General features: G+C 69.4%; 71 protein-coding genes, 1 tRNA gene and 2 pseudogenes (1 of these 74 cut by a window edge). 46 read left to right on the top strand and 28 right to left on the bottom strand.

All coding sequences use genetic code 11. The annotated features are described in order from the left end of the window. The first annotated feature begins 95 nt into the window (after positions 1-95). Positions 96-1,628, top strand: coding sequence for a multicopper oxidase domain-containing protein (locus HMPREF9062_RS10560; protein ID WP_009750134.1), 1,533 nt, complete (start codon positions 96-98; stop codon positions 1,626-1,628). A 47-nt stretch (positions 1,629-1,675) separates the two neighbouring features. Here HMPREF9062_RS10560 and HMPREF9062_RS10555 read toward each other — a convergent pair whose 3' ends face one another. From HMPREF9062_RS10555 to HMPREF9062_RS10530, 6 genes are all read right to left on the bottom strand, one after another. Next, positions 1,676-2,392 (bottom strand): helix-turn-helix transcriptional regulator, encoded by a 717-nt coding sequence (locus HMPREF9062_RS10555; RefSeq protein WP_034254204.1) that lies wholly within the window; start codon positions 2,390-2,392, stop codon positions 1,676-1,678. Positions 2,393-2,494: 102 nt separating this feature from the next. Beyond that, positions 2,495-3,160 carry a GNAT family N-acetyltransferase gene (locus tag HMPREF9062_RS10550; protein WP_009750132.1) on the bottom strand — a complete coding sequence of 222 codons (666 nt, stop codon included), beginning with the start codon at positions 3,158-3,160 and terminating at the stop codon, positions 2,495-2,497. A 187-nt stretch (positions 3,161-3,347) separates the two neighbouring features. Continuing rightward, the gene (gene rsgA / locus HMPREF9062_RS10545) at positions 3,348-4,529 is read right to left on the bottom strand and encodes a ribosome small subunit-dependent GTPase A (RefSeq protein ID WP_009750131.1); all 1,182 of its coding nucleotides are present in this window, start codon (positions 4,527-4,529) and stop codon (positions 3,348-3,350) included. Between the two features lie 2 nt (positions 4,530-4,531). Then, positions 4,532-5,977, bottom strand: a complete 1,446-nt coding sequence (gene aroA, locus HMPREF9062_RS10540; protein ID WP_009750130.1) for a 3-phosphoshikimate 1-carboxyvinyltransferase — start codon at positions 5,975-5,977, stop codon at positions 4,532-4,534. 42 nt (positions 5,978-6,019) lie between these two features. Continuing rightward, positions 6,020-8,239 (bottom strand): NADP-dependent isocitrate dehydrogenase, encoded by a 2,220-nt coding sequence (locus HMPREF9062_RS10535; RefSeq protein ID WP_009750129.1) that lies wholly within the window; start codon positions 8,237-8,239, stop codon positions 6,020-6,022. 134 nt (positions 8,240-8,373) lie between these two features. Next, on the bottom strand, positions 8,374-8,871 hold the full coding sequence (locus HMPREF9062_RS10530) for a DoxX family membrane protein (protein WP_050795348.1): 498 nt from the start codon (positions 8,869-8,871) through the stop codon (positions 8,374-8,376). A 205-nt stretch (positions 8,872-9,076) separates the two neighbouring features. Between HMPREF9062_RS10530 and HMPREF9062_RS10525 the strand changes: the two genes are divergently transcribed. The 4 genes from HMPREF9062_RS10525 to HMPREF9062_RS13275 all read left to right on the top strand — a co-directional run bounded on the left by HMPREF9062_RS10525 (position 9,077) and on the right by HMPREF9062_RS13275 (position 11,251). Continuing rightward, a complete protein-coding gene (locus HMPREF9062_RS10525) occupies positions 9,077-9,775 on the top strand; it encodes a sigma-70 family RNA polymerase sigma factor (RefSeq protein WP_034254975.1) in 699 nt (232 codons plus the stop codon). Continuing rightward, positions 9,775-10,137 (top strand): mycothiol system anti-sigma-R factor, encoded by a 363-nt coding sequence (rsrA, locus tag HMPREF9062_RS10520; RefSeq protein ID WP_009750126.1) that lies wholly within the window; start codon positions 9,775-9,777, stop codon positions 10,135-10,137. The genes HMPREF9062_RS10525 and rsrA overlap by 1 nt, the downstream gene beginning before the upstream one ends. Positions 10,138-10,307: 170 nt before the next feature. Next, complete coding sequence (locus tag HMPREF9062_RS13905; protein ID WP_399501314.1) at positions 10,308-10,382, top strand: 50S ribosomal protein bL37; 75 nt, start codon at positions 10,308-10,310, stop codon at positions 10,380-10,382. A gap of 200 nt (positions 10,383-10,582) precedes the next feature. Continuing rightward, positions 10,583-11,251: a helix-turn-helix domain-containing protein gene (locus HMPREF9062_RS13275; RefSeq protein WP_034254201.1), complete on the top strand. Its 669-nt coding sequence runs from the start codon at positions 10,583-10,585 to the stop codon at positions 11,249-11,251. Between the two features lie 87 nt (positions 11,252-11,338). Here the strand turns inward: HMPREF9062_RS13275 and HMPREF9062_RS10510 are convergent, their stop codons facing one another. Continuing rightward, entirely contained in the window at positions 11,339-11,998 is a 660-nt protein-coding gene (locus HMPREF9062_RS10510) for a TetR/AcrR family transcriptional regulator (protein ID WP_253270703.1), read from the bottom strand. A 64-nt stretch (positions 11,999-12,062) separates the two neighbouring features. Here HMPREF9062_RS10510 and HMPREF9062_RS10505 point away from each other — a divergent pair, with 64 nt between their 5' ends. Further along, on the top strand, positions 12,063-13,019 hold the full coding sequence (locus HMPREF9062_RS10505) for an ABC transporter ATP-binding protein (RefSeq protein ID WP_009750123.1): 957 nt from the start codon (positions 12,063-12,065) through the stop codon (positions 13,017-13,019). Continuing rightward, complete coding sequence (locus tag HMPREF9062_RS10500; protein WP_009750122.1) at positions 13,016-14,635, top strand: ABC transporter permease; 1,620 nt, start codon at positions 13,016-13,018, stop codon at positions 14,633-14,635. Before HMPREF9062_RS10505 ends, HMPREF9062_RS10500 begins: the two co-directional genes overlap by 4 nt. A gap of 1,291 nt (positions 14,636-15,926) precedes the next feature. On the opposite strand, the gene HMPREF9062_RS10495 is transcribed toward HMPREF9062_RS10500, so the two are convergent. Next, the gene (locus HMPREF9062_RS10495; protein WP_009750119.1) at positions 15,927-16,517 is read right to left on the bottom strand and encodes a GDSL-type esterase/lipase family protein; all 591 of its coding nucleotides are present in this window, start codon (positions 16,515-16,517) and stop codon (positions 15,927-15,929) included. A 112-nt stretch (positions 16,518-16,629) separates the two neighbouring features. Next, complete coding sequence (locus HMPREF9062_RS10490) at positions 16,630-20,469, bottom strand: multifunctional oxoglutarate decarboxylase/oxoglutarate dehydrogenase thiamine pyrophosphate-binding subunit/dihydrolipoyllysine-residue succinyltransferase subunit (RefSeq protein ID WP_009750118.1); 3,840 nt, start codon at positions 20,467-20,469, stop codon at positions 16,630-16,632. A gap of 622 nt (positions 20,470-21,091) precedes the next feature. On the opposite strand from HMPREF9062_RS10490, the gene HMPREF9062_RS10485 reads away from it, so the two are divergent. The 10 genes from HMPREF9062_RS10485 (at position 21,092) to HMPREF9062_RS10455 (ending at position 28,761) form a co-directional block, all read left to right on the top strand. Then, positions 21,092-22,543, top strand: coding sequence for a hemolysin family protein (locus tag HMPREF9062_RS10485; protein ID WP_009750117.1), 1,452 nt, complete (start codon positions 21,092-21,094; stop codon positions 22,541-22,543). Beyond that, the gene (locus HMPREF9062_RS10480) at positions 22,540-23,622 is read left to right on the top strand and encodes a hemolysin family protein (RefSeq protein ID WP_009750116.1); all 1,083 of its coding nucleotides are present in this window, start codon (positions 22,540-22,542) and stop codon (positions 23,620-23,622) included. The genes HMPREF9062_RS10485 and HMPREF9062_RS10480 overlap by 4 nt, the downstream gene beginning before the upstream one ends. Before the next feature lie 954 nt (positions 23,623-24,576). Then, positions 24,577-25,341 carry a M23 family metallopeptidase gene (locus HMPREF9062_RS13695; RefSeq protein ID WP_253270702.1) on the top strand — a complete coding sequence of 255 codons (765 nt, stop codon included), beginning with the start codon at positions 24,577-24,579 and terminating at the stop codon, positions 25,339-25,341. A gap of 33 nt (positions 25,342-25,374) precedes the next feature. Next, positions 25,375-26,121 (top strand): glycerophosphodiester phosphodiesterase, encoded by a 747-nt coding sequence (locus tag HMPREF9062_RS10470; protein ID WP_009750114.1) that lies wholly within the window; start codon positions 25,375-25,377, stop codon positions 26,119-26,121. A 374-nt stretch (positions 26,122-26,495) separates the two neighbouring features. Continuing rightward, positions 26,496-26,903: a hypothetical protein gene (locus HMPREF9062_RS10465; protein WP_009750113.1), complete on the top strand. Its 408-nt coding sequence runs from the start codon at positions 26,496-26,498 to the stop codon at positions 26,901-26,903. Beyond that, on the top strand, positions 26,900-27,037 hold the full coding sequence (locus HMPREF9062_RS12990) for a hypothetical protein (RefSeq protein ID WP_009750112.1): 138 nt from the start codon (positions 26,900-26,902) through the stop codon (positions 27,035-27,037). The genes HMPREF9062_RS10465 and HMPREF9062_RS12990 overlap by 4 nt, the downstream gene beginning before the upstream one ends. 284 nt (positions 27,038-27,321) lie before the next feature. Next, complete coding sequence (locus tag HMPREF9062_RS12985; RefSeq protein WP_156790024.1) at positions 27,322-27,756, top strand: DUF6248 family natural product biosynthesis protein; 435 nt, start codon at positions 27,322-27,324, stop codon at positions 27,754-27,756. A gap of 68 nt (positions 27,757-27,824) precedes the next feature. Beyond that, positions 27,825-28,133 (top strand): recombinase family protein, encoded by a 309-nt coding sequence (locus HMPREF9062_RS12660; protein WP_009750111.1) that lies wholly within the window; start codon positions 27,825-27,827, stop codon positions 28,131-28,133. Positions 28,134-28,205: 72 nt separating this feature from the next. Further along, positions 28,206-28,406 (top strand): hypothetical protein, encoded by a 201-nt coding sequence (locus HMPREF9062_RS10460; protein ID WP_009750110.1) that lies wholly within the window; start codon positions 28,206-28,208, stop codon positions 28,404-28,406. Positions 28,407-28,425: 19 nt separating this feature from the next. Continuing rightward, positions 28,426-28,761 carry a ribbon-helix-helix domain-containing protein gene (locus HMPREF9062_RS10455; protein ID WP_009750109.1) on the top strand — a complete coding sequence of 112 codons (336 nt, stop codon included), beginning with the start codon at positions 28,426-28,428 and terminating at the stop codon, positions 28,759-28,761. 362 nt (positions 28,762-29,123) lie between these two features. On the opposite strand, the gene HMPREF9062_RS12225 is transcribed toward HMPREF9062_RS10455, so the two are convergent. The 6 genes from HMPREF9062_RS12225 to HMPREF9062_RS10425 form a co-directional block, all read right to left on the bottom strand. Beyond that, positions 29,124-31,703, bottom strand: a complete 2,580-nt coding sequence (locus HMPREF9062_RS12225) for a type IV secretory system conjugative DNA transfer family protein (RefSeq protein ID WP_009750108.1) — start codon at positions 31,701-31,703, stop codon at positions 29,124-29,126. 105 nt (positions 31,704-31,808) lie between these two features. Further along, complete coding sequence (locus HMPREF9062_RS13270) at positions 31,809-32,642, bottom strand: ATP/GTP-binding protein (protein WP_009750106.1); 834 nt, start codon at positions 32,640-32,642, stop codon at positions 31,809-31,811. 984 nt (positions 32,643-33,626) lie between these two features. Then, positions 33,627-33,866 carry a hypothetical protein gene (locus HMPREF9062_RS13265; RefSeq protein WP_009750103.1) on the bottom strand — a complete coding sequence of 80 codons (240 nt, stop codon included), beginning with the start codon at positions 33,864-33,866 and terminating at the stop codon, positions 33,627-33,629. 139 nt (positions 33,867-34,005) lie between these two features. Next, positions 34,006-34,308, bottom strand: coding sequence for a hypothetical protein (locus HMPREF9062_RS10435; RefSeq protein ID WP_034254193.1), 303 nt, complete (start codon positions 34,306-34,308; stop codon positions 34,006-34,008). A 462-nt stretch (positions 34,309-34,770) separates the two neighbouring features. Next, positions 34,771-34,843: transfer RNA gene (locus tag HMPREF9062_RS10430), tRNA-Arg, on the bottom strand. 106 nt (positions 34,844-34,949) lie between these two features. Further along, positions 34,950-36,374, bottom strand: coding sequence for an Nramp family divalent metal transporter (locus tag HMPREF9062_RS10425; protein ID WP_009750101.1), 1,425 nt, complete (start codon positions 36,372-36,374; stop codon positions 34,950-34,952). A gap of 291 nt (positions 36,375-36,665) precedes the next feature. Here HMPREF9062_RS10425 and argS point away from each other — a divergent pair, with 291 nt between their 5' ends. The 11 genes from argS to prmC all read left to right on the top strand — a co-directional run bounded on the left by argS (position 36,666) and on the right by prmC (position 51,073). Further along, on the top strand, positions 36,666-38,342 hold the full coding sequence (gene argS, locus HMPREF9062_RS10420; RefSeq protein ID WP_009750100.1) for an arginine--tRNA ligase: 1,677 nt from the start codon (positions 36,666-36,668) through the stop codon (positions 38,340-38,342). 48 nt (positions 38,343-38,390) lie between these two features. Beyond that, a complete protein-coding gene (lysA, locus tag HMPREF9062_RS10415) occupies positions 38,391-39,857 on the top strand; it encodes a diaminopimelate decarboxylase (RefSeq protein ID WP_009750099.1) in 1,467 nt (488 codons plus the stop codon). A gap of 176 nt (positions 39,858-40,033) precedes the next feature. Next, entirely contained in the window at positions 40,034-41,476 is a 1,443-nt protein-coding gene (locus HMPREF9062_RS10410; protein ID WP_083820060.1) for a glycoside hydrolase family 16 protein, read from the top strand. 170 nt (positions 41,477-41,646) lie between these two features. Then, a complete protein-coding gene (locus tag HMPREF9062_RS10405) occupies positions 41,647-41,907 on the top strand; it encodes a hypothetical protein (RefSeq protein ID WP_009750097.1) in 261 nt (86 codons plus the stop codon). Between the two features lie 233 nt (positions 41,908-42,140). Then, positions 42,141-43,463, top strand: coding sequence for a homoserine dehydrogenase (locus HMPREF9062_RS10400; protein WP_009750096.1), 1,323 nt, complete (start codon positions 42,141-42,143; stop codon positions 43,461-43,463). Positions 43,464-43,465: 2 nt separating this feature from the next. After that, positions 43,466-44,377 (top strand): homoserine kinase, encoded by a 912-nt coding sequence (gene thrB, locus HMPREF9062_RS10395; RefSeq protein WP_034254191.1) that lies wholly within the window; start codon positions 43,466-43,468, stop codon positions 44,375-44,377. 309 nt (positions 44,378-44,686) lie between these two features. Continuing rightward, positions 44,687-46,801 (top strand): transcription termination factor Rho, encoded by a 2,115-nt coding sequence (gene rho, locus HMPREF9062_RS10390; RefSeq protein ID WP_009750093.1) that lies wholly within the window; start codon positions 44,687-44,689, stop codon positions 46,799-46,801. 948 nt (positions 46,802-47,749) lie between these two features. Beyond that, positions 47,750-48,403, top strand: coding sequence for a hypothetical protein (locus HMPREF9062_RS10385; RefSeq protein WP_034254188.1), 654 nt, complete (start codon positions 47,750-47,752; stop codon positions 48,401-48,403). 293 nt (positions 48,404-48,696) lie between these two features. Beyond that, positions 48,697-48,909, top strand: coding sequence for a 50S ribosomal protein L31 (gene rpmE, locus HMPREF9062_RS10380; RefSeq protein ID WP_009750091.1), 213 nt, complete (start codon positions 48,697-48,699; stop codon positions 48,907-48,909). Positions 48,910-49,089: 180 nt separating this feature from the next. After that, on the top strand, positions 49,090-50,187 hold the full coding sequence (gene prfA / locus HMPREF9062_RS10375) for a peptide chain release factor 1 (RefSeq protein ID WP_034254968.1): 1,098 nt from the start codon (positions 49,090-49,092) through the stop codon (positions 50,185-50,187). Then, a complete protein-coding gene (prmC, locus tag HMPREF9062_RS10370) occupies positions 50,177-51,073 on the top strand; it encodes a peptide chain release factor N(5)-glutamine methyltransferase (protein WP_009750089.1) in 897 nt (298 codons plus the stop codon). The genes prfA and prmC overlap by 11 nt, the downstream gene beginning before the upstream one ends. Positions 51,074-51,121: 48 nt before the next feature. Here prmC and HMPREF9062_RS10365 read toward each other — a convergent pair whose 3' ends face one another. Further along, positions 51,122-51,586 (bottom strand): MarR family winged helix-turn-helix transcriptional regulator, encoded by a 465-nt coding sequence (locus HMPREF9062_RS10365; protein WP_009750088.1) that lies wholly within the window; start codon positions 51,584-51,586, stop codon positions 51,122-51,124. A gap of 35 nt (positions 51,587-51,621) precedes the next feature. After that, a complete protein-coding gene (locus HMPREF9062_RS10360) occupies positions 51,622-52,617 on the bottom strand; it encodes an NADP-dependent oxidoreductase (RefSeq protein WP_009750087.1) in 996 nt (331 codons plus the stop codon). 289 nt (positions 52,618-52,906) lie between these two features. Here HMPREF9062_RS10360 and HMPREF9062_RS13865 point away from each other — a divergent pair. Then, a pseudogene (locus tag HMPREF9062_RS13865) lies at positions 52,907-53,302 on the top strand (NAD(P)H-binding protein); the annotation flags it as partial. Between the two features lie 41 nt (positions 53,303-53,343). Here the strand turns inward: HMPREF9062_RS13865 and HMPREF9062_RS13685 are convergent. The 3 genes from HMPREF9062_RS13685 to HMPREF9062_RS10340 all read right to left on the bottom strand — a co-directional run bounded on the left by HMPREF9062_RS13685 (position 53,344) and on the right by HMPREF9062_RS10340 (position 55,195). Further along, positions 53,344-53,592 carry a hypothetical protein gene (locus tag HMPREF9062_RS13685; protein WP_253270701.1) on the bottom strand — a complete coding sequence of 83 codons (249 nt, stop codon included), beginning with the start codon at positions 53,590-53,592 and terminating at the stop codon, positions 53,344-53,346. Positions 53,593-54,111: 519 nt separating this feature from the next. Further along, positions 54,112-54,579: a MarR family winged helix-turn-helix transcriptional regulator gene (locus HMPREF9062_RS10345; RefSeq protein ID WP_009750084.1), complete on the bottom strand. Its 468-nt coding sequence runs from the start codon at positions 54,577-54,579 to the stop codon at positions 54,112-54,114. After that, the gene (locus tag HMPREF9062_RS10340) at positions 54,560-55,195 is read right to left on the bottom strand and encodes a DJ-1/PfpI family protein (RefSeq protein WP_009750083.1); all 636 of its coding nucleotides are present in this window, start codon (positions 55,193-55,195) and stop codon (positions 54,560-54,562) included. Before HMPREF9062_RS10340 ends, HMPREF9062_RS10345 begins: the two co-directional genes overlap by 20 nt. Before the next feature lie 134 nt (positions 55,196-55,329). Here HMPREF9062_RS10340 and HMPREF9062_RS10335 point away from each other — a divergent pair, with 134 nt between their 5' ends. Beyond that, entirely contained in the window at positions 55,330-58,257 is a 2,928-nt protein-coding gene (locus tag HMPREF9062_RS10335; RefSeq protein ID WP_009750082.1) for an ATP-dependent helicase, read from the top strand. A 136-nt stretch (positions 58,258-58,393) separates the two neighbouring features. Then, on the top strand, positions 58,394-59,323 hold the full coding sequence (locus HMPREF9062_RS10330) for a CPBP family intramembrane glutamic endopeptidase (protein WP_009750081.1): 930 nt from the start codon (positions 58,394-58,396) through the stop codon (positions 59,321-59,323). Here HMPREF9062_RS10330 and HMPREF9062_RS10325 read toward each other — a convergent pair. Beyond that, the gene (locus HMPREF9062_RS10325) at positions 59,318-60,037 is read right to left on the bottom strand and encodes a nitroreductase (protein ID WP_034254182.1); all 720 of its coding nucleotides are present in this window, start codon (positions 60,035-60,037) and stop codon (positions 59,318-59,320) included. The genes HMPREF9062_RS10330 and HMPREF9062_RS10325 overlap by 6 nt on opposite strands. A 114-nt stretch (positions 60,038-60,151) precedes the next feature. Continuing rightward, positions 60,152-60,778: a sugar O-acetyltransferase gene (locus HMPREF9062_RS10320; RefSeq protein WP_009750079.1), complete on the bottom strand. Its 627-nt coding sequence runs from the start codon at positions 60,776-60,778 to the stop codon at positions 60,152-60,154. Between the two features lie 427 nt (positions 60,779-61,205). Between HMPREF9062_RS10320 and HMPREF9062_RS10315 the strand changes: the two genes are divergently transcribed. The 4 genes from HMPREF9062_RS10315 to HMPREF9062_RS10300 all read left to right on the top strand — a co-directional run bounded on the left by HMPREF9062_RS10315 (position 61,206) and on the right by HMPREF9062_RS10300 (position 65,758). After that, positions 61,206-62,501 (top strand): ABC transporter substrate-binding protein, encoded by a 1,296-nt coding sequence (locus HMPREF9062_RS10315; protein ID WP_009750077.1) that lies wholly within the window; start codon positions 61,206-61,208, stop codon positions 62,499-62,501. 146 nt (positions 62,502-62,647) lie between these two features. Continuing rightward, positions 62,648-63,721: a carbohydrate ABC transporter permease gene (locus HMPREF9062_RS10310; protein WP_009750076.1), complete on the top strand. Its 1,074-nt coding sequence runs from the start codon at positions 62,648-62,650 to the stop codon at positions 63,719-63,721. Continuing rightward, a complete protein-coding gene (locus tag HMPREF9062_RS10305) occupies positions 63,718-64,638 on the top strand; it encodes a carbohydrate ABC transporter permease (protein ID WP_009750075.1) in 921 nt (306 codons plus the stop codon). Before HMPREF9062_RS10310 ends, HMPREF9062_RS10305 begins: the two co-directional genes overlap by 4 nt. A 103-nt stretch (positions 64,639-64,741) precedes the next feature. Beyond that, positions 64,742-65,758, top strand: coding sequence for a LacI family DNA-binding transcriptional regulator (locus HMPREF9062_RS10300; RefSeq protein WP_009750074.1), 1,017 nt, complete (start codon positions 64,742-64,744; stop codon positions 65,756-65,758). On the opposite strand, the gene HMPREF9062_RS10295 is transcribed toward HMPREF9062_RS10300, so the two are convergent. Both HMPREF9062_RS10295 and HMPREF9062_RS10290 read right to left on the bottom strand, forming a co-directional pair. After that, on the bottom strand, positions 65,748-66,620 hold the full coding sequence (locus HMPREF9062_RS10295; protein ID WP_009750073.1) for an SDR family oxidoreductase: 873 nt from the start codon (positions 66,618-66,620) through the stop codon (positions 65,748-65,750). The genes HMPREF9062_RS10300 and HMPREF9062_RS10295 overlap by 11 nt on opposite strands. Next, entirely contained in the window at positions 66,617-69,181 is a 2,565-nt protein-coding gene (locus HMPREF9062_RS10290; RefSeq protein ID WP_009750072.1) for a glycoside hydrolase family 31 protein, read from the bottom strand. The genes HMPREF9062_RS10295 and HMPREF9062_RS10290 overlap by 4 nt, the downstream gene beginning before the upstream one ends. Before the next feature lie 102 nt (positions 69,182-69,283). Here HMPREF9062_RS10290 and HMPREF9062_RS10285 point away from each other — a divergent pair, with 102 nt between their 5' ends. Beyond that, complete coding sequence (locus HMPREF9062_RS10285) at positions 69,284-70,396, top strand: LacI family DNA-binding transcriptional regulator (RefSeq protein ID WP_009750071.1); 1,113 nt, start codon at positions 69,284-69,286, stop codon at positions 70,394-70,396. A 20-nt stretch (positions 70,397-70,416) separates the two neighbouring features. On the opposite strand, the gene HMPREF9062_RS10280 is transcribed toward HMPREF9062_RS10285, so the two are convergent. Both HMPREF9062_RS10280 and HMPREF9062_RS13860 read right to left on the bottom strand, forming a co-directional pair. Further along, positions 70,417-71,295: an ROK family protein gene (locus HMPREF9062_RS10280; RefSeq protein ID WP_156790023.1), complete on the bottom strand. Its 879-nt coding sequence runs from the start codon at positions 71,293-71,295 to the stop codon at positions 70,417-70,419. Positions 71,296-71,440: 145 nt separating this feature from the next. Further along, a pseudogene (locus HMPREF9062_RS13860) lies at positions 71,441-71,578 on the bottom strand (hypothetical protein); the annotation flags it as partial. Between the two features lie 18 nt (positions 71,579-71,596). On the opposite strand from HMPREF9062_RS13860, the gene HMPREF9062_RS12645 reads away from it, so the two are divergent. Next, the gene (locus HMPREF9062_RS12645) at positions 71,597-71,776 is read left to right on the top strand and encodes a hypothetical protein (protein WP_083820057.1); all 180 of its coding nucleotides are present in this window, start codon (positions 71,597-71,599) and stop codon (positions 71,774-71,776) included. After that, positions 71,773-73,629: an alpha-glucosidase gene (locus HMPREF9062_RS10270; RefSeq protein ID WP_009750068.1), complete on the top strand. Its 1,857-nt coding sequence runs from the start codon at positions 71,773-71,775 to the stop codon at positions 73,627-73,629. The genes HMPREF9062_RS12645 and HMPREF9062_RS10270 overlap by 4 nt, the downstream gene beginning before the upstream one ends. Positions 73,630-73,820: 191 nt before the next feature. Here HMPREF9062_RS10270 and HMPREF9062_RS10265 read toward each other — a convergent pair whose 3' ends face one another. Then, positions 73,821-75,131 carry a chloride channel protein gene (locus HMPREF9062_RS10265; protein ID WP_009750067.1) on the bottom strand — a complete coding sequence of 437 codons (1,311 nt, stop codon included), beginning with the start codon at positions 75,129-75,131 and terminating at the stop codon, positions 73,821-73,823. Positions 75,132-75,596: 465 nt separating this feature from the next. On the opposite strand from HMPREF9062_RS10265, the gene HMPREF9062_RS10255 reads away from it, so the two are divergent. The 7 genes from HMPREF9062_RS10255 (at position 75,597) to HMPREF9062_RS10225 (ending at position 84,307) form a co-directional block, all read left to right on the top strand. Beyond that, a complete protein-coding gene (locus HMPREF9062_RS10255) occupies positions 75,597-76,835 on the top strand; it encodes a sensor histidine kinase (RefSeq protein ID WP_009750065.1) in 1,239 nt (412 codons plus the stop codon). Continuing rightward, the gene (locus HMPREF9062_RS10250; RefSeq protein WP_009750064.1) at positions 76,832-77,518 is read left to right on the top strand and encodes a response regulator; all 687 of its coding nucleotides are present in this window, start codon (positions 76,832-76,834) and stop codon (positions 77,516-77,518) included. The genes HMPREF9062_RS10255 and HMPREF9062_RS10250 overlap by 4 nt, the downstream gene beginning before the upstream one ends. Before the next feature lie 193 nt (positions 77,519-77,711). Next, positions 77,712-78,620 (top strand): ATP-binding cassette domain-containing protein, encoded by a 909-nt coding sequence (locus tag HMPREF9062_RS10245; RefSeq protein ID WP_009750063.1) that lies wholly within the window; start codon positions 77,712-77,714, stop codon positions 78,618-78,620. Continuing rightward, positions 78,617-79,384 (top strand): ABC transporter permease, encoded by a 768-nt coding sequence (locus tag HMPREF9062_RS10240; protein WP_009750062.1) that lies wholly within the window; start codon positions 78,617-78,619, stop codon positions 79,382-79,384. Before HMPREF9062_RS10245 ends, HMPREF9062_RS10240 begins: the two co-directional genes overlap by 4 nt. 1 nt (position 79,385) lies before the next feature. Beyond that, a complete protein-coding gene (locus tag HMPREF9062_RS10235) occupies positions 79,386-80,132 on the top strand; it encodes an ABC transporter permease (RefSeq protein WP_009750061.1) in 747 nt (248 codons plus the stop codon). Positions 80,133-80,453: 321 nt separating this feature from the next. Continuing rightward, entirely contained in the window at positions 80,454-82,187 is a 1,734-nt protein-coding gene (locus HMPREF9062_RS10230; protein ID WP_009750060.1) for an ABC transporter ATP-binding protein, read from the top strand. After that, positions 82,184-84,307: an ABC transporter ATP-binding protein gene (locus tag HMPREF9062_RS10225; protein ID WP_009750059.1), complete on the top strand. Its 2,124-nt coding sequence runs from the start codon at positions 82,184-82,186 to the stop codon at positions 84,305-84,307. Before HMPREF9062_RS10230 ends, HMPREF9062_RS10225 begins: the two co-directional genes overlap by 4 nt. A 139-nt stretch (positions 84,308-84,446) precedes the next feature. Here the strand turns inward: HMPREF9062_RS10225 and HMPREF9062_RS10220 are convergent, their stop codons facing one another. Beyond that, positions 84,447-86,813 carry a 6-phosphofructokinase gene (locus HMPREF9062_RS10220; RefSeq protein ID WP_009750058.1) on the bottom strand — a complete coding sequence of 789 codons (2,367 nt, stop codon included), beginning with the start codon at positions 86,811-86,813 and terminating at the stop codon, positions 84,447-84,449. Between the two features lie 307 nt (positions 86,814-87,120). On the opposite strand from HMPREF9062_RS10220, the gene sucC reads away from it, so the two are divergent. Continuing rightward, positions 87,121-87,248, top strand: partial view of an ADP-forming succinate--CoA ligase subunit beta gene (gene sucC / locus HMPREF9062_RS10215; protein ID WP_034254175.1) — the beginning only. 1,066 nt of this gene lie beyond the right edge of the window; 128 of the gene's 1,194 nt are visible here — the first part of the coding sequence; it begins with the start codon at positions 87,121-87,123; its stop codon lies off the right edge, out of view.

The raw sequence follows: 87,248 nt of genomic DNA, 5'->3' as shown, positions 1-87,248 counted from the left end.
CGACCGGGCCGGGGCGGCCGCGGACTCCGGCGCGTCGACGCCGGCCCGCCGGGACCCCGTGCTCCACCGACCCCCTTCAGACTCAGGAGAGACCGATGAGTGAGAACACCCCCGCCACGTCCGACGGCGACGATGGTGCCGATGGCGATCGGGACGTCGGCGCCGCCCACCGCGGGGCGGTGACCTCGGGTACGGCTCCCGCTGTCGGACGCGGCCGTGCCGCCGCCTCAGCGCAGGACACCGAGGCGGCGCGCCGGGCCGCACGCGCCACCGACCGCCGCGGGGCGCTCTTCGGGCTGCTGACCGCCGGGGCGGCCGTCGTGGCGGGCACTGCCGTCGGCGGAGGCGGGGAGAGGGACGCGGGAACGGAACCCGTGCCCGCCACGGGTCGCACGGTCGAGGCCTCCGTCGGTGTCGAGGGCATGCGCTTCGTGCCCGACACCGTCGACGTCGCCCCCGGCGACCGGCTCGTGGTGAGCCTGGACAACACCTCCGACCAGGTCCACGACCTGGTCCTCGAGCTCTCCTCCGGCGCTACCGCCACTACCGGACGCGTCGCCGCGGGCGCCGTCGGCACTCTCGACGCGGGCGTCGTGAGCGGACCGCTGGAGGGCTGGTGCTCGATCGCCGGACACCGCGCGCAGGGCATGGTCTTCCACGTCACCGCCGGCGGCCGGAGTGCGGCCTCGGGCGGCCAGGACGCGTCCCCGGCCGGCCAGGGCGCGGCCTCCTCCGATGACGCGGTGCCGGACTACTCGGCGGTCCTACCCGAGGACGTCGCCGCCTTCGACGCCGTCCTCGCCCCGGCCGGGTCCGGCGCGCTCCACGAGCACACCTTCACCGTCATGGAGCAGGTCATGCACGTCGGCGGCGGAGTCACCCAGACGCGCATGACCTTCAACGGGCAGGTCCCCGGGCCGGTGCTGCGGGGCAGGGTGGGCGACACCTTCCGGATCACCCTGGTCAATGAGGGGTCGATGAGCCACTCCATCGACTTCCACGCCGGCGTCGTCCCCCCTGACGACGTCATGCGTTCGATCAACCCGGGCGAGAATCTCGTCTACGAGTTCGTCGCCCAGCGTGCCGGCATCTGGCTCTACCACTGCTCGACGGCGCCCATGAGCGTCCACCTGGCCGGCGGCATGCATGGAGCCGTCGTCATCGACCCGCCCGGGTTGGAGGGGGTCGACCGCGAGTACCTCGTCGTCCAGTCCGAGATCTATCTCGGTCCCGAGGGCGGGGAGACCGATGCGGCCAAGGTCGCCGCCAAGACGCCCGACCTGTTCGCCTTCAACGGCACCGCCTTCCAGTACCGCGACCGGCCGCTGCCCGCCGGACCCGGCGAGCGCGTCCGCTTCTGGGTGCTCAACGCCGGGCCGTCGGAGCCCATGAGCTTCCACTGCGTGGGGCTCCAGTTCGACCAGGTGTTCTTCGAGGGCGCCTGGACCCTCGGCGGCCCCGACAGGATCGGGGCCGCCTGGTCGGGCGGGTCGCAGGCTCTGGGGCTCGAGCCCGCCCAGGGCGGCTTCGTCGAGGCCGTGCCTCCCGGCGCCGGCACCTACACGTTCGTCACCCACGCCTTCGCCGACATGGAGAAGGGGGCCATGGGGCGTCTGGTCGTCGCGTAGAGGCGAACGGGCGGACGAGCGGAGCAGTGGGCCCGAGCGATGCGCGGTTAGCTCTCGACGGTGATGTGGCAGCCGTCCCCGAGCAGTGGCGTCAGCCTCAGACGCGTGCGCGCGCCGACGTCGTTGGCGGGGGAGCGGTGCAGCCCCGCACGCTCGTAGACCTCGTTGAGGTAGCCCTCGTGCATGAGGCACACCAGCGGCCGAGGAACTCTGCTGCCGGTGATCAGGGGGCAGGATTTGAGGACGAGGGTCTCGCCCTGGGCGACGGGTGCGAAGCCCATGAGGGACAGGCCCGGCAGGAGGCTCGTCGCGCGCTCGGCGGGGCTCGCCCCCTCCGCGGGTTCCTCGATCCGCTGCGCCGACGACATCAGCTGCGCCCAGCGCCGGCCGATGTCCAGCGCCAGCTTCTGCGCCTGCGGGCTGGTGCCCAGCGTCTCCGATATCGCGTCGAGCAAAGTGAGGTAGGAGTCCAGAACCTCGGCCGGGTCCGGGGCGGTGGAGGCGTAGTGCAGGGCCGGGCGGCCGCGTCGACCCGTCGGATTGGTCGAGACCTCGACGAAGCCGGCCTCGATGAGGGCGTCGAGGTGTTCGCGCACGGTGTTGTGATGGAGGCCGAGCGCTGAGGCGACTTCGGCGGCGGTCATCGGGTGGTGCGCCGACTCGATCAGTTCGAGGACGCGGCGTTGGGCGACCGTCAGCTCGGCACGCGCTGACAGGCCCACCCATGAGGGACGCGGCAGGCGTGCGGAGGCTGCTGCTGACATACGACGAGCCTAACGGGAGCGGTGAGACTCCCTCAAAGCGTCTCCAGTACGGGCTGGACCCGTCGTCCCGATCGCCATCCCGGGGCGGGGGCGGGGGAGGGGTCAGCGGCTGCCGGGCGCCGGGCGCGTCATGGCCCAGTACGCCGGCAGCGGCGGCGCGTCGAGCACGGCGACCCGCTTGAAGCCGAGTCGCTCGTACAGGCGCCGAGAGCCGGGAGTCGTGGATTCCAGGTGGGCCGCCATGCCGTCGGCGTCGACCCGGTCCAGGCCGCGGCGCAGCAGAGTGCTGCCGGTCCCCGTTCCTCTGGCGAGCGGGACGACGGCGATCATGGACAGGTACCAGTGCGCGGACGCCGGCCTGTGGGCTTTGCACAGGGCGTCGTCGAGCAGGCACAGGTCCCGGGCGCGACCCAGAATGTCCGGGTCCAGTCCCGGCGGAGCCGCCCGGTCCGGTTCGAGCGGTCCGGCGACGCCGCTCGGACCGCTCCCGGTGACCGGGGCGTCCCACAGGGCGGCGCCGAGCAGGCGGTCCGAGGCGTCAACGGCCAGATCAACCCGTGCGCCCGCACGCGCGGTCTCATCCGTGCTCAAGTAGTGGGAGGCCAGTTTGACGTGATGAAGGTGAGTGAGAGCCCTCTGCGGGTCGGGGGCCGCGGCGGTGATGGCGCTCATGATCGGATCGGGCAGGAAGGCCTCGGTGAGCAGGGCGGCGACGGCATCCAGATCGTCGGGACCGGCGACGCGGATCATCGGGATGGCGCTGGTCATGGTGGTGTCTCCCTTTCGCGACCGGACGGGGCGGCCCGGCTGAGCCGCGGATACTGTTCCACGGATCGCTCGTGGGGGGCGAATCGTCCCGGGCGCGGGTCCCGCGGTGGACCTGCGCCCGCCGCGGTCCCGTCTCCGAGCGCGTTCGGCTCCGGTGCGCCGGTCGGTTCTGCGCCGCCCGTCGGTGTCAGTGGTGGCGCCCGTCGGGCCGGAGTGCGGGGTCCTCCGCCTCCAGGGAGGGGACGAGCAGCCGGCGGAATGAGCCCACGCGCGCCCGGCGCCGGACGTTCTCGGCGGTGTCCGGCGCCGCGGCAGGGGGCTGGTCGCCGGTCCTGCCGGCCCGGTCGACGTCGCCCGCCCCGACGTCGGAGCGGCCGGTCGCCCACTCGTCGAGGGCGCACTCGGGGACCCCGGCCTCGTGGGTGCAGCCGCGCGGGCAGGCTTCGGCGACGTCGGCCAGGTCCGGGAAGCCGCGCAGGATGTTCGCCGGGCTCACGTGGGCGACCCCGAAGGATCGTACTCCGGGCGTGTCGATGACCCAGCCGCCGCCCGGAAGCTCCAGGGCCTGGAGACTGGCGGAGGTGTGGCGTCCACGACCGGTGACGTCGTTGACGCGGCCGGTCCGCCGGTGCGCGCCGGGCACGAGCGCGTTGATGAGCGTGGACTTGCCGACCCCCGAGTGTCCCACGAACACGCTCGTGCGTCCGCCGATCACCTCGCGCACGGCGCCGACGCCGCCGGTGCGCGCGCCCGCCGTCCACCGGGCGCCTGCGCGGTCCGGGGGACCCAGCCGGGTTGCCAGCGAGCGCACTCCGAGCGGTTCGTAGAGGGCCAGGAGGGGGCCGGCGTCGGCCAGATCCGACTTGGTCAGCACCAGCAGCGGCTCCATGCCGGCGTCGTAGGCGGCCACGAGGCAGCGGTCGATCATGCGCGGGCGAGGGGCCGGGCGGGCGGCCGCGGTGACGACGACGAGCAGGTCGGCGTTGGCCACGATCGGTCGTTGCGCGCCCGCGGCCTCACCGTCCTCGGCGGTGCGGCGCAGCAGCGTACGCCGTTGCCCGATGCGCACCAGTCGGGCCAGGGCGCCCTCGCGTCCGCTCGTGTCCCCGACGACGGCCACCCGGTCCCCGACGACGACCTTGTCGCGTCCGAGTTCGCGCGCCTTGATGGCTGTGATGTCGCCGCTGCCGTCCTGCGTGAGGGCGGGGTCGACCAGACGGATGCGGTAATGGCCCCGGTCGACGCGCGTGACCGTGCCCGTGACGGCGTCCTCGTGCGCCGGGCGCCGTTTGGTGCGCGGACGCGAGCCGCGGCCGGGCCGCACCCGCACGCGCGGGTCGTCGGTGCCGGTGTCGCGCCGGGGTGTCACCGCTACCGCCCGCCCTGACCGGGCACGTGCTCGGACACGTGACTGAGCATGGCTGTCCACAGAGCCGGGAAGTCGGGGAGGGTCTTGGACGTGCACTCGATGTCGTCGAGTTCGGTGCCTTTGACACCCAGGCCGATGAGGGCGGCGAAGGTTGCCATGCGGTGATCGGCGTGGGAGTGCAGGAGCGCCGGGTGCAGGCGGGCGCCCGCGGGCAGGGCGTCGATGACGATCCCGTCCTCGCTCTCGCGGGCGCGCCCGCCGATCCGGGCGATCTCGGCGACGAGAGCGGTCAGCCGGTTCGTTTCGTGCCCGCGCAGGTGGGCGATGCCGCGCAGACGGCTGGGACGGCCGTGCGCCGAGGCCAGGGCCGCCAGGGCGGCTACGCCCGGTGCGAGCTCCCCGACAGCGGACAGGTCCGCGTCGATGCCGCGCAGGTCGGCCGCCCCGGTGCCGCGGGCGACGAGCGTGCCCGAGCCGTCGGCCTCGGCGCGCAGCTCAACGCTCCCGCCCAGCCGGGGCAGGAGCTCGCGCCAGGCGTCACCGCCCTGGGTCGTGGTCATCGGCCAGTGCGGCACCCGCACCTCGCCTCCGGCGATCAGTGCCGCCGCCAGGAACGGGCCGGCGTTGGACAGGTCCGGCTCGATGGTCACCTCGCCGCCGGCGGGGCGGGCCGGGTGGACGATCCATGTGCGCGCGCCCTCGAGCGCGCCGTCCCCGGGCTCCTCGACCGGGACGCCGCGTTCGCGCAGGCAGGCGGCCGTCATGGCGATGTGCGGCAGGGAGGGGACGCGCCCGGTGGGGGTGACGGCGAGCCCGCCGGGCAGCAGGGCGCCGACGAGCAGCAGTGCGGACAGGAGTTGGGAGGACTCGGAGGCGTCCACGCCCACCCGGTGCGGCGTCCCGGGGGCAGGGTCGCAGGGTCGCAGGAGGGCACCGCCGCCCGGTTCCACGCGCACGGGCAGGTGGCCGGGCTCGGCCAGGCAGAGCGTCCGGGCGCCCAGCGCCGCGAGGGCGTCGAGCAGGGGGCCCAGCGGCCGGCGTCGGGCCGCCTCATCGCCGTCGAAGACGACGGGGGCGTCCGCCAGTGCCGCCAGCGGCGGCACGAAGCGCATGACGGTGCCCGCCAGGCCGCAGTCGACATGCCCGGTGCCGTCGGGGCCGGTGGCCACGTGCAGGGGGAGTGGGGCGGGGAACGCGCGCAGACGCGACCGCCCGCCGGCCTCGTTGAAGCGGGCGCCCAGCGTCTCAAGGGCTGCGAGCATGAGGCCGGTGTCGCGCGAGGGCGGGACGCCGGTGATCGTGGTCGGGCCGTCCGCGACCGCCGCGAGCAGGAGGGCGCGGGAGGTCAGGGACTTCGATCCGGGCAGGGCGACAGTGGCGTCGAGGGGGCCGAGGGGCGTCGGGGCGGTCCAGGGCCTCGGCGGGCCGTCTGCAGGGGTGTCACTCACAGCCGCATTCTCTCAGGTGCGCGGCCGTTGGCCGTCCGAGGCCTACAGCGCGTCGATAATGGCGTTGAGGGTCGGGCTCGGCCTCATGACGGCGTCCGCCTTGGCGTCCTCGGGCCGGTAGTAGCCGCCGAGTTCGACCGGGTGGCCCTGCACGGCGACGAGCTCGGCCTGCACCGTCTCGTTGGCCTCCTCCAGGGATTGGGCCACCGGGGCGAAGCGGGTTGCGAGCTCGGTGTCGGTGTCCTGCGCCGCGAGGTCGTGGGCCCAGTACAGCGCCAGCCAGGCGTGCGAGCCGCGGTTGTCGATCCCGCCCAGGCGACGGGCGGGGGAGCGATTGTCCTCCAGCAGTCTCGTCGTCGCGGCGTCCAGGGCGTCGGCGAGCACTGCGGCCCGCCCGTTCCCAGTGACCTCCGTCACGTGCCGCAGGGCCTCGGCCAGGGCCAGGAATTCGCCGAGGGAGTCCCAGCGCAGGTAGTCCTCGGTCAGCAGCTGGCGCATGTGCCTGGGGGCGGAGCCGCCGGCGCCCGTCTCGTACAGGCCGCCGCCGTTCATCAGCGGCACCACCGACAGCATCTTCGCGCTCGTGCCGACCTCCAGGATCGGGAACAGGTCGGTGTTGTAGTCGCGCAGCACGTTGCCGGTCACCGAGATCGTGTCCTCCCCGTGCCGTGCCCGCTCCAGGGACAGCCGCGTGGCCGCCACCGGGTCGAGGATGCGGATGTCGAGCCCGCGAACATCCTCCTCGGCCAGGTAGCGTTCGACGAGCTCCGCGATGACGCGGTCGTGGCCGCGTTCGGGGTCGAGCCAGAAGATCGCCGGGGCCCCGGTGGCCCGGGCTCGCGTGACCGCCAGGTGCACCCAGTCGCGCACCGGCGCGTCCTGGGTCTGGCAGGCCCGCCAGATGTCACCCGCCTCGACGTCGTCGGACAGCAGGACCGTGCCCGGCGCCGTGCCGGCGCCGTCGACGACGACCACCTCCACGCGCCCGGCCACGGGCACGAGGAAGGTTTTGTCGTGGCTGCCATATTCCTCGGCTCTGCGCGCCATGAGGCCGACGTTGGGGACGGTGCCCATGGTGCGCGGGTCCAGGGCGCCGTGGGTCTTGCAGTCCTCGATGACGGCCTCGTACACGCCGGCGTAGGAGGAGTCGGGGATGACGGCGAGGGTGTCGGCCTTCTTCCCGTCGGCGTCCCATAGCTTGCCGCCGTTCCTGATCATGGCGGGCATGGAGGCGTCGATGATGACGTCGCTGGGCACGTGCAGGTTGGTGACGCCGCGGTCGGAGTCGACCATGCTCAGGCGCGGGCCGGCTGCCAGCTCGGCCTCGATGGAGGCGCGGATCTCCTCTCCCTGCGCCAGGGTGTCCAGCCCGGCCAGGATCGAGGCCAGTCCGTCCTCGGCGCGCAGCCCCGCGGCGGACATGGCCTCGCCGTAGGCGGCGAAGGTGCGCGGCAGGGCCGCGCGCACGGCGTGACCGAAGATGAGCGGGTCGGAGACCTTCATCATGGTGGCCTTCAGATGCACTGACAGCAGCACGTCGTCGTCCTTGGCGGCGGCGACCGCTCCGGCCAGGAAGGCGTCCAGCACGGTGGCGGACATGAAGGTCGCGTCGACGACCTCACCGGCTGTCACCGGCAGCGATTCGCGCAGCACCTGGACGCCGGAGCCGTCGGAGGGCACGAGCTGGATCCGCAGCGTCCCCGCCTCGGGGACGATGACGGAGCGTTCGTTGTGCCGGAAATCGCCGCTGTCCATGGTCATCACCCGGGTGCGGGAGTCCGGGCTCCACTCGCCCATGGAGTGCGGGTGGGTGCGGGCGTAGGCCTTGACCGCTGCGGGGGCGCGCCGGTCGGAGTTGCCCTCGCGCAGGACCGGGTTGACGGCGCTGCCCTTGACGGCGTCGTAGCGGGCGCGCACCCGGCGCTGGAGATCGGTGGTCACCGAGTCGGGGTAGTCGGGCAGGCTCACGCCCTGGTCGCGCAGCTCGCGGATCGCGGCTTTGAGCTGGGGCAGGGAGGCGGAGATGTTAGGGAGTTTGATGATTGTCGCGCTTGGGGATCGGGTCAGCGCGCCGAGAGCGGCCAGGTCGTCGTCGGCCAGTTCGAAGGCGGCCAGGATGCGGCCCGCCAGTGAGATGTCGGCGGTGCCGATGCTCACGCCCGCTGCGCGCGTGAACCCCTCGACGATCGGCAGGAGGGAGCGGGTCGCCAGCATGGGCGCCTCGTCGGTCCAGGTGTAGATGACATCGGGCTGGTCGCTCATGCGCGTGTCCTTCGCTTGGCGTCGTGATGGTCTCACCCTAGCGTGACCTCAGTCCTAAGATGACGGCGCCGGCTGAGGAGGACGGCGGTACGAGGATGGCGTTGGCCACGCCGGGCCGGGAGGCGGTCACTCGCTCATGCACGACGCATGCGCCGATGCATGAGCAGGGCCGGCTGGGCCGTCGCGCGTCGCCGTCTGCCGTCCTCGATCCGCCAGGTCAGGGAGGGGCGGCCCTCCCGGTCGACGGCGGCCAGCAGCAGTCCGGCGCCGACCGCGCCGCCGCGCGCCAGCCCCGACAGGGCCTCGTCGCGCGCCCGGCCGCCTTTGACCGCCCATACCGGATTGTTGACGAGGGTCAGCGGAATGTTGAGTCCCGCCAGGACTGCCGCGCAGATGCGTGGGGCCGTACCCGTCGCCAGCCCCAGGCCGGCCATGACGCTCACCGCCCCGCAGGCCCGGGTGAGCATGCGAGCGTCCGAGGTGAGCATCGGTGGCAGGCCGGCCCTTTCCAGCAGCGGCGTGGCCCTTTCGAATCGCTCCGCGTGACGGGCGGGCCGGGTCATGGCGTCGATGCCGTCCAGAACGAAGGAGGTGGCGAGCATCGGGCGGGCGAAGGTGCGAAGCAGGTCCATGCCTTCATCCTCGCCCTCCATGGCTCCCAGGGCCAGTACTCCCAGGGCTAGTACCCGGTCTTCGTGCGCGGATGCGGCGGCGCGGGGACCGGCGGGAATGAGTCGGCCCCCGCCGTCGTTGCATCCGGCGATGACCTCCAGTGCCATGCTCGATAGCCGCGCCCCGTCCGCACCCGTCCGCACCCGCGGACTAGGCTCGTGGGCGATGACGGATACCAACGACCTGCATCCCGACGGCGCCGCGCGCGCCGACGCCGAGACCTCCACCGACCTCGCCGATACCGCCCCCGGCGGCTCCGGCGGTCTCGACCGGGCTCCGGAGGGCGAGTCCGAGGAGGCGCGCGCCGCACGCTTCGAGGCCGACGCCCTGCCGTATCTCGACCAGCTCTACGGCGCCGCCATGCGGATGACGCGCAATCCGGCAGATGCCGAGGATCTTGTCCAGGACGCCTACGCCAGGGCCTTTTCCTCCTTCCACCAGTACCGCCCCGGCACCAATCTCAAGGCCTGGCTGTATCGGATTCTGACCAACACTTTCATTAACTCCTACCGCAAGAAGCAGCGCGAGCCGCTCCAGTCCGATGCCGACACCGTCGAGGACTGGCAGCTCCACCGCGCGGCCTCCCACGATTCGACCGGGTTGCCCAGCGCCGAGAACATTGCCCTGGACGAGCTGCCCGACGAGGAGATCAAGGAGGCCTTCTCCGAGCTGAGCGAGGACCGGCGTCTGGCCGTCTACCTCGCCGATGTCGAGGGGTTCTCCTACAAGGAGATCGCCGAGATCATGGACACCCCCATCGGCACTGTCATGTCCCGCCTGCACCGCGGGCGCCGTCAGTTGCGCGAGCTCCTGGCCGATCACGCCCGCCAGCTGGGCTACACCACGAGTCGGGAGGACGCCTGATGAGCGGGTCTCAGGAGAAGAGCGAGCGCTGTTCGTGCTCGGAGGCTCGCGCGCACCTGGAGCGTTTCCTCGATCACGAGTGCGATGACGACTTGACCACTCGGCTGGCTGAGCATGTGGCGAACTGCGAGCACTGCTCGCGCATCGCCGACGCCGAGAGGCATCTGCGCGAGATCCTGCGGTCGCGCTGCGCCGAGCAGGCGCCGCCCGATCTGCGCGCCCGGGTGCTGGGCCGGTTGTCGGTCATGCGGTCGGCCACATCGGTGACGTCGACGACGTCGGTGACCGTGACCTCCGTGAGTTCGCAGGATGGCACGACGACGGTGCACCGCAGTCAGACCGTGCACTTCCGGCTCGGTTAGGTTCGGCCGGGCTGGGACTTGCCATCCACGGCGCGTGGTTCTGCGGGGCGGGCACGGCGCGTGATCGGTGCAACTGGTGGGCGACTGGCCCGGGATTGCACGAGTGTGCGAACATTGCTGTGTTGTGTGCCCCCTCGTGGGGCGAATCGAGACACGGGGAGGCTGTTTTCATGGGCAAGCGCGGTCGTAAGCGTCGTGCACGCGCCAAGTCCGGCGCCAACCACGGCAAGCGTCCCAACGCCTGAGTCGGGTTGGGCGGCGCTCGGCGCCGTATCTGTCGTCCTGTTCGTAGGGGCGAGGGGCCGGTCACCTGCAGGGGCGGCCGGCTCTTTCGTCCGTCGGGGCGGTCCATGCCCGGCTGCCCGGTGCGAGGCCGGCCCGATTCGCGGTGGTTCAGGGAGGGGCGGGGATCGGGCCCGTTGGCGAGGGTTCGTAGACTGCTTGCGTGAATGATCGACTCAGTCCCGAGGGCCTGCGCTATGCTCGGGCGGTTTCCCGGACCGGTTCTTTCAGTGCGGCCGCCCGGGAGTACGACGTCACCCAGCCGGCGTTGTCCAACGCCGTTCGTCGGTTGGAGGAGGTCCTCGGCGGCCGGCTCTTCGAGCGCAGGACACGCGGAGCCCGCGTCGTCTCCCCTCCCGGTCGCGGCGCGGGGGACCCAAACGCGTCGTCGGCGCTCCCCGCGGTCGCCGGGGGCGTCCCCGATCCTCCCGTCGTTGATGTCGTCGACGTCGACGAGGTCGCGCACCGCGCCCTTCTTCTCGTTTCCGACATCTGCGGGTTGACGACCGTCACCCGCGGACCGCTCACCGGCCGCGGGTTATCGCTTCGGGACTACTCGAGGGAGGTCGCCGGCTATCGAGTCCTCGAGGACTGGGCGGGTGCGCTGATCCTACGGTGCAGGCGGTGGTGCGCCGGCCAGGCGGGCATCGAGGCGCCGCCCGATATCGAAGGAGCATCATGGGGGAGCAAGGAGCTTCCCGTCCGCGATGAGGACGTTCGGGTCCTCCACGGCTTCGAGGCCGCCGAGCGGGCTGACGTCTACCCGACCAGTGAGCTTCTTCATCACCAGGGTCGTCCCCGGTCTGACCCCGCTGTTCAAGGCCGACCCTGATATCCGCTTCCGCGCTGTCGCCTGGCTGGAGCGGATTCGGCGAGGGGGCGGACTGGCCGCGGATCGAGGCTCGAAGCCGGCCCGTCCTCACGCGTTGGCGCTGGTCGTCTGCGGGGTGCAGCTCCGTTCGAGCCAGGTGATGAGATCCGTGATGTGGTCGCGCCAGTCGGTATCGAGACCGGAGTCGTACCAGTTGCGCAGCGCGGCCACGAATGACCATACGATTCCAGAGGAGATGATCCGGGCCTGCGGGAAGGACCATCTGCCGGTGTCCGCCATGATGCGGGCGAACTGGTCGACCTGATCGGCGATGACGAGGTACCCGGCGGCCTGCACCCGGGGGATTTCGAACCACAGGCGCGTGCGCAGCCGGGTTGAGGCCTCGTCGGTCACGAAGTGGTCCTCCCAGATCGTCGCCAGGGAGGTCCGCGCTGCCGACCAGAAGTCATCGCCCTGGTCGAGGCAGTAGCGCAGGACGTCGAGGAGCCGGTCGTCGTACTCGTCGTGGAGGATGAGTCCTTCTTTGGTCCCGAAGTAGCGGTAGATCGTGGAGGGGGAGACGTCGGCGGCCCGGGCCACCTGCTCGATGCTCACCGTCTCGAAGTCGTGGCTCGCGAACAGGTCGAGGGCGACCTGCTGGACGTGGTGCATGGTCGCCGCCTTCTTGCGGGCTCGCAGACTCGGCTTCGGCGGCGTAGTCGGGGCGGCCGCGGGCGGCGTGCGCCGGGGCTGCATGGGGCGTGTCACGCGTGGTCCTGTTCCGTCGGAGGGGGTTGCGGACTCACCGATCCTATCGAGTACAGTGACTGTCATGAGACAGTCACTGTCAGAATTTGTCGTCAGCGCTGAGGCTCTGTCCAAGTCGTTCGGCCGCACTCATGCGCTCGCCGGCCTCGACCTGGCCGTCCGGCCCGGCGAGGTCCACGGGTTCCTCGGCCCCAACGGGGCCGGCAAGTCGACCACCATCCGCGCCCTGCTCGGTCAGCTGCGTCTGGACGCCGGACGGATCACGGTCTTCGGACTGGACGCGCGTCGCGACGCCGTCGACATCCACGCCCGTCTCGCCTACGTGCCCGGCGACACCGCGCTGTGGCCGGGGCTGAGCGGCGGGGAGTGCATCGACCTGCTCGGCGGCCTGCACGGCGGGCTCGACCGCGCCCGCAGGGAAGAGCTCATCGACCGCTTCGAGCTCGACCCGACTCGCCGCTTCCGCACCTACTCCAAGGGCAACCGTCAGAAGGTCGCCCTCGTCGCCGCCCTGGCCGTCGATGCCGAGCTGCTCGTCCTCGATGAGCCCACCTCCGGCCTGGACCCCCTCATGGAGGAGGTCTTCCAACAGGTCGTCGCCGAACGGGCGGCCGAGGGGACGAGCGTCCTCTTGTCCAGCCACATCCTGTCCGAGGTCGAGGCCCTGTGCCGACGCGTCACCGTCATCCGCTCAGGTCGGGCCGTCTTCTCCGGGGAGCTCACCGAGCTGCGCGCCGGCGCACCGATCGGGGTCGAGGCCCTCACGCAGTGCTCGCCCTCGGGACTGGAGGGACTCGACGGCGTGAGCTCATTGACTCTGACCGGCATCCAGTCCGGAGTCCGCACCCGCCTGCTATCCTCCCGCACGGCGCTGCCTGCCGTCATCGCTGCACTGAGCGAGGCCGGTCCCCGCGATCTCGCCGTCCGGCCGCCCAGCCTGCAGCAGCTCTTCCTCCACCGGTATGAGGACGGCGCATCCGCCCCGAGTGGCGATCCGTCCCGCGTCAAGGGCGGTGAATGAGCGTGCCCCGTCCCCGCGCCCTCACCGTGCCGCGCAGACCCCTGGCTGGACTCGCCCGGACGGTGCGGATCGGCGCCCGCACCCAGTGGGGCGGCCTGCTCGCCCTCGCCGTCCTGCAGAGCGGCCTCGTGACCGCCACCGCCCGCGGCATCGAGGGCCTGTACCCCGCCCAGGCCGACCGGGACCAGTACGCCGCCACGGTCGGCCTATCGAAGGTCAACATCATCTTCAACGGGCGTGGCTACGATCTGACGAGTATCGGCGGGATCGTTGCTTTCGAGGTCGGTTTCATGGGCCTGCTGCTCTTCCCTCTGACCGGCCTGATCCTCGCCATCCGACTCACCCGCCGCCAGGAGGAGGCCGGACGCGTGGAGCTGGTCAGCGCCGGCCGCGTCGGCGTCGCCTCGCCGAGTGCCGCCGCGACCGTCCTTCTTCTGGCGGACGCCGCCGTCGCCGGCGGCCTCATCGCCTGCGGGCTGGCCGCTACCGGTCCGCCCGCCGACGGCGCGGTGTGGTACGCGCTTGGCGTGACCGGCTGCACCGCGTTCTTCGGCGCCCTCGGGCTCCTTCTTGCTCAGCTGTGCCAGGAGACTCGCGTCGCCTACCGGACCGGGGCGGGAGCCGTGGTCCTGTGCTACCTCCTGCGCGCCGTCGTCGACGGGCACGATGCGGCCACCACCTGGGTCGGTGGCCCCCTGGGATGGCTGGCCGAGGTGCGGCCCTTCGGCCAGCCCCGCCCCTGGCCCCTGGCCGCCTACGGCGTCGGTGTGCTCGTGCTCCTGACGGCCGCCACGACCGTCGCGCTCCGGCGAGACCTCGGCTCCGGCGTGCTCGCCCCGAGGCCCGGCCCCGCTCGCGCACGACGCGGTCTGGCCACCGGGCTCGGCCTGGCCTGGCGCCTGTGCCGCGCCGCCGTCGTGGGGTGGGGACTGCTCGCCGTGGTCTGGTCGGGCCTCTTCGGCTGGATGAGCCGTGAGGTCGCCGATCTGGTTGATGCCAATCCCACCCTGCTCACCGCCATGGGGGCGGACAAGGGCAGTGACCTCGTCGTCATGATGGCGGCGATCATGGCAGCGAGTGCCGCCGCAGGTGCCGGCGCCCAGGCTGCGACTCGCCTGGCCGGGGAGGAGACCTCGGGCCGCCTGGGGGCGGTGGTGGCGACCCAGCTAGGACGCACTCGGCTGTGGTGCACCTGGTGGCTGATGGCCGTCGCCTCGGCGCTCGCGGTCCTCGCTGCGGCGTGCCTGGCTCTCGGGGCCGGTACCTGGTGGTCGACCGGCGAGCGCGGCGCCTTGACGACGGCGTGCTCGGTAGGAGCGGGCTACGCGGTTCCCGTCGTCTTCGTCGTCGCCGCGTGCGCCGCCCTGGCGTCCGCGGGCCCCCGATGGGCGGGGGCGGGCTGGGTCCTGTTCGGCTGGTGCCTCACCGTGGGATTCCTCGGCGAGGCTCTGAGGTTGCCGGAGTGGGCGGAGAACCTCTCCCCGTTGCACCTGGTGGGGACGCTGCCCCTGGACGACCCCGACGGCGCCGCTCTCGCAGGGCTCGCCATGGCCGGCGTCGTGCTGCTGGCCGGGTCGGTCCTCGTCTTCCGGGGCCGAGACCTGCGGGCGGGGTAACGACCCGACCCCATCGGGCCATCGGGCCAGTCGGGCCTGCCCGGGTGGTCGCTGCGCGATTCACGAGCCGGCGCTGCGAGCGCCCCTATGCGGTGTGTCAGGCGGCGGGCCAGGGCGATGACGGCCTGGCCACGACGTTCGCCCTGAGTGATCTTTCGGAGTGTCGGTCGTGCAGGATGTTGAGCTGCCTCGCCAGGCGCGATGGGACGACGCCGTCGGTACCGGCGACCATGTCGAAGCCGGTGCGCGTGCCCAGGGCTACGCGTCCTCGTCCGAGCCGGTGACGGCTCGCAGGATGCGTGCGGCATCGGCGCGGCCGCGGTGTTATTCGCGTCCCCATCTTCGCCTTTCCCGGGGCCGGGTCCGCGATCCGCCTCATGAACAGGCCGATGGGTAAGCCCACGTCATGTCGCGCACGACGGCGACCGCGAGGGCTCCGATGATGGGCGGGCTGGTTCACAATCGCCAGCACCCGGCCGCGGCCGATGAGCTTGGCGTATTGGCATAGAGTCGTGCGGCCTCGTCTCGTCGCCTGCCAGGGCCCTGTCGAATGCGCCGCGCGTGTTCTTCGGTGTGCGGAACCTGTTCCGTGGCGCGACCCGGGCGGCTCGGCCGGACTCGGTGGTGCGTCTGCGTCGTGTACCTGATCCGAGCCTCCATGAGGTTCGTCGCCCACCCCTGGCGAGAAAGCCGTCACATGCTTCTGGCCCTTTGAGGCGGTGAAGAATGCAAGTTTTCAACTAGCCCTCCGCCAGGGCGCATCTTAAATATCTGTAATGTTGCTACGGGGATTTCCACCCTGGCTTCGCTTTCCGAGCTCTGACATTCAGGAACCTATGACGGTCAACGACAAAAGTTGATTCCCTCGTTGGTTGAGTTGTATAGCGCGGTCGGGAACATCGTTCGGGAGACGACTGAGGTTACTCGAACAATGATGGCACCGTCCGTATGAATGCCGGACCTATGGACAAGGAGAATACATGACGGAAGACTCCCCGGCCCTGCTGGTCGGCACTCGGTGGTGGGTCGGGCTGCGCGCCTTGGCTGGAGGATACTCATCGCCCTCCTCGACCTGACGATTGTCGGCATCGCAGTACCCTCGCTGACACAGGACTCGGGTGCGACCGGGGCCGGGCGTTCTGGGCGGTCAACAGCTACGGCCTTATTCTCGCGCTGACGATCATCCCGTCGGGCTGCATGGGAGAGCGATTCGGGCACCGACTTTTGTTCATTTTCATTCTGGGCACGATCATCGTGGTAACCGCCGGCCTTGCCCGCAGTGCATCGACACTCAGCCCGGCTGCTCCACGCCCAGCCACTCGTACCAGCCGCGGTGCAGCACCAGCCAGGCGAGCAGCCCGTAGCCCGCCTGACCGGGATGGTTGCCATCGCCGGCGGCGACATCGGTCATCCACTGCTCATGATTGTGCAGCGGCTCGAAGGTCTCCACGTAGGGAACTCCGCGCCGGTGGCACACCTCGGTCACCGCGCGCGACAGCGCGGCCGTCCCATCGGGATTGACCCCGGGCAGCGGCGGGGGGCCGACCACGAAACAGGCCCGCTGCTCACTCGCCGCCTTGTCCAGGATGTTGGCCAGGGCCAGACGGCTGCGCGCGGGCGAGATGCCCGAGCCGACGTCAGCCGTCCCCAGCCCGATGACCAGGCGGTTGAGCCCGGTGTGAGTGGAGCGCAGGGCCACCTCGGAGGGCCACCGGTCGGCGAGCTGGACCGTCGTCTCCCGGGGCACGGCCAGCGTCGCCCAGAAGGCGTCCAGATCGCGGGGCGTGCGCGCCATGACGCGCCCGGCCCACCCCAGGGCTCGGGGATCGCCGTAGCCGGCCACGAGCTCGTCGCCGATGAAGTGGATCCGGGTCTCGTCCACGTCGCCTCCTGAGCCTGGAACGCCTCCGGGAATGACGGTACCGCGTCCTGCGACGGCTCACGACTCGCCGGAGCCGATGGAGCCGAACCTCGGGCCCGCGGCCGCACGCTCCTCACTCCCGCGCGAAAGCCGCGGCCATGAGCGCGGCCTGCTGATCCCGGTAGACGCCGGGGCTGCCGACGGCGGGGGAGGCCGCCTCGGGCGGGGCGATGAGTCGCAGCATCTGACCGCCCGTGATCGAGGCGGGCATATGCAGAGCCAGCCAGGGCCAGACCCCCTGATTGGCGGCCTCGTCCTGGACGAAGACGATCTCGGCCCCCTTGTACGGGGCCAGCGCCTCGGCCAGCTCATCGGCGGGCAACGGGTAGAGCTGCTCGAGGCGAACGATCGCCGTCGAGGCCTCGTCCCGCTCGGCCCGCTCGGCGGCCAGCGTGTAGTACACGCGCCCCGAGCACAGCAGCACCCGCTCGACTCCGCGTCCCGAGGCGATCCGCTCGTCCGTCTCCCCGATGACTGGCTGGAAGGTGCCGGACGTGAGGTCCTCCACCGCTGAGACGGCCGCCTTGAGCCGCAGCAGCTGCTTGGGGGTGAATACGATGAGCGGACGGCGCGGACGGGAGTAGGCGTGCTCGCGCAGCAGGTGGGCGTAGCCGGCCGGGGTCGAGGGCATGGCCACCCGCATGTTCCCCTGAGCACACATCTGCAGGTAGCGCTCGATGCGGGCAGAGGAGTGGTCGGGACCCTGACCCTCCTGACCGTGGGGCAGGAGCATGACCAGGCCGGAGCGCTGCCCCCACTTCTGCCCTGCGGAGGCGACGTACTCGTCGATGATGCTCTGAGCGCCATTGGCGAAGTCACCGAACTGCGCCTCCCACACTGTCAGCCCCTCGGGACGCTCGACCGCGTAGCCGTACTCGAAGCCCAGGGCCGCGTACTCGCTGAGCAGTGAGTCGTAGATGCTCAGCGGAGCCTGGTCCGGGGTGAGGAAGTCCAGGGGCGTCCACTCGGCGCCCGAATCGTTGTCGTGCAGGACGGCGTGGCGCTGGGCGAAGGTGGCGCGCCGGGAGTCCTCGCCGACCACGCGCACCGGCACGCCCTCCATCAGCAGGGAGCCGAAGGCGATGAGTTCGCCCAGCCCCCAGTCGATGCCGCCCTCCCGAGTGGCGCGCTGGCGCTTGGCGAGCATGGCCCCCAGTTTGGGGTGCACCGTGAACCCCTCCGGGTAGGCGACCTGCGCATCCCCGATCCGCTCGATAACGCTGCGCGGCACCGCGCTGGTCCAGCCGATCATCATTCCCTGACCGGCCCGCTGGGAGGAGGGGACCTCCAGGGAGGTGCGCGAGAGTCCGACCTGAGTCGGGTCGGTGGCATCGATCGACTCCGCCTGCGCCTCCTGCGCGGTGGGGCGAGCGTGGGCGGCCCGCGTCTCGGTGAAGATGCGCTCGAGCTCGTCGTGGAATTCGTTCTCGATCCTCCTGGCGTCCTCAGTGGTGATCTCCCCGCGCCCCACCAGGTCGGCCGTGTAGACCGTGCGGGTCGACCGCAGGGAGTCGATGAGCCGGTACATGACCGGCTGGGTCATCGAGGGGTCGTCGCCCTCGTTGTGACCGCGGCGCCGGTAGCAGATCAGGTCGATGATGACGTCCTTGTGGAAGGCCGCCCGGTACTCGTAGGCGCGGCGGGCGGCGCGGGCCACCGTTTCGGGATCATCGGCGTTGACGTGGAAGATCGGGACCTGCAGGCCCTTGGCCAGGTCGGTGGCGTAGGTGGTCGAGCGGGCCGAGGCGGCACTGGTGGTGAAGCCGATCTGGTTGTTGACCACGATGTGCACCGTGCCGCCGGTGCGGTAGGCGGGCAGCTGACTCATGTTGAGGGTCTCGTAGACCACCCCCTGCCCGGCGAAGGCGGCGTCGCCATGGACGAGCACGGGCAGCACCGTGTAGCCCCTCTCACCCAGGCCGATGCGGTCCTGCTTGGCGCGCACGATCCCCTCGACCACCCCGTCGACCGTTTCCAGATGGGAGGGGTTGGCCGCCAGGGATACGCGCGTGCTCACGCCGTCGGTGCCGGTGAATACGCCCTCCGTACCCAAGTGGTACTTCACGTCGCCGGTGCCCGCGCCCTCGATGACGTTGGTGCCGTCGAATTCATCGAAGATCTGGCCGTAGGACTTCCCGGCGATGTTGGACAGGACGTTGAGACGGCCGCGGTGGGCCATGCCGATGACGACCTCGTCCAGGCCGTCGTGGGCGGCGGCGTCCAGCAGCCGGTCCAGCAGGACGATGAGGGATTCCCCTCCCTCCAGACTGAAGCGCTTCTGGCCCACGTACTTGGTCTGCAGGAAGGCCTCGAAGGCCTCGGCCTGCTCCAGCTTGGTCAGGATACGGCGGCGCTCATCGGCATTGATCGCCGACCACTCGCACTCCAGGCGCTCCTGCCACCAGGTGCGTTGGGCGGGATCCTGGATGTGCATGTACTCGATGCCGGCGGTGCGGCAGTACGCGTCGCGCAGGCGGGCCAGGATCTCGCGCAGGGTGGCGCGCTCGATCCCGGCCAGACCCCCGGTGGGGAAGGTGCGGTCCAGGTCCCACAGGCTCAGCCCGTAGGTGGACAAGTCCAGGTCGGGGTGGCGACGCAGGCGGTAGGTCAGCGGGTCGGTGTCCGCCGCCAGGTGGCCGCGCTGGCGGAAGGCGTGGATGAGCTCGGACACGCGCGCCGGTTTGCCGGTTTCCAGCTCGGCGTCGTAGGTGGTGTCGCGGGCCCATGTGACTGGCTCATGCGGGATGCGCAGGGATTCGAAGGTGCGCTCCCAGAATCCGTCCAGGCCCAGGAGCTTGCGCTCGATCAGGCGCAGGAATTCGCCCGACGCCGCCCCCTGGATGACCCGGTGGTCGTAGGTGGAGGTCAGGGTCACGATCTTGCCGATCCCCTGGCGGGCGAGGGTCTCCTCGCTGGTGCCGGCGAAAGCGGCCGGGTAGGCCATGGAACCGACCCCGACAATCAGACCCTGGCCGGGCATGAGGCGCGGCACCGAGTGGAGCGTGCCGATCATGCCGGGATTGGTCAGGGTCACGGTGGTGCCGCGGAAGTCATCGACCTCGAGACTGCCGTCGCGGGCCTTGGCGACCAGGCCCTCGTAGGCGGCGATGAAGCCGGCGACATCCATGAGGTCGGCCTTCTTGATGGAGGGCACCAGGAGACGGCGTTCGCCGCTGGAGGCCGGGACGTCGATGGCCAGGCCGAAGGCGACGTGAGCGGGCTCGCGAAGGGTGGGCCTGCCCGCGTCGTCGGTGACGTACGAAGCGTTCATCGCGGGCATCTCGGCCAGCGCCTCGACGACGGCCCAGCCGATGAGGTGAGTGAAGGACACCTTGCCGCCGTGGGTGTGAGCCAGGTGACCGTTGATGACGACGCGGTTCTCGATGAGGACCTTGGCGGGGATGGCGCGAGCGGAGGTGGCGGTCGGGATCGACAGCGAGGCCTCCATGTTCCGGGCGGTGCGGGCGGCAGCGCCCTTCATGCGCGATTCGGTCTCCGAGTGGGCGTCAGCCTCCCGCGCCCCGGCGTGCTGGCGCGCCATGCGCTGGGCGTAGGGCGACGTCGGCGGGGCGACGTCGGAGGGGGGCGCGGGCGGCAGGTCGGAGCGGGTGACGTCCTGGACGGCCGTGGGACGGCGGCGGGGCGCGGGGCCCGGCGACGACGGGGTGGCGAGGGCCATGCCGGCGGGGTCGGCGGTGTCGATGGGGTCGGCTCCCGTTGCAGCCGGCGACTCCGAGTCTGCGGCGGTTGCGGTGGTCCCGCCGCCATCGTCGGCCGTTCTGGCGGCGCCCGCGAACAGGGCCCGCCACTGCGGGGTCACCGAGGAGGGGTCGGCCAGCCAGGCCTCCCGCATCTCCTCCACCATCCACTCGTTGGCTCCGAAGCCTGCAATGGTGCTGTCCAGCGTCGACACGTGCGTTTCTCCTCGTACTCCTCGCAGCGGGGACCAGCAGCGCCCGTCCGCGATGCCGACGGGCGGGTCCGCGCGTCGGATGGGTGGGCCCTGCTGTGTCGTGCGTCATCGTACGGGGCGAGCCGGGCGTACGAGGATGAAACGCGGGACCAAAGGCACATGTGTTTCGAGCGTATGACAGGCCGGGGGACCCTGACGGGCCGAGCGTCCCGGCCGGGGATCGGATCGCACAGCACACGCCGGTCGGCGCGGCAGGCGGCCGGACGGTCGGACGGATTGCGAGTGCCGTCCATCCACCGAGCACCGAAGTGCCGCGACGCGCCTTATAAGTCCTCCGCTGTTCGACCTCATCAGCGGCCGCGACCTCCTCACAGCGAGGCCGGGTCGAGATCCTCGGGCCCCTGCCGGGGCCCGCCCCGAGTGACGGCGAGCCGGTGGCCCGCATTACGCCGGCTCCGTCCACCAGTTCGGGTGATAGCGTGCGATCCACTATGCGACCGGCATCCCGGCGGGCCCGCGGACGCGCTGCCCGCCACCATACGGAATCTGACCACCCGCGCCTCGGGCGCGCCGACGCTCCCGCGCCCGCCGCGCCCGATGCACCGCTCGCAGGTGATGACGCGTGACCGACTGGCTCATGATCGCCCTGGGCGTTCTGCTGACCGCGGGCACCGCCGTGTTCGTCTCCGGGGAGTTCTCCCTGGTCGCCTTGGACCCCTCCACTGTCGAGACCCGTGCTGCCGCGGGGGACAGGCGCGCCGCAACCGTCCGCAGGGCGCTGGGCCGCCTGTCCACTCTCCTGTCGGGAGCCCAGGTCGGCATCACCCTGACCACGATTCTGCTGGGTTACACCATGCAGGACGCCCTGGCCTCCCTGCTCGGCACGCTGATGAGCGGCTGGATGGCCCAGTCCGCGGCCACCGCCGCCGCCGTCGTCATCGCCCTGATCGTGGTCAACGCCTTCTCCATGGTCATGGGCGAGCTCGTCCCCAAGAACGCCACCCTCGCCGACCCCATGCGCACGGCCGGGCTCGTCGCCCCCTTCCTCATGACCTTCACTCTCGTGCTCAGGCCGGTCATCGTCGTGCTCAACAACACGGCCAACCTCGTCCTGCACCGCATGGGCATCGAACCGGCCGAGGAGATCAGCGGGACCCGTTCGGCGTCCGAGCTCACCGCCCTCGTACGCCACAGCGCCGAGGAGGGGGCCCTCGACCCGTCGACCGCCACCCTGCTCACCCGCTCCATCGGCGTGGGCGAGCTGACCGCCGTCGACGTCATGACCGACCGGGGCCGTCTGCACACGCTCGCCGAGGAGGACACCGCCGACGCCGTCGTCGCCGCGGCCCGAGCCACCGGCCACTCCCGCTTCCCCGTCCTGGGGGACGGCAGCGACGACGTCCTGGGCATCGTCCACCTGCGCCGGGTCATCGCCGTGCCCTATGAGAGGCGGCAGAGCGTGCCCGTGACCTCCTCGTCCCTCATGACGCCGGCGCCGCGCGTGCCCGAAACCATGCCCCTGGCCGATCTGCTCGTCGAACTGCGGGCCGCCGGCTCCCAGATGGCCGTCGTCGTCGATGAGTACGGCGGGACGGCGGGTGTGGTCACTCTCGAGGACGCTATCGAGGAGATCGTCGGTGATGTCGCCGACGAGCACGATCGCCGCCGCGTCGGGGCGCGCCTGGCCGCCTCGGGCGACTGGCTGGTTCCCGGCTGGACCCGCCCCGACGAGCTCGCCTCGCGCACGGGCCTGCACGTGCCCGACGACGGCCCCTACGAGACCCTGGCCGGGCTGGTCATGACCGAGCTCGGGCGCGTCCCCGAGATCGGTGACGCCGTCGCCACACCTCGGGCCACGCTGACAGTGGAGGCCATGGAGGGGCGGCGCATCACGCGCTTGCGCGTGCGACCCTGGGCGGAGGTCGCTGAGACCGATGGAGCCGAGGATGCGGGTGGGGCCGGCGGAGCCGAGGCCGGTCGAGCCGTTCGCGGCGATGCTGCGGGCGGCGGGGACGTCGTCCACGGAGGCGGTTCCGCCCCGAGAGGCCCCATGGATTCGGGAGGCGGCCGGTGAACACGCCCTTCGCCCTGGCTACCACCGTGGTGCTGCTGGCCGGCAACGCCTTCTTCGTCGGCGCAGAATTCGCCGTCACCTCCTCACGCCGCTCCCAGCTCGAGCCTCTCGCCGGAGCCGGCGACGCTCGCGCCGCCACCGCCCTGTGGGCCCTCGAACACATCTCGCGCATGCTCGCCACCGCCCAGCTCGGCGTCACCGTGTGCTCGACGGGCCTGGGCGTGGTCGCCGAACCGGCGATCGCCCGTGCGGTCTCCCCGCTGCTGGAGAATATCGGGCTCGGCCGCGCCGGGGCGCACGCCGTCGCCGTCGTCGCGGCCCTGGTCCTGGTCGTCTACATCCACGTCGTGGCCGGGGAGATGGTGCCCAAGAACATGTCGATCGCCGCACCCGAGCGGGCGGTGCGCCTGCTCGCCCCGCCGCTGGTGCGTCTGTCACGCCTCTTCGGTCCTGTCATCACCGCGCTCAACGGCTTCGCCAACTGGGTGCTGCACTTGGCCGGTTTGGAGACCAGGGAGGAGGTCTCGGCCACCTTCAACGCGGCCGAAGTCGCCTCGATCGTCGAGCGCTCCACCGCCGAGGGCGTCCTGGAGGACGACACGGGCCTGCTCAGCGGCGCCCTGGAGTTCTCCGAGGAAACCGCGGGCGGGGTCATGGTGCCGTTGGACGCGCTGGTCACCCTGACCGAGGGCTGCACGCCCGAGGACGTCGAACGTGCCGTCGCCGCTACCGGTTTCTCCCGCTTCCCGCTCCTGGCCACGGCCCCGGAGGGGGCCGACGCCGACAGCGACCCGGCCGACCCCTCGCGCACCCCCGTCACCGGCTATCTTCATCTCAAGGATGTCCTGTACGCCACCGGAGCCCGGCGAAGCGAAGCGGTACCGGCCTGGCACGCCCGCGCGCTCGTGCCGGTGCGCGCCGACGACGAGGTCGAGGACGTGCTGGCGGCGATGCAGCGCACCGGCGCCCACCTGGGGCGCGTCGAGGATTCCGCGGGCGTCACCCTCGGCGTCGTCTTCCTCGAGGACATCCTCGAGGAGCTGGTCGGGGAGGTCAACGACGCCATGCAGCGCGGGTGAGCCGGCCCGATCGGAGCCAGTGCGCGGTGGTGTGCCAAGCCCCACCGGATGGGGCACATCGCCGGGTGTTAAAGTGCCGAGGTGGATGTGAGCCAGCAGCGGATGACACGGCGTCAGCGCCGTGAGGCTGAGCGCGCCGCACAAGCGCAGCGGGAGGCGGAGGCCCGTGCCGCAACCCGGGTCGAGGCCCGCGGGCCGGCCGCCGAGCGCGAGGCCATCCGCGACGGCGCGGGTGCATCGTCCACGGGACCCGGTTCCCGACAGACCATGGTCGGGGTGCACGCCGCGGGCGAATCGGAGGTCGCCCCCATGACGAGGCGCGCCAGGCGAGCTGCTGCCCGGACCACTTCCTCGCCGCCCGATCCCTCCGCATCCGGCACCCCCCCGCTCCCCTCGTCCCCGCCGTCGCCGGGAGCGGCGGGGACGCCGCACGGGGAGCCGCGCATCGGCGCGGACTCCCGCGCGGGGCAAGCCCCGTCAACCTCCCCCGGCGACCGGCAGGATCCCCGCCCGCAGTCGACCGTCACGGTCCCATCCCCCTCATCCCCCTCACGCACTGCCGCGCCGCCCCTCTACTCTCGGACTACGCCGACCGCACCGCTCGCATCGTCCACGTCGTCAGGGCGCCCGGGACCCGCTGCGCCGTCGGCCGGCGCCGCCGCGTGGGACGACATCATCTCCTCGCCGATTCCTGCGCCCGAGGGGATGCCGATGAGGCCCCGGACCCGGCGTCGCGGGAACGGTTCCGAGTCCGCACCGGCGGCGGAGCCGACGCCCGCGCCCGAGGCGCCCGCCCACGGGGCGAACAGCCGCACCCGGTCCGCCCCGCCCGAGCGGGACCTAACGCCGACCGTTGAGACCATCAAGCCCTCTTGGCATGGGGACGAGCGCTTCAACGCCTCCCGGTCCGTCCGCCGGCGGAGCGGGGCGGGATGGGCCGGCCGCATCAGCGTCATGACCGTGCTGGGTCTCGTGACCGTCGTCGCACCGATCAGTGCCCGCCTGTCGGCCGACCCTCTGGCGACAGCGGCGGGGGCGCAGGCCGCCGCCCCGTCCGCGGCGGCGAGCGCACCGGCCTCCTCGGTGGCGGCCGCCGTACTCGGCTCGGATGCCGACGTCGACTCCTCGTCGGACTCCGAGTTGTCTGACGTGCCCGACGCCGCGACCCTGGCCCGTATTCACGACGCCTATGAGAATGCCGCGGCGACCTGCGCCTCGCAGTCGACCGGAGCCTCGGGAGACACAAGCGCCTTCACCAAGGCCCCGGAGATCTTCTACCCGATGGTCGAGGGCACTTACACCATCTCCTCGCCCTACGGTTACCGCCTGCACCCCACCCTGGGTTACATGAAGCTGCACGCCGGCCAGGACTTCGCCGCTCCCGTCGGCACGCCCATTTACGCCGCCGCCGCCGGGAAGGTCGTGACCGCCGGTATGGATGAGGGCGTCGGCACCGTCACCATCGAGCACAACATCGATGGCCAGATCTGGTACACCAGCTATCTGCACATGTATGAGGATGGCATCTACGTCAAAGTGGGGGACACCGTCGAGGCGGGACAGCTCATCGCCGGTGTGGGCAACACCGGGCGATCCTCCGGCTCTCACCTGCACTTCGAGGTGCGCACCAAGAACGACACGGCCGACGAGTCCACCGTCGACCCCCAGAAGTGGCTTGATGACCACCACGCCGCCGAGCTGTCCACGGACTGCTCCTGAGCGGACGGACCCGGGCACGGACGAGGAGGACGCATGACACGCAGGCGGTACTGCGCCGTTGTCCCGCACCGCGGGGGAGCCCGGGAGGCGCCGGAGAACACCTGGAGCGCCGTCGAGCACGTCGTATCGCTGGGGCTGGCCTGGATGGAGACCGATCTGCGGGTCACCGCCGACGACGTCGTGGTGCTCTCCCACGACGCCGGGCTGGAGCGGGTCGACGGTACGGAGCGTTCGCTGGCTGAGCTGACCTGGGATGAGCTCGCCCGCGTCGACGCGGGCGACGGGCACGGCTTCGTGCGGCTCGACGAGGTTCTGGAAGCCCATCCAGGACTCGCGCTCAATGTGGACCTTAAGGAGTCGGCGGTCGTGCAGCCCGCTCTTCAGGCGGTCCGCGCGGCCGACGCCCTCGACCGGGTGCGCTTCGCGTCCTTCTCCGCACGCCGCCTGGCCGTGCTGCGCCGTCAGGAGCCGCGGGCGACGACCTCGCTGGGCGGCGGCGACGTCGCGGGTCTCATGCTGCTCAGCGAGGCCGCGCTGAGACTGCCGCACACCCGCTGGGGTTGGACGCGGGGGCGGGTGGACGCCGTGCAGGTGCCGACGCAGTACCGAGGGGTGCCGGTGGTGACGCGGCGATTCGTGGCGCAGGCGCACACCGTTGGATTGGAGGTGCACGTGTGGACGGTCGACGATCCCGACGAGATGCGCCGCCTGGTCGGGCTCAATGTCGATGCGCTCATCACCGACGTGCCGAGCCTGGCTCTGGAGACTCTGGGACGCTGAGCCCGTCCGGGCACGGCCGGCTTGATCATGCGTGCCGCCGAGATCGGCATTTCGGGCCGAGGGTGACGACGCCGCCGTCACCCTCGGCCCGAAATGCCGATCTCGGCGAGAAACTCGCCGGCGGGGCGCCGGGCGAGGGCGGATGGTGCTCCGGACAGGATTCGAACCTGCGGTTTTCTGCTCCCGGATTTGTACTCCTCACCCTAGACGAAGATCAGGATTCACTGTCTTCCACGACCTTTAGGTAGGCCTACCTGGCATCTCGCCACGTAGTCCTCTCTGCCGTGCCCCGCCGAGACGCCGACGTCTCACCGCTCCCCTGAGCCAGGCACGACCCTCCTCAGCGACGTCCTCGACCAACCCCAGTCATCAAGGTGATCGACATCTCTCTCTTTATGAACCCGGAGAGAGAACTCATCATGCTTACCTCAATCACTTTCATGTTCCTTCAGACCCGCCTCCTCATGGAGGCGGTAGCCGAGTACGCCGGCGACATCCACTCCCAGGTGGCGAACGGACTCGCAGAGATCCAGGAGATCCTCTTCGAAGTCGAACGAGTCGAGGAACTCCTCAACACCGGGACTATCGCCGTCGATCCGGCAGCCTTTCAGCTCGTTCTCGCGACTGCGATGAGGGTGTCCTCAATCAACGTTCGCCACCGAGTAGAGGCAGGAGAGACCGGCCTCCAGGAAACCCTCGACGAGGTCGAGCAGCTCGAACGGAGCCTTCTTCGCGACAAGGGCATTGACGCCGACCACAGCGAGATCGGAGAATCATCTTGACCGCCCCTCTCGACTTCACTGACATTCGCGCCCGCCTCAATGGCGCATTACAGGAGATCAGCTGGCTTCTGGAGAGGGCCGACTCCGAGGAATTCGTCGGCGAGGTTCTGAACGCCCTCCAAGACACCATCTAAACGAAGGACAACCAATCTCAAGAAAGGAGAACATCAATACTATTTAAGGTCATCCCATTAACCTTCGTTCAGAAGTCCATTCTCGCCACATCCGTAAAGAATGAGTTCAAATGTGTCAAAATGATTCCGATGCCTACGAATGAAAGTTCATCGAAGAGTATGGGGCGTTACTTCAGATACTCTGAAGCACCACGGCGCTGCAAGTTGAGACATTCGCCCTCACTTTCTTCTGAGGAGAATCACCATGGTAGCACCCGCAGCATGACTAAGGCGGAGCTGAGTGGGTGCGTCAGCACACGTGGGCCGCGACCATGCCTAAGATCTATAAATCGGTGCCAGCAGCACTGACCATGTGTTCCTGCGAATACGGGCCGTGCGGTTATTGTTCCTCCGGCAGCCACGAAAACTGTGCATACGACAAACCCAGAAGCGCTCAATGGACAGCCAGCCGCACCAATGTTCCCGCCGGCTGGGTCACCACCGCCGATCAACAGTTTCCCAGCCTCGGCGGTACTGACAGTTGGCAGATCTGGGAAGCCGGCATTCAATACGACAGCCGCTGCCCCTGTGCTCGCGCAGACCATCATGGTGCCCTCATTGAGCCTGCCGACCCCGTCAAAGGACGACAAGCCACTGTCTTCGACATCCTTGACCACGACATCCAGAAGGGGCCGGTTTGGAACACCGTCCGGCTCGCTGGCGACATGCCGACACGGTGACGTCCAAAACAGGGCTGAGATCTCACCTAAGGCCAACTCGCTCGGCCACTCGCGTGGTGCATAGGGGCATGGACACCGTCGGTTATGCCCGCATCTTCACCACCAGCCAGCACCTCGACATGCAGCTCGACGCCCTCAAGGCGGCGGGCTGTACCCACATCCGCACCGACACCACCTCAGGTACCCTCGCCGCACGCCCTGGTCTGGATGGATGTGCCCTAGCCGAGCCCGAAGAGGACGACACGCTCGTCGTGTGGCGCCTCGATCGCCTCGGACGCTCCCTGCCCCACCTCGTGAACCATCGAGAACCTCACCCCGCGAGGCATCAATCTACGCAGTCGAGGGCTTGCTCATCCCGCCAAACGGTACTACCATAATGTGGTGAGGTTCGAGTTCACCGATTCTGCGGACAAGCACGGCATCCCCGCCCCGACGCGGAGCACGCCGTCATGCACCACGTCGAGTACGAGATCCTCCAGCCCCGGCGTACAGGTGAGCAGTCATTCATGTTCGTCGGCCTGCCCCACCCGCAGGCACTGCGCTACCTCGAAGTCGGCGTTGCCGTCGACGGCCGCGGCCGACGCATCATCTTCCACGCCATGGAAGTCACCGACCTCTACCGACACCTCATCCCACCCGCCGACCACTGACCCACCAGAAAGAAACACCATGACCAACGATCCCACGCCCACACCAATCACTGAAGCCGACCAGGCCTACTACAACCAGCTCGACGAGGACGTCACCGCAGGCCGCGTCCCCACCATCGGACACGGAACCAGCCGCGACGGCTCACGCATCAGCGACACCGAGCTCGACGCCATCCTCCGAGGCCGCCCAGGCCTCGGACAGTCCCACGCTACCGGCCGTGGACGCTCCCCACGCCGCCAGGTCCGCCTGCCCGAGCACACCGACGCAGCCCTGACCGCCTACATCGAGAAGCACGGCACCACCGCCAGCGCCGTCATCCGCGACGCCGTCGAGGCATACCTCGCTACCGCCTGAACCACGCCGCTCCAGCCCTCTCCGCCCCCTCCCACCTGTCCCTATGTCTGAAAGGGCTCCCACCGTGGCCACCACCGGGCACAAGAACCGATCCATCAAACGCCTCCACCTCGACCTGCGAAACCCCCGCCTCGGCCGCCCCGCCGTCGACACCGAGGTTGAGGCCATGGGCCGGCTGCCGCGGGTGACAACACCCCCGGATCGTCTACGGGCAGGGGCAAGACATCATGACCACAGCAGCTGGCCAGCCCCCAGCACCTACCACCGAGAACCACCAACAAGATAACGGGGAGGGGGCGCCGTGACGGTCGGCGCCTGTGCGGGGTCGGTCATCTGGGGCTACGGGCGCTGCTGGCGCGTCCTCAGCGCGCCCTTACGGGCGCCGCGGGGCGGGCCCTGGCAGGAGCCCGTGTGGCCTGGGAGGCCGGCTCGTGCAGGGCCAGTCGGCCTGTGACGGCCGCGCGCACCGCGTCGGGCGGGCAGCCGGCCTCAATCTGCTGCTGCGCCCACTCCTCACAGGCAGCCTGCGAGTCCCAGGCCGTCTCGGCTGCTCGGGCCCGAGAGACGTCGGCCTGCTCCGCCCGCGTGGCCGGGGTGGACGCGTCCGCCGAGGCGTGCAGGGCGTCCTGCGCCTCAGCGGCCTCCTTGTCGGTGCACGCGCGAGCGGCCCTGGCCCGCCTGCGGGCAACACGCGAGGACGGCTTCTCGGCCTCGCGGGCATCGCCCTGCGAGGCGGGTGCCGCCGGCTGCTTCCGGGACGGGGCGTCGTGGGCTCGGTCGTGGGCGGATTGGTCGAGGTGCTGCCCCCAGTTCTCCTGCTCCTCACCGGCGATGGCTGGGGCGGTGGCCGCGAGGGCCTGGGGGTCCACGTCCTGGCTCTTCAGCGGCCGGCGGGTCTGGGCCAGGTTGATGTTCCACTTCAGCCGGGCCTGCCGTTCGCACTCGATGACCGCTTGCTCAGCCTGAGGGTCGAGCCGTGAGAAGCGCACGGCCACGCAGTGGGTGTGGGCCGCCTGCTCGGCCGAGGCGGTCTCCCACCAGCCCTTATCGAGAGCCGCCCGGTAGACGGGGGCGGCCAGACGCCGCTCACCCTCTATGACCTGACGCAGGCGACGCTCGTCCTCGGTGCTGTTCCTCTGGGCGCGAGCCAGCTCACGCTGACGCCTGATAGCCATGAACTCGGCAATCTGCATCCCTGCCCGCCACGCCTTGGCGATCTCCTGGCTGGCCTCAGCAAGAACGTCATCGCTCATCGTGCACTTTGCCTTACTCGTTGTCCTCATGGTCTCCTCCCAGAACGGGACGAGCCTGCTCAGCAGCGCGGTCGATCCGGAAGCGAGCACCCACGCCCTCCCCTTGGGCAAGGAGCCGAGCTGGTCGATCGGAGCGATCTTGCGCTCCTGGGCCTCCAGGGACCGTGTTGACGACGAGCCTCCCCGCGAGCTGGTCGTCTGAACCTGGTCGACCCAGTGCGAGCCGATCAGGTCCGAGATCATTGAGAGGAACTCCGGCTCGGCGACCGACCCGCCGTAGACCTTCACGTTCGACGCCGACCACAGCGTCTGCATTCCTTCCCGACCCCACGCCGTGACGCCCTGGGACCAGCTTTGGAGGATCGTGTCCACCAGGATCCCCCGCGACCCGAAATGGGAGTACAGGCTCGGCAGCTGCCCCCACCGGCAGACGTTGGCGGCCTCGTCCAGCATCACCAGGCCCGGGATGCTCAGACGACCTGCGGGCTGCCGCTTGGCGTGCTCCATAGCCGCCTCGGTCAAGGCCATCGTCAAAGCGGTAACCACGGGGGCCGCCGAGACCGGCCCCTCCTGGCTGAGCAGGTAGAGGGTGTCGGCGCCGGACACAAGGTCCTCAGGACGCAGCTCCGAAATCCAGCCGTTCGGCGTCACCCACGACATGGTCCGCTCGTCGGCCGTGAACTCCATGATCTGCTGCGCACCAGCGAAGATACCGGACCTGGTCACCTCGACCATGTTGAGCGTGGCCTGGAGCTCGTCGGCCTTCTCGTGTTCTCCGGCCTGGCGCAGAAGCGCCACGGCCTCGTCGTCACCCGGGTCATTGACCCACTGCTTCACCGCCGCCAGGGACCGCCCCGACCTGGCCGCGGCCAGCAGGAAACGAGCTACCAGGTCACGCGCCCCCGTGTCGAAGAACGGGTTGGACTGCCCGCCGGCCGCCGGCCGGCTGGCGTCCATGAGCGCCTGCGCCATCACAGTGGCGTGCTTGCTATCGGTGACGTAACCCAGCAGGTTCCACCAGAAGGACTGCGGCTCGCCGACGATCTGCTCAGGGTCGAACACCCACACCTGCCCGCGACCACAACGCACCTGGCGCGTGAGCTCGACGATGTCCGGCTTGTTGGACGTGGCGACTACGAAGCCCGGAGCCGCCAGGATCCTCGGTACCACCCAGCAGGTCGTCTTCCCCGTCCGGGGGCCCGCGATAGCGATCGCGACTGCTTCGAAGTCGGAGTACAGGGGCCTGTTGTCTCTCACCGCTCGACCCACCGGCAAGCCGAAGCTGTCGGTGCCCACCTTCAGACGGCGTGCCGTAGCCTCCACCTGGTCGCGGCTCAGCGGCTCCGTATCGCGCCGGTCGCCGACCAGCGCCGCCGCCTCATCGCCCCGGCGTCGGCGGGAGCGCGCACGCCGGAGCGCCAGCCACGGCGCTGACGCCACCAGGAGCAGGAAGGCGGCCACGAGGCCGACACATACCCACATGCCACCAGTCGCCGGTAGCGAGCCCCTCAGCAGCATCGGGACCAGGCTGAAAGGGTTCCAGGGCGGTGACGGACGACTGCTGGTCCACCACGCCCACAGGTGCACGCCCAGGTCCAGGAGCACCGAAACGATCCCGACGGTGGCACAAACCACCCACAGCAGGACCGTGGACGTCTCCCACGTCCTGATCTCGTCACGCAACCTCATCACTACTCATCCCCTTCGGCGGCGGTCATCGTCCACCGCTTGTTCGTGTTGTTGATATCCAGCTCGGAGTCGGCTAGGTGCAGGTGGAACGGCCACCCTGGGGCGTCAAGTGCACAACATCTGCCCCACACCCACCGACCGATTCGTGCGCGTCAGGGCGTCGATCCGGTCCACCAGACCCGACGAGGCGCGCATAATGCGCCACATCTCGTCCATAATCACGTTGTAATGCCGACGCGGTGCCACACCCGCGTCAGCCAGCACCGGCGCCCCGCCACGCTCCTCCAGGATCCGCACCGCGGCATTCAGAATCACCTCCTCCCGGTCGGTGGGCGCCTGAGGACGCACGATGTGAATCAAGGAGACGATCATGTTCTTCTTGCTCTCGTGCGCACTCTGAAGCAACGCCCTGTGGATCCCACGGTTGGCTAGGCCCGGCATGATCCGCCGGATCAGAGTCGACTTGCCCAGCCCGTTGAGCCCCATCACCATGGCCGACGGCGCCGGCACCGCCGACGGCGACGCTGAACCTTCTGCACCGCCGCCGATCAGGCGCTCGCCGACGATCCAGGCGCCCAGAGCGAGCACCACCAGGAACACGACAGCGGCCACGAACCGAGGCAAGAACAACGGACTACCACTATTGCTGCTCCGCCCGCCGGCGGCACCGCACAGGATCGCGCCGGACAGGACGAAAGCGAGGGACTTGGCGCTGTCCTCGCCCTCGCCCCGACGGTTGGCGAAACCAAGACAAGAGGCGACGTAGATGAGCCCGAAGACGCAGATCGCATAACACGCCCACTTCGCCCAGCCCAGCAGCATGTCCGTCTTGGTGTCCACGCCGGGAGGCGCGACAGGACCTGAATCCATCCCGCCCAGGCCGGCCCGCCACGCTCCGCCGTGCAGGGACGCCACCGCACCTAACATGACATCATTCATGAGTTCTTCCTTCCACTGTTGTTGATGGTCTTGGTGATCCGACGTACGCGCAGCGACCGGGGCGCCTCGCCGGGCCGAGTCAGCTTCCAGGTCGGCTGCCACGGCACCCCCAGCACCAGGGGGAAGGCCCCGACACGTCGCGGACGAGCCTTGAAGGGCCTTGGGGCGTCTGCCGGGAGCGTCCGCTCCCAGCAGCAGCCTCACCAGCTCGACCTCCGGGCATGCCCCCTCGACCCACTCCACGGTCGCGGCCCGAGCGGCCTCCAACCCGGCGGCACAAGTGCGCGCCGTCACCACCGCCCGCACCCCGTCCCCGGCCGCGGCCGGCACCGGCCACGACTGGCCCGCGTCCCCCGCATCCAGCAGACCCGCCCACGTCGAGGCGCCCGACCCGCCATGAGTCCCGACGACTCACAGACCCGTCCCCCCGGCGCTTACGCGTCCCAGTCGCCGCGACGCTGTCACCTCGGCCCCAGCGGCCCACCGGCGGTAGTCCACCCTCAGCGCCTCCTCGCCGTCGCCGACCGGCTCGGGCGGCGCGGGCTCCTGTACCCACGGATTACTTCCCATACCCCACACGTAGAATGTGCGCGCACACCACCCGCCCGGAACGAGAAGAGGAGGCTATGACCCTCCGGTACCGCGGTGCTGGCCACACAGGAAAAGACGCGGAAACCAGGGGAAACGAGCATGGCCGTCAGAGCAGAGGTGCACCACCACTGGGCGGTCGCCCGAGGCAACCACCCCGACCGCAAGCCCTCCTACTGCCTCCTGCACGAGTCTCGCTACAACGCCGCCCTGGCGCCCTCTACGACTCCCTCACCCTCAACGAGCTGCACCACCCCGATCCCGTCGACAGAGCAGGGTGACAGGGCGGCACCCTGCTCTGAAATGTAACCAGCACCACTGAACCATCCCGATCCCGCCGGCAGAGCAGGGTGACAGCGTGACACCCTGCCTCAAGACGTGACTAGCGCCGCTGAATCAGGCGTCCCGGTACTCCTGAACCACTCTGCTCGTCAGACCGCCCAGCCCCTCCGACCCCATCTCCAACAACGATGCCCGCGTCCCCCGCCTGGACCCCACCAGCATGGTCATCCACGTCCTCGCGCACGACGCGCAGACCCCCAGATCCTCCAAACGCGCATCCTCAGCCGCCGCGATATGCCGCCGAGACGCCTCCCGCAGCACCGCCAGCTCAGCCACCCGCCTGGTCCCGGCCAAGCAGCCGTCTCATCCATCCCAGCCGCAACCAACGCCGACAACACCCCCTCAAAATCATCCAAAGCCACCGCATCCACAGACACCTCACCAAGAAGCCCAACCCCCTCGGGCATCAAAGACGGATCCACCGCATCCACCCTCACCCCTGCAGGCGGGACATTGCCCGCGATTCCAGCCAGCCGGTGAGCTGCCGATCTCTCACCCCCGCAGGCAGGACATTGTCCCGTCCCGCCCTGGCGGCCCTCTCAGTGATCACCGTCCACATTGCCCACGGGCTACCCGCTCCTACGATCTCCCCGGTACTTTCCCGCAGCGCCTCCCATGTCCACGAGATCGTGTCCATCACCGTCTCGTCCCGGCTCATCCGCGAGCACACCACGCCCTGCCGCACCATCTTCGACAACCTGGTATCCGCCGCCAGCACCAGGCTGCGGGCGATCACCTCCGCCGCCGGCCCGCATCACCCGGCGTCGATCGCCTCCAGGATCAGACACCGAAGCTCCTCACCGTCCTGGGCCGCGAGCACCGGTGTCTCGCCTGCGCGGGTCCGGGCCCGTAGCGTCCTTGCGGTCACGGACGGCAACTTCAGGAAGGCGGTTGCCTCACGCGGTGACATGTACTCCTGAGTGGTAGTGGTACTTGCACCGCCGATGAGGCGATCAGCTTCACCGTGAATGAGGGTCTTTTCGTCCGTCGTGCGATTCGGTGGGGCCTTGCGCACCATCTGGGGATTACCGGCCCAGCGGTAGGTAGGAAGATCTGCGGAACGATCATATGGAGTGCGGAGGACTTGATTCGGACCGGCGAGTTTCTCGGCGTTGATCCAGCATCTCTGCTGCCCCACCGGGCCGGTGGCGCCCACCGCCGCGGGGAGGGGCGGTGGGCCCGGGCGGAGGAGATGCGGTGCCCCGGACAGGATTCGAACCTGCGGCCTTCTGCTCCGGAGGCAGACGCTCTATCCACTGAGCTACCGGGGCCCGAGGCGGAACTGTACCAGCGCTCGGTCTGCGGACCGAATCCTGAGCGGCCCCGGTGCGAGACCTGGCCCGAGAACGGGCAGCCCCCGCTGCTGCTGCGCCGCCTTCAGCCTCGTCCCGTCAGCGTCAGCCAGATGAGGGCCAGATTGAGCGCGATGATGAGTGCGGCGCAGCCGCGGCTGGTCCAGCGCAGTGCGGCGCCGTCGCGCCACCGGCCCATGACCGGGCGCGACCCGGTCAGTCCCACCAGCGGCACGAGTGCGAAGGGGATGCCGAAGGACAGCACGACCTGGCTGACGACGAGGGCCCAGGTGGGTTCGGTGCCCGCCGCCAGGATGAGCAGCGCCGGAATGAGGGTGAGCAGCCGCTGCAGGAGAATTGGAATGCGCACGTGCAGCAGACCGTCCATGATCTCGGCTCCGGCGTAGGCGCCCACCGACGTTGAGGCGAGTCCCGAGGCCAGGAGTCCGACGGCGAAGACGACTCCCACCCCCGCGCCCAGCGAGGCGGTGATCGCCGCATGGGCCCCTTCGATCGTGTCGGTGCCCTCGGCCCCCGACAGGGCGGAGGCGGCCAGGAGCAGCAGTGCGATGTTGACCATTCCGGCCAGTCCGAGCGCCCATACGACGTCGACGCGTGTGGCCCGCACGAGGCGCGCGATCCTGGCTCGCCGTTTTCCGACTCCGTCCCGCGACCCCGCCTGTGCGGCTCCGGCGGCCGGGTCTCGGCTCTGTGGCTCTGCCTGCTCGCCCGTCCCGCCGTGATGGTCGCGCACGAGGGAGGAGTGAAGGTAGATGGCGTGCGGCATGACGGTGGCGCCGAGCATGGAGGCGGCCACGAGCAGAGAGTCGGTGCCTTCCAGGCGAGGAACGAGACCGTACGCCACGTGACCCCAGTCGGGCGGAGCGGCGAGGAGACCGCCGACGAAGCCGATCGTGACGATGACGAGCAGACCGATGATCAGTCCTTCGAAGGTCCGCTGGCTGCGGCGCTGCTGGACGGCCAGGAGGAGCAGTGAGATCGCGCCGATGATGCAGCCTCCCACCAGCAGCGGCGTGCCGACCAGGAGGTTGAGGGCGATGGCACCGCCGATCACTTCCGCCAGGTCCGTGGCCACGGCCACTAGTTCGGCCTGGGCGAAGAAGGCCAGCCGGCTGCGGTGCCCGAGCCGACTCCGCAGCAGCTGCGGCAGCGAGCGGCCGGTGACGATGCCGAGCTTGGCGCTCTGGTACTGGATGAGGACCGCCATGACGTTGGCCAGCACGAGAACCCATACGAGGGCGTAACCGTAGCGGGCGCCGGCCGTGATGTTCGCGGCGACGTTGCCGGGGTCGACGTAGGCGACGGCGGCGACGAAGGCCGGGCCGAGAAGTGCGAGCAGGCGGTGGCGCGCGGGTGCGGGCCGCAGTGCGGGTGCGTGGGCACGTGCGATGCGTGCGACGGCGTCGGGTCCGTCCGCCACGGGTGCGGGCCCGGATGATGGATCGGGCCCGGGGAGGCCGGCGGAGGGGGCGTGGGAGTCGTCGAGCATGATGGCATGGCCTTGTCGGAGCACGCGGGGCGGAAGCCGGCCGCGAGTTTTAGGTTCTCCGAAAATTCTAGCGCGTCCGGCGCTCCAGCGTCCTCTCATCGATCCGTCGACTCGCCCCCGCGGCAGCTACGACGATTGGAGCGCGAGATGCCGATGCGCCGCGGTCTGGGACCGGTTCGCCAACAGCGGGGTCCGAGGACGGAGCAATGTCTCCTGAGAGCCTCTCGCCGCGCGACTTCCGCGGCTCGCTCTCGGAATACGCCCTTGTGCCGCTCCGCTAACCTATGCCCCGTGACTCCCGAAGAGCTCGCTGAAGCGATCCGCACCATCCTGACCAGCGCCGTCGCCGACGGCTCTCTCGCCCTGAGCCCCCAGGAGGTGCCGCTTCCTCGAGTCGAGCGGCCCCGCAGCCGCGACCACGGTGACTGGTCCACCAACGTCGCCATGCAGCTGGCCAGGAAGGCCGGCACCGAGCCGCGGGCACTGGCCGACCTGCTCGCCCCCCGCCTGGCCGAGGTCGACGGTATCGCCTCCGTGCAGGTGGCCGGACCCGGTTTCCTCAACGTCCGCCTGGACGCCGGGGCCGCCGGCGAACTCGCCCGCACCATCGTGGAGGCGGGCGAAGCGTACGGGTGCAACCAGACCCTCGCGGGTCAGAGCATCAACCTCGAATACGTCTCCGCCAACCCCACGGGCCCCGTTCACCTGGGCGGCGCCCGGTGGGCCGCCGTCGGCGACTCCCTGGCTCGCGTGCTCTCCGCCTGCGGGGCCGCCGTGACCCGCGAATACTACTTCAACGATCACGGCACCCAGATCGACCGCTTCGCCCGCTCGCTACTCGCCTCGGCCCGCGGCCGGGACACCCCCGAGGACGGCTACGGTGGCGCCTACATCGTCGAGATCGCGCGTCAGGTCGCCGCCGACGAGGTCGCCGCCGGCCGCCCCGACCCCGCCGGCCTGCCCGACGCGGAGGCGACGGAGGTCTTCCGCGCTCGCGGCGTCGACCTCATGTTCGCCGCCGTCAAGGCTGAACTGCACGCCTTCCGCTCGGACTTCGACGTCTTCTTCCATGAGGACTCCCTGCACTCGTCTGGTGCCGTGCTCGCCGCCATCGACCGCCTGCGGGGGCGGGGCATGATCGTCGAGCGAGACGGCGCCACCTGGCTGCGCACCACCGTCTTCGGCGATGACAAGGATCGGGTCCTCATCAAGTCCGACGGCGAGGCCGCCTACTTCGCCGCGGACGTGGCCTACTACCTGGACAAGCGCTCGCGCGGCGCCGACTGCGCCATCTACCTGCTGGGCGCCGACCACCACGGCTACATCGGCCGCATGATGGCGATGTGCGCGGCCTTCGGCGACGAGCCGGGCGTCAACATGCAGATCCTCATCGGCCAGCTCGTCAACCTGATCAAGGACGGGGCGCCCGTGCGCATGTCCAAGCGCGCCGGCACCATCGTCACCCTGGACGACCTGGTCTCCGCCGTGGGAGTGGACGCTGCCCGCTACGCCCTGGCCCGCTCATCCATGGACTCCGCCATCGACATCGACCTGGATCTGCTGGCCTCCACGTCCAACGAGAACCCCGTCTACTACGTTCAGTACGCCCACGCGCGAACCCGCAACGTGGCCCGCAACGCCGCCGAGCACGGCGTGACCCGCCGATCCGGTTTCTCCCCGGCGGCGCTGGACGACCCGGCGGACTCGGCTCTGCTGGGCGCCCTCGCCCGGTTCCCGGCGGTCGTCGCCCAGGCCGCGAGCCTGCGCGAGCAGCACCGTGTGGCTCGCTATCTCGAGGAGCTCGCGGCCGCTTATCACACGTGGTACGCCGCCACCCGCGTCACCCCCCGCGGGAACGATCCGGTCGCGCCCGGCCATGTCGCCCGCCTGTGGCTCAATGACGCCGTGTCCCAGGTCATCGCCAACGGCTTGTCCCTGCTGGGCGTCAGCGCGCCCGAGCGCATGTGACCGGTAGGCGCACCCGCACCGGTAGTGCCGACGTCTGAAGGAGGAGTTATGACCACCGTGTCCGTGCCGGCGGGGGAGGCCCCGCTCGGCTCCCTTATCGCCCCCGAGCCCGATGAGCGCCCCGACCTGTGGCCCTCGACCGCCCGTCGCGGCGACGACGGCTCTTTGCGTATCGGCGGGCGCTGCTTGACCGAGATCCTGGCCGAGGCCCCCACCCCCGTCTTCGTCCTGGACGAGGCGGACCTGCGCGGTCGCGCCGCCACCTGGAGTGCCGCCATGGCCGAGGAGTTCTGGCCCGACTACGGCATGAACGGCGGCGAGGCCTTCTACGCCGGCAAGGCCTTCCTCTCCACGCGGGTGGCCCGCACCGTCCTGGAGCAGGGCATGGGCATCGATACCGCCAGCCGAATCGAACTCGCCGTCGGCTTGGCCGGGCTGGTCGCCGTCGACGGCGAGCGGGCCGCATCGCGCGCCGCCCGCCTCGGCCTGCACGGCAACGGCAAGACTCTCGACGAGATTCGTACGGCCCTGAGCCACCGGGTCGGCCACCTCGTCCTGGACTCACTCGATGAGGTCGCGCTCGCGACTCGGGCCGTGCGCCAGTTGCGCGAGGCCGGTGTTTACGCCCACGGTGAGACCGGCGTCGTCATGCTGCGCCTGACCACCGGCGTCCATGCCGGCGGGCACGAGTTCATCTCCACCGGTCATGAGGACCAGAAGTTCGGCGTCTCGGTCGTCTCCGGCCAAGCCGCTCGCGCCATTGAGGCCGTCCACGCCGCTCCCGAGTTGCGGCTCGCCGGCCTTCACTCCCACATCGGCTCTCAGATCTTCGATCTGGCCGGCTTCCGGGAGGCGGTCGGCATCGTCCTGCGGATGCGCCACGCCCACCCCGACGCCGCCGGGGCACTGTGCGAGGAGGTCGACCTCGGCGGCGGCTACGGCATTGCCTACACTGGAGCCGATCCCGTAGCGCCGAGCGCCGCACAGGTGGCGCGCGCCCTGGCCGAGGCTGTGCGCGGCATCTGCGCCGACTTGGGCGATGCTGTACCGCGCGTATCGGTCGAGCCGGGTCGCAGCGTCGTCGGTCCCACCACCGTCACCCTGTACACGGTCACCGGCCTCAAGCGCGTCGAGCTGGGCGACGGCGCCGGCCGCCTGTACGTCAGCGTCGACGGCGGTATGAGCGACAATATCCGCCCCGCCCTGTACGGCGCCGCCTATACGGCGCTGATCGCGGGTCGCCGTTCTGATCCCGCCGCGGGGCTGGTGCGCGCCCGTGTGGTCGGCAAGCACTGCGAGAGCGGCGATGTCGTCGTGCGCGACGTCGACCTGCCCGGCGATCTCGCGGTGGGCGATGTGCTGGCCGTTCCGGCGACCGGCGCCTACGGACGGTCCATGGCATCGAGTTACAACCTGTTCACCCGGCCCGGCGTGGCCTGGGTGGCCGACGGCGAGCAGGGCTGGGTGCTGCGCCCCGAGACCACTGAGGACCTGTTCCGCCTGGAGGGGGAGTAGGCCTGCCCGGACCGGTGGGGCGGAGCCCGCCGCGCCGGTGAGTTGGCCCGCGCGAGGGACGTTGAGGCAGGATCTGGGCTACGGCGTTCTGCCGGGAGCCCCTCGGCGGTCATGCCCGTGTGCATCGCCCGCCCGTCAAGCGTCAGCAGATCCAGTAGCCAGCCAAGGAGCCCTGAATGTCCTGTTTTTCTCGCAGATCCCTTCTCCTAGCCGTGGGCGCGTCCGGCGTCGCGATGATGGCCTCCACCGGCGCGGCGGTCGCCGACGAGGAGTCCTACTACACCGATGCGGGGCTGACCGCAGGTCAGTCCGTCGACCATCACCAGGCACCCACCCTGGGCCCCAACCAGACCGCGACCTCCAAGTTCACGGTCAATTTCCGCTCACTCGACGCCCCCCTGTACGCCAACACCTATGTGCGGTGTACCGGGACGGATCGGTACTCGGCGTCTTTGGTCAACAGGGAGGACCGGCTCAGGCTCCGCCTGCACAAGCTGGTCGACAATCAGACGACCGCCCTCGGGGAAGTCGCGTCGATTCCGCTGGCCGACTTGCCCGATTCCGAGGAGGAGTGGACCGTGGTCCTGGGCGTCGAGGGGAACAGACTCACAGCGAGCGCCGAGTCGGGTTCCACCAGCCTGACCGCTTCGGCCGACGACAGCGCCATCAACGACGGCGCGTACATCGTTCAGAACTTCTACCTGTCCCGGACGGGGAGCACGGCGACCGTCAAGCGCGCCTGCCTCGATCAGGCCTCCAGCAGCGAACGGACCGATGTCGTGCGCGACGAGACCTTCTCCACCCTGGTCTTCGAGGACACGTTCGACGCCGGCTCCGACTTCGCTGAGGGCAAGTGGGCGGAGTACGTCGACGGGATCTCGCCGTACCACCACCTGGATGCGACCAGCTGCCTCGATCACGACTGGGGCGTCGTCGACGTCGAGGCTCATGACGTGGCCGACGGCTGTGGCCGTCTGTGGTGGCGCCTGCGCAGGAATGAGGACGGCTCGCTCAACCCCGAGACCGGCTGGCAGAACACGATCGACACAGCGAACGGGGAGACGACCCTGCGCTACTACGACGAGGCCTACGTCACCACCGAGGACACCGACGGCGAGGGCTCACTTCAGAACTTTGTTTACGGCCGTTTGGAGAGCCGGATCAGATTCTCTCAGGAGATCGAGGGCCTGTGGGGCGGGCTCCGGCTGCAGCCGGACGACCGGTCCAACGGCGGGGAGATCGACGTCGCCGAGGCCTATGGCGGCGGGGACGCCACCGGCATCGTCGGGGCGACGGTCCACTTCTCGCAGACCGACGACCCCTCCACGAGGAAGCCGCAGGACATCCTCCCCCGCCCCGACCTGACCGAGTTCCACACCTACGCGGTGGAGAAGACCCCCTCACGAATCACGTTCTACGTCGACGACGCCCGCTTCCACGAGGTGCTGCGCGAGGACGGCGAGGAGCTGTTCGACTCGTGCTTCGGTCCCGACTCTCCCTACCACGTCTGCCTGAGCACCCGGGTTGGTTGCATGTCTTGGGACGACGCACCCGACCCGTCGGTCTTCGAGCAGGCCAGCATGGACGTGGACTACGTTCGCGTCTGGGCGATGGACTGAGGCGGCCGAGCGGCCCGACCCGCTCAGCGCGGTCTGACGATCCGGTCCGAAGGATTCATTCGTGCGATCCGGATCCGGAACCTCCCCTACTCCTCCAGGAGGAGTCGATGGGGAGGAGAATCCGTCCGGCGGCACTACTCCTCGGATGAGACTCTTCTTACAGTCGGGTCATGGATATCGCGCGCTCATCCCTGGAGGTCCCGCCCCCGTCCCGGGGTCGTCGGGCCGCTCCTTCGCAGGTGCGTCACCCCCTGCTGGAGAGCAATACGGCGGCCGCCTGGGCGCTGGCGACCTGCGTTCTGATCGGCGCGGTGCTCGTGATCGGCGTTCATCCTCCGCTCCGGGGGGCGGCCGGGCTGCTGATCGTCCTGCTCGGACTCGCGGGCTGGACGACGTTGACGGTGCGTCTGGTCAGGAGGAGGGGGCGGTGATCGCGCCTTCGCAGCGTCGGCCGGCGGACGGGGATGATTCGGTCCCAGACGGGTGCGCATGATGGGGAGGGGCGCCGCCGCCCGCGGCGCTCGCGAGCGCTGAGGCCGACGCCGCTCTCCACCCGCACGGCGGACATGTGCCGTTGCGGCGCCGGCGCCTATGCTGTGTCGGACAGTTCCCGTGCGTCCCGTCGGACGCCCTCACCGCCGACAACATCCCAAGGTGGTTCCACGTGCCCGCCCGCCCCCAGCAGCCCGCCTCCTCCCGCGCCCTCACGGTTGGCGTCCTCGGTTCCGGCACCGTCGGCACCCAGGTCGTGCGTCTCCTTCTGGAGCAGGCCGATGACTTCGCCGCGCGCTCCGGCGCACGCCTGGAGATCACCGGCATCGCCGTGCGCGACCTCGACGCGCCCCGCGACGCGGTCGTCCCCCGTGAGCTGCTCACGATCGACGCCACCGCGGTGGCCACGGGAAACGACCTCGTCATCGAGCTCATCGGTGGGATCGAACCCGCCCGCACCCTCATTCTGGCGGCCTTCACCGCCGGCGCCAGCGTCATCACCGGTAACAAGGCTCTCATCGCCGCCCATGGCCCCGAGCTCTATGCCGCGGCAGCCGCGGCCGGCGTCGACTTCTACTACGAGGCCGCTGTCGCCGGTGCCATCCCCGTCGTCTACGCCTTGCGGGAGTCCATGGCCGGGGACCGGGTCGTCTCCGTGCTCGGGATCGTCAACGGCACCACCAACTACATCCTGGACGAGATGAGCGTCAAGGGCCTGACCTTCGAGGCCGCCCTGGCCACCGCTCAGACGCTCGGCTACGCGGAGGCTGATCCGACTGCCGATGTTGATGGCCTCGACGCCGCCGCCAAGGCGGCCATCATCGCCTCTCTCGCCTTCCACACCCGTGTGGGTCTGGATGACGTGCAGGTCGAGGGCATCCGGACGGTCACCGCCGACGACATCCGCGAGGCCCGCGCCTCAGGCTGCGAGATCAAGCTTCTGGCCATCGCCCAGCGCCGCGACGACGATCACGCCCGCGGCATCTCGGTGCGGGTGCACCCCGCACTCGTGCCGACCGAGCATCCGCTGGCCTCCGTTCACGGAGCCTTCAACGCCGTCCTCGTCGAGGCCGAGTCCGCCGGGCGTCTCATGTTCTACGGGCAGGGCGCGGGCGGCGCCCCGACCGCCTCCGCGGTGCTCTCCGACGTCGTGGCCGCGGCGTCCCATCGGGTCAACGGCGGTCAGGCCCCCCGGGAGTCCAACTACGCCCGCCTGCCGATCCTCGGCCCGGAGTCCGCCGTCACCCGGTATCAGGTTCAGTTGCGCGTGGACGATCAGCCCGGCTCCCTGGCCATCGTGGCCGGCGTCTTCGCCGATAACGGCGTGTCCATCGACTCGGTGCGTCAGAGTTCCTACGTCGGAGGGCAGCAGGCGATCGTCACCATCGTCACCCACCCGGCCAGCGTCTTCCACCTGGATGCGGCCGTCGGCGCGTTGCGCGACGAGGCCCGCGTGCTGGAGGTCGTCTCCGTCCGGCGCGTCGAAGGGCAGTAACCGTGCGCCTGGGCAATGAGCGGGCCGCCGTGCGAGTACCGGCGACCACGGCCAATATGGGACCCGGCTTCGACTCCTTCGGCATGGCCTTCCGCTATTACGACGAGGTCGAGGCCCGTGCGACCGTCGGCGCCACGCACGTGCGCGTCGAGGGCGTCGGGGAAGGGGCCGTGGCCACCGACGATTCCAACCTCGTCGTACGGGCGCTGCGCGCCGGGCTCGAGTCCGTCGGCGCACCTCAGGCCGGCTTCGAGATGCGTTGTCTCAATCGCATTCCGCACGGCGGGGGCATGGGCTCATCGGCGTCGGCCGTTGTGGCGGGCCTCATACTCGCCCGTGGTCTGCTCTCCGAGCCGCAGGCCCTGGACGACGGCGAGGTCTTCCGCCTCGCCACCGACTTCGAGGGTCATCCCGACAATGTCGCTCCCGCCGTCTTCGGAGGGGCGACCGTCGCCTGGACGGAGGCCGACGGTGAGCCTCGGGCCGCGCCCATTCCGGTGGACGGCTCGCTGCCGGTGAGCCTCCTGATTCCGCCGCCCGTGACGCGATTGAGCACCGCGCAGGCGCGCAGGGTTCTGCCCGAGTCGGTTCCGCGAGCCGATGCCCTGTTCAACACCTCGCGCGCCGCTATCCTCATGCTGGCGCTGACCGGACGCCCCGATCTGCTCATGGTCGGCACCGAGGACCGGCTGCACCAGGATTACCGGCGCAATGTCCTGCCCGCATCGATGGCGGTCATGGACTCCCTGCGCGCTCAGGGCTATCCGGCGGTCATCTCCGGGGCCGGCCCCACCGTGTTCGTCCTGGCGGATGTCGCCCAGCAGACCCGTTTCACGCTCGAGCGCCACGGTTGGACAGTCCTGCGTCCGGGTATTGATCTCAACGGCGCTCAGTCGGTTCGGGCCATCGGGTGACGCGCTGAGGGCTCGGTGGCGCATCCGGCCGCAGAGGGCGGGACGGGCCCGATCTGTCGCGCCGATTGCATTCCGCCCATGGTGGACGCGATGGGCGTTGTGGACAACGTCGTGCTGAATGCTGCTACTGTATCCGGTGACGACATCGCGGATCGCACCGCGCCGTCGTTACGCACCGGCTCTCGGCCCGTGGTCAGCCCCCGGCGCCGCCCGGTGCGCGACTCTTTCCCCGTGATGATTCCGGGGCAGTCCCCACCTGATGCACTCCACCCGATCGGGTAAGCGCATTACCACACCGTAAGGACACTCGTGACAGAGACCTCCAGCGCCCAGCCCTCGCTGTCCACCATGCGTCTTGCAGAGCTTCAGCAGCTCGCGTCCTCGATGGGCCTCAAGGGCACTTCGCGCATGCGCAAGAGTGAGCTCGTCGCTGCTATCCGCAGCGGCGGGGCCTCTGCGCCCGCCACCCCGCTCGCCGGCGACACCGGGCCGACGACGCCTCCGGCCGCGGCCGAGTCGACCGGCGAGAAGCCCGCCGTGGAGGCGGACGAGACCGAGGCGGGGACGGATCGGACGAAGGCCGTCGAGAAGGCGGATAAGTCTGAGGTCGTCGAGACTCCGTCGTCGCCGTCGCTCGCGGTTGAGCGGGCCGACGCGCAGGATGACAGCCAGCCGATCGAGGCGCAGACCCACCCGCGACGCCGTCGTGCGGCTGCAGCGGGCGGCGCGCCGCGCGCCGAGACCCCCGTCCTCGATCCGTCGACTCGCTCGGGGGAACGCACCGACCAGGCCGATCATGGCGCTTCCGGTGAGGGTCGTTCCCGCAGGCAGGCGCGCGGGCGGGATGCTCAGCGCAGCGAGGAGCAGGGTTCTGCGGATTCATCCCGTCGCGGACGCCGGCGAATCCAGGCCGCTGCCGGTTCGCCCGAGCGGGCTGTGCATGATCAGCCCGACTCCTCGCCCGAAGACCACCTCGATGCGAAGGCCGCACTCATGCGCGATCTCGCCGATGCCACCGGCACCGCCGCCATCGAGCCCAACGGACGCAAGCGTCGCGATGGCGGTCAGGGCAACGAGAACAGTTGGGAGGAGGAGGGGCGCAGCGGCGGCGGTGGGCGCCGTCGTCGCGGTCGCAAGCGCCGTGACCGCGATCGTGACCGCGACGGCTCTCAGGGCGATAATGGCCAGGGCCGTAACCAGCAGTCGCGCGAGGATGAGGTCCTCCTACCGGTGGCGGGCATTCTCGATGTCTCCGACCGTCAGCACGCCTACCTGCGCACTTCCGGCTACCTTCAGGGGCCCAAGGACGTCTACGTCTCGAACCAGCAGATCAAGGACAACGGCTTGCGTCCCGGCGACGCCATCACCGGATGGGTCCGTGAGGGCGGCGAGACCTCTCACCCCGGCGGGGGTCATCAGGGGCGCGGGAACCGCCGCCAGAATCGGGCGAACCGTCAGAAGTACAACCCCCTGGTGAGCGTCGAGGCCGTCAACGGAATGGAGCCCGAGCGCGCCAGGCGCCGCCCAGAGTTCACCAAACTCACTCCACTCTACCCGCAGGAGCAGCTGCGCCTGGAGACCACGCCTAAGGCCCTCACCCCGCGCGTCATCGATCTGGTCGCTCCCATTGGCAAGGGGCAGCGAGGCCTCATCGTCTCTCCGCCCAAAGCGGGTAAGACCATTATTCTGCAGCAGATCGCCAACGCGATCGCTGTCAACAACCCTGAGGCCCATCTCATGGTCGTGCTCGTCGACGAGCGGCCCGAGGAGGTCACCGACATGCAGCGCACGGTCAAAGGCGAGGTCATCGCCTCGACCTTCGACCGTCCCGCCTCGGATCACACGACTGTGGCCGAGCTCGCCATCGAGCGCGCCAAGCGGCTGGTCGAGCTGGGTCAGGATGTCGTGGTGCTGTTGGATTCCATCACTCGCCTGGGCCGCGCTTACAACCTGGCCGCCCCGGCCAGCGGCCGCATCCTGTCCGGCGGTGTGGATGCCAGCGCGTTGTACCCCCCCAAGCGCTTCTTCGGCGCCGCTCGCAACATTGAGAATGGCGGATCGCTCACGATTCTCGCCACGGCTCTGGTGGAAACGGGCTCGAAGATGGACGAGGTCATTTTCGAGGAGTTCAAGGGAACCGGCAATATGGAGCTGCGTCTGTCGCGTCAGCTCGCCGAGAAGCGCATCTTCCCGGCCGTGGACGTGGCCGCCTCCTCCACCCGCCGTGAGGAACTGCTCATCGATCCCGCCCAACTCAAGATCATGTGGCGGCTGCGCCGTCTATTCACCGGGCTCGAGCAGCAGCAGGCGCTCGAGCTGGTCATCGGCAAGCTCAAAGACACCAGTTCCAACGCCGAGTTCCTCATGGTCATCTCCAAGACGACGCCGGCCGGCACGTCGCTGGCCGACACGGACGACGAATAGACGCTGCACGCGTCGGAATCGAGCGGTCTGCGTCCAGTACGCGCCCCGGCGGCGGCCGGGCGCGTGCTGCATACTGCGGTCGGTCGCCCAGCGAGGAGGCGACGAAGGGGTAACGATTCGGTGCTACCATGACTCCGGGTCGTCGCTTGCGCGGAGTCGGGCTGAAGGCGGCGGGCTTGATCCTCCCCCCGTTGTGCTTAAGGACATCTGATGAAGCGCTCCCACCTCACGTCCGCTCTGCTCGGTGCTGTGCTGGTCGCCGGTCTTCTCACCGCCCCGGCGAGTGCCTCCGAAGGAGCCCCGCCCGGTGCGGATCCTTCGGTCTCCGGCGCTGATCATGCTTCGCGGACTTCTGACGGGCATCCGGCGCAGGCCGATGCGGCGGTATCCGGTGAGGCGTCGTCGGGTGCTCGGTCGGATGCGGCTGGTGAGGCTGTTTCGAGCGCTTCGAGTGCTCGGGTTCCGCAGGGTTCTGAGCGGTTGTCGCAGGATCCGGATGCGGCCGAGGGGTCCGCCGCTGTGCCGTCGGATGCGGCTGGTGGGGCGTCCGTCGCGGATGGCCCGGTGGCGCCCGAGGCGGATCCGACCGTCTCGTCTTCGACGACGACGCCCGGGGACTCCTCCGCTTCGAGTGCTCGGGTTCCGCAGGGTTCTGAGCGGTTGTCGCAGGATCCGGATGCGGCCGAGGGGTCCGCCGCTATGTCGTCGGATGCGGCTGGTGGGGCATCGTCGGATGCGGCTGGTGGGGCGTCCGTCGCGGATGGCCCGGTGGCGCCCGAGGCGGATCCGACTGTCTCGTCTTCGACGACGACGCCCGGGGACTCCTCCGCTTCGAGTGCTCGGGTTCCGCAGGGTTCTGAGCGGTTGTCGCAGGATCCGGATGCGGCCGAGGGGTCCGCCGCTGTGCCGTCGGATGCGGCTGGTGGGGCGTCCGTCGCGGATGGCTCGGTGGCGCCCGAGGCGGATCCGACCGTCTCGTCTTCGACGACGGCGCCTGGCGACTCCTCCGCCAACGCTGACGTCGCGCAGGATCCCGGATCCGCGCCCACCCGGTCCTCCGGCGTCATCTCCTCGACCGTCACCGGTGACGAGGGGATGACCATGAGCAATGTCCAGTACAGCGACGAGGCCTCGATCGTCTCCATCCACCGCACCGGCTGCATCATCACCTTCGAGGTCCAGATCAGCACCGCCGGCACGTACACGATCGGCGTGTGGGACGACGGCGAGCAGATCGGCTCCCCGACGGTGTCCGGAGAGGCCGATTCGACGGTCACGACCACATACACGATGGGCGCGGACATCGGCACTCGCGCCTGGGGCTACGACTTCGTCCTGGAGACCGCCGATGAGTCGACCGTCCAGGTCATCACCTGGGACTTCGAGGGGTCTGACAGGGTGATGACCCAGTGCGCCGTTGACTCCGTCGCCGTTGGCTCCGCCGGCGGTGACGCCAGCGGCGGCGGGGCACCCGTCACGGCGCCTTCGGGACCGACCCGGGAGCTCGCCAGGACCGGTTCAGCTGCCGGTATCACGGCCTTCGCCGCCATAGTGCTGGTCGGTTCGGGCGTCTCCCTGCGTCTCGCTCGCCGGCGGGTTTGACCCGATTCCTCTCACCAGCCGGGACTGACGCGCAGCGGCGCCGCAGCACTCTCGTCAGGTTGCGGCGCCGCCGCTAATGATTCAGGGATCGCGCAGGTCTTCCGGAGCTTTCGGGGAGATGACGGGACTGGGATATCCTGCCCTCAACGGAGAATGTCACCCATCTCTCGAATCAGAGGTGGCTCCGCATGTTGTGCGTCGGCGGGGTGGACGGCATAATCACCCTTCGGCTTCCGGTTCACCTGCGCGGCACTTGCGTGGGACCCGGGGCTCTCTGATGCTAAGGAGACACCATGAAGCAGGGGATCCACCCCGACTACGTGCCCACACGGGTCACGTGCACCTGCGGCAACACCTTCGAGACCCGGTCCACTGTCACCTCCGGTGAGATCCGCGTCGACGTCTGCTCGGCGTGCCACCCGTTCTACACGGGCAAGCAGAAGATCCTCGACACCGGCGGTCGCGTGGCCCGTTTCGAGGCCCGCTACGGCAAGCGCAAGAAGTAATCGATCCTTTCGACGCCGACGGACGCTTCTTGTGAGCGCCGTCGGCGTTGCCGTATCTTCTCCCGGCCTTGTGCACCCGCGCAGAAGCACGAGGATCGGCAGGAGCCGATCCGTGTGTCCGATGCCACTGTTTCGATCCATCTTGAACCATCCCGACGCTCCGAGGACATCCGGACAGTCATGAGTGAGGACTTCTCCGTCGTCGAGCCGATGCTCGCCGAGTACGCAGGCCTCGAGCGCAATATGGCTGACCCCGCCGTCGCCTGCGATCCGAATGCCATGCGGCGTCTGGGACGTCGCTACGCCGAACTCGGCCGGGTGGTGAGCGCCTACCGCGCCTGGCGGGCCGCTTCGGCGGACCTGGCCGACGCACGCGATCTAGCTGCCGACGACGCCGACTTCGCAGCCGAACTGCCGGAGCTCGCCCGGGTCGAGACAGCGGCCGCCGACCGTCTGCGCGAAGTCCTCGTCCCACGCGATCCGGACGACGCCCGCGACGTCATCATCGAGGTCAAGGCCGGTGAAGGCGGTGAGGAGTCGGCGCTGTTCGCCTCCGACCTGGCCCGCATGTACACCCGCTACGCCGAGCGTCAGGGATGGGCCGTGGAGGTCCTCGACGCCACCGATTCCGACTTGGGTGGGTACAAGGACGTGCGCCTGGCCATCAAGGCTCGCGGCGCCGTCGAGCCCTCCGACGGCGTGTGGGCGCACCTGAAGTACGAGGGCGGCGTCCACCGCGTCCAGCGCGTCCCCGTTACCGAGAGTCAGGGTCGTATCCACACCTCGGCCGCCGGCGTGCTCGTCATGCCCGAGGCCGACGACCCCGGCGAACTCGCGATCGATGCCGCCGATCTGCGCATCGACGTCTTCCGCTCCTCCGGTCCGGGCGGGCAGTCCGTCAACACCACGGACTCGGCCGTGCGCATCACTCACCTGCCCACCGGAATCGTCGTCTCCATGCAGAATGAGAAATCCCAGTTGCAGAACAAGGAGGCGGCCATGCGCGTGCTGCGCGCTCGTCTGCTCGCTGAACGCGCCGCAGCCGCGGCCGAGCAGGAGGCCGATGCCCGCCGCTCACAGGTGCGCACCGTCGACCGTTCCGAGCGCATCCGCACCTACAATTTCCCCGAGAATCGCGTCGCCGACCACCGTACCGGCTTCAAGGCCTACAACCTCGACGCCGTCCTCGACGGCGACCTCGGCCCGGTGATCGCCTCTGCCATCGCCATGGACGAGGCTGAACGGTTATCCCAGGTGAGTGAGGGCAGTGGCTCCTGAGGTGTGCGGCGGCGCGCCTGCGGGCGCGGTGGACCGTTACGGCCTGCGGGCGCTGGTGCGCCAGGCGGCCGGTCGGCTGGCGGCGGCCGGGGTGACCAGCCCCCAGGTCGACGCCCGGATCCTGGCCGAGCACCTTCTAGGGCGGCCTCTGCCGCTGGCCGACGGCGCCGACGGCGACTTCTCGGCCGCCTATGACGCGTTGGTGCTGCGCCGGGAGTGCCGCGAGCCTCTTCAGCACGTCATCGGACGCATGTGGCTGCGGGGTGCCGAGCTCATCAGCCGCCCCGGCGTGTTCATCGTGCGCCCGGAGACCGAGGTGGTGGCCGGTGCCGCCATCGAGGCCGCCCGTGAGGCGATGGCCGGCGGCGGGGGAGTGGTCCTGACCGCTGACCTGTGCACCGGATCGGGTGCGATCGCCGCCTGCGTCGCCGAGGAGGTGCGGGGCGCTCGGGTGGTCGCCGTCGAGATCAGCGAGACGGCCGCGGCCCTGGCCCGTGAGAACTGCGAGCGGCTGGTTCCCGGACGCGTCGAGGTGATCCACGCCGACGCCACCGACCCGCTGGTCCTCCATGACCTCAACGGGCAGGTCGACGTCGTCGTCTCCAACCCGCCCTACGTGCCCGCCGGCGCCGTGGAGGATGCCGAGACGTCCCGGCACGAGCCCGCCGTGGCGCTCTACGGCGGGGGACCCGACGGGCTGGACATTCCCGTCGACGTCCTCGTGCGTTCGGTCGCCCTGCTGCGTACCGGCGGTGTGCTCGTCATGGAGCACGACCACGAGCAGGGGGCCCTGCTGCGGGCGGCCGCGCTCGAGGCCGGGTTCGAGCAGGCCGAGACCGGTCAGGACCTCACCGGCCGCGACCGCTACCTGCGTGCCGTTCGGTAAGCAGCCCCAAGCGGGTTAACGGTGTCTATACGCCCTATGCCGTAGTTGTTATGGCTCCTGGGTGTTGTCTCTGGAAAGCGGGTCCGCCGACTCGTGGATCACCGTGGTGGCGTCCTCCAGGAACTCAATGAGCTGATCGACCTGGCTGCCCGGCCAGTTCTCGACCAGGGCGGTCAGTCTCCGGTTGGCGGGCAGGAATATCTCGGCGAGACGATCAACGCTTGTGGCGTGGATGGTGAAGGAACGCAGATCCGTCTCGCTGGGGCGACGCTCAACCCAGCCATCGCGGACGAGTCGCCGCAGTACACTCGTCATCGTTGTCGTACCCATCCGGGTTCGGCGGGCGAGAGAGGTGGGGGTCTGCGGACCGTCGCGGTGCAGGACGTCGAGCACAGCCAGATCGCTGTCATTGAGTCCTGTTCGCGCCGCAACAGCGCGGTTGCTGGCGGCCAGCTCGCTGTTCAAGGCGCGCAGCGCCCGGATGAGACGTTGATCGTGAATCCGTCTGCTCAAGCGATCCTCCTGATCGGGATGAACGTGGACGAGTGTCAGGATAGGTCGACGACGAGCTTGCCACGGACGTGCCCCGTCATCAGGTCGGTGTAGGCAGCGCGAACCTGCTCAACCGTGAAAGAGTAAGTATGAGCGATCTCGACCGTGATGACATCGTCCGCCACCAGCTGCGCCACCTCCTCGAGGTCGCCGCGTCCACTGCTGTGTCGTGAGCCGGTGAACTGCGCGCCTTTGAGTATCGCCGCGGGCGAGGGAACCAGGGTGCCGATGGAACGCCTGGGCAGACCGAGCTCACGCCCCAGCGTCACATAGTCATGCCCGTAGCAGTCCAGGAGCTTGGTGACAGGCGACGGAGCCGCTTCACGAACTCGGCGTGTCAGGTCCGCGCCGTAGGGGACTGGAATGGTGCCCAAAGAGCGGAGGTAGGCGATATTGCGAGCGCCGGCGATTCCAATGACGGTGGCCCCTCGGCTCAATGCGAGCTGAGCGGCAATCGAGCCCACACCGCCTGCGGCGGCACTGATGACGATGACGTCGCCGCCGTGCAGGTTCAGCTGCCTGAACGCGCCGTACGCGGTTTGCGAGGCAACACCCAGGCAGGCCGCCTGCGTGAACGACATCGAGGTCGGCTTCTTGATGACGTCGTCGGCGGGTGCCACCAGCTCGGTGGTGAGTGCTCCGCGGGTGTCGGCCTGGCCGGGTGCGCTTCGCAAGGTACCCAGCACGGCGTCGCCCACGGCGAGGTCCGTGACGCCCGCGCCGACTGCGTCGATGACTCCCGCGAAGTCTCGGGCCACTCCTCTGGGGAAGTGGGCGGATGATCTCTCGAACCAGCGTCGAGGATGAATGAGGCGCTGGATCCGTTCAACCGGTCGCAGGTCGCCTTTGAAAGTCTTGAAGTCGGCGGGATTGAGTCCGACGGCGTGCACCGCGATGCGTACTTCTCCGTCGCCGAGTGCCTGCGCCGGGCGCTCGACCTCCCCCAGGACCTCTGGTCCGCCGAATCTTGTGTACTCGATCGCTCGACTCACGGAAGCCTCCTCGGACTCGTCCAACGGCGTGACAGCCGCGCGTATGCGGAACTATAACGTGAAACGAATAATACGAAATTCGTAATAGTTTGAGCAAGGGGTCGCCCCGATGAGATCCTGGGAAGTGGCTGGGAGAAACGCCGGAGTGCATGGCCCTGGTAGGGCCTAGCAGACGGGAGCGCCGGCAGGCACGATCGATGATCGACCGAGTGCCGCTTTCTGGTGCGGCTCCGGTTGCCGCCAGGAGAGCGGCGATGAGCTCACTTCACTACCGCAACGGAGGCTGTCCATGTCCACTGTTCTCGTCATCGGATCCACTGGCCAGGTCGGTCGCGTCGTCGTCGAGGAGGCGCTCAGTTGCGGCTTCGCCGTTCGCGCCCAGAGCCGTAACGCGGCGCGCGCCCAACGCTCACTGCCGGGCGGCGTCGAGGTCGTCGAAGCCTCGCCCTCCTCCGCCGACGACCTGCGCTCCGTCGTGGCCGGCGTCGACGCGGTGGTCCTCACCCACGGCGGCGACATGGACGGCGAGGGTGAAAGCAGTTTCTACGCCGCCATCCCCGCGCTCCTGGACGCCCTGGGTGATAACAACGCGCACATCAGCCTCATGACCGCGATGAACGCCAGCCACTCGGCGGGCCCGAGCTCCTACGGCTTCGTCGAGTGGAAGCGCCGCGCCGAGCGCCTGGTGCGCGCCTCGGGTCACCCCTACACCATCGTGCGCCCCGACTACCAGGGCCCCGGCGACCGGCGCTCGACCTGCGTCAGGGCGACCTCATCACCGGCCGGCCCGGCGTCGACCGCCACCACATCGCCCAGGTCCTCCTGGAGGGCATCACCAATCCCTCCGGCGCCCGCCGCACCGTGGAGGTCTTCAGCGCCTCCGGCGCGCCGGTGGCCGACTTCGAGGCGCTCTTCGCCGCCACCCGCGCCGATGAGCCCGGCGCCCTCGACGGCGTCACCGTCCTCAACTGCCACCCGTTGCTCATCGGACGCGGGGTCTGGATCGAGGTGGGAACCTCCACCATGCCCGGCGTCAGTGTTGGGCAGGAGCAGGACGGGAAGGACGTCGTCGTGGACCACTCGATTCGCTACAGTGACACTCCGGTGACACTCCGGTGCTGGTGGACGGCGCCTGGCTCATCAGCCGCTGCGAGCAGCACTTCGTCATCACCGAGACCCGGCCGCTCTGATTCTCCCGCTCTTTCGTTGTGGGGGCTGCGCAAGGACTAGCGTTTTGGTGAGCAGCTTCCTTCACGGAGTCCGTCTGCTGCGGTGGCTGGTACGGGAAACCCAGAACCATCCGGACAATGTCCGAATCTGCCACGAAACCCCTGACCGGGTGTATATCAGCAAAGAGAAACCGCACGATTCTGCGGTTCTCGAGGTCGAGGTAAGAGGTACTGGAGCCCCTTTGCGGCAGATTTGGACACACGTAGCTCCTCGGCGCCCGAGGAGCGCCTGGTGCGGGTAGGGGCAGACTGCTGCCTGCCACCGCTACGACGCCGCTCCGGCGGCCTGCCGGTAGCAGCGCGATGCGTCAGTGAGCCTGCTGATCAGCGTCCCCAGGATCTTCAGGTCCTTCTCCCCGATCTCCTGCCCGACGGTGTTGGCCCAGGCGTGCTGCTCCTTGGCCAGAGCAGCAACCGCCTGACGGCCCTTAGGCGTCAGGACGAGCAAGTTCTGTCCGCGACGCCCGGGATTGGGCTGCCAGTGCGCCCAGTCCTGTGCGACGACGTCGTTGGCGACCCGTTGCACGCTCTGACGGGTCAGCCCCACTCGGCGCGCGATCTCGGCGACTGGCAGCGACTCGTCCAGGACAGCGCCCAGCACTTGCCACCGGGCCGGGGTGAGCTCATGAAGCGCTGTGATGGTCGCTGCCGCCTCAAGAATCTCCCCGTTGAGCGTGAAGATGGGAAGAACCAGGGCCGTCAGGGCATCTCCCTCAGGCGTTCTGCCAGGCACTGGTCGCCTCCATCAGGGCTGCGTAGCTCTTCTCGTCGCCGCTCAGGAACAGCCTTTCCCAGGAGTCGGCCATTGAGTCGGGTACCAGTCCGGTGATTCGCATGACCTCGGCGGTGAAGGGGACGGCGTGGATGCCCGAGGCCGTCGTGATGCCCCGGTCGGTCACCACCGGCTCCTCCACGTAGTGCCCGCCACCGAGGTAGCCGCTGGCCTCAAGGTACGAGGCGGCATTCGAGGTGTGTCGGCGATCGTCCAAGAGGCCGGCGCGGGCCAGCAGGAGAGTGGCGCCGCAGATCCCCGCCACCGGAATCGCCTCGGCCACGAGGCGGCCGACCGTCTCAATGAGTCGTTCGTGCCCGGCGGCGTAGTGGTCGCCACCGGGTATCACCAGGGCGGCGAGCGAGCCATCGCCGGTCAGCGCATCCAGGGCGTCGAGGTCGGCCTCCGGCGTGAGCGGCAGGTTCCCGAGCGTGCGGACGGGTTCCACCCCGTCGCCCACGAGCAGCAGCCGGAAACGTCCAGGCTTGAGCTGCTCCGCACCGGCGATCTGGGTGGTGAGGTAGGCGTACTCCCAGTCCGCCATGGTCTCGGTCGCGTAGAGAGCGATGGTGCGCACTTCCGGCTTCTTCCTGTTCAGTGTCCTCGATCCGTTGACAGTACCCTGTCAATCTTGACAGGGTACTGTCAAGACCGGGATGGAGTTGGTGGGTGCGGACGGCATCGCTGGCCTGGCCTAGGCTTGGCCCCACGATGAACGCGATGAACTCTCTCTTCGGTGCTCTGCCCATGCCCGGCCGGAACGGGGCCGTCTTCCCGCCTCCGCCCGAGGCGGCGCTGCCGGCGCTGGCCCCCGCCGAGGGCTGGGACGAGCCTTGGGACGATGCCGAGCCGCCCGCTGAGGACGAGGACGACGATCCCGACGTCTACGTCCCCACCGCAGTCGAGCAGGCCGAGGCCGACGCCTGGGAGAATCGGCAGCACGAGACCGCCGCACTCGTCGCCCGCGCCCAAGCCGCTGCCGCGGCCGCCCGCGCCCGCGACGGCGGGCCGGACGATGCGACCTCGTCCCGCAGCACAGGTGCGGCCGCCCGGGGCGTCGCCGACCCGGCCGAGCTCCTCACCGGCCTCAACCCCGCCCAGGAGCGGGCCGTCACGCACGCCGGTTCGCCCCTGCTCGTCATCGCCGGCGCCGGGTCCGGCAAGACCCGGGTGCTCACCCACCGCATCGCCCACCTGCTCGCCACCGGCCGAGCCCGCCCCGGTGAGATCCTGGCGATCACCTTCACCAACAAGGCCGCCGCCGAGATGCGCGAGCGCGTCACGGCCCTGGTTGGGCCGGTCGGCCAGCGCATGTGGGTCTCCACCTTCCATTCCGCCTGCGTGCGCATCCTGCGCCGAGAGCATGACGCCGCCGGTCTGCGCTCCACATTCTCCATCTACGACTCCGCCGACTCCACCCGCCTCATCACGCTCATCGTGCGCGAGCTCGGCATCGACTCCAAACGATTCACCCCCAAGACCTTCGCCCACCGCATCTCGGACTTGAAGAACGAGCTCGTCACCCCCGCGCAGTACGCGAAGGAGGCTGTGACTTCCAACCCCCTCGAACGCCACCTCGTCGAGGTCTACCGCGCCTACGCCGCCCGGCTGGATGCCGCCAACGCCCTCGACTTCGACGACCTCATCATGCGCACCGTGTCCCTGCTCCAGAACCGGCCCGCCGTCGCCGAGATGTACCGGCGTCGCTTCCGCCACGTGCTCGTCGACGAGTACCAGGACACCAACCACGCCCAGTACGTCCTCGTGCGCGAGCTCATCGGCGGCCCGGGCACCTCCGGGGCGGGCTCGGCCCCGCCGCCCGGGGAGCTGACCGTCGTCGGCGACTCCGATCAGTCCATCTACGCCTTCCGCGGCGCCACCATACGCAACATCGAGGAGTTCGAGCAGGATTACCCGGCCGCCCGCACCATCCTGCTGGAGCAGAACTACCGTTCCACCCAGAACATCCTGTCGGCCGCCAACGCCGTCATCTCCCGCAACCCCGGGCGACGAGAGAAGAACCTGTGGACCGACTCCGGCGACGGGCCCAAGGTCGTCGGCTACGTCGCCGACTCCGAGCACGACGAGGCCCGCTGGATCTCCTCCGAGATCGACCGGCTCGCCGACACCGAGGGCGTGCGGCCCCGCGACGTCGCCGTCTTCTACCGTACCAATGCACAGTCGCGCGCCTTGGAGGAGGCCTTCGTCCGCTCCGGCCAGCCCTACAAGGTCGTCGGCGGGACCCGCTTCTACGAGCGCAGAGAGATCAAGGACGCCATCGCCTACCTGCGCGCTGTTGACAACCCCGACGACGACGTCAACCTACGCCGCATCCTCAACGTGCCCAAGCGCGGCCTGGGGGAGAAGGCCGAGGCCGTCCTGGCTGAGCACGCCGCCCGCCACGGCGTCTCCTTCGGGACCGCCGTTGCCGACGCAGCCGGGGAGCCGCGGCCGGCCAGCAGCGGCGCCGAAGCCGGCGACCTGGAGGCGCCCGGCGTCGAACCGCCCGCCGTCGAGGGACTGACCGCGCGCGCCCGCACGCAAGTGACCCGTTTCCACGAGCTGCTCACCGGCCTGCGCGGCCAGCTCGCCGCGGACGACGGTGTCGCCGACGTCCTCGACTCCGCCCTGGACACCTCCGGCTATCTCGCCGAGCTGCGCGCCTCCGACGATCCGCAGGACGCCACGCGTGTGGAGAATCTCGCCGAGCTGCACTCGGTCGCCTCCGAGTTCCAGGCCGCCAACCCCGACGGCACCCTGGCCGACTTCCTTGAGCGGGTGAGCCTGGTGGCCGACTCCGACCAGCTGCCCGCCTCCGCCGACCTCGCCGCCATGACCGAGGCCGAGCGGCAGGCGGCGGCCGCCGCCGAGGAGGCCGGGCAGGTCACCCTCATGACCGTCCACACCGCCAAGGGTCTGGAATTCCCGGTCGTCTTCGTCACGGGTCTGGAGGACGGCACCTTCCCGCACGCCCGCGCCCTGGCCGAGGAGACCGAGCTCGCCGAGGAGCGTCGTCTGGCCTACGTGGCCCTCACCCGCGCCCGCAGGCGCCTCTGCCTCACCCGCGCCGCCGTCCGCTCGGCGTGGGGCGCCGCCAACGCCATGCCCGCCTCCCGGTTCCTCGATGACATTCCCGCCGAGATCATGGACTGGAAGCGGATCGCCTCCTCCATGGACGCACTGCGGGGCGGGAGCGCCGGCTGGGGCGACGGAGGCTTCGGCTCGGGACGCGGATCCCGTGGCGGACGCCGGGCCGGGACGGGAACGGCCGGCGGCTCGGACGATGACGACTTCGGCCCCGCCATCGGCTCCGGGCGGCGCGGCGCGCGGACCGGGAGGCTCGGCCGGGTCGAGACACCCAAGGACCGCGCCGAGGCCCGACGCGCCAAACGGCTCGCAGCCCGGGGTAAGCCGGTCAGGCTCGACGGCGGCGAATGTGACGCCGCCCAGGCCCTGCCGGAGGCTGTGGCCGGGCTCAGGGCGGGAGACCGAGTGCGACACACCTCCTACGGCGAGGGCACCGTCGTCGGTTTGGAGGGGTCGGGGCGGTCCACGGTGGCGCGCGTCGAGTTCGTCGTCGACGGCGCCGCCGTCACCAAGCGCCTCGTCCTGCGCCTGGCCCCGCTGACCAAGATCTGAGGGGCGGGGCCGGCGGTTGCGGCGGATCGGGCTGACGGGCCCCGCCAATGCCGCGCGTGCACGCCGGGGTGGTGACACCGTCTCCGACTCCTGGTGATGGCACCGCGGAAGAGAAGGGGCGAGAGTATATGGTGTCATGAGCACCATGACACAGGTCCCTTACGCGCCCGACTCATCGACGATCCCGGACTCGGGCGGGCGCCGCCTCTGGATTCAGGCGATCGCTGGTGTTCTGCTGTTCCTCCTCATCCAGATCATCGTCTACGGCGTCCGGCCCGCTCTGCAGCCGACAGTCGGGCACGCGCTGCCGGGGCCGGCCGCCGCTGTAGCCGTCGTGCTCGCGGAATGCGCGGTCTGCGTCGTCATGACCGTGTGGGGCTACCGGCTCCTCATCCGCTGGACCGCCCGCCGCCGGGCGTTCGAGATGAGCGGGCCCGATGCGCTGCACGAGCTGGCGGTCGGGATGGGGCTGGGCACCGGTCTCATGTGCGCTGTCTTCGGGATTCTCGCCCTGGTGGGCGCCTACCGCATCAGCCGGGTCGGCTGGTCGGAGGGCATTCTCGTCGGCGCCGAAGCCGGCGTCCTAGGTGGTTTCACGGAGGAGATGCTCATGCGCGGAGTCGCGTTGCGGCTCATTGAGACGCGACTGGGCAGTCTGTGGGCGCTGACGCTGACCTCTTTCATCTTCGGCCTCCTGCACCTGTTCAATCCTGAGGCGAGCCTGTACGACTGCCTCGCCATCGTCCTGGAGGCCGGGCTGCTGCTGGGCGCCTGCTACCTGCTCACCCGTCGCCTGTGGTTGAGCATCGGAGTGCACTCGGCGTGGAACTTCGTCCAAGGCGGCATCTTCGGCTCCGACATCTCCGGCACGGGCTCGGGCAGAGGTCTGTTCGAGGCGGCCTTCTCCGGCCCGGACTGGCTCACCGGCGGGGACATGGGCGTGGAGGGGTCGGTCGTGACCGTTGTCGTGTGCACCGTAGCCGGAGTGGTGGTGCTCCTCACGGCTCGACGCCGAGGCATGCTCGTGCCGCCGCGCAGTCGGCGCACCGTCGTAGCCGGCTCATGAGCGAGGCGCCGCCAGGCGCACCGGCCGCCGCTCGGCCCGAAAGTCGTTAACCGGTTCCCCGGAGGCGTATCCCAGAGCGAAACCCGTGATGAGCCGGTAGTCGTCCGGAATCTCGAACTCGGCATCGAGTGGGCCGCGCCAGGCGGCGAGGATCCCGAGCGGGCACGAGTCGACGCCGTGAGCCTTGGCCGACAGGAACAGCGTCTGGAGCATGATTCCGGCGTCGAGAGCGGCGAAGGGCATGAGCCCCTTGTGGATGAGGACGAAGCCCATGACGGGCGCGCCGAAGGCCTCGCAGTTGCGACGGTTAGCCGCGTCCCGGGCCTCGTGGTCCTCGCGCGCGATCCCCAGGTGGTCGTACAGGCCTTTGGCCACCGCGACCTGGTGGGGTTTGAGGTCGGACGGGTAGGGCGCCCACACCTTGTAGTCACCGTCGGGGAGGTTGCCGGTCAGCACCAGCCTGGCCATCGCGCCGCGCTCCCTGTGTTGGACGCTGAGCGTCTTGTCGAACTCGGCGACGTAGGCCCCGCGCAGCCGGTCGGCACGCTCCTCGGTGGCCAGGGCCAGCATGAAGGGGCGGGTGTTGGACCAGCTCGGTGCCTGCCGGGCGTCGTCCAGGATCGCGTCAAGCAGCTCATCGGGCACCGGGTCAGGCAGGAAGTCTCTCACCGAGTGCCGGGAGGCGGCCAGGTCTGAGAAGGATTCGGTAGTCATGGTGATCGTGTCGGCCTCGAGGGGATTCGTGGGGAACTGTGCTGATTCCGGTGCGGATGGTAAGCGAGAGCGCACCGGATGACCACCGCCCCTGCGCTGTGCGTCAGCTGTGTCTCAATGGCGGGGGCCGAATGTCGACTCGTCCAGCGCGCGGATTGCACGCGCCGGGCTTCCCACGGCGAGCGAATCCGCCGGAATGTCCCTGGTGACCACCGATCCCGCTCCGATGACGGACCTATCGCCGATCGTCACACCCGGACACACGATGACGCCTCCGCCCAGCCACACGTTGTCGCCGAGCGTGATCGGGTCGGCGCTCTCCAGACCGACCTCCCGTGGTGTCGGCTCCAAAGGGTGGATGGGGGTGAGCAGCTGGACGTTCGGACCGATCTGGCAGTGCGCTCCGATGATGATGGTGGCAACGTCCAGGGCCGTGAGCCCGTAATTGGCGAACGTGCCCTCGCCGACGATGATGTTGTCCCCGTAGTCCACGCGTACCGGTGGCAGCAGGCAGGCGCTGGGCGCCAGGCGGGGCAGGGCCGAGCGCAAGTGATCCTGCGCGTCGGGCTCGCCCATGGCGAAGGCGCGCTCGTAGAGATGGAGCTCGCGGCGCGCATGCGCGGCGATCCGGGCATTGTCCGGGTCATCGGAGACGTACCAGTCGCCGGCGAGCATGCGCTCGCGGTTGGTGCGCGCGTCCCCGGCGAAGTAGGGCTGGGCGGAGGCGAAGGGGGTGTCCATGGAGGTCTCCCGTCTCACGGGTTCTATCACGGAGCCGAGCCTACCGGCGGGTCTGGGGGCGGATGTGATCGCGGCCAGTTCCTCCACGAGTTGCCCGAGGCCGGCGAAGCATACTGGATGACGATGACGAGGACTCCCCGGTGGAGGAGCATGCCGATACCGCGCTGGAGGACGAACATGCCCACGTCGACCACCATGCCCGAGCTGTCGGGGACGAGCAATAGACCAGGCGGCACCGACAAGGTCGGTCGAAGACGAAGATAACGAATTGATAACGGTCTGGGCGTTCGGGTGCCGTCTCGGGCGAGGCGGGCCTACTGTTGCATTCGCCCCTGTCGTCGACGCGCGTCGATGACGAGTCTCCCGACGGCGTTCCCGCCGTACCTGTTCATGACATTTTCATGATGTTTCAAGGAGGAAACTACAGATGACTACCTCGCTTCCACGGCGTCGGTTCATCCAAGGCTCGGCCCTCGTTGCGGCTCTCGGGGCTGCGGCGTCCTGCTCCAAGAGCGACTCCGGTCAGGGCGGCGGCGCGACTGCCGACTTCTCCGGTACGGGGCCGATCACCTGGGTTCAGGGCAAGGACTTCTCCTCGGGCATGGTGCAGGCGCACATCGATGAATGGAACAGTGAGAACCCGGACGAGCAGGTCACCCTCGTCGAGCTCTCCTCCGAGGCGGACCAGCAGCGTCAGTCTCTGATCAACAACGCCCAGACCCAATCGGATGCCTACGACGTCATTTCCGTGGACGTCGTGTGGGTCGCCGAGTTCGCTGCCAACCAGTGGATCCTCGAGCTGCCCATGGACGAGCTCAAGAACGACGACATCATTCAGCCGGTCTGGGATGCCGGTTGCTACATGGATAAGCTCTACGCCATGCCCTATGCGACCGATGCCCCGCTCATGTACTACCGCAAGGATTTCTTGACGGAGGCGGGAGTAGAGGTCCCCACCACCTGGGACGAGATCAAGTCCGCGGTCGATGCGGTGCGTCAGGTTTCCGGGCACGAGGAGATCGGTGGCTTCGGCGGTCAGTTCGCCAAGTACGAGGGTCTGACTTGCTGCTCCAGCGAGTTCATCCACACCGCTGGCGGTGACTTCTTCGATGATCAGAACCAGGTCGTCGTCAATTCGCCCGAGTCCATCGAGGGCTTGCAGAACATCATGGATGGATTCAAGAACGGTTACATTCCCCAGGCCGCCCTGGAATGGAAGGAGGAGGACGGCCGTAATGCCTTCGAGAAGGGTGATGTGCTCTTCTACCGTCAGTGGCCCTACCAGTACGCCAACAACCTTGAGAACCTCGGCGATGACAAGTTCGGCGTGGCTGCTCTGCCGAGCCTCAACGGTAAGACCTTCATATCCGCTCTGGGTGGTCACTACTGCGGCGTCTCTGCCTTCTCGAAGAACAAGGAAACCGCTTTGAAGTTCATCAAGTGGTGGACCGCTAAGGAGTCCGAGCTGTACATGCTCGACAAGCAGTCGAACGCGCCCATCCTCGGCTCCCTCTATGAAGACGCCGATATGCTTCAGAAGTATCCGTATCTGCCGACTCTGCGTTCCTCTCTCGACGCGGCCCGGGCTCGTCCCAAGGCCGTCGCCTACGGAGACGTGACCGCGGCGATTCAGGACGCCTTCTTCCCTGCGATCCAGCAGCAGACCACGGCCGAGGATGCGATTAGCGGCCTGGAGAACAAGCTGAAGGAGCTGTCCGACTGATCCCCCGGCGAGGCCCCGCTCTCTGAGGATTTTGAGACCTCTGAGTAGTTCGACGGGGTGGGGCCTCGGTTCGCGGCCGTTCCCGTCGACCCGGCCGTGAACTGACTATTTCGTCACTGCAGGCCCGCTCTAAGTGAGGGACATCCATGAGCACAGCAGAAGAATCAGAACCTTCATTGAAGACCGTCTCATCGAAGACCGTCAACCGCAGGTCGAGGTCCAGCCGGGCGCAGTCGCGCCTCGCCTGGATGCTTCTGACGCCTACGATCGTAGTCCTGACGATCGTCATTATTATTCCCGTCCTCCAGTCCCTCCAGCAGTCGCTTTACGGCAAGGCGGGACTGGACAAGACGACCGGGTTCGTCTCCAAGGTTGCCCCCTTCGTCGGCCTGAAGAATTACACCGATATTTTCACTTCCGCGGGCGAGCGCTTCTGGATCGCCGCCTGGAATACGACGCTCTTCAGCGTGGTCACCGTCGTCCTGGAGACGGCCCTGGGCGTCGCCATGGCGATCATCATGCACAAGGCGATGCGCGGGCGCGGCTTCGTGCGCGCCGCCATCCTGGTTCCCTGGGCTATTCCCACCGCTGTCTCAGCCATCTTATGGAGCTGGATCTTCAGCCAGGAGGGTGTCGCCAATGCCATCCTCGGTCACCACATCATGTGGGCCTCGGAGAACGTCCCGGCCAAGGCGGCGGTCATTATTGCCGACGTGTGGAAGACCGCCCCTTACATCGGGCTGCTCACCCTCGCCGGGCTCCAGATCATTCCGGATGAGGTGTACGAAGCCGCGAAGATCGACGGTGCGAACGCCTGGAGGCGCTTCACCAGCATCACCCTGCCTCTGGTCAAGCCCGCGCTCGCTGTGGCGGTTCTCTTCCGCGCTCTCGATGCCCTGCGTATGTTCGACCTGCCCTATATCCTCATCGGCGCGCGTAAGGGCTCGGTCGAGACGATCTCCATGTTGGTCCAGGACGAGGCCTACAACGTGAGATACGGATCCGCGGCCGCATACGCTCTCATCCTCTTCCTGTACGTCTTCATCTTCGCCTTCGCCTTCGTCAAGATCACCGGTGCTGACCTCGGAGCGGGAGCGGAGAGAAAGAAAAAGAAGGAGAGAAACGGCAAACTCCCGGTCTCCGTCTTCCTGCCCAGGCGTCATCGTCCGACGGTCGCCGCCGCATCCACATCGTCCTCCGATATCAGGAGTCAGGCATGAGTACTGAAGACGTCTCCGCATCACTCGCTTCTGCATCGTCCTCGGCTGCCCGGGACGCCGCACAGACCGCTATTCGAGGCAACAGGAAGAAGACCCCCTGGGTCGGTATCTGGTCCACCGTCGGCATCGGTTTCATCGTTATCTACTGCCTGGCTCCCTTCTACTGGATGGTCGTCTCCTCCCTGCGGCCGGATGACGAGATATTCGAGAATACCTGGTGGCCGCGTCATCCCACTTTTGATAACTACGGAGCCGTGTTCTCCTCCGGGAACCACTTCGGCCGAGGGCTGATCAACTCCCTGATCGTGTCGGTCGTCGTGACCGTCGTGGCGCTGGTGGTCGCGACCTTCGCCTCCTATGCTTTGGCTCGTCTCGACTTCCGTGGCAAGAGTGCCCTACTGCTCGTAGTGCTGGCCACATCGATGTTCCCGCTCGTGGCGATCATCGTGCCGTTGCTGAAGAATTTCTCAGACTGGGGGTGGACCAACACTTACCAGGCAATGATCATCCCCGATCTGTCCTTCTCGTTGCCGTTGGCCGTATGGAATCTGACCAGTTTCTTCAGGCAGATGCCCCAGGAGCTCGAGCAGTCAGCCATGGTTGACGGTTGCACGCCCGGTCAGGCCTTTCGCAAGATCATTCTTCCGATTGCGGCGCCCGGTATCTTCACCACTGCCATCATCATTTTCATCGGTGCCTGGAACGAATTCCTCGTCGCCGTCACGATGATCATCAATTCCAATATGCAACCCGCGACCGTGATGCTGTCGAAGTTTACCGGGGACTCGCAGTTCAACACTCCGTTCGGTTCGCAAATGGCGGCCGGCGTCATCATGACCCTGCCGTTGGTCATCATGGTGCTGCTCTTCCAACGCCGTATCGTCGCCGGCCTGGCGGCCGGTGGAATCAAGCAGTAACTGGTGATCGCATCTCTTCACCCGGGCGACGGCCGCCGCGATGCTCTCCGTTCATTCCGCATCGAGGCGGCCGCCGCCCGCTTGATCGCGACGAGGAGGGGGTATGGGGGCTACGCGGGCGGATGTCGCTCGTCTCGCTGGAGTTTCGCCATCGACCGTGACCTACGTCCTCACCGGGACGCGATCCACGAGCGTCGGCACCCGCGAGCGGGTGCACCGCGCTATTGAGGAACTCGGGTACCATCCCAACAGCCATGCTTCGATGCTCGCCGCTCGCTCGGCGCGCACTGTGGGCGTGCTGTTCCGACTTCAGCGTCATTCCATCGATGTCAACGACCTAGATTACGTCGACGGGGTGCGTCAACGCATTGAGCCCGAGGGGATCCACGTCGTGGTTCCGCTTTCCGGAGCGAGCACTGCCGGGGACGACTTAGTCCGGCTCGTGCGCTCCAGAACTTTGGACGCCGCAATCCTCATGGACGTCGCCCACGATGATGAGCGCGAGCGGATCCTGACTGAGGAGCATGTGCCCACCGTGCTCATCGGCACCTCAGGCACGTCCGGGACGCCGAGCATCGACGTTGACTTCCGGCAGATGGCGAAGTGCGCCCTGGGACATCTCATGGCACTGGGACATCGGCGGGTCGTCTTCCTCGCTCGACGGATCACCCGGGAGAGGTCCAATGCCTTCCTCGCCCAGAAAAATGCCGTGGAGCGGGCGGCGCGGGTTCTGGACGTGGAGGTGCTGCGCCGCACGGTGGCGGACAGTGTCGTGGCCGGGGCGAGTCTGCTGACCGATAGACGTCTGCCTCGGGGATGCACGGCTGTCGTCTCCAATAATCCGGAGGCCCTCAAAGGGCTTCTGGCGGCCGCCTGGTCGCACGGCGTGGGTGTGCCTGACGACTTCTCAGTGGTTTCCATGGGACAGGCCGTGCCGTATTCGCCGGACGGACGGCTCGCCACGGAAGTCGGCGTGGGGCGAGTACGCATAGGCCGGCGCGCCGGAGAGCTTCTCCTACAGCGGTTGGCGGAGCCTCAGGCCGCCGTCGAGCATCTGATGGTGAGGGCGTCCCTGGCCGACCGGGGATCGGCGGCCGCAGCCGGCGAGCTCAGCGTCTGAAACCGCCCTCAGCGCTGATGACCTGGCCGGTCACCCAGGAGGCGTCATCGGTGAGCAGCCAGCAGATGAGCCGGGCCGGATCCTGTGGCCGGGCCGTGCGACCCGAGGGGAATATGGCGTCGACCGCGCGCAGTGTCGCGGCGTCCATGTAGCCGGTGTCCACCGGGCCGGGGTTGACGGAGTTGAGGCGGATCCCCCGCTCGGCCAGGCCTGCGGCGAGCGAGGGCGTGATCCCGGCCAGGGCCGCCTTGGCGGTGCAGTAGGCGATCTCCTCGGGCATGGGCCCTAGGCCCTGGCCGGAGGTCATGAGCACGACCGATCCCGGCAGGACTGCGTCTTCGCCGCTCTCACGGCTCTCGCCACTCCCACCGCCGGGCTCCGCCTCGTAGCGGCCGGCGGCATGCTCGGCGTAGGCCTGCACGAGCAGCAGCGAGGCCCGCGCGTCCACGGCCCAGTGGTGGTCGAGGTCGGCCGCGGTGATCCGCTCCAGGGCGCCATCGCGACCGGATGACGCCTGGTTGCACACGAGGGCATCGACAGTGCCGAAGGATCGGACCGCGTATTCGATGACGGCCTGCGGCGCCTCAGGGTCGCGGACGTCGGCCTCGATGTCGATGAGCCGTGCTCCGGCCACCAGATGACCTCGTACGGAGTCGAGCGTCGCCCCGACGGAGTCGGCGCCCCAGGGCTGCTCGGCGTCGTGGGGGGAGAAGTGGTGGCACAGCAGTGATGCGCCGAGATCGGCGGCCCGGCAGGCGACGGCGTGCCCGATACCCGCGCGTCGGCTCACCCCGGTGACCACGACGGTGCGACCGGTCAGAGGAAGCCCGGGGCTCGGGGCGGGAGATGGGGCGGAGCTCACGGGGCCTCCTGTCTGTCGGCGCTGGCTCCGGCCGCCTCGGGGGTCTCGGCGACTTCGGTAATGGCCGCCAGGACGTCGTCGGGGAGACCGGCCGCCCGCAGGCCGCCCAGGAGGGCTCCGCCCCTCGCCCCCGAGGCGACGACCCGCCAGGCCGCGTCCTTGGTCTCATAGGCGATCCGGACGGGTTCGAGGATGGAGAGGATCTCGTCGGCCGTGGACGGCGGCTCGGTGCGCACTCCGGCCAGGGAGAGCTCGACGCCGTCGGCGGGGCGCACGGTTCCCAGGGCGATGTCGGTGCCAGCGCCCAGTGCGAAGCCGTCCGCCTCCCGGCGCGCGATAACCGGCTCCCGCTGCGCCCCGCCGGCTCCGCTTGAGTTCGCGCGCAGCCGAGCGCCGCCCGCGGACAGGAGGCGGACCGTGACCTCGCGCTCGGCGGGGACGACGCCGTCGGGCCCCTCCTGCACGATCCTCAGACGGGCCGTGGCGGCCCGCTCGTCCCAGGACAGTGAGAAGCGGGTGCGCACGACGGCGTCCGCTCCCGGCTCGGGGGAGTCGTCGTCCTCCTCCAGGACGAACTCGCCGTCGGCACCCGGCACCACCAGGACTGACAGGCTGCGGGGGTTGTCCCCGGCGGCCTCGCCGATGTCCCCGGCGGTGACGACGACGCTCCCGGCCCGGGCGAGCACCGGGACGCGATCCAGAGGCCGGGACAGGACGAGCGAGCGCCCGTCGTCGGTCAGCGCCTCGTAGCGTCGTCCGGTGGGCAGGTCGAACCAGATGCCCCGAGGCAGCCACGCCCGCTCCTGGGCCAGGGCGCTGACCGGGTCGGCCCTGTGGACGACGGGCACGACGAGCAGGTCCCCGAAGAGGAACTCGGTGCGGTTGAAGTAGGCGCCCGGCGCTTTGGGCGCATCGTGGTAGACGGGGCGTACGGGCGCGATGCTCTCGGTGCGGGCGCGGCGCGCCCAGGTGTACAGGTAGGGCACGAGGCGGTGGCGCAGCCGCAGGTAGGCGCTCATGGTGGCGCGGGCGTCGCGACTGTAGCGCCACGGCTCTTTGGAGTTGAACACCGAGTCCGTCGAGTGGAGGCGGTTGATGGGGGAGAAGCAGCCCAGCTGGACCCAGCGAGCCGCCATCTCGTCGTCGTGATGGCCGAACATGTGCCCGCCGATGTCGTTGGACCACCAGTAGTAGCCGATGTTCGCGGCGGTGGCCGTGAACTCGGGTTGGAAGCGCAGCGAGTCCCAGGTGGTGATGGTGTCCCCGGAGAAGCCGATGGGCGTACGGTGGCTGGAGGCGTCAGCGAAGCGGGAGAAGGTGACGGGGCGACGGCGGTAGTGCTCCGTCCGCCCGTCCGCCCCGGTGCGGGTGCGCCGGCGCCCGGAGTCCAGGTAATGGACGTGGTTGAGCATCCACAGCGGGTCCAGACCCGGGATGTCGGTGTCGCCGCCCTGCTGCCAGTCGAGCCACCAGAAGTCGACGCCCTCATCCTCCAGAGGGTGGTGGACCTCCTCGAGGTAGGCGGCGGTGAAGTCTTTGTCTCCGATGGTGAAGGCGATGGCCTCGCCCGAGGCCGGGTCCCCGCCGAGCCGGCGCATCATCGGTCCGTAAGCGCTCTCATGGCGCCGGACGCCGGCGGCGGGGTGAAGATTGAGCGTGACCTGCATGCCGCGGTCGTGCAGGGCGTCCAGGAAGCGCCGGGGGTCGGGGAAGAGCTCGGGGTCCCAGGTGTAGCCGGTCCACCCGTTGCCGATCGCCGGGTCGATGTCCACCAGGTGCCAGTCCATGTCGAGCACGGCCACGGAGAAGGGGAGGCCCTCGGCCGCGAAGCGGTCCATGAGAGCGAGGTAGGACTCCTCAGTGTAGCGATGGTAGCGGCTCCACCAGTTGCCCAGGAGCGCTCGCGGGATCAGCGGGACGGGGCCGGTCAGGGCGAAGAAGTCGCGCAGAGCCCCCCGGTAGTCCTGTCCGTAGCCGAACAGGTACAGGTCGCGGTCGCCGGTCGAGCCGTCAATAGGGCTCGTGCCCGGGCGCGGCCGGACCCACTGGTCCTCCTGGAGGAGCAGGGACGCGGAGTCGTCGATGACGGCCAGGCCCGTCAGGGAGAGGATGCCGGGGCCCAGACGCGCCCGGCCGTCAATGTCGTCGAGTGTGCGGCAGGTGCCGCCCAGGTTGGTCGGGAACGTCTCGTCGGGATCCCACTCGTCCCCGAACCGCCAGGTCCCGCCGTGCAGGTTGACGACCGCGGTGCGCATGGTCACGCTCAGCCCCGAGCGTGAGAAGCCCCGTGAGGGCTGGTAGGTCAGATGGAGGTGCTCGGTGAGGATCTCGACGCGGTCCTCGCCGCGGCGCACGTTGAAGGCGGGCACCTCCCCCAGGTCGCGGGAGACGACCAGCTGGGTGGCGGCGTCGGTGAACGCGCCGGATGCGGAGCGCTCCATGCGGATGAGCCGATCGGTCAGAACGGTGAAGCGGACGTCGTCGCCCACGCGGACGACGGCCTCCGGCCGGGCGGGGGCCGGGCGGGGCTCCGCCGGGGCGTCGGAGAGAGGGGAGGACATCGATGGCCTTTCATACGAGACGCCGCAAAAGGTTTCGCGGTAAACTAGGGCGAATGCTACGTTGGAGGCGCCAGGAGGTCAATCCTCGGAGGAGGGGCGAGCATGACGACTCTGCGCGATGTCGCAGCCCTCGCCGGCGTGAGCGCCATGACCGTCTCCAATGTCGTCAACGGGCGCGAGCATAAGGTGTCCCCTGCCACCCGGGAACGCGTACGGGGGGCCATCGAGACCCTCGGCTACGTCCCCAATGCCCAGGCTCGCACCCTGGCCGGCTCCTCCTCGCGCATCATCGCGCTGGTCTACGGCGCCGGTGACGGCCTGCCCGCCCTGACCGCCAGCCATGAGTCCGCCTTCGTCGGCGCATGCGAGTGCGCCGCCCGCCGGGCGGAGTACTCCCTCATGCTCTGCGGGGCGCACTCCGACCGCCCCGATGAGGTGGTCGACCGCCTGCGGGCCTGGAGGGTCTGCGGCGTGATCTGCCTCGGCACGGTTCCGCCGCCGGTACATCCTCTGCTGACCGGGGCGGAGGCGCCCGTCGTCCTCGTCGATTCCTACAGTCCTCAGATGGTCGCGGCGGGCGGGGAGGTTCTCGGCTCGGTCAACATCGACGACGCTGGCGGTGCCCGACGCGTCGGAGAGCGCCTCGCGCGCCTGGGCCACAGGCGCGTCGCCTTCATCGGTCCGGTCGGCCTCGGCTCGCCCGTGGTCGAGGCCCGACTCAACGGCCTGAAAGACGGATTGCTCGCCGGCGCCGCCGGGGGCGGGGCTGTGGACGCCCCGGAGGTGATCGGGGCGGAGGTGAACTTCGCCTCCGGAGTGCGCGCCGGCACTGAACTGGGCGGACGGGTGACGGCTGCCGGTTCGGGGGAGCGGAGCGTGACGGGCGTGCTCGCCTCGGGCGATGTTCTGGCCATGGGAGTAGTCGCCGGCCTGCGCCGGGCCGGTGCCCGAGTGCCCGAGGACGTCTCGGTCGTCGGGTTCGACGGCTTCGAGGTCTCCACCTACTGCGACCCGCCGCTGACCGCCGTGGCTCAGTCCGTCGACGACAAGGCCGCCCAAGCCGTTGCGCTCGTCAGCGCGACGGGGGACGACGCCGGGCGGCCGAACGGGTCGGGCACCGGGAATGCCGACGGGCCCGGGCCGGCGCGCGTCGTCCTGCCGGTCGTCTGGCGCGAGGGCGGCACGCTCGGACCCGCGCCGGGCGCGGACTCCTGAGCTCTCCGTCGTGCTGCCCGCTACAGGCGGCCCTCGGCCCGGGCTCTCAGCGCCAGCGCCGCCGCCGCCCGCGCCCAGCTGACGCGATCGTGCTCGCGCACGACGATGTCGATGGGGGCCGCGTCGGGGCGTCTGAGCGATGCCGTGCCGACCATGACCTGATCCTCGAACAGGGCCGCCACCTCGGCCCTCTCGCCCGCCACCACGACGACGTCGGGCAATGCGAAGGCGGCCGCCATGGCGATCAAGCGGCCGACGCGGCGCGCGTAGGACGAGCAGATCGCCACCGCGGCCGCCTCGCCCCGCTTCGCCAGGTCCACGACCCGGGCCGCGGGCAGCGGAGGGCGCCCCTGCCCGCTCCACGCGCGCTCGATGGCCGGGCTGGTCAGGCAGTCCATCGCCGGGAGCGATGTCGCCGGCCGGCCGTCACCGGCGACCGGGATCCCGCCCACGAGGCCGAGCTCGGCGTCCGGTGTCGTGATGACCTCACCGCCCACGACCAGCCCGAAGCCGATGCCGGCGCCGACCGTGATCAGGACCAGGCGGTCGTGCTCGCGCCCCGCGCCGAACCAGGCCTCCTGGAGGGTCATCGCCGCCAGATCGTTGCCGACCGCCGTCGGCATGCGCAGCCGCGTTTTGACGAGCTCGGCCAGGGGAACCCGGTGCCAGCCCAGGAACACCGCGTCGGTGATCGTGCGCTCATCGGTGGCGGCGGCGCCCAGGCTCACGCTCGCGCAGGACGGGGCGGGGGCGTCCGGCCGGGAACGGGTCAGCTCGATTGCGGCATCGGTCAGTGACGCGACGACGTCGGCGGGGGCGTGACCGGGCAATGTGCGACGCGCCGTGGCCAGAACGTTCAGGTGCAGGTCGGCGATCAGGGACTCGCCCGACAGGTTCACTCCGATGATGCTCTCCGCATCGGCGCGCACCTCCAGGGGGGGACTGGGGGCGTCCCGTGCAGGCCGTCCGCTCGGTGCGGGCCATGAGGATCCCGTTATCCACGAGCGGAGTGGTCAGGCGCGTGATCGAACCAGGAGAGATGCCGACGAGCTTCATGATCTCGGGGCGCGACAGACGTCCGTGGCGCAGCAGCGCCAGGACGATCGCGCGCTGGGTGTCGCTGAGTCCGGCCCACGGGCCGGAACCGCCGAAGTCGCGGGCCTGCGGTCGGGTGTCTGCCATGCCGACATTCTGCCCGAGATGCACCGGTCCTCCTGGCGGCCCTCCGCCGGCCCGGACCGGCTGCGGCTCGACGAGGCCGGTTTCGATTCCGCGGAGGAGTCCTCCCCGGCCCGGGGCCGGTCCTCGGTCGACAACCGTCCGCCGCGCACCACCGCCGTCGTCATCGGACCGCCCGTGCCCGTAAGGTCGGCATCATGAACCACTCGCCCTTCGTCCTCTCGCCCCGTCACGTCGGAGACGATGCCGACTGGTGGCGCCGCGCCGTCGTCTACCAGGTCTACCCGCGCTCCTTCCAGGACTCGGGGGCCGACGGCGTCGGCGACATCCCCGGCATCACCCGGCGTCTGGATCACCTCGATGAGCTCGGCGTCGACGTCGTGTGGCTGAGTCCCGTCTGCCGCTCCCCGCAGGACGACAACGGCTACGACATCTCCGACTACGAGGACATCGACCCGCTCTTCGGCACTCTCGCCGACCTCGACGAGCTCATCTCGGGCCTGCACGCACGCGGCATGCGTCTGATGATGGACCTGGTGGTCAACCACACGAGTGATGAGCACGAGTGGTTCCGCGCCTCCCGCGCCCGCAAGGACGGCCCCGAGCGCGACTGGTACATCTGGCGGCCAGCCCGCGAAGCGCCCGGGCTCGAGCCGGGGGCCTCCGGCACCGAGCCGACGAACTGGGGTTCCTTCTTCTCCGGCTCGGCCTGGACGTGGGACGAGGGCAGCGGCGAGTTCTACCTCCACCTGTTCTCCCCTAAGCAGCCCGACCTGAACTGGGAGAATGAGGACGTCCGTCGAGCCGTTTACGAGATGATGGGGCGGTGGCTGGACCGGGGCGTCGACGGGTTCCGCATGGACGTCATTAACTTCATCTCTAAGACCTATCCGCTGACCGACGGCGCGCAGGGGCCGGGCGACCTGTACGGCGATGGTGCTTCCCTGGTGGTCAACGGGCCGCGCATTCATGAGTTCCTCCATGAGATGAATGAGGCGGTCTTCGCGCCGCGGGCCGGGCACATCATCACCGTCGGTGAGATGCCGGGGGTCACCCTGGCCGAGGCGCCGCGCTACACCGACCCGGCGCGGGCCGAGGTCGACATGGTCTTCCAGTTCGAGCACGTGACCCTGGCGAACGGCCCGGGCGGCAAGTTCGATCCACGGCCGGTGGACCTGGTGACCCTCAAACGCAACCTCGCCGATTGGCAGGCGGCTCTCGCCCCCCTCACCGATGGAGTCGGTCGCATCGTCCGGGAGACGGGGTGGAACTCTACTTACTGGGACAACCACGATCAGCCCCGCGCCGTCTCCCGTTTCGGCGACGACGATCCCGCCTGGCGGCAGATAAGCGCCAAGACCCTCGCCTCGATCCTCCACCTGCACCGTGGCACGCCCTACGTTTACCAGGGCGAGGAGCTCGGGCAGACCAACACCGTCTTCGCCGGCATCGAGGACTACCGGGACCTGGAGTCGATCAATCACTACCGCGAGCGCGTGGCCGCGGGAGACGACCCGGAGGCGGTGCTGGCGAGTCTGTCGGCCAACTCCCGCGACAACGCCCGTACCCCCGTCCAGTGGGATGACGGAGCCCAGGCCGGTTTCACCGCGGGAACGGCGTGGATCGACGTGACCGCGAACTACACCGAGATCAACGCCGCGAGCCAGGTGGGTGCGCCCGGAAGCGTCTTCGAGCACTACCGTTCGCTTATCGCGCTGCGGCATGAGGATGACGCCGTGGCACTGGGCACTTTCCGGTTGCTGGACGCGGGTTCGGCCGACTCCTGGGTGGTGCTGCGCGAGCACGTGGGGGCCGACGGCGGGCGCGAGCTGGTCCTGCTGATCGCCTCATGCACCCGGGAGGGGCTGGAGACGGGGAACGGCTCCGCGCTGCGGGCGCGGCTGGCGGCCGAGGGGCTCGACCTGGGCCGGTGGGCCGACGCCGAGCGGCTGCTTCTCTCCTCGCTGCCGGCCGCTCAGGCCGGCGATTCGGGCGTGGGGGCGCCCGAACTCCTGGAGGGGTGGGACTCGGTCGTTCTGCGGCGCCGTTTGTGAGCCGCTGCGGATTCTCTCGCTCTCGTCCGTCGGACGGAGTCGTCGACCGATGCGCTGGATGGCCGGCGTCGAGGGAGCGGTCCGGCCCGATCCGCCCTCGATCATCTGATTCCGGTTCCGGCTGATCCGAGGGCGGGTCTGATGGTTGTCGGCTTATACGCGGCTGCGGGCGAGCCGACCGATACGGTCCGTTACGAGCGGTCTCGGTGACGGTGCTCGGAGCGCCGGTGACGGGCGGGCAGCGCCGTCGTCGGCCACCAGCAGCCGACGACGATGACCGCCATGACTGCCAGCACCCACAGCGGCGGTCGCACGAGCTCCCATACGAAGAGTGCGCCGAACGCAGGAGCGCGCTGAGTGACGGTCAGAACCGCACCGGCGCCCACGAGCGCGAGCGCCGGGACGCTCGCCTCCCAGCCCGCCATGTGCGCCACTTCCGCGACGGCGGCCCCTGCACTGCCGCCCAGGGCGAAGGACGGCGCCAGCAGTCCTCCCGTGGCGCCCGCGCCCAGCGTCGCCGCAGTCAGCAGCGGTTTGAGCACCATCACACCGCATAGGGCGAGGAGCGCCGTACTCGTTGTCGGGGAGAGCAGCGCCGCCTCCAGCGCGTCCCTTCCGTTGCCCGGCAGGACGGGCAGCCATAGTGAGGCCGTTCCCGTGAGAGTGCCCGCCGTCGCGATGCCCGCCGGCAGCGCCCAGGTATTCGGAACCCGGTGCACCTTGAACCAGTCCCATAGTCGGCGCGCCCCCGCGCCGAGCGCCATAAGCGCCGGAGCCGCCGCCAGGGCCGTCAGGATCGTGGCGGTCGTCGGCCCGCCGATCGCGACCTCGAAGGTCGGGCGACCGTGGGAGTGCAGCCACGAGACGACCGTCGCGATCACACTCACCGGCAGAGCCAGGAGGACCCCGCGCCGGCGGGTTCCCGCGACCATGGTGATCTCGACTGCGAAGGCCGTTCCGCCCAGGGGAACGTTGTACATGGCGGCCAGTCCGGCGCCGGCGGCTGAGGCGACGAGCAACGTCGTCGTGCCCGCCTCCAGGTCCAGCCATCGCGCGAGTCGAGCGGCCACGGCCCCCGCCATGAGACGCGGCGCTCCCTCGCGGCCTACGGAGTTGCCGGCGCCCACGACGAGCACCTGCAGCACGCCGTCGGCGAAGGGACGCACGAGTCCCATCCGCCGGGCGGTGGTCCCCGAGCCGTCCGCTACGGCTGCTTCGACGCCGACGACGCCGCCGGTGCCGCGCTCCCACCACCACGCGGCCCCCGCTAGAGTCCCGCCTGCGGCGGGCGCGAGTACGCGCCGCCACGCCGGAGCGGCCCCGACCCGCTCGGGCAGCGCTCCGTCCGCGACGCCGTAGAAGAGCCACTCGAAGCCCTCGAGTAGCCGGGCCATGGCGATGCCGACGAGACCGGCCGCCGCACCCGCCAGCACGATGGCGACCAGGAGGCGCGCCGTCCGGTTCGCACGGCTGCGCGGCGGGGGAGGAGCGGGGGACGTCATCGGGGAGACGATATGACGACTCCGACGACTTCATGAGGACTCCGGCCCGCGGAGCCCCGACTCGGCCCGCGAGCGCCGTCGCCGGGCCCTCCGCCGCCGGGGCGATCGCGGACGCCGCGGGCACGGCCTCCTTCGGTGCACCGAGGCGGCTCGCGGCTCTCCAGCTGCCCGACGCCGGAACCGGACTGCGCCCCGCCCTGCTCGTGTGCTGCCTCGTCCCGGTCATCTTCGCGGTATCCATATGGACTGTCGGACGTTTGTCGGACACTGCTTGTTCGCCTGTTTCAGACTGATTCTTTTAGGTTGAGTTGACGAGTCCGGCTCTTCGTGCTTCGGGGTGTGGTGGGCGGGGCGTATGCGATTGAGCGAGTCTTTCCCGTCGGGGCGGTCGTCAGAGGACCCGAGCGTCGACTCGTTTCTCATCGGCATGTGCAGCGGCGGGCGCATTGGCCGTAGCCTGCGGGTATGGAGCGTTCGCCTCAGCCGGTGCCGGTCTCGCCGGTCCCGCGAACGGTCGCCGAGCCGTGGCCGCAGCGCTGGTTGGCGCGGCACCGCCCAGCCGTCGATCTGGTGGTTCTCTCCCTCGTCTTGGGGTACAACCAGATTGTTATGCCCGCCATCGTGACGACTGCCGTGGGTTTGTGGATGGCGGAGGGGCTCTGCGCGGGCCTCGGGCTGTGCTGGCTGCTCCGACGCCGCTCCGCTCGGGTCGCTTTCACGGTGATGATCTGCCTCGCCTGGATTCAGCCCCTCGTGGACCCGGGCGCCGGCATCCTCCCTGTCGATATCCTGCTGGCGCTCGAGGTCCATCATTTGGCGAGCACCCAGCGATGGACGTGGTCCCTGCCCGCTGCCGCGCTCGTCGTCGTCTGGGTCCTGGTGGCATTCATCCCCGCCGTCACGATGGGGTACAGCCGGCTGAGCCTGCCTGCGCTGTGCGCTGTCACGGTGGCGTGGGCGTGGACCGCCGGCACACTCCAGCGCATGCGCCGCGCCCATCTGATCGCACTGACGCGCAACACCGAGTATCGGCTGCGCGAGGCCGAGCTGCGCCGCGAGCAGGTGGAGCGGGAGGAGCGCTCCCGGATCGCCCGCGAGATCCACGACATCGTTTCCCACAGCCTGGGAATCATGACCGTCGTCGCCGACGGAGCAGCGGCGACCGCGCCCTCGGACCCCGGCCGGGCGGCCGAGGCCATGCTCCGCGTTCGTGACACCGGGCGGGAGGCACTGGCGCAGATGCGCCGGATGCTGACCGCCCTGCGTGGTGAGGACCGGCCCCGACTCGCCCCTCAGCCCGGCCTGCAGGATCTCAAGGACCTGGTCGCTGAGGCCGGCGAGACCGGGATCCCGGTCCGCCTCGAGGTCTCCGACTCCCTGGACCTGCCGGAGGAGCTCGGCCCGACCGTCTACCGTCTGGTCCAAGAGGGGCTGAGCAACGTACGCCGGCATGCGGGCGCCGTTACTTGCGTGGAGGCCCGTGTGCACCGCGCGGACACGACGCCGGAGAGTCTGGTCATCGAGGTGCTCGACGACGGCGCAAGCTCGCCGGCTCCGTCGTCGGGCGACCCCGCCGGGTACGGCCTGGTGGGGATTCGGGAGCGGGTCGCCTCCCACGGAGGCAGCCTCGAGGCGGGAGCTCGGCCGGATGGAGGCTTCCGTTTGCGCGCCGTCCTGCCGCTGGGCGTCCAGGAGGATGCATGACTCTGCGAATCGCACTCGTCGACGACCAGGAGATGTACCGGCTCGGCTTCCGCATGCTTCTGGAGACCCAGGAGGAGGTGGAGGTCGTCGGCGAGGCCGACGACGGGCGATCGGCCCTCGACCTGCTCGCCCGGGTGAAGGCCGATGTCGTCCTCATGGATGTGCGCATGCCGGGCATGAACGGCATTGAGGCGACTCGCCGAATCGTGGAGAGCGGCACCGACGGGCCCAAGGTGATAGTTCTGACCACCTTCGACCTCGATGAGTACGCCTACGAGGCGATCCGGGCCGGTGCTGGCGGCTTCCTTCTCAAGGACGCCTCCTTGGACGAGCTCATGGCTGCGATTCGCCACGTGCATGCCGGGGACGCGGTGATGGCTCCCTCCACTACCCGGCGACTCATGGAGCACTTCATGGCCCCGCCTCCGACCTCCGACGGTGGTACGCACGCGGCTCGGACATTGGAGAACCTGACCGCGCGCGAGCGCGAGGTCCTCGCCCTGCTCGCTCGCGGGCTGTCCAACGAAGGCATTGGCCGGGAACTGTCGGTGGCTGAGGGGACGGTGCGCGTCCACGTCAGTCGGATCCTGGGCAAGCTGGGGCTGCGGGATCGGGCGCAGGCGGTTGTGCTCGCCTACGAGTCGGGGCTGGTCCTCCCAGGGGGTCGGCAAGGTCGGTTTTAAGCGGGTCGGTCGGTGGGGGATGGTTCGTGCGAGGTTCCTGGCCAGTGCCGGGGTGTATGACGCACCGATTTCGCCGAGACCCTGCTGGTCCTCCTCTTGGAGGAGCGTGGTACCAGGCCGTAAGCACAGCGCATAGACGGCTCTGAGTCCCGAGGTGGAGGCGGACCCGCGGTCGCGCGGGAAGGCTCGACCCATGAGCGATCTTGTACAGACCACTGATCTCATCAAGCGTTACGGACGGCGGACCGTCGTCGATCACCTCAACCTGCGCGTGCCCGAGGGCGCCGTCTACGGCTTCCTCGGGCCCAACGGCTCGGGCAAGTCCACGACCATGAAGATGCTGCTGTCCCTCGTGCAGCCCACCGCGGGCAGGGTCCTCATCGGTGGCGAGCCCATGACCCGTCGTACCCGACGGCGCCACCTGGCCCGCATCGGTTCCCTCATCGAATCCCCGCCGGGTTACGGGCACCTCACCGGTGCCCAGAACATGCGAATCATCCAGCGTCTGCTGGGCATCCCCGACCAGCACGTGGAGCGAGCTGTGAGCACCGTTCGACTGGGCGGGCAGATGAACAAGCGGGTTCGCGACTACTCCCTGGGCATGAAACAACGCCTGGGAATCGCCATGGCGCTTGCTCGCTGGCCCTCGCTGCTCATTCTCGATGAGCCGACCAACGGTCTTGATCCTGCCGGAATCAAGGAGATCCGCCGACTCCTGGGATCATTGGCGTCCAGCGGAATCACGGTCATGGTCTCCTCCCACAGCCTGGGGGAGATCGATCGCATTGCGACTGTTCTGGGTATCGTGTCGCACGGCAGGCTCCTCTTCCAGGGCACGCGTGCGGAGCTCATGAGCGCTTCCGCACCGGATACGCTTCTTGACTGCTCGGACCCGTATGCTGCCGCTCGTCTTCTGACCGTTCAGGGGCGCGCGCCCATTCGTGAGCACACGCTCCTGCGCGTCCCGAATCTCACCCGTGAAGCCACAGCCGACGTCGTGGCCCTTCTGGTTCGTGAGGGCATCGGCGTGCACGGAGTGCGCCAGGAGGAGCAGAGCCTGGAGGACGTCTTCATGGCTCTTACTCGAGGAGGTGGATTGTGACCACCTCCATGACTGTTCGCACTCTGCGCAACGAGTACGCCAAGATGCGTCACCTGCGCATTGGCCTCGTAGCCGCTCTCCTCCTGCTCGGGGTCGCCGCACTCACTGTTCTGACGGCCATGAACTCGGGGCTGATCGACCACCGGGCCGATGCCGATGGCTATGGGTGGAAGCTCCTCATGGTCAGTCTCCACGGCGCTGTCACGCTCGCCGCACCACTCCTTCTCGCCGTTATGGCGAGCCGCCAGGTAGAGATTGAGCACTCGGGACACGGCTGGGTGTCGACCTCGATGGCGGGCGCTACTCCAGGTCGACTCTGCCGGGCAAAGCTCCTCGCCCTCGGGGCCCTCATCTCACCGATGCCGGTGGCCTGGGGCGCACTCGTGCTCATTATTGGACGCAGCATCGGCGTCACGGCGCCGGCGCCCGCGGAGCGACTGTGCTGTCAACTCATCTGCCTCGCAATCGTCAATCTCGCCGTGCTGGGCGCGCAGCTACTTGCCTCGGCCCGGACGGAGAATCAGCTCGGGCCGCTGGCGCTGGGGCTCGCCGGTATCCTTCTGAGCACCTTCTCCCAGGTCATGCCACTGTGGGCGCGGTTCTTGAGCCCGTGGACCGCCTACGGGCTCATTGTTCCCGCTGACTTCGTCGGCCCGACCCTCGTCGACCTTGATTGTCACCTGGTGAACCTGAGTGTTCTTGCTGGTATCGGCGGCGCGCTCTTCCTGGCCATCACTGCGCGCTTCGACCGTCGGGAGATCTGACATGGAACCTGTCATCATCGAGATCTTCAAGCTGCGACGCTCAGCGAGCTGGGGCGTGGTTCTGGTGCTGCCGGTGGCTTCTGTTCTCAGCGCGTGCGTCATCGTCCGGCCCACCGACTGGCAGCTCTTGTGGATACGCTCGGTCGGCTTCTACGGCATGGCTCTTCTTCCGGTCTCCCTCGCCGTTCTCGCATCCCTCGTCTGGCGCGTCGATCACCAGGGCTCCAACTGGAACGCCCTGATGAGTTCCTCCGTGCCCACATGGAGAACGGTCGTGGCCAAGGCCATCGCTGCCTGGCTTCCTGCAGCTGTCATGCAGCTCGTCCTGGTTCTGGCTTCAGCCGCTGTCGGTTCACTCGTCCTCGGCCTCCCGGGCGTGCTGCCGGTACGGTGCCTGGCCGCGGGAGCGCTTATCGCCGTGGCCTGTGCGCCGGCGTGCGCCCTCCAGACGGGCCTGTCAGCCTTCACTCGTTCCTTCGCCTTGCCCGTTGCGGTCGGTCTGGTACTGACGGGAGCTGGTACCACGATGCTGCTCGTGCACGTCCCGGTGGCCTGGTTGCTGCCCCAGGCACTGGTGACCAGGACGACGCAGATCGGGGCGGTCAATGAGGGAGCGGCGACCTCCTTCGCAGTCCAGGACCTCACCTGGGTCAGCGCCATCTCCATAATCGGGACGTGCGCGACTTTGAGCGTCGTCATCGTCATCATCACCTCCATGCTGCTCGATCGCACCGACGCTCGGGGATGAGGAGGAGATGACTCCCCTGTGCGACTTTCTGCGACGCCGTTCGGTGCACGGTTTCGTCGCACGGCTCGAGGCCCGGGAATCGGTTCCCGGGCCTCGAGCCTCGGACCGTGATGGTATCGCCGGGCTGGAGGAGGCGCCGAGGCCGCGCGCCGTCGGCGTCAGTGAGTCGGGTCACAGACGCGTGCACCCTGACGCAGCGTCAAGGGTTAGGATCGCACAGCGTCCCGGCGCAGCCGTCACCGCTCCCCCGTTCTCGTCGGGGCCCGGTCGATGCATTGGTCCGCCCGGGGCGCACTGCTGCCCTACACACACGGAAAACCCATGCTTACCAACCTTCTGCGCGCCTATCTGCGCCCCTACCGGACCCTGCTGGCGGGGGTTCTCGTCCTGCAGGTCGTGCAGGTGATGGCCTCTCTCTACCTGCCCACGCTCAATGCCGACATCATCGATACCGGCGTTGCCCGAGGCGATACCGGCTATATCTGGCGCATTGGCGCCCTCATGCTCGGCCTGTCCGTGCTCCAGGGAGCCTGCGCCGTCGGGGCGACCTGGCTGGCCGCCCGCTCCGCGTTGGGCATGGGGCGCGACCTGCGCGCCCTCATCTTCCGTCGCGTCGGGAACTTCTCCGAGCGCGAGGTGTCGGTCTTCGGGGCCGGCTCCCTGATCACCCGGACCACCAACGACGTTCAGCAGGTCCAGATGCTCGTGCTCATGAGCTGCACCATGCTGGTGACCGCGCCGCTGCTGGCGGTCGGCGGTGTCGTCATGGCGGTGGGCCGCGCCCCCTCGCTGTCCTGGCTCATCGCCGTGGCCGTGCCCGTGCTCCTGCTCGTGGTCGGGGTGACCGTGCGCCGTATGGTGCCGTTGTTCCGCTCCTACCAGGAGCGCCTGGACTCCATCAACCGCGTGCTGCGCGAGCAGTTGACCGGGATCCGCGTCGTGCGCGCCTTCGTGCGCGAGGAGGCCGAGACCGAGCGCTTCGAGACCGCCAACCAGGACATCTCCCGGGTGGGGGAGATCGTCGGTCAGCTCTTCGTCTTCCTGTTCCCCGCCACCATGCTGGTCCTGGACGTCACCATGGTCGGCGTCATCTGGTTCGGTGGCCACCAGGTCGACTCCGGTCGTGTGGAGGTCGGCACGCTCGTGGCCTTCATGACCTATCTCATGCAGATCCTCATGGGGATCGTCATGGCCAGCTTCATGACCATGATGATCCCGCGCGCCGCTGTATGCGCCGAGCGCATCGACGAGGTCCTGGACACCGACCCCTCTTTGACCGTCGCCGCCAACGCGGTCGCCGACTTCCCCCGGCCGGGCGAGGTCGAGCTGCGCGAGGTCGCCTTCACCTACCCTGGTGCGGAGGAGCCCGTCCTGCAGGGGATCTCCTTCACGGCCCGGCCCGGTCAGACGGTCGCCGTCGTCGGCTCGACCGGATCGGGCAAGACGACCCTGGTCAACCTCATTCCCCGGCTCCTGGAGGCTTCCGCCGGTGAGGTGCTCGTCGGCGGCACGCAGGTGCGCCGTGCCGAGCCCGAGGCCCTATGGGCCCAGCTGGGCCTGGTGCCGCAGAAGCCCTTCCTGTTCGCCGGCACCGTCGCCTCCAACCTGCGGCTGGGGCGCGAGGACGCCTCCGACGACGAGCTGTGGGACGCCCTGGAGCTCGCCCAGGCCCGCGACTTCGTGACCGAGATGGACGGCGGGCTCGAGGCGCCCATCGCCCAGGGCGGTACGAACGTCTCCGGCGGGCAGCGCCAGCGTCTGGCCATTGCTCGCGCCATCGTGCGCCGCCCGGCGGTGCTCATCTTCGACGACTCCTTCTCCGCCCTCGATGTGGCCACCGACGCCTCTTTGCGCGAGGCGCTGTGGCCTGCGACCGCCGGAGTCACCAAGATCGTTGTTGCCCAGCGGGTCTCGTCGATCACCGATGCGGACCTCATCCTCGTCCTGGACGAGGGCAGGCTCGTGGCGACCGGTACGCACCAGACGCTGCTGACCGCCAGTGAGACCTACCGTGAGATCGTCACCTCCCAGCTCGGAAGCGAGGCCGCCGCATGAGCGCCACCGACCCCACCACTGCTGCAGCCGGCCGGCGTCCTTCCCGCAGGAAGTCCGGTGAGGGCCGCGCCGATGAGCTCAGTGAGGACGAACTCGCCATGGCCTCCGAGGCTCAGGCGTCCTCGGGCGACTGGAGCGCAGGACCGCCGCCCGGAAAGGCCAACGCCTTCTGGCCCTCCTTCATCCGGATGCTCTCCCTCCTGATGCCCTTCAAGAGGTCGCTCGCGGTGGCCATGGCGGCGGCCATCGGCTCCGTCGTCCTGACCGTGGCCGGCCCCAAGATCCTGGGGCAGGCCACCAACCTCGTCTTCGAGGGGTGGATCAGCGCCCATCTGCCCGCGGGCGTCACCAAGGAGCAGATCGCCCAGAGTCTGACCGCCGATGGACGCGGGGAGATGGCCGACATGGTGCGCGCCATGGACCTGGTGCCCGGCGCGGGCATCGACTACGGCGCCCTGGGCCGAGTCCTCCTTCTCACCCTGGCCGTCTACCTCGGCTCCGCATTCCTGGCCTGGCTCGAGGGATTCGTCCTCAACCGCATCATGATCAAGGCCATGTACCGGATGCGCGCCGACGTCGAGGCCAAGATCCACCGCCTACCCCTGTCCTACTTCGACCACGTCCAGCGCGGCGAGCTGCTCAGCCGCGTCACCAACGACATCGACAACGTCACCAACACGCTTCAGCAGTCTCTGTCCAGTGCGGTGACCTCGATCCTGACCGTCGTCGGCGTGCTCGCCATGATGATCTCGATCTCGTGGAGGCTGACGCTGGTGGCCATGATCGTCCTGCCGCTCATGGGCGTCCTGTTCGGCGTCGTCGGGCCGCGCTCCCAGAGGGCCTTCACCACGCAGTGGGCCAAGACCGGGCGGCTCAACGCGCGCGTCGAGGAGTCCTTCTCCGGGCACGCCCTGGTGCGCACCTACGGGCGCACAGCCGACTCGCGCGAGAAGTTCGATGACGAGAACGACGAGCTCTACCGCGCCGGCCTGCGAGCCCAGTTCCTGTCGGGCATCATGATGCCGGTCATGCGGGTGGTCGGGAACCTGTCCTATGTCGCGATCGCCGTGGCCGGCGGCCTCATGGTGGCCGGGGGCGGCCTGCGTCTGGGCGATGTGCAGGCCTTCATCCAGTACTCCCAGCAGTTCACTCAGCCTTTGGCTCAGCTGGGCGGCATGGCCACCGCCGTGCAATCGGGCACCGCCAGTGCTGAACGCATCTTCGAGCTGCTCGACGCCGCCGAGGAGCGCCCCGACTCGTCGGGGTCGGTCGGTGCTGCCGGCACGACTGACTCCGCCCGTTCGGCCGGTTCGGCGGACGTGGCGGACCCGGGAACGGGGAAGGGTGCGGGCGTCATTGAGATGGACCACGTCCGCTTCTCCTACGATCCCGATACCGAGCTCATCAGCGACCTGTCGCTGCGCGTCGAGCCCGGTCAGACCGTCGCCATCGTCGGCCCTACGGGAGCGGGTAAGACGACTCTGGTCAACCTTCTCATGCGCTTCTACGAGATCGACGGCGGGCGCATCAGCCTCGACGGCGTCGACACGGCCACCATGCACCGGCGCGACGTGCGCGCTCGAACCGGCATGGTGCTGCAGGATCCCTGGTTGTTCCAAGGGACTATCCGCGAGAACATCCGCTACGGGCGTCCCGGCGCTACGGACGAGGACGTTGAGGCGGCCGCCGGAGCCTGCTATGTCGACCACATCGTGCGCGCCCTGCCGGAGGGCTACGACACGGTTCTGGAGGAGGACGCCGCCAACGTCTCCGCCGGTGAGCGCCAACTGCTGACCATCGCTCGCGCGTTCATCGCCGACCCGGCCGTGCTCATCCTGGACGAGGCCACCAGCTCGGTGGACACCCGCACCGAACTGCTGGTTCAGCGGGCCATGGCGGCGCTGCGGCGCGGGCGCACGAGCTTCGTCATCGCCCACCGTCTGTCCACCATTCGCGACGCTGACACGATCCTCGTCATGGAGCACGGCGACATCGTCGAGCAGGGTACCCATGCCGAGCTGCTGGAGCGCGACGGCGCCTACGCGCGTCTGCACGCCGCCCAGTTCGCCCACGCCATGACCGAACGGGATGAGGAAGCGGTGCCCGCCGACCGACCCTGAGGATGCTGACCGCGCGTCGCCCGGTGCGTGAACCGGGCGACGGGGGCGTTGTCCGGTCCTGAGCAGCCCGCGTGCGACCGGCCGGCGGCCGCCGCGGCCGGCCCTCCCCGGGCCTCGAGATGCCGCCCTATCGCTCGCATCAGTCCTGGGGGGATGCCGCGGCGTTGACCGACGCGCTGAAGTCGGGCATGTCCTCCAAGGGAATCACCCCGATGTTCTGGCTGACCAGGCTGATCGCCTCGCGCAGGCCCATCCACCACTGGTGGAGAGGGCGGCGCGAACTCAGATCGAGCTCGTCGTTCATGCGCTCCAGACGGCGGTGCGTGATTCGCCCGCCCGTCAGGCCCACATAGCTTGAGTGGTGAGTGCCCGCCCCCAGCTGATCCGCCAGAAGGTCGAGGGCGTGCGCCACGAGCTTGGTGGCCATGATCCGGTCGAAGGCGGACGGGTCGCCCCCCTGCTGCAGGTGGCCGAGGGCGGCGTGGCGCACGTCGTACAGGCCGCGGCCCTCCTGGGCGAAGATCTTGGCGAGCACGTCCAGGGTGTAGTTCTCGCTTGCCCTCTCATTGCGGATCACCAGGTAGAGGTCGCGTCCCGAGCGGAAGGATTCCACCATGCGCGCCGAGTCCCGGGCGAGCTGAGCCAGCGTGAGGCCGTCCTCGTTGAGGTAGACCCGTTCAGCACCTGTGGCGATACCGCTCATGAGAGCGAGGTAGCCGCATTTGCGGCCCATCGACTCGGCCACGAAGCAGCGCCGGGACGCGGCGGCGGACTGCTTGATCGAGTCCAGGGCGCCGACGGCGTTGTTCAGGGCCGTATCCGCACCGATGCTCAGCTCGCTGCCGGGCAGATTGTTGTCGATCGAGGCGGGCACGCAGATGATCGGGATGTTGAAGGCGGGGTAGCGGTCCCGCTCCGTGACCAGCTCGTGGGCCGCCAGGTAGGCGTTGTAGCCGCCGATGATGAGCAGAGCATTGATCTCGTGGGATTCGATGGCCCGACCCAGTGCGTAGAGCTGCTCGATGGTGGGGACCTCTCTGCGCGTGCCGAGCTCGGCGCCGCCGTCCCCGACCCAGCCCTCGACATCGTCCCAGCTCAGCTCGCGCACCTCGCCGTCGAGGAGACCGGGGAAGCCCCCGTAGATGCCGAGCATGGTGAAGTCGTGGTCGAGCCCCAGTCGCACGGCGGCGCGCGCGGCCGTGTTCATGCCGGGCGCCAGACCGCCCGCGTGGATGATGGCGACGCGCTTGGGTCGGACCCCGTCCTGCTGATGCGAGGCGACGACGTCGGGGTCGAGCTCCGGCGGGGTGGACATGGTCTCGAACAGCTGCAGCATCTCGCCGAAGCTCGCGCCGCGGGCGGCCACCGCGCCGTCGTAATCCCCGTCGGCCACGAGGTCCTTGACGGCGCGCGTGGCATGGATCTGCTCCATCATGGGCAGGCGGCTGATCCGGTTGTGGCGCTCGGCGATGATGACCGGCTCGGACTGCGGGGTGGCGATGAGCAGTTCGTGGGCCGCCGCGCATCCCAGCAGAGTCGACATCCACCGGTCGTAGGCGCTCGGCTTGCCCCCGCGCTGGACGTGGCCGAGGATCGTCACGCGCGCCTCCTCGCCCAGCTTCTCGGCCAGGACGCGCTTGACGTCGTCGGCGCTGATGCGGTTGCCCGCGCGGTCGGTGGCGCCCTCGGCGACGATGACCATGGATTCGCGACGGCCGGCCTCACGGCCCTTGGCGAGTTTGCGGCACATGTCCTCCTCCCAGCCGTCGGCGGGGGGGAGTTCGGGCACCAGTACGTAGTCGCACCCGCCGGCGACGGCCGCCATGAGGGCGAGGTAGCCGCAGTGGCGTCCCATGACCTCCACGACGAAGGTGCGCTGGTGGGAGGCGGCCGTCGAGGAGATGTCGTCGATCGCCTCCAGGATGCGGTGCAGGGCCGAGTCCGCTCCGATGGTCATGTCCGCGCCGACCAGGTCGTTGTCGATGCTCCCGACGATGCCCGTGACCATAAGGGCCGGGTGGGCGGCGGCGGTCTGCGCGCTGATCTCCCCGCGCTCGGCGAGTTCGGCCACGAGCCCCGGCCAGTTCCTGCGGAACTCGTTGGTGCCGGTCAGCGACCCGTCCCCGCCGATGACGACGAGCCTGTCGATGCCGTGCTCGAGCAGGTTGCGGGCGGCGGCCAGCTGTCCGTCGCGCTCGCGGAAGGCCGCGGACCGGGCGGTGCCGATGATGGTGCCGCCGCGGTGGAGGATCGATCCCACCGAGTCCCATTCCAGGGGGCGTATACCCTCTCCGCCGGCGACGGCGCCGGACCAGCCCTCCATCACCGCGAATGGCTGGGCTCCCATGCGCAGACTCGTGCGAACGACGGCGCGCACCGCGGCGTTCATGCCCTGCGCGTCGCCGCCGGAGGTCAGGACCCCGATGCGCACCGGCTCACCGGAGCCCGTTGGTTCGCCGGCCGGTGTGAATGCGGGGGAGGCGGCATCGGTGTTGTCGGCTGACATCTACGGATCCTTCCGGGTCGGGCGGGATGAAGCGTCCCGTAAGACCATTGTGGCTCGTGCACGGCGCTCGCGTCTGCACCGGAGGTCCCGGGACTCGCGCTGGCGCCGAGGGCCGGGGGAGGAGCTGGGCACCGGCTTCCGCATCCCGGAACCGGAGAGCCTCCGATACGGACCTTGGTCCCGACTCGCATGCGGAACCACCCGCGCGCGGAACCCCCGGCACGCTACCCTCATCATCGAGCCCGCCCCGCTGCGCGCGAAGATCGACCGCGGGCCCGCTGCACGCGGACCCGGAAGGATGGACCGTATGGATCTGTATGAGTATCAGGCGCGAGACCTGTTCCGAGCGCACGGGGTGCCGGTGCTCGACGGCGCGACCGCTGCAACCCCCGAGCAGGCGCGTGAGGTCGCCGCCGGCCTGCTCGACGCCGGTTC

It is taken from the genome of Actinomyces sp. oral taxon 448 str. F0400 (assembly GCF_000220835.1).
Classification (GTDB): domain Bacteria; phylum Actinomycetota; class Actinomycetes; order Actinomycetales; family Actinomycetaceae; genus Actinomyces.
Note: the sequence above shows the minus strand (reverse complement) of the source record. Positions and strands in the feature narration are given on the sequence as shown.

Excerpts from the sequence above, each read along its gene's own strand:
- HMPREF9062_RS10560 (WP_009750134.1), top strand. The coding sequence starts at position 96 with ATGAGTGAGAACACCCCCGCCACGTCCGACGGCGACGATGGTGCCGAT.
- HMPREF9062_RS10555 (WP_034254204.1), bottom strand. The coding sequence starts at position 2,392 with ATGTCAGCAGCAGCCTCCGCACGCCTGCCGCGTCCCTCATGGGTGGGC.
- HMPREF9062_RS10550 (WP_009750132.1), bottom strand. The coding sequence starts at position 3,160 with ATGACCAGCGCCATCCCGATGATCCGCGTCGCCGGTCCCGACGATCTG.
- HMPREF9062_RS10535 (WP_009750129.1), bottom strand. The coding sequence starts at position 8,239 with ATGAGCGACCAGCCCGATGTCATCTACACCTGGACCGACGAGGCGCCC.
- HMPREF9062_RS10530 (WP_050795348.1), bottom strand. The coding sequence starts at position 8,871 with ATGGACCTGCTTCGCACCTTCGCCCGCCCGATGCTCGCCACCTCCTTC.
- HMPREF9062_RS10525 (WP_034254975.1), top strand. The coding sequence starts at position 9,077 with ATGACGGATACCAACGACCTGCATCCCGACGGCGCCGCGCGCGCCGAC.
- rsrA (WP_009750126.1), top strand. The coding sequence starts at position 9,775 with ATGAGCGGGTCTCAGGAGAAGAGCGAGCGCTGTTCGTGCTCGGAGGCT.
- HMPREF9062_RS10505 (WP_009750123.1), top strand. The coding sequence starts at position 12,063 with ATGAGACAGTCACTGTCAGAATTTGTCGTCAGCGCTGAGGCTCTGTCC.
- HMPREF9062_RS10500 (WP_009750122.1), top strand. The coding sequence starts at position 13,016 with ATGAGCGTGCCCCGTCCCCGCGCCCTCACCGTGCCGCGCAGACCCCTG.
- HMPREF9062_RS13695 (WP_253270702.1), top strand. The coding sequence starts at position 24,577 with ATGACCGTGCTGGGTCTCGTGACCGTCGTCGCACCGATCAGTGCCCGC.
- HMPREF9062_RS10470 (WP_009750114.1), top strand. The coding sequence starts at position 25,375 with ATGACACGCAGGCGGTACTGCGCCGTTGTCCCGCACCGCGGGGGAGCC.
- HMPREF9062_RS12660 (WP_009750111.1), top strand. The coding sequence starts at position 27,825 with ATGGACACCGTCGGTTATGCCCGCATCTTCACCACCAGCCAGCACCTC.
- HMPREF9062_RS10460 (WP_009750110.1), top strand. The coding sequence starts at position 28,206 with ATGCACCACGTCGAGTACGAGATCCTCCAGCCCCGGCGTACAGGTGAG.
- HMPREF9062_RS10455 (WP_009750109.1), top strand. The coding sequence starts at position 28,426 with ATGACCAACGATCCCACGCCCACACCAATCACTGAAGCCGACCAGGCC.
- HMPREF9062_RS12225 (WP_009750108.1), bottom strand. The coding sequence starts at position 31,703 with ATGAGGTTGCGTGACGAGATCAGGACGTGGGAGACGTCCACGGTCCTG.
- HMPREF9062_RS13270 (WP_009750106.1), bottom strand. The coding sequence starts at position 32,642 with ATGAATGATGTCATGTTAGGTGCGGTGGCGTCCCTGCACGGCGGAGCG.
- HMPREF9062_RS10425 (WP_009750101.1), bottom strand. The coding sequence starts at position 36,374 with ATGCTCGACGACTCCCACGCCCCCTCCGCCGGCCTCCCCGGGCCCGAT.
- lysA (WP_009750099.1), top strand. The coding sequence starts at position 38,391 with ATGACCACCGTGTCCGTGCCGGCGGGGGAGGCCCCGCTCGGCTCCCTT.
- HMPREF9062_RS10410 (WP_083820060.1), top strand. The coding sequence starts at position 40,034 with ATGTCCTGTTTTTCTCGCAGATCCCTTCTCCTAGCCGTGGGCGCGTCC.
- HMPREF9062_RS10405 (WP_009750097.1), top strand. The coding sequence starts at position 41,647 with ATGGATATCGCGCGCTCATCCCTGGAGGTCCCGCCCCCGTCCCGGGGT.
- rpmE (WP_009750091.1), top strand. The coding sequence starts at position 48,697 with ATGAAGCAGGGGATCCACCCCGACTACGTGCCCACACGGGTCACGTGC.
- prfA (WP_034254968.1), top strand. The coding sequence starts at position 49,090 with ATGAGTGAGGACTTCTCCGTCGTCGAGCCGATGCTCGCCGAGTACGCA.
- HMPREF9062_RS10335 (WP_009750082.1), top strand. The coding sequence starts at position 55,330 with ATGAACGCGATGAACTCTCTCTTCGGTGCTCTGCCCATGCCCGGCCGG.
- HMPREF9062_RS10330 (WP_009750081.1), top strand. The coding sequence starts at position 58,394 with ATGAGCACCATGACACAGGTCCCTTACGCGCCCGACTCATCGACGATC.
- HMPREF9062_RS10325 (WP_034254182.1), bottom strand. The coding sequence starts at position 60,037 with ATGACTACCGAATCCTTCTCAGACCTGGCCGCCTCCCGGCACTCGGTG.
- HMPREF9062_RS10320 (WP_009750079.1), bottom strand. The coding sequence starts at position 60,778 with ATGGACACCCCCTTCGCCTCCGCCCAGCCCTACTTCGCCGGGGACGCG.
- HMPREF9062_RS10315 (WP_009750077.1), top strand. The coding sequence starts at position 61,206 with ATGACTACCTCGCTTCCACGGCGTCGGTTCATCCAAGGCTCGGCCCTC.
- HMPREF9062_RS10310 (WP_009750076.1), top strand. The coding sequence starts at position 62,648 with ATGAGCACAGCAGAAGAATCAGAACCTTCATTGAAGACCGTCTCATCG.
- HMPREF9062_RS10305 (WP_009750075.1), top strand. The coding sequence starts at position 63,718 with ATGAGTACTGAAGACGTCTCCGCATCACTCGCTTCTGCATCGTCCTCG.
- HMPREF9062_RS10300 (WP_009750074.1), top strand. The coding sequence starts at position 64,742 with ATGGGGGCTACGCGGGCGGATGTCGCTCGTCTCGCTGGAGTTTCGCCA.
- HMPREF9062_RS10290 (WP_009750072.1), bottom strand. The coding sequence starts at position 69,181 with ATGTCCTCCCCTCTCTCCGACGCCCCGGCGGAGCCCCGCCCGGCCCCC.
- HMPREF9062_RS10285 (WP_009750071.1), top strand. The coding sequence starts at position 69,284 with ATGACGACTCTGCGCGATGTCGCAGCCCTCGCCGGCGTGAGCGCCATG.
- HMPREF9062_RS12645 (WP_083820057.1), top strand. The coding sequence starts at position 71,597 with ATGCACCGGTCCTCCTGGCGGCCCTCCGCCGGCCCGGACCGGCTGCGG.
- HMPREF9062_RS10270 (WP_009750068.1), top strand. The coding sequence starts at position 71,773 with ATGAACCACTCGCCCTTCGTCCTCTCGCCCCGTCACGTCGGAGACGAT.
- HMPREF9062_RS10265 (WP_009750067.1), bottom strand. The coding sequence starts at position 75,131 with ATGACGTCCCCCGCTCCTCCCCCGCCGCGCAGCCGTGCGAACCGGACG.
- HMPREF9062_RS10255 (WP_009750065.1), top strand. The coding sequence starts at position 75,597 with ATGGAGCGTTCGCCTCAGCCGGTGCCGGTCTCGCCGGTCCCGCGAACG.
- HMPREF9062_RS10250 (WP_009750064.1), top strand. The coding sequence starts at position 76,832 with ATGACTCTGCGAATCGCACTCGTCGACGACCAGGAGATGTACCGGCTC.
- HMPREF9062_RS10245 (WP_009750063.1), top strand. The coding sequence starts at position 77,712 with ATGAGCGATCTTGTACAGACCACTGATCTCATCAAGCGTTACGGACGG.
- HMPREF9062_RS10235 (WP_009750061.1), top strand. The coding sequence starts at position 79,386 with ATGGAACCTGTCATCATCGAGATCTTCAAGCTGCGACGCTCAGCGAGC.
- HMPREF9062_RS10230 (WP_009750060.1), top strand. The coding sequence starts at position 80,454 with ATGCTTACCAACCTTCTGCGCGCCTATCTGCGCCCCTACCGGACCCTG.
- HMPREF9062_RS10225 (WP_009750059.1), top strand. The coding sequence starts at position 82,184 with ATGAGCGCCACCGACCCCACCACTGCTGCAGCCGGCCGGCGTCCTTCC.
- HMPREF9062_RS10220 (WP_009750058.1), bottom strand. The coding sequence starts at position 86,813 with ATGTCAGCCGACAACACCGATGCCGCCTCCCCCGCATTCACACCGGCC.